Genomic DNA, 114396 nt, shown 5'->3' with positions numbered 1-114396 from the left:
GTCGAAGAACGCATCCGCCAGCACAGTTGCGCCGGCAGGGACATCGGTCTTCGTCGCCGGACGCACAGTCACGCTCACAGCATCGACGCTACCGGGCCAATATTTTACGTTCACGTCACACGCCGACGGGTCGTTACGTTTCTTCGTATGCAACACTGTCTCTCATTAAGAAACACGATTGTGGAGGACCGATGACAAAGAGCACCCGTGTAGTGATCGTCGGTGGCGGACTCGAGGGACTGGCCGCAGCCTGGTCACTTGCCGAACGCGGTGAATCCGACGTCCTCGTTCTCGAGCGACACACGCTGTGTTCCGGCATGACCGGAAAATCGAGCGGGATCGTCCGCTGCCACTACGGTGTGCGATCGCTCGCGGCGATGGCCTGGCACGGGGTTCAGGTCTTCTCGGCTGCCGAGGAGATCTTCGGTACGGACATCGGCTTCCGGCAGACCGGGTACATCGTGGGAGTGGGCGCGAACAACGTCGCACCCATGACCGCCAACACCGAGATGCACCGCGATCTGGGTATACCCGTGGAGTCGCTCGACGCCGACGAGGTCGCGCACATATGGCCCGGTATCGCCCTCGACGATTTCGCGGCGTTCGCCTACGAACCCCTCGGAGGGCACGGCGACGCGTATATGACAGGTATGGCCTACGCCGCGCAGGCACGACGCCTCGGGGTCCGAATCCGGCAGGCGGCCGAGGTCACCGCCCTTCTGCAGCGCGGGAACGGCGAAGTCTACGGTGTCGTTCTCGCCGACGGATCCGAAATTCACGCGGACACAGTGGTGCTCGCGACGGGAGCATGGTCTCCGACGCTCGGCGCCACCGCCGGCATCGACATCCCCGTACGCGTGCAACGCGAGTCGATTCTGCTCGTCGACCAGGGAACCCCCACACCGGATGTGCCCACATTCTCGGATCTGGTGAACCTGCAGTACCTCAGGCGCGAGCCGAACGGCGACCTGCTCGTCGGCAACAGCGACCACTCGACCCCCGAGTGGGCCGATCCGGACACCTACTCCAACCGCGCCGGCGACGACGTCGTCGCCGCCGCGATCGGCAAACTGGATCGCCTGCTCCCCCACATGCCCGACCCGCGACTGGCGTCGTCCTACGCCGGTTGTTACGACGTCACACCCGACTACAACCCGATCATCGGCCCGTCCCCCGCTCCCGGCCTGTTCCTGCTCGTCGGCTTCAGTGGCCACGGTTACAAGATCTCTCCCGCTGTCGGGCGATTGGCCGCCGATCTACTGCTCGACGGCATCTCCGGCACGCCCGAGGTGGACGGCGACGACTTCCGGTTTTCGCGCTTCGAGGAGGGCGAGCCCTTGGCGAGTCTGCGCCCCTACGCGGGCGCCGGTGAAATGCGCTAGAGGTGTGCGAGTGAGGACGCGCGGCCGACTCCTCGCGCGTCTTGATGGTCCGCCTCGGCGCTTGTTACGGTGTCGGCAGTGATACGCATGCTGTCTCTGTGAGCCGAACCCACCGCGACGACTTCTCGTCGCCTCTCCGCGGTGTGGTGATTCCGTGTGTTTCGACCGGGAACCGGACGCTGGTTCCCCGCTCCCCGATTCGCACCCACATCACCTTCTGGAGCACCCATGCCTGTCACCATCCCCCTCTCCTCGGAACTCGAAGCCGACTGTTCGAACTGTTTCGCGCTGTGCTGTAACGCTTTCGGATTCTCGAGATCGGCGGACTTTCCCATCGACAAACCTGCCGGCGTACCGTGCCCGAACCTCGAGCCCGACCATTCGTGTGGAATCCACAGGTCGCTGCACGCCAGGGGGTTCCGCGGTTGTGCGGCCTTCGACTGCTTCGGCGCCGGCCAAGCGGTCTCCCAGCGCCTCTTCCACGGCACCGAACCGGATCGGGACTCGCAGGAGCGCCGCACGATGTTTGCCGCGTTCGCGGTCGTGCGGCAATTACACGAGATGCTCTGGCACCTCGCGGAGGCGCGGGCACGCACCTTCGATCCCGACGCAGCGCGAGCGGCGCTGCATCTCGCCGAACTCGTTGCACGCACGGCGAGCGGGACGCTCGATGCGCTGGTGAGGACAGAGGTGAACGCACTGCATGCCCGCGTCGCCCTGGCACTCCGGCAGGTCAGCGAAGAGGTGCGCGCCGGGTATCGCGCAGACGCACGAGCGACCGTGCCCGACGCATATCCGGGTGCCGACCTGGCGGGCAGAGACCTGCGCGCGCACAGCCTGTGCGGCGCCGACCTCAGAGGCGCGTGTCTGATCGCGGCAGATCTGCGGGGAAGCACCCTGGCCGGTGTCGATCTCCTCGGCGCCGACCTGCGGGATGCCCGGATCGAGGGCGCAGACCTTTCGACCGCACTGTATGTGACGCAGCCACAGATCGCGGCCGCCCGGGGTAGTGCGGACACCACGCTGCCGCACCGCCTCTCACCGCCGGCTCACTGGGGCAGCTAGCGCGTCGATATCGGCCCGGGACGGGGCGGAGTGTCACAGACGTTTCTCCGCTCCGTAACGCCGTCGTCATGCGTGCTATGTTTCATTACATTCGACAGCGATTCACATCATGAAACCCCGCCGCCGAACCACAGGAGTTCCCATGACGCTCGAAGCCACCGACCTCATCTCCCGGCGGTCGCAGTCGACGAACGGTCACCCGCACCCGAGCACTGCGTCCGGCACCATCGCGGACCAGGCCACAGATCTCGCTTCCCTCGCACGCGCCACCGGCACCCGCTTCATCCTGGCCGTGTTCACGACCTTGTCCGGAAAGCCCTGTGCCAAGCTGGTTCCGGTCGAGTCGGCCGACGAACTCCAGAACGACGGTGTCGGATTCGCCGGCTACGCAGCCGGTTCCATCGGCCAGGTGCCGAAAGATCCCGACCTCGTCGCGATCCCCGATCTCTCTTCGTTCACCCCCATCCCCTTCATCCGCGACGGCCTCGCGCTCGTCCACTGCGATCCCCACGTGGAAGGCAAGCCCTGGCCCTTCGCCCCGCGAATCATCCTCCAGAAGGCGCTCGCCGCCGCGGCGGAAAAGGGACTCACGGTCAAGGTCGGCGCCGAGATCGAGTACTTCCTCGTCCAGCGCGACGAGAAGGGGACCCTGCGCACCGCCGATCTCCTCGACACCTCGCGCCAGCCGTGTTACGACGCCCGCGACGTCACCCGCATGTACGAGCACCTCACGTCCATCTCGTCGGCGATGAACACTCTCGGCTGGGGCAACTACGCCAACGACCACGAGGACGGCAACGGCCAGTTCGAACAGAACTTCCGCTACGACGAGGCCCTCGTCACGGCCGACCGTGTGATGACCCTGCGGTACCTGATCTCCGTCCTCGCCGAGCAACGCGGCATGACCGCAACTTTCATGCCCAAGCCCTTCGCCGACCGAACCGGTACCGGCATGCACATGCACATGTCCCTGTGGAACGGCGACCGTGCCGCGTTCCCCGACGCCGGGGACCTCCGGGGGTTGGGCCTGTCCGACCTCGCCTACTCGTTCATCGGCGGAATTCTCGATCACGCGTGCGCCCTGCAGGGCGTGCTGGCACCCACGGTGAACTCGTACAAGCGCACGGGTGCGACCGCGACCACCTCCGGCGCCACCTGGTCGCCGCGTCGTGCGACCTACGGAGGCAACGACCGCACCCACTACATCCGGGTTCCGGACTCCCACCGCGTCGAACTACGAGGCGGTGACGGCTCCACCAATCCGTATCTTGCGATCGCTGCGACGGTGGCCGCCGGACTCGACGGTGTCGAACGCGGACTCGATCCGGGTACGCCGGGTGCGGGCGTCGCCTCCGACGCATTACCGATGACGCTCCTGCACGCCATGGACGCCCTCGCCGCCGATCCCGTCGTCACCGCAGCACTCGATGCTGCCGGACCCGGGGTCGCGGAGTACTTCACCGCCCTCAAACGCGAGGAATTCTTCCAGTGGCACAACACCGTGACGCCGTGGGAGATCGACAACTACCTGACCGCTTTCTGACACCGACCAGGAGAAGACATGTGCGGAATCGTCGGGCTTCACCTCCGTGACGCCTCACTCGAACCACGGCTCGGCCACCTTCTGACAGGCATGCTCGGCCGAATGGTGGACCGTGGACCGGACTCGGCGGGCGTCGCCATCTACGGAGATCCGACATTCTCCCCCGCGGGACACTCCTCGGTCTCGGTCCTCGGAGCGTCGGCGAATCTTGCCGGCGCCCTGAGGAATGCGCTGGGCGTCTCCGTCACCGGCATCGACCTCTCCCCCACTACCGTGGTCCATGCACCGATTCCCGCCGCGGCACTGGCGGACGCCGTTCGCACGGTGGACCCGGGCGCGACCGTGATCGGTTTCGGCGACGAAGTCACCGTCCTCAAGGGAATGGGCAACCCGTTGCTGCTGGCCGAGCGGTTCGGACTTCCCCGGGCGTCGGGTCGTCAGGGCGTCGGCCACACCCGCATGGCCACCGAATCCGCGGTGACGGCAGCGGGCTCCCATCCGTTCGCCGTGGGGCCGGACCAGTGCCTGGTGCACAACGGCTCGTTCTCGAACCATCTTTCCGTGAAACGGGAACTGGAAGACGATGGCGTGGTGTTCGACAGCGAGAACGACACGGAAGTAGGTGCACGCTTCGTGGCCAAGCACCTCGCCGACGGAGCAGACCTCGACAAGGCGCTTCGCCTGCTCGGTGAGCGGTTCGACGGTTTCTACACGCTGCTCGTCTCCACGGCCGATGCGTTCGCCGTGGTGCGCGATCCGATCGCGTGCAAACCTGCCGTCGTCGCGGAAACGGACTCCTACGTGGCGATGGCATCCGAATTCCGCGCTCTCGCACATCTTCCGGGGATATCGGACGCACACATCTTCGAACCCGAACCCGAACGGGTCTACGTATGGCACCGCTGACCGGACCCGTATTGCCGCTGCCACTTCGACGCCGGAGAAACTCATGACCACCGACACGCTGCCCACCGCCGCATACGACCTCGACGTGACCACCACCCGGGAACTCAACACGGCGCTCCAGGCGACCGAGGCACCCGCCACCGTGCACGTCACCGATCCACAGGGGCAGCACGCACTGGCGTGCGGACTGAACCGGCCCATAGAGGTGCACATCTCCGGACACGTCGGCTACTACGCAGCCGGGATGAACCAGCATGCCCGCGTGACGATCGACGGCAACGCAGGCGTCGGCGTCGGGGAGAACATGATGTCGGGCACGGTGCGGGTAACCGGGGACGCGTCCCAATCCGCCGGAGCCACCGCCCACGGCGGCTTACTCGTGATCGAAGGAAACGCCGCCGCTCGCTGCGGGATCTCGATGAAGGGCGTCGACATCGTCGTCGGCGGCAACATCGGCCACATGAGCGCCTTCATGGGGCAGGCCGGACGACTGGTCGTACTGGGCGACGCGGGTGAGGCGCTCGGCGATTCGCTGTACGAGGCGCGCATCTACGTGCGGGGCACTGTCGCCTCCCTCGGCGCAGACTGCATCGCCAAACCGATGCGCCCCGAACATCTCGCGGAACTCCGGGAACTGCTCGACGCGGCCGGCTTCGACGCCGATCCCAGCGACTTCACCCGGTACGGCTCCGCCCGCAGCCTCTACCACTTCCATGTGGACAACGCGTCCGCGTACTGATCCCGACCCGCTCGACAGCGAGGAGACTTCCATGACATTCCGGCCCGGTCTGCGCGAATCGGCGACCTTCGACCGCAACGTCGTTCACGAGATCCAGCGTGCCGCCGACACCGGCATCTACGACATTCGTGGCTGGGGCGCCAAACGCAAGGTCCCACACTTCGACGACTTGCTGTTCCTCGGTTCGTCGATGTCGCGGTACCCCCTGGAGGGATACCGGGAGAAGTGCGAGACCGATGTCGTCCTCGGAGATCGTCATGCGAAGTACCCTCTTCACCTGGATATCCCCGTCACCATCGCCGGAATGAGTTTCGGCGCCCTCTCGGGCGGCGCGAAAGATGCGCTCGGACGCGGCGCGAGTGAGGTCGGCACCTCCACCACCACCGGAGACGGCGGCATGACACCGGAGGAACGCGGCCAATCCAAATACCTGGTCTACCAATACCTTCCGTCTCGGTACGGGATGAATCCCGACGACCTGCGCAAGGCCGACGCCATCGAGATCGTGCTCGGTCAGGGCGCCAAGCCCGGTGGCGGTGGAATGTTGCTCGGCCAGAAGATCACCGAGCGGGTGGCCGGAATGCGGACACTGCCCGTGGGTATCGACCAGCGCAGCGCATGCCGGCACCCCGACTGGACCGGACCCGACGACCTCGCGATCAAAATCATCGAACTGCGGGAGATCACCGGCTGGGAGAAGCCGATCTACGTCAAGGTCGGGGCCACTCGCACGTACTACGACGTCAAGCTCGCCGTGAAGGCCGGCGCGGACGTGATTGTCGTCGACGGCATGCAGGGCGGCACGGCCGCGACCCAGGATGTTTTCATCGAACACGTCGGGATCCCCACGCTCGCTGCCATCCCCCAGGCCGTGCAGGCGTTGCAGGAGATGGGAATGCACCGCACTTCGGGTGGTGTACAGCTCATCGTCTCCGGTGGTATCCGGTCGGGCGCCGACGTCGCGAAGGCGATGGCACTCGGCGCCGACGCCGTGGCGATCGGGACCGCCGCGCTGATCGCACTCGGCGACAACGATCCGAAGTACGAGGCGGAGTACGCGAAACTGGGCTCGGCCGCAGGCTTCTACGACGACTTCCAGGACGGCAAGGACCCCGCAGGCATCACGACGCAGGACCCGGAACTGCAGCGCAATTTCGATCCGATCGAGGGTGGACGGCGGCTCGCGAACTACCTGCGCGTCCTCACGATGGAGGCTCAGACCATCGCGCGCGCGTGCGGCAAGTCGCACCTGCGCAATCTCGAACCGCAGGACCTGGTGGCCCTGACGATCGAATCCGCGGCGATGGCCCGCGTGCCCCTCGCGGGCACCGAGTGGATTCCCGGACGAGCGTTCTGACTCTGCGTCCCCGCGGCACCTCCGAGCCTCCGGCCGGAGGTGCCGCGGGCTGTCTACTGCCGGGAAACAGGTTGTAGTCTGCTGATATGACCACACCGGATCGCGCCGTCCTCCACGACACCTCCGGCCGCGAGGTCCCTCGGGACACCCCCACGGGCGTCGATCTCGAACGGGCCATCGCACACCAAGTGCGGGCACTGCGCCTGGCCAGTGGACTGTCGGTCGGCGACATGGCTGCGAAGGTGGGCATCTCCAAGGCGATGCTCTCGAAGATCGAGAACGCGCAGACCTCGTGCAGCCTGTCCACCCTCGCACGCCTCGCCGCGGGTCTCGACGTGCCCGTCACCTCCCTGTTCCGGGGTGCCGACGCACACCGCGAGGCGGTGTTCACCAAGAGCGGCCACGGCGCCGAGATCGTCGGCCGCGGTACCCGCGCAGGCCATCATTACGAATTGCTCGGTGCGCTCCGCGGTCAGCACCAGCGTCTCGAACCGGTCCTGGTGACCCTCACCGACGCGAGCGACATCTTCCCTCTCTTCCAGCACCCCGGAACCGAATTGCTGTACATGCTCGAAGGCGAAATGGTCTATGGCCACGGCGATTCCGAGTACCGCCTCACGGCCGGCGATTCACTGCTGCTCGACGGCGAGGGCGTCCACGGGCCGAACGAACTCGTCACATTGCCGATCCGGTTCCTCGCGGTGACGGCATACCCCGACAATCACCAGGGATGACGACGCGCCCCCGCCGGGAGAACCGGCGGGGGCGCATCATCCGTGCACGATCTCGTGGGGTGACCGTCAGGTCGTGGGAACGACGATGTCACGATCCTCCGCGAAATCGGAAGGACGCATCTTCGACGGCGCACCGGCCGCGAACGAATCCATGACGTAGGCGGTTTCACCGTGCACCGGCACGTCGATACCGATCTTCTCGGTCTCGGCATCGACCCGGATACCCATGGTCTTGTCGAGGACCTTGGCGATCAGGAAGGTCACCGCGAACGAATACGCGAAGACCGCAGCCATCGCGACGATCTGGCGACCGAGGAAATCGATGCCGCCGCCGAAGAACAAGCCGTCGACACCCGCGGGCGCAGCGGCCGTTGCGATGAACGCGATGAGGGTCGTGCCGACGACACCGCCCATCAGGTGGATCGCGACGACGTCGAGCGAGTCGTCGTAACCCATCTTGAACTTCCATCCCACCGCGAAGCAGCTGACCGCACCGGAGACGACACCGATCGCGAGAGCACCGAGCGGTGAGACGAGGCTGGCGGCGGGCGTGATGCCGACCAGGGCGGCGATCATGCCGGATACGGCTCCGAGGGTGGTGGCGTGCTTCTCCGTGATGCGTTCCACCAGGATCCAGCCGAGAAGGCCCGCTACCGCGGCGGCCATCGTGTTGAGGACGACGACACCGGCGGTGTGGTTGGCGCCGCCCGCCGATCCGCCGTTGAATCCGAACCAGCCGAACATCAGGATGCCGCCGCCGAGTACGACCAGAGGCAGGCTGTGCGGCCGGGCCACGTGCGGGAAGCCGCGCCGGGCACCGAGGGCGATCGCGACCGCGAGTGCGGCGACTCCCGCGTTCATGTGGACGGCGGTGCCGCCGGCGAAGTCGTGGGCGCCGAGCGTGTTGGCGATCCACCCACCCTTGGTGCCGGCCTCCTCGTCGTCGAATGCGAACACCCAGTGCGCGACCGGGAAGTAGACGAGCACGAGCCAGATTCCGGAGAACACGAGCCAGGCGGAGAACTTCATGCGGTCGGCGACCGCGCCCGCGATGATCGCCACCGTGATTCCTGCGAAGAGGAGGTGGAAGGCCGCGGTGAGTGCGGCCGGAATCCCGCCGGCCGGGTCTTCCTCGAGAAGTGAGGCGAGTCCGACGTCCGTGAACGGATTGCCGATGAGGCCGAGTCCGCCGACGCTGTCGCCGAGCACCGCCGCGGGACCGAAGAAGACCCACACCACGCCCGCTACGGCGAACCCGCCGAGCACCATCATGATCATGTTGAGCGCACTCTTGACACCGAGCATGCCGCCGTAGAACAGCGCGAGGCCCGGGACCATCAGTGCGACGGCCGTGAACGCCGCCAGTATCCAGGCGGTATCCGCGGCAGCAAGTGCCTGTTCCATAGGGTCACCTTGTCCAGTCCTGAGGGAAGACCTTTCGGCCCATCGATCGGCGAGAGTCTTTCCTTGTTCATCACCGTTCCCTGAGAGTGGACCGAGCATGTAAACCCGCACGCGCCCACCCCGTGAAGATCTCGTTACAGTGCCGGAGTAGCCCCCCGAGGGCGACCCACCCGGATCTGCCCGACCCCGGGAGCGATCACGCGACGAGTTCCGTATCGTGGGAAGACGACACACCGGAGGTGAACGATGGGACGCGTGACCGCCCGCCGACCTGTCCTGCGCATCACGGCGGACCGGGTGTCGCGGCGACCGGACACCCTCGCCGTCGAGGAACCGCTCGAAATCCGACTCGGCGGCGACGCGCTGACGATCACGATGCGGACGCCCGGCCACGATGTCGATCTGGTGCACGGCTTCCTGTTGAGCGAAGGCATGATCAGCGACCGTGAGGATGTCGCGGCGGTCCGCTACTGCGACGGAGTCGACGAGAACGGGGCCAACACGTACAACGTCCTCGACGTCGCACTGGCCCCCGGCGTCACGATCGGAGAAGGCGTCGGCCGGCGCTCGTTCACCACCACGTCGGCGTGCGGTGTGTGCGGCAAGGAGTCGCTCGATCAGGTGCGCACGCGTACCCGCTTTCCCCTCACCGACGCGGACTCGCCCATGCTCGCGGCCGGAACCCTCACGACGATGCCCGACACCCTGCGCGACAAGCAGCAGGTGTTCGCCTCGACCGGCGGCCTGCACGCGGCGGCACTGTTCACTCCGGACGGTGAACTTCTCGCTGTGCGCGAAGACGTCGGACGGCACAACGCGGTGGACAAGGTGCTCGGCTGGGCGCTCACCGCCGATGGCCGCGTCCCGCTCTCGAACAGCGTGCTCATGGTGAGCGGGCGCGCGTCGTTCGAACTCGTCCAGAAGGCGGTCATGGCCGGGGTGCCGGTGCTCGCCGCGGTCTCGGCGCCGTCGTCCCTTGCGGTGGACCTCGCCGCCGAGTCGGGACTGACCCTCGTGGGATTCCTGCGGGGCGACACGATGAACGTCTACACAGCGACCGAGCGCGTCAAGGTCGGCTGAGTCGGCGCCGCGCGCTCAGTCCACGCTCGGCGCCCACTGCACCCCGTTGATGTGGCTGCCGCCGTCGACGAACAGCGTATTGCCGGTCAGATATCGCGAGTCGTCGCTCGCGAGGAATGCGGCGACGGTGCCGATGTCGTCGAGGGGGTCACCGATCCGCCCCATCGGGTTCGCGGCGGCCTGCGTGGCAGCCATCTCCGGATCGGCCTCCGCCACACGCCGGTAGGCCGCGCTCTGTGCGCCCGGGCAGATCACGTTGCAGCACACCTGCTTCGGCGCCCACTCGCGGGCCGCAGTGCGGGTCATGCTGCGCAACGCCTCCTTCGCGGCGTTGTACGACACCGAGTACATGTGCGCGTTGACGCCGTTGAGGCTGCACATGTTGATCACCCGTCCGGTTCCGTGCCGCGCCAACTCGGGGAACGCGCGCTGCATCGCCCAGAACGCGGCCATCACGGCCATGTCGAAGCCTGCCCGCATCGAGTCCTCCGGTGTCTTCTCCATCCGTGCGAACCCCAGCGACCGCCAGGCGTTGTTGACGAGGATGTCGAGTCGGCCGAACTCCCGGGCGGCAGTGTCCACCATCGCGTGCACCTGCTCCCGATCGGTCACGTCGGTGTGGACGAACTCCGCCCGCACGCCCCACCGGTCGGTGAGCCACCGCGCGGTGTCGGCACCGGCCTCCGCGTCCACCTCGGCGACCAGGATGTCCGCCCCGTCGCGGGCGAGTGCACCGGCGACACCGCGGCCGATGCCCATACCCGCTCCGGTGACGACTGCCACCCGTCCGTCCAGCTTCCCCATGCCGCTTCCTCCCAGCTCTGTGATGTCGGTCTGTCGCTGCCGTCAGCGGGGACGGGGAACCGTCTTGTCGATGAACAGTGCCTCCACGGAGACACAGACGGCGCCGTCCGCGGTCTTGATCTCGCCGACCGTCTCGATCTTGCGGCCCTCCTCCCGAACCAGCCGGCCGGTCACGGTCAGCGGTTCGAACAACGGGGTGGGCCGGTGGTACCTGACGTTGAGTTGCGCGGTCGCCCCGCTGCGTCCTGCCCAGGCATTCGCGACACCGAGGGTGTGGTCGATGAGCAGCGCCGCGACACCGCCGTGCACGTGCCCGGGCGGACCCTGGTACGGGAAGGTCAGCGTCACAACCCCTTCCACCGATCCGTCTTCACGACCGGCGAGCACCAGCGGCGGCGCCAGCGCGTTCTCCGGTCCGGTGACGGGATCGTGCCGGGTGACACCCTCCCCGTGCCACATGTCGACCAGCCGCTCCTGCACTTCCGGGGCGTGCTCCTCGAGATGCTCGGCGATGTTGTCGAGTTCCTCCGCGACCCGCTCGAGATTCGCGTTGGTGCGATCGGTGCGCAGAAGTGCGTCCACCACGCGCCGGGCGGCAGCGGCGGCCCTGTCGACGGCGGTGTCCTGCGGAGCCGACGTCAGGATCGTGCCGTCGGGCGCATTCCCGACGGTGGGGTGGACGTTCGGATCGACTCTCATCGGATCTCCATCGTGGCGTGGGTGAGCACCGGTTGCCCGTCGCGCTCGGGGCAGGTCGCGAGCACGGCGAGGGTGTCGCCGTCGCGCCACACCGCGGTCTCGATCGTTTCTCCCGGGTACAACGATCCGGCGAACCGCACCGAGAACGTCCGGACACGGGTGGGGTCTCCGTCGAGCAGACCGTCGACCACCGCCTTGCAGACGATGCCGTACGAGGCGAGCCCGTGCAGGATCGGCCGGTCGAAACCGGCCATCTTCGCGAATGCCGGGTCCGCGTGCAGCGGGTTCATGTCGGCACTGAGCCGGTACACCAGTGCCTGCTGCGTACTCGTCGGAGACACGAGGACCTTGTCCGGGCTCCGCTCCGGCACCGCGTTCGAGGCATCAGGCCCCGCATCGCCACCGAAGCCGCCCTCCCCTCGGGCCCAGATCTGCATCGCCGTGGTCCACAACGGATTTCCCCCGGAGTCCTGTGCGGACTGCTCGAGCACGATCACCGCCGCCTTGCCCTTGTCCCACACGTCGGCGACACGCGACGAGATCGTCGCGGCGCCCGAGGCCGGGATGGGGGCGTGCACGGTGAGGGACTGCCCGCCGTGAAGGATCTTGCGCAGGTCGATGTCGATTCCCGGCAGGTTCAGCCCTGCGGGTGTGACCGCGCCGGCCGAGACTCCTTGTCCCGCAACCATGGCGAATGTCGGAAGGACCTTCAGGTTCTTCTCGTAGACCCATCCCAGCTCGGCCGGGTCCAGCGAGTCGACACCCGCAACCAAACCGAGGTGGTAGAGGATCACGTCCCGTTCGGTCCATCCGGCCTCGCGGACCGTGGGAGCGGCCGTCAGTGCGGCGTTCACGTCGATAGGCATGGTGCGTTCACTTTCCGGGTTCGGGATCGCGGGGCAGCCCCAGGATCCGCTCGCCGATGATGTTGAGCTGGACGTTCGTCGTACCACCGGCAATGGACATGCACTGCACGTTGAGGAACATGTGCGTTGCGGACGAGCGATCCTGCTCACCGACCAGCGAGGCGGGACCGGCCCAGTCCATCGCGAGTTCCCAGACCTGCTGGATGTGTTCGACACCCATCAGCTTGGAGACCGACGACTCGGCACCCGGTTGGCCACCGCTCAAGGAGCGGATGGCGGCGCGCAGCCCCATCAGGCCACCGGACTGCGCGTCGCTCAGTACCTTGCCGAGGACGGTGAGCTGCTCGTCGTCCGGCCCCCCGGGAGCGTTCTCCGCCAGTGCCAGCAAGGCCTCGCCGCCCGCCCCGAACGTGGAGTCGTGGGACAGGGACACCCGCTCGTTGGAGAGGGTGGTGCGTGCGAGCTTCCACCCGTCGCCGGGCTCACCGACCAGGCATTCGTCGGGCACGAACACATCGTCGAAGAACACTTCGTTGAACAGAGCTTCACCGGTGATCTCCCGCAACGGCCGGATGTCGAGACCTTCGGTGTTCTTGATGTCGATCAGGAAGTAGGACAGACCCTTGTGCTTGGGTGCGTCCACGTCGGTACGGGCGAGGCAGATGCCCCAGTCCGCGACCCGCGCCATCGACGTCCACACCTTCTGCCCGTTGAGCTTCCAGCCGCCGTCGACCTTGACGGCCTTGGTGGACAGGGCCGCGAGGTCGGAGCCGGCACCGGGCTCGGAGAAGAGCTGGCACCACACGAGATCGCCGCGCAACGACTGCGGGACGAACCGTTCGATCTGCTCGGCGTTGCCGTGCGCGATCAGCGTCGGCACCACCCAGTTGCCGATGATCATGTCGTGTGGTGTGAGCTCTGCTGCGCGCAGCTCCTCGGCGATGACGAGTTGGGTGACGGCGTCGGCAGCCTTGCCCCACGGCTCGGGAAGGTGCGGTGTGGTGTAGCCCTTCTCCGCCAGATACGCCTTCTGCTTCACATCGTCGAGCAGGGTGGCCGGCTCGAGTTCGGCGCGGACGTCCGCTCGGATCTGCTCCGCCTCGGGTGGAAGGTCGACCGTGAGCACCCGGCGGGCACCGGCGCGCGTGAGAGCAGTCACTCGGCGACGCCAGGACGCCGTGGAGCCCAACAGGATTCGCAGAGATTGAGCGCGCCGCATGTAGAGGTGGGCGGGGTGATCCCAGGTGTAACCGATACCGCCGAGAACCTGGATGCAGCTCTTGGTGACCTGGAATGCCGCTTCCGGGGCGACGGACGCAGCGACGGCTACGGCGAGCGAGGCCTCATCGGCGGAAATGTCCTCGCCCAGTGCGCGAGTCGCATCCCACGTCGTGACGCGGGCTTGCTCGGTGTGACAGAGCATTCGTGCGACGGTGTGCTTGACGCCTTGGAACTGGCCGATGACACGGCCGAACTGCCGGCGCACCCGCGCATAGTCCGCGGCGGTCGTGGTGGCCCAGTCCGCGAGGCCGGCCGCCTCGGCTGCGAAGAACGTTGCGGCGATGTCGAGTACCCGGCCGGGGTCCACGGTCAGCACGTCATCATCGGAGAGGGCCAGCCCGTCCGCGGTGATCTCGGCGTTGCGCCGCACCACGTCGTAACTCGGCAGGTCCGTGACGCCGATACGGTCACGAGCGACCACCACGAATGCGCGCTCGCCCCCGTCGTCGGCGGCGAGCAGGAACACGTCGGCCACCTGGCCACCGAGCACGACTCCCGATGTGCCGGACAGGCTGACCGAGGCTCCGTCGCGAACGATGCGCAGCCGGCCCGGCTGCAGCGACACCGCACCGTACAGTGCACCGTTCGCCAGTCCCTCGAGTTCCGCTCGACGCCCCGCCTCGTTCAGAACCGCGGACGTGATCACCGTCGGGAGGAACGGTCCGGGCACCATGGCTCGGCCCAGTTCCTCGGCGACAACAGCGGTTTCGAGATAACCGAAGCCGGCGCCGCCGACGTCTTCCGGCAGATGCAGTCCCAGCATGCCGAGGTCGGCGAACGAACCCCAGAACGACGGCCGGGTCTCCGCCTCGGCATCGACAGCCGCGCGGATCACCTCGGGCGTCGCGTGTCGTGCCGCCCAGCCGCGTACGGAATCACGAAGCTCGCGGTCCTCGTCACTCAATCCCAAAGTCATGAACGGGTCCCTTGATAGAAGATCACGGCGTCAGATGCGCTCGATGACGGTGGCTGTGGACAGTGCGCCGCCTGCGCACATCGTGATCAGTGCGGTCGAGCGATTCGACCGCTCGAGCTCGTGCAGAGCACTGGTGATCAGTCGCGCTCCGGTGGAGCCCACCGGATGCCCGAGGGCGATGGCACCGCCGTTGACGTTGACCTTGCTCAGGTCGGCCTTGTGCACCTGTGCCCAGGACAGCACGACCGAGGCGAACGCTTCGTTGATCTCGACGAGATCGATGTCCGACAACGACATTCCGGTGCGGTCGAGCACCGCCCGAGTGGAGTCGATCGGTCCGTCGAGGTGGTAGTACGGGTCCGAGCCCACCAGGGTGGACGCAAGGATCCGGGCGCGTGGCCGCAGCCCCGCCTCCCGTGCTTTGTCCTCGCTCATCAGCAGGACTGCGGCGGCACCGTCGCTGACCTGTGAGGAGTTGCCGGCGGTGTGGATACCACCCTCGATCACGGGCTTCAACCCCGCGAGGGCGTCCGCGGAGGTGTCGCGGAGACCACCGTCGCGCGTCACGGTGGCGATCTCACCGGTGGGTTCTCCGTCCTTGGTCACGACCGGCGCGTCGACGGGCACGATTTCACGGTCGAACCGTCCCTCGGCCCACGCATTCGCGGCGCGACGCTGCGACTCCAGCCCGAAGGCGTCGACATCGGCGCGCGTGATGCCACGGTTGGCGGCAATCCGCTCCGCCGAGGTGAACTGGTCACCCATGTCGATCGACCAGTCCGCCGGGTACGGGTTACCCGTGCCGGGTGCGTTGGCCTGACCGAGGAAAACTCGGCTCATCACTTCGACGCCGCAGCCGATACCGGCGTCGATCTGCCCGGACGCGATCAGTCCCGCGACCATGTGCACCGCCTGCTGCGACGAACCGCACGCGCAGTCGATGGTGGTGGCGGCAGCCGTGTACGGGAGGCCGGCGTGCAGCCACGCCTGCCGGGTGACGTTGTTGGACTGCTCCCCCGCCTGCGTGACCGCGCCACCGACCAGTTGGCCGATCTGCCCGGCGGGGAGTCCGGTGCGGTCCAGCAGTGCTTTCTGGGCGGTGCCCAGAAGCACGGCGGGGTGCACTCCGGCCAGCTGTCCGCGGCGGCGGCCGATCGGCGTACGTGCGGCCTCGACGATGACGACGTTGCTCATGCCACTCCTGAAGTGTCGGCGTTTCTGAAATTTATTCTATTTCTGTCGCCGGCCGGAGTTCCGCACTTGTCCCGGCAAGCGGGACTTGCAGTGCGAGAGGAGGCTTCCTCGGGTGCCGCCGCAGCTCACCCGTTCGATCGAGGCCGGCCCACCGATAGATCGACGAGGAGCAGGTCGCAGGCGACGCGCAGGTCGGACTCGACTTCCGGGATGGAGGTCCGGCCGTTGAGTGCCCCCTGGACGAGACCGAACCACAGGGCGACCACCAGCCGCACCACCGTCGCGTCTCGCACCGTGGGCTCGGAGATTCCCGCCGCCGCGAGGAGCAGTCGATCGAAGTGCTGATCGATTTTCGAGACATCGGGAATGGTGGCGGCATTCGACGACGACGCGGACCGGATCATGGCGTTCGCCAGGAGCGGCGTACGCACCAGCGCCCGCGTCGCCTGCAGTAATGCCTGGTAGACGGCATCGGACGGCGAGGCCGGGGCAGAGGGACGCCGGGACAACTGGATGCCCATGCGGTCGATCTGGTCGACCATCACCGCGACGAACAAGTGGGTCTTGGACGGGAAATAGCGATAGAGCGTGCCGATCGCGACCCCTGCCGCCTTGGCGACGTCCTGCATTTGTACGCGCTCGAGTTCTTTGTCCCCCGCCAGTCGTGCCGCAGCCGTCAGGATCCGGTCGTATCGCGCGTGCTGTTCCGTCGAGCTGGGCTCCGCCGCGTCGCGTGCCGCCCCGATCCTGGGCATCTCGCATCCCCCTTCGTTCACCTCGGACGAAAGCAGAGCGTAGATCCTCACCCCTACCGTCCCGGGCGGTTCGGGTACCGGTCAGTGAGATCTCGCACCTCGTCGCCTCCTGCGAAGCGACCGGAACGGGGATTCGAACACACTGGGCGCAAACACTTTTCGCTCGTTGTCCGCACTCGGGTGGCGACGCGCATCAGCGGAGGTCATCCCCGCCGCGACAATGCACCACCGGCGACGGAGACCCCGGTAGCGGCGGTCGCGGCACTCCCGCCCAGTGAGACCGTGCGACCCCTCCGGACCCACCCGAGGACCAAACTAGAATGAATATCACTTTTCGTGAGGGCTCGGGCTCGGCACGGAAACGAACACGGGAGACGAACGCATGGGTGAAACAGTCGGTTTGGCCGGTCGTACCGCAGTAGTAACAGGCGCCGGAGCCGGCCTCGGGCGCGCCGAGGCTCTCGCACTGGCTGCCGCCGGTGCCGCCGTCGTCGTCAACGACATGGGCGACGCCGCACACCAGGTCGCGGAAGAGATCGTCGCATCGGGCGGGCAGGCAATCGCCGTCACCGGCGACGTCTCCGACTGGTCGCTCGGAGGACGCCTCGTCGAAGAGTCCGTCAAGGCATTCGGTTCGTTCGACATCCTCGTCAACAACGCCGGCATTCTCCGCGACAAAATGATCTTCAACCTCACCGAATCCGATTGGGACGACGTGATTCGCGTGCACCTCAAGGGTCACGCCGCGACGTCTCACGCCGCCGCCGTCCATTGGCGCGCAGCCAGCAAGGAAACCGGTGGTCCCGTGTACGGCCGGGTCATCAACACCTCGTCGGAGGCATTCCTCTTCGGCTCCGCCGGACAGCCCAACTACTCGGCCGCCAAGGCAGGCATCACTGCCCTGACCTTGTCCACCGCACAGGGACTCTCCCGCTACGGCGTCACTGCAAACGCCATCTGCCCGCGCGCCCGGACGGCCATGACCGCCGAGGCATTCGGAGAGGCCGACGCTGCGACCACCGGTCTCGACCCGCTCGCGCCCGAACGCGTCGGCACCCTCGTCACGTACCTTGCCTCCCCCGCCTCGCACGAGATCAACGGTCAGGTGTTCGTGGTGTACGGCAAGATGGTCGCGCTCATGGACTCCCCGAAGGTCGAGAACCGTTTCGACGCGGCGGGTTCCGCGTTCACCGTGGAGGAACTCGACGAACAGCTGTCGTCGTACTTCACCGGACGCGGCAAGTACGAGAACTACGCCGCCTACAGCATCGCCGAACTGGAGAAGACCGCACTCGCGGTCGACTGATCACACCCCGAACACCCCGGCGCGACCTTCACCCGAACAGACCTCGGCCCCGGCAGGAATCCTGCCGGGGCCGAGTCGTTCGAAGAGCCGTTGCCCGAAGGCGGTCAGGCCGACTTCTCGCGACGGTCACGATCGGTCTTGCGCGGGACGATCGTCGGAAGCACGTTGTCGGTGACCGTCTCCGCGGTGACCACAACCTTCTCGACGTCGTCGCGGCTGGGGATGTCGTACATGACGGGCAGGAGGACTTCCTCCATGATGGCGCGGAGACCGCGAGCGCCCGTGCCCCGCAGGATTGCCTGGTCCGCTATCGCCTCGAGACCGTCCTGCGAGAACTCGAGTTCGACGCCGTCCATCTCGAACAGGCGGACGTACTGCTTGACGAGTGCGTTCTTCGGCTCGGACAGGATCTCGACGAGCGATTCCTTGTCGAGATTCGTCACCGATGCCACGATCGGCAGACGGCCGATGAACTCCGGGATCAGACCGAACTTGATGAGGTCTTCGGGCATGACGTCGGCGAAGTGATCGGTGGTGTCGATCTCGGCCTTCGAGCGCACCTCGGCACCGAACCCGATGCCGCGCTTGCCGATCCGGTCGGAGACGATCCGCTCGAGTCCCGCGAACGCGCCCGCGACGATGAACAGCACATTCGTGGTGTCGATCTGGATGAATTCCTGGTGCGGGTGCTTGCGACCGCCCTGTGGCGGCACCGAAGCCTGGGTGCCTTCGAGAATCTTCAGCAGGGCTTGCTGCACGCCCTCACCCGACACGTCGCGCGTGATGGACGGGTTTTCGCTCTTGCGAGCGATCTTGTCGACCTCGTCGATGTAGATGATGCCGGTCTCGGCGCGCTTGACGTCGTAGTCCGCTGCCTGGATCAGCTTGAGGAGGATGTTCTCGACATCCTCGCCGACATATCCCGCCTCGGTGAGAGCGGTGGCGTCGGCGATCGCGAACGGCACGTTGAGCATCTTCGCGAGGGTCTGGGCGAGGTACGTCTTGCCGCAGCCGGTGGGCCCCAGCAGCAGAATGTTGGACTTGGCCAGTTCGACGGTCTCGCCACGAGCGTCGCGGGCCTTGTCGCCGGCCTGGATGCGCTTGTAGTGGTTGTAGACCGCGACGGCGAGCGTCCGCTTGGCGGAGTCCTGGCCGATGACGTAGTTGTCGAGGAAGTCCCGGATCTCGGCAGGCTTGGGTAGCTCGTCGAGCTTGACCTCACTGGTTTCGGCGAGTTCTTCCTCGATGATCTCGTTGCAGAGGTCGATGCACTCGTCGCAGATGTAGACACCGGGACCCGCAATGAGCTTCTTGACCTGCTTCTGACTCTTTCCGCAGAACGAGCACTTGAGCAGATCTCCGCCGTCACCGATACGTGCCATCTGTCAGGTCCCTACTTCCTCGTGTGCGTGCAACTGCTGCCGCGATTCTCGTTGCGCGCCGGCCCTGGGAACGGGCCGTTGGCTCGACCGTACCCGGAGTCCGGCAGTCGGGTCGACCGCTTCTCGGCGTTTCCGGCCATATTTATATGCCCTGCACATGGTGCCGATCACAATTGCACATCGGCCCGACCCGGACCGCGAGACACGCGGTCGGGCCGGGCCGTTCGGCTACTTCTGTGCGGAGAGCTTCCGGTATTCCAGGACGTTGTCGATCAATCCGTATTCGACGGCCTCCGCGGCGGTCAGGATCTTGTCACGATCGGTGTCCTTGCGGATCTGATCCGCGTCCTTGCCGGTGTGCCGCGCGAGCGTCGTCTCCATGAGGCGCCGCATCCGCTCGATCTCCGCGGCCTGGATCTCGAGGTCCGAGACCTGGCCCTGGATTCCGCCGGTCGAGGGCTGGTGGATGAGCACACGCGCGTTGGGCAGCGCGAGGCGCTTACCCGGGGTGCCGGCAGCGAGGAGCACCGCTGCTGCCGACGCGGCCTGCCCGAGGCACACCGTGGTGATGTCGGCGCGGACGTACTGCATCGTGTCGTAGATGGCCATCAGCGAGGTGAACGAGCCACCGGGCGAGTTGATGTACATCGTGATGTCTCGGTCCGGGTCGAGCGACTCGAGCACCAGCAGCTGCGCCATGACGTCATTGGCCGACGCATCGTCGACCTGCACGCCGAGGAAGATGATGCGTTCCTCGAACAGCTTGTTGTACGGGTTGGATTCCTTGACGCCGTAGCTCGAGTGCTCGATGAACGAGGGCAGGATGTAGCGGCTCGCCGGGGAAGCCGGAGCTTGGCCGCCGAGCTGGCGCGGATCGAACATGTTGGTCATCGCTTCTCCAAGAATTCGTGGGGCGTGGAGCGGGTCGGTGGATCCCGGGGATCAGTTGCCGGTGCCGCCGGCCTGCTGGGCCCGTGCGACGACGTGGTCGACGAAGCCGTACTCGAGTGCTTCCTTGGCCGTGAACCACCGGTCGCGGTCGGAGTCCGCGGTGATCTGCTCGACGCTCTGCCCGGTGTGCTCGGCGATCAGCTCTGCCATCTCCCGCTTGGTGTGCGCGAACTGCTCCGCCATGATCGCGATGTCGCTCGCGGTGCCACCGATCCCTGCGGACGGCTGGTGCATCATGATCCGCGCGTGCGGAAGCGCGTAACGCTTGCCCTTGGTACCGGCAGCCAACAGGAACTGGCCCATAGACGCAGCCAGACCCATCGCGAACGTCGCGACGTCGCACTCGACGAACTTCATCGTGTCGTAGATCGCCATACCCGCGGTGACCGAACCACCCGGGGAGTTGATGTACAGCGAGATGTCGCGGTTGGGGTCCTCCGCGGACAGCAGGAGGATCTGCGCGCAGAGCTTGTTGGCGATGTCGTCGTCGACCTGGGTGCCGAGGAAGATGATCCGCTCGCGGAGCAGGCGTTCGTACACCGAGTCGCTGAGATTGAGCCCAGCGGTGGCCGAGGTCATCGTCGGACCGATGGATGTCGCCGGATTCTGATGAGTCACGGGTACCTGCCTTCTCGTCAATCGTGGATTGCTGACACTGACACTAACCAAGAGGGGCGGCACCGGATGCCCGGTGCCGCCCCTCTTCGCTCAAAGCGGAAAAAAACCGACTACTCGGAGGCCGAATCCTCGGTACTCTCGGCAGCCGAATCCTCGGCATCCGCGTCGTCCTTCTTGGTGCCGAACAGCTCGCTCGTGTCGACCGACGCACCGGTGGTGTCGGTGACGGTCACGCGATCGACCACCGAGCCGAGCGCCTTGCCGCGACGCACGTCGGCGAACACCGCGCCGAGCTGGTTGGCCTGGCTGATCTGCTGGATGAACTGCTCGGGCGGGATGCCGTAGCGCTGCGCCTGGAAGAAGATCCGCTCGGTCAGCTCCTGCTGCTCGACGGTGGTGCCCTCTGCCTCGGCGATCGCGTCCAGCAGCAGCTGGGTCTTCACGGAACGCTCGGCCGACTCGCGAGCCTCCTTGTCGAACTCCTCGCGGCTCGAACCCTGAGCCTCGAGCAGCTTGTCGAGCTGGGCTTCGTCGTGGTCGAGCTCGTGGATCGCGTCGTGGACCGCGCTGTCGACCTCGGCCTGGACGACCGCGTCGGGGAGCGGGATCTCGACGGTGTCGAGGAGAACCTCGAGGACCTTGTCGCGGATCTGGCCGGCCTGCTCGACCTTCTTGACGCGCTCGACGCGCTCACGCAGGTCGGCGGTCAGCTCGTCGATGGTGTCGAACTCGCTCGCGAGCTGCGCGAAGTCGTCGTCGGCCTCGGGGAGCTCGCGCTCCTTGACCGAGTTCACCTTGACGGTGACGACCGCTTCCTTGCCGGCGAACTCGCCCGCCAGGAGGGTGGAGTTGAAGTCCTTCGACTCACCGGCGGAGGTGCCGATGATCGCGTCGTCGAGTCCGTCGATGAGCTGTCCGGAACCGACCTCGTGGGACAGACCCTCGGTGGCGGCCTCGGTGACCTCTTCACCGTCGACGGTCGCCGACAGGTCGATGGAGACGAAGTCGCCGTTCTGCACGGGACGTTCGACGCCCTTGAGGGTGCCGAAGCGCTGACGCAGCGACAGCAGCTGCTCCTCGATGTCCTCGTCCGTGATCTCGACGGGGTCGACGGTGACGGCGATCTCGGAGAAGTCCGGCAGGGTGATCTCGGGACGCACGTCGACCTCGGCGTTGAAGACGAGCTCCACGTTGTCCTCGAGCTTGGTCACGTCGATCTCGGGCTGGCCCAGGACCTTGACCTCGTTGCTGGTCACAGCCTCGTTGTAGCGGGACTGGATGGCGTCGTTGACGACCTGCTCGAGCACGGCGCCGCGTCCGACACGGGCCTCGAGGATCTTGCGGGGCGCCTTGCCCGGACGGAAGCCCGGGATGCGCACCTGTCCTGCGAGGGACTGGAAGGCGCGGTCGAAATCAGGCTGGAGTTCCTCGAAGGGCACCTCAACGTTGATACGGACTCGCGTCGGGCTCAGCTGCTCGACGGTGCTCTTCACGGGACATGCTCCTTCTGTCGTGCTGTCTGGTCGGTCGTTCGTGTCACTACTGAGCGCGCTGACGCCGTTCGATCTGGTCGGGATGACAGGATTCGAACCTGCGACCCTCCGCTCCCAAAGCGGATGCGCTACCAAGCTGCGCCACATCCCGTCACCGGCTACCCCTAGAGCATCCCTGGGGACCCGCAGCAGAATCCTACGGCCCCCCGATTATGAAATCCAAAGCGAGGTTCGGTACAGTCTCATCCTGCACGGAGCGGACACCGCGGAAACGGTGAAAGCAACGGCAACGGGGATGTAGCTCAATGGTAGAGCCCCAGTCTTCCAAACTGGCTACGCGGGTTCGATTCCCGTCATCCCCTCCAGGGCAAACGTCCGCCGACCACCAGGTCGGCGGACGTTTTGTCGTTTCCGTCCCGGTCTGCGCGCCGGCGACGGCGGATCACCGTTTCGACTCGAATCCGCGATGCGCCACACAAGATCGGTGTCGCGGGCCGGATCGTGTGAGAGCGTCCCCACTGTGACCGACCGACCCGACCGCGACGGAACCACCGTTCCCGTGCCGCGTTCGGTCGTCGTGGCGGTCGTCGCCCTCGACGCCGTTCCGGACTGGGATCGCGTCACCGGCATGCTGGCACCGGGAAATCACGAGGCGCCGAGCTTCCGGCACCGGGTCGTCGACGTGCCGTTCGGGCTCGAAGCTCCGCGATGGGCCGGCGACCCCGATTCCGATCCGCCGTGGCACCTCGACCGGGTGTCCTTACCCCCGCACGCCACGTTCGCCGACGTACTCGACTTCGCGGGCACCGCTCCCCCGACACCGGCCGTGCGGCACCCTCTGTGGGGGCTGACACTGCTCGACGGACTGACGGGCGGGCGGTCTGCCCTGGTGATCCGATTGCATCACCTCGCGGCCCCCGACGACACGGGCGATCCCGTCCGGTCGTGGGCACGCTCGGCCACACGCGGACTGGCCCGCACTGCGACTTCCGTCGTGAAGACTCTTCTGGGAGAACCCGCAGACACCCCGGATGGGCGCACGGCGTCCGACCACTCCTCTCACCGGCACTTGCCGTACCGGCTTCATGTGGTCGACGTTCCGCTCGCAGACCTCCGGGTCGCAACCGACCGGTCGAACTGCGGACTCGAGAGCGGCTTCGCCGCCGCGATGCTGCTCGCGTGCGCTGCATACCAGCACCGCCAGGGGCGTAAGGCCGACAACCTGCGCGCCGCAATTCCGGTGTCCACGAGCCACCCCGTCACGGTCGAGTTGCTCGACAGTGCTTCGAACCCGGAAGAACTGATGCGCCGGATCGAGACGGATCGCACCAGTTTTCCCGACGGCGCGGACTCACGTCCCGCGGGTGGCCGGGGATTGCGCGGAGAACCGGTGACCACACTGTCGAACAGCGAGGCGCTCTTCGGCGCGCACGACGTACTGACCGCCACCCTCCCCGGGTCGAGCGCGCCGCTCTACATCGGTGGCGCGAAAGTCGAGCGGTATTACGGTTTCGGCCCGACGCACGGCGCCGCGTTCAACGCGACGCTCATGTCGTACCGGGCGGGATGCGGGATCGGGGTCACCGTCGATCCCGTCGCGGTGCCGGATCGGGACGTGTTCGACGAATGCCTACGCATCGGAGTCGACGCTGTCGTCGGCTCGGCCGGCGATCCCGGCGTCGACCCGGCCGCTGGTCAGTCCGGCTGACACGTCGGGCACCAGAAGAGGTTCCGCGCACCCATCACCTTGTGCAGCACCGGGGTCCCGCACACACGACAGGGCTCACCGGTACGGCGGTACACGTACGTGCGGGGACGGTCCTTCGCATAGGAGGGCATCCCGTCGTCGTGTTCGGTGCGGACGACGTGCATTCGCCCGCGCTGCGCCCCCACTTCCATGAGTTCGACGAGATCGCTCCACAGCGCATCGAATTCGTCGCGTGTGAGATCGCGTCCGGGCCGACCGGGATGAATGTTGTGGCGGAACAACACTTCCGCGCGATAGACGTTGCCGACCCCGGCGATCACGGATTGATCCATCAGCAGCGAGCCGATCGGGCTGCGGGAGCGGCTCATTCGTGTCCACACCCGCTCCGCGTCGGCGTCCGGACGCAGCGGATCCGGTCCGAGGCGCGCCTCGATCGCGTCGACCTCACCCTCGGTGAGCACCTCGCACGCCGCGGGACCGCGCAGGTCGCTGCCGTGACGAGCACCGATCATCCGCATGCGGACCTGCCCGACCGGCTCGCCGAGCGGCAACTCCGTGTCGGTGAAGGCTCCATAGATGCCGAGGTGGACGTGCACTGCGAGGCCACCGTCGTAATGATGGAACAGATGCTTGCCCCACGCGTCCGCGTGGACGAGGACCCGCCCGTCGACTGCCCGGGCACCGTCCTCGAAGCGTCCCTGGGGACTGGACACCCGCACCGGCGCACCCGAATACCACTCGGTGTGCAACCGGGCGAGCCGGTGCAGGATATGTCCTTCGGGCACAGGTCAGTTCGATGCGCCCGGCACAGCCGGAGCCACACCGGTCTTCTCGTACTCGGCAAGAATGTCGATGCGGCGCTGATGACGTTCCTCGTTCGACCACTCGGCCGCGAGGAAGGCATCCACAATCGCGAGGGTCTCCTCGAGAGTGTGCATCCGGCCGCCGATGCCGATCAGCTGAGCATTGTTGTGCTCGCGGGCGAGGGTGGCCGTCTCGACGCTCCACGCCAGCGCGCAGCGCGCGCCCGGGACCTTGTTCGCCGCGATCTGCTCGCCGTTGCCGCTGCCACCGAGCACCAGGCCGAGGCTTCCCTCGTCGGCAACGGTGCGACGGGCGGCCTCGATGCAGAACGCGGGGTAGTCGTCCTGAGCGTCGTACTCGAAGGCGCCGCAGTCGATCGCCTCGTGACCGTTCGCGGTCAGGTGTTCGATGATCTGATTCTTACGTTCGAAACCGGCATGGTCGGCTCCCAGGTACACGCGCATGAGCAGAGTCTAACGAGTCCCCGGTGTGCGGAGCGACGCCCTGCCCGGATGGCTGCCCGACGACGACGCGCCCGGTGCTTCGAACGCGTCTCGCGTCCGAAGCACCGGGCAGGCTGGGACCTCAGTCGAAGGTCGGGTCCTCGTTGCGGCTGCGCTTGAGCTCGAAGAAGTGCGGGTACGACGCGAGTGCGACGACGCCGTCCCACACCGTGCCGGCTTCTTCACCGCGCGGAATCTTCGACAACACCGGTCCGAAGAACGCGATGCCGTTGACGTGAATGGTCGGCGTTCCCACGTCCTGGCCCACGGCATCCATTCCCGCGGCGTGACTCGCGCGCAGCGCCGTGTCGTACTCGGTGGTCGTCGCGGCGTCGGCCAGCGACGGATCGAGGTCGAGTTCCGCGAGCGCGCCGGCGACGACGTCGCCGAGATCCTCGTTGCCCTCGTTGTGGATCCGGGTGCCCATCGCGGTGTAGAGCGGCGAGAGGATGTCGTCGCCGTACTTCTGTGCCGCCGCGATCGCGACGCGCACCGGACCCCACGCCTGCTTCATGCGCTCGACGTATTCTTCGGGAAGGTCGCGACCCTCGTTGAGTACTGCCAGGCTCATCACGTGGAAGCGTGCGTCGATGTCGCGCACCTTCGTGACCTCGAGAATCCAGCGTGAGGTGATCCAGCACCACGGGCACAGCGGGTCGAACCAGAAATCGGCGGTGTCCTTGCCGGTGGGGGTGGTCGAGTCGCTCACGAAGGTCTCCTCAGGGTGGTCCGAACTCGGCGGTTGCCGCGATACGCCGTCCAACAGTCTGTCGGGCCGTATTCTTCCCTGTCCTGTCCGCACGGGCGACGTTCCGACGTCCGGACCATGGCGCTACGACGATCATGATGGGATGGATGCCTGCCGACATCCCGTCGTGAAAAGGAGCTCTTCTGTGGCACCACCCAATCTCACCCGCGAGCAGGCCGCTGAACGCGCCGCCGTGTTGTCCGTCGACAACTACAGCATCGAACTCGATCTGACGGACGGAGCCGGAGCACCCGGCACCACGACGTTCCGCTCCCTCACCACCGTGCGCTTCGACGCGACCGAAGGTGCGTCGACGTTCATCGACCTCATCGCGAAATCGGTCACCTCGGCCACCCTCAACGGCGCCCCGGTCGATGTGTCCGGCTACACCGAGGACACCGGGATCGCCCTGACGGGGCTGGCGGCACGGAACGAACTCGTCGTCGACGCCGAGTGCCTGTACACCAACACCGGCGAGGGCCTGCACCGATTCGTCGACCCCACCGACGACGCGGTGTACCTCTACTCCCAGTTCGAGACCGCCGACGCGAAGCGGATGTTCGCGTGCTTCGACCAGCCCGACCTCAAGGCAACGTTCGACGTCTCCGTCACCGCGCCCGAGAGCTGGAAGGTCATCTCCAACGCTGCGGAGGTGCAGACGACGGCGGCGCAACCGGGGCAGCACATCTTCCGGACGACACCGCGCATGAGCACCTACCTCGTCGCGCTGATCGCCGGTCCGTACGCGCAGTGGACGGACGAGTACAGCGACGCGCACGGCACCATCCCGCTGGGCCTCTACTGCCGCGCGTCGCTCGCCGAGCACATGGATGCCGAGCGCCTGTTCACCGAAACCAAGCAGGGTTTCGGCTTCTACCACGACAACTTCGGTGTGCCGTACGCATTCGGCAAGTACGACCAGCTGTTCGTGCCCGAGTTCAACGCCGGCGCAATGGAGAACGCGGGGGCGGTGACGTTCCTCGAGGATTACGTCTTCCGCTCCAAGGTGACCCGGTACTCGTACGAACGCCGCGCCGAGACGGTGCTGCACGAGATGGCGCACATGTGGTTCGGCGACCTCGTCACCATGCGGTGGTGGGACGACCTGTGGCTCAACGAGTCCTTCGCGACCTTCGCATCGGTGCTGTGCCAGGCGTCGGCCACCGAGTACACCAACGCGTGGACGACCTTCGCGAACGTCGAGAAGTCGTGGGCATACCGGCAGGATCAGCTGCCGTCCACGCATCCCATCGCCGCGGACATCCCCGACCTCGCCGCCGTGGAGGTCAACTTCGACGGCATCACCTACGCCAAGGGCGCGTCGGTGCTCAAGCAACTCGTCGCCTACGTGGGGCAGGAACCGTTCCTCGCGGGGCTGCGCGACTACTTCCGCGAGCACGCGTACGGCAACGCCACCTTCGACGACCTGCTCGCTGCTCTCGAGAAGTCCTCCGGACGCGACCTGTCCGGGTGGGGAGCGCAGTGGCTCAAGACCACCGGGCTGAACATCATGCGACCCGATTTCGAGGTCGCCGCCGACGGCACGTTCACCCGCTTCGCGGTGATTCAGGAAGGCGCCCTGCCCGGAGCCGGTGAACTGCGGGTCCATCGCCTGGCGATCGGTGTGTACGACGACGACGGCTCCGGCAAGCTCGTCCGGACCCACCGCATCGAGATCGATGTCGACGCGGCCGAGCGCACCGATGTCCCCGAATTGGTGGGGGTGCCCCGCGGCAAGTTCGTGCTCGTCAACGACGACGACCTGACGTACTGCTCGGTGCGCCTCGACGACGAGTCGCTCTCGACGGTCCTCGAGCGCATCGGCGACATCACCGACTCGTTGCCGCGCACCCTCGTGTGGTCGGCAGCGTGGGAGATGACCCGGCAGGCGGAACTGAAGGCTCGGGACTTCGTGGCACTCGTGCAGCGCGGCATCGCCGCCGAAACCGAAGTGGGCGTCGTGCAGCGCCTGCTGATGCAGGCGGCCACCGCACTGGCAAGCTACGCGGAGCCGTCGTGGGCGAACGAGCGGGGCTGGCCCGACTTCGCGAACCGGCTACTCGAGCTCGCCCGCGAGGCCGAGGCCGGATCGGATCACCAACTCGCGTTCGTCAATGCGCTGAGCAGCGCGCAACTGTCGCCGTGGCACACCGAAGTACTGACGGAACTGCTCGACGCAGACCCGGCGTCGGTGGGGCTGGACGGACTCGTCGTCGACACGGACCTGCGCTGGCGCATCGTTCACGCGCTCGCCGCGGCGGGCGAGATCGACAGCGAGGGTGTCGAGTCGCCGTTCATCGACGCGGAGGCCGAGCGCGACCCCACTGCGGCAGGTGCCCGCCAGGCAGCTGCGGCACGCGCCGCACGGCCGCAGGCGGAAGTGAAGGAACAGGTCTGGGAGACCGTCGTGCACGACGACACCGTCCCCAACATCACCGCCCGAGCCGTCATCGGCGGGTTCGCGCCGCTGGGTCAGAGCGACTTGCTCGCACCGTATGTCGCACGGTACTTCGCCGAGGTTCCGCAGGTGTGGGGGCGGCGCTCGAGCGAGGTCGCGCAAACGGTGGTGGTGGGTCTGTACCCGTCATGGGCCGTCACCGAGGATGCGGTGGCAGCGGCCGACGACTTCCTCACCGGGGAGCACCCGCCGGCGCTGCGCCGGCTCATCGTCGAGGGCCGCGCCGGGATCGTCAGGTCGCTGAAGGCACGCTCGTTCGACGCGTCGTGATCTCACACGGCATGTGAAACGCCTGTGGCCCGGTGCCGCACCCGGTCTTTCGACCGGGCGCGGCACCGGGCCACAGTGGCGGAGCGCAGAGACGGCGGGATCGCCGGCGCTGCGAGACCGCCGAAACTACAGAAGCATCGGACCTACGGTGCGATGATCGCGTTGGCCATCACGCGGACGGCACTGGTGATGCCGTCGAGCAGGTTCCCCTGGCCGAAGGACGCCAGCGCGGCGGTGACGCCGAGTTGCAGGACACGATCCGTCGCGCGGGCGGAAGCCTCGCGTCCGGAACGGATCTCGATGGCCCGCTGGTTGGGGTACACGGCGATCAGCACCGAGTTCTCCGCGTCGGGAGTCGTCGGCAGCAGCGCGTCGGTCTCGGCAGCCGGGTTCACGGCATCACCGATGTACACGGAGAACCGCACGTGGGTTGCCCGGATGGCATCGGTCAGCGTGTCGTCGAGCCGGATCAGGTCGCTGTCCTTGAACGGAGGTCCGGCGAACGGCTCGCCGAGCGGGCGGGCGCTCGAAATCCGGCCGCTCGTCGTGAGTGCCGCGCCGTACGGAAGAGTCTCCTGGGAACGGACGGGGGTATGGATCACGTCACCACTTGCCACTTGCGGTACCTCCGATCAGATCCGCCGGGTTACCGACGACATGTCCGTGATGGGCGTGGTGCCCGGGGCGCGTCACTTCATCCGTGGCGGTCCACAGCACCGGCTCGTACTCCCACTTCTGGCCGAGGGTGTACGCGTTGTCGGACGGAACGGGGCCCGGGTATCGCTGCCCGGTCAGGGACAGACCGGCGAAGACCAAGATGATCAGCAGCGGAATGCCGACGAAGATCAGGGTTGTCTCGAGAATGCTCACACGCAAACGGTAGCCCAGGCGCCCGGGAAAAGCCGCATACGCCCCGGATTCCGTGCCGTACCGTCAGGCGGCGCCCTCTCCCAGGTACGGCAGCCAGGTGGGATGCAACTCCGGGAGGGTGGCGAGCAGGCGCCAGTGCCTGCCCTTCGGCGGGGTGAGAACGGCGCGCAACGTCCAGCCGAGTTCGGCGAGCATTTTGTCCGCCTTCTTGTGGTTGCAGGGCGCGCAGCACGCGACGCAGTTCTCCCAGCTGTGCTCGCCTCCGCGACTGCGAGGCACCACGTGGTCGATCGTCTCGGCTTTCGCGCCGCAATAGGCGCAGCGATTTCCGTCGCGGTGCATGAGCGCCGCGCGGGTCATGGGTACCCGGGCGTGATAGGGCACCCGGACGTAACTGCGCAGGCGGATCACCGAAGGCAACTGCACCGACCATTCCGCCGAGCGGACGAACGGCGCGTGCGGGTCGTCGTGGACGGTGTCGGCCTTACCGCCGGTCATGAGAATGACGGCGCGCCGGGCCGGCAGCGCCGTGAGAGGTTCGTAGGTGGCATTGAGCAGCAGCACCCGGCGTTTGACCCAGTCGGGCACCGCCGTGCTGTCGCGCACTACGCGCAGGGTGTTGGCCCCCGGCGCCCCCATCGGGGCATCCGCGGGCGGGAGTTGTCGATGTGCGCTGCTGCGGTGCTTCATACGACCTCCGGAAGACTGGAAACAGTGCATCACGGATGGTCGAAAATCGCACCCTGAATCGTGCGACTTGCCGAGGTCGGGTATGTGAACTTCTGGGGCCGCCGGAAGCGGATACCGCCGCCGCTACGGGCGGGCCGCTGCAACGGGCACAATGGACATTCGAGAGGGATGGTGAGCAGAAACCGATGAGTGACGAGCAGACCTTCTACGACGCAGTGGGCGGCGCCGAGACGTTTCGTAAGATCACGGCGCGCTTCTACGAAGAGGTGGCCGCGGACGAGATCGTCCGTCCGCTGTATCCCGAGGAAGATCTCGGCCCGGCCGAGCGGCGCATGCGCATGTTTCTCGAGCAGTACTGGGGCGGACCGCACACCTACTCCGACGAGCGCGGCCACCCGCGCCTGCGCATGCGGCACCACCCGTTCCGCATCGGACCGCTCGAGCGCGATGCGTGGCTGCGCTGTATGCACACCGCGATCGCGTCGATCGACGAGGAGACGCTCGACGACGCCCACCGCCGCCAACTGCTCGACTACATGAACATGGCAGCCGACTCGATGATGAATTCGGCCGTGTGACGTCGCCCCAGGAGCGGGTCAGCCCCTCCGCACGAGCGACCTGAGCTTTCCCGCGACGCGGAATCCGAAGATCAGCGGTGCGGGCATCACCCGATGCAGAATCGCATGTTTGCGGACGTACTCGGGAACCTCCCAGAGCGCAGACGTGCCGGCCCGGAACAGGGCTGCGTCCCCGGCACGGAGTATCCGCGGATCGGCGTCGTCGGAACTGACGATCACCGAACCTTCCACGATGTGGACGATCTCGTCGGCGCCGAAATGCCATGTGAAACGGCCCGCCGTGCAGTCCCACACATGGGTGGTGGTGGTCAGGTCGCTCCCTGTCGACCATTGACCGCTGCGGGCCACCGGCGTCCCGTCGTGGATCCAGTCCGGGTCGATCGGATCTTCGTGAAGTTCCACGTCGTCGAGGGAGACAGCGACGATCGGCGTCCAATTCATGAGGATTGTCCTATCACGTGTGCGCGGTCACAGGAATTCGCTGCCACGGTTCGACCTGTCCACGCGGCGCGCATCTGTCACGATGACTCCCGTGGCCCGCCCCAGCGATGCGCCGACCGACGGTCCCGTCCCCGCGCGGGCCTGGTGGCGCGATGCCGTGTTCTACCAGGTGTATCCGCGGTCGTTCGCCGACTCGGACGGAGACGGGGTCGGCGATCTCGCCGGGATCCGCAGCCACCTCTGGTACCTCGAACTCCTCGGAGTCGACGCGCTCTGGCTCAATCCCGTGATGCGGTCGCCGATGGCGGATCACGGGTACGACGTATCCGACCCCCGCGACATCGACCCTCTCTTCGGTGACGTCGCCGCCTTCGACGCGTTGGTCGGCGAGGCGCACGCGCGGGGCATTCGTGTCGTGATGGACCTCGTGCCGAACCATGTCAGCAGCGAACATCCCTGGTTCCACGAGGCACTCGCCTCGCCACCGGGAAGCGCGGAACGCAACCGTTTCCATTTCCGTGACGGTCGCGGGCCGGGCGGCGACGAGCCGCCGAACAACTGGCCCAGCATCTTCGGAGGTCCGGCCTGGACCCGGGTCACCGAGCCCGACGGCACCCCGGGCCAGTGGTACCTGCACGTGTTCGCCTCGCAGCAACCCGATCTGAACTGGGCCGACCCGGATGTCGGCGAGGACCTCGAGAAGACTCTCCGGTTCTGGCTGCACGACCGGCACGTGGACGGGTTCCGCATCGACGTCGCGCACGGCATGGCCAAGCCCGCAGACCTGGCCGACCACGACGGCTGGGAGGAGAACGAACTCCTCGGACATGCCGCGTCCGATCCCCGCTTCGACAATCCCGAAGTCCATGCCATCCACCGGGCTATCCGGGAAGTGCTCGACGAGTATCCGCATGCGGTGACGATCGGTGAGATCTGGGTCAGCGATCACGAGCGGTTCTCCGCCTATCTGCGGCCGGACGAGTTGCACCTCGGTTTCGAGTTCCACCTGACTCTCGCGGGCTGGGATGCGAACGAGATCAAGGAAGCGATCGACAAGGGCTTCGCCGCTGTCGCCGGCACACCGGCGTCCCCGACCTGGACATTGTCGAACCACGACGTGGACCGGGAGGTGAGCCGCTACGGAGGCGGTGCGCGCGGCCTCGCCCGGGCCCGCGCCATGATCCTGGTGGAGTTGGCGCTACCGGGTGCGGCGTTCGTCTACAACGGAGCCGAACTCGGGCTACCGAACGTGGATCTCCCGGACGAGGTGCTGCAGGACCCGGTGTGGGAACGCTCGGGGCGCACCGACCGTGGCCGGGACGGATGCCGCGTCCCTCTGCCGTGGGAGGGCACGGCCCCTCCGTTCGGATTCACCGGCGCGTCGCAGTCGTGGCTGCCCCAGCCCGAGAACTGGGCCGCGCTCACCGTCGAAGCGCAGCTCGCCGACACGGGATCGACACTGTCGCTGTACCGGCGCGCCATCGAGCTGCGGCACGAACGTCCGGAGATCTCCGGCGACGACATCGGCTGGTACGGCAGCCCGCCCGGCTGTCTCGCGTTCCGGCGTACCGGCGGAGTGACGTGTGTGCTCAACGCCGGCACGGAGCCGGTCGTGCTCCCGCCGGGCACGGTGCTGTTGTCCAGCACACCGATCGCGGGCCGGCATCTCCCGCCCGACAGTGCCGCCTGGCTCGTCTGACCGGGCTACACCACACTCAGACCGAGACCACCGGTCCGGCGCAGATGGACGGACCCGTACCGTGCATCGAGGCGCAGCCACGTCGGGGAGGCGCGAACCCGGACCACCTCGGCGGGATCGATGCCCTCGACATCGCCGGAGTCCCGGCCCGAGGTGGGGACGAATCCCATTGCGCCCAGCGCGAAGACCATCCGCATGGGCACCCCCACCGTCGTGTCACCGCCGCTCACTTCCAGTACTTCCTGCGCGAGCAGCGACGCCGGAGGTCCTTGCGCGCCCTGCTCGCGGGTCACGGTCACGCCGCGGTGGGCGAGTTCGACGAGCACGCGGGCAGGGACGTCGTCGACGTGCGTGTAGCCGCCCTCGGGGGGCAGCGCACCGCGCCAGGCCGAATCCATCGCCCATCCCGGGTCCACCTCGGGGTGCGGACCCGACGCCCCGACGAGCGCGGCGCGCAGGCCGTCGGCGGCGACGCACGTGTCGGCAGGATCGACGGTGCCGCGCACGACCCGCGACGCGAGGACCTCGAAGCCGGTCTGCGCCCACACGCCGAGCACACCGTCGCCCCGGCGGCGCAGGCGTACGACAGCCGCGTCGTCCATGCGCAGCACATGGGTGAGGAAGCTGGCGAGGTCGGTGCGCTCGGCGGGCCCGTCGAGACGTATCGCGCGTTCACCGCGGCCCCGGCCGGCTGTGTCAGTCACGCCGCCACCGCAGCAGGAACTCACGTTCGTGGTCGTCGAGCCGCCGCAGCCGCTGGGTGTCGATGTCGAACGCCGCAATCTGGGTGGAGGCGATCACGGCCGGTGCGGAGTCGGCCGGAGCGCCACCGGGACGCACCTCGTAACCGATGGTGAAGTCGACCGCCCGGACCTTCTCGGTCCACATCATGATGTCGAGCGGGCCGTCCGAGTGGCGGAGTTGCCGCCGGTACCGCACGTGGAGATCTGCGATCACGGCACCTTCGCGCAGGCTCTGGGTGGGCCGGCCGTCGGCGAAGAGCCACGGGATGCGCGCCTCTTCGAGCAACGTCACCATCCGCGCGTGGTTGATGTGCTGGAAGACATCCATGTCGGACCACCGCACCATCACCTCGGTGTGGAATCCGAACTGTTCCCCCGCGCTGCCCACTCGTTACCTCCGATCGGATGCGCCGGTGCGCACCATGCTTCTGATCTGACGTGCCGCCACCGACAGGACGGCGAGGTCCAGGTTCCCAGACGCGAAGATCTCCTCGAGCGCCGCCCTCGCACGCACGAGCCTCGACCCGTTGGACAACTCCCAGTCCTCGATCATCTCCGCGGTGGTCTCGCCCGGCTCCGCCCCGGCGAACACGTCGAGCACCAAGGCACTCAACGATCCGTACAGGTCGTCGCGTAATGCCAAGCGGGCGAGGGAGTGCCAGCGGTCTCCTCGTTCGAGGGCAGAGACCGCACTGAGAAGGCGGTCGATTCCGAGATGCGCGTCGAGTGCGTAGTACAGTTCCGCGACCTCCTCGTCGTCCCGCTCGACGATGTCCGCGACGTCGATGACATCGAGCAGCGCGAACTGCACGAGGAGGTAGTACACCGCATCCGTGGGTTCGGCCGGCGCACCCCGATCGAGCACGGGCCGGGTCCTGCGGGCGAAGTCTTCGACGTGATGCCCCCGCACCCATTCGCCGACCCGCGGGGCGAGTCGTGCGAAGCGGTCGCGATACCGGCTGATCTCCGCGCCCACCGCGAGGGGTTGCGGCCGTGTCGAGAGCAGCCGCCGCGACGCGCGGTCCAGGACCCGACGCGATTCGAGGAGCAGGTCGTCCTCGACGTCGGTGGGAAGCCGCTCGCTGCGGACCCGGTCCCAGATCGCGGGCAGCCCGAAGATCGCGGTGACCGCGGCGTATGCGCGGACCGCGTCGGTGCTCGACGCTCCGGTCTCCTCGGTCAGCCGGTACACGAAGGAGATGCCGCCGTTGTCGACGGTTTCGTTCGCGAGGATGGTCGCGACGATCTGCCGGCGGAGCGGGTGCGCCTTGATTGCGGTGGCGAACCGATCCCGGAGCGCGGGCGGGAAATAACCGGGCAGGCGCGACGCGAACGTGTCGCTGTCGGGCACGTCGGTGGCGAGAAGTTCCTCGACGAGGGCGAGCTTGACGTGGGCGAGCAGCTGGGACAACTCGGGCGAGGTGAGGCCCTCCCCCGCTGTGAACCGGCGTGCGATCTCGGCGTCGTCGGGTAACGCGTCGAGGCGACGGTCGAGTCCGTGCTCGGCTTCGAGCGCGCCGAGGAGCCGCTGGTGTACACCGAGCAGCGATGGCGCGGCCGCTCGCTCGAGACCCAGGACATTGTTCTGCCCGATGTTGTCGGCGAGCACGAGTTCCGCGACGTCGTCGGTCATGGAGGCGAGCAGCGGGTTACGGTCTTCGGTCCGGAGTTCGCCGGCGGTGACCACCGAGTCGAGCAGGATCTTGATGTTGACCTCGTGGTCGGAGCAGTCCACGCCCGCCGAGTTATCGATAGCGTCGGTGTTGATCTTTCCGCCGGTGCGGGCGTATTCGATACGCCCGAGTTGCGTCACTCCGAGATTGCCGCCTTCGCCGACCACCCGTGCCCGCACACTGTCGCCGTCGACGCGCACGGAGTCGTTGCTCTTGTCCCCGACGTCGGCGTGGGATTCCGAGCGCGCCTTGATGTAGGTGCCGATGCCGCCGTTCCACAGCAGGTCGACGGGTGCGCGCAGGATCGCCCGGATCAGTTCGGACGGGGTGAGTTCGGTGACGTCGTCGGGCAGGGCGAGCACCCGGCGGGCCTGTTCGCTGACCGGGATCGATTTGCGGGTGCGTTCCCACACTCCCCCGCCCTCGCCGATCAGTGCCGGGTCGTAGTCGGCCCACGACGAGCGGGGAAGCTCGAAGATCCGCCGTCGTTCGGCGAACGAGCGAGCCGCGTCGGGCTCCGGATCGAGGAAGATGTGGCGGTGGTCGAACGCGGCGACGAGCTGGATGTGCTCGCTGAGCAACATCCCGTTGCCGAACACGTCGCCGCTCATGTCACCGATGCCGGCGACGGTGAAGTTCTCCGTCTGCGTATCGAGTCCGCGCTCACGGAAGTGCCGCTTGACGCTCTCCCATGCGCCGCGCGCGGTGATGCCCATCTCCTTGTGGTCGTATCCGGCCGAGCCGCCGGATGCGAACGCGTCACCGAGCCAGAAGCCGTAGTCTGCCGCAACCGAATTGGCCAGGTCGGAGAACGACGCGGTGCCCTTGTCGGCGGCCACCACGAGGTAGGTGTCGTCGGTGTCGTGGCGCACCACCCGTTCCGGTGGGATCACCGTGGTGCGCGACCGATCGAGGTTGTCGGTGACGTCGAGCAGCCCGGAGATGAACCGGCGGTAGCACTGTTCGCCGCGCTCACGGACGGCTCGACGATCGGCAGCGGCGTCGCCGGTGGGCTGCGGCGCGTGCTTGACGACGAATCCGCCTTTCGCCCCGACGGGAACGATGACGGCGTTCTTGACCGCCTGCGCCTTGACGAGCCCGAGAACCTCGGTGCGGTAATCCTCACGGCGGTCGGACCATCGGAGACCACCGCGGGCGACGGCGCCGTACCGCATGTGCACGCCCTCCACATCGGGTGCGTAGACGAAGATCTCGAACTTCGGTCGTGGCTGCGGGAGTTCGGCGATGCCGGCCGGATCGAGCTTCATCGACAGGACGCGGCCGCGGGCGGAGTCGTCGTCCGCGGGGACGAAGTAGTTGGTGCGCAGGGTGGAGCGGATCAGCGAGAACAGCCCCCGCAGGATCCGGTCGGGGACCAGTCCTGTCACGGCCTCGATCTTCGACGTGAGCTCGCCGGAGATGCGTTCTTCACTCTCGGATTCGGCAACCTCCGGATCGAATCGGGCCTCGAACAGCCGGACCAGCAGGACCGTGATCTCGGGGTAGTCGAGCAGTACGCCTTCGATGTTGTGCTGACTGTACGGAAAACCGGTCTGCCGCAGGTATTTCGCGTAGGCACGCAGCATGACCGCCTGACGCCACACCAGCCCGGCGCGCAACACCAGTTCGTTGAACCTGTCGGTCTCGGAATCACCACGCCAGGCGACGACGAACATGTCGGTGAAACGACCCGCGAGCGTCGGGTCGGAGTCCAGAGTGTCCGGCGCGAGATCGCCCGGAAGCCCGAGACCGAAATCGTAGATCCAGCAATCGATTCCGTCGGACCGGGGAACCCGGTACGGGCGCTCGTCGATAACCTGGACGCCGAGGCTCTGCAGCACCGGAAGCACCCGGCCGAGGGTGACCGGCTCGTCGCCGACGTACAGGGTGAAGCGCCACGCCCCGGGTGCTGCGCCGTCGGACCGGCAGAGCCGCGTCTCGATCTCACCGACCCGAAGACCCTCGAGCACCACCAGATCGGAGAGAGCGCGCTCCGACGGAAAATCCTCCTTGTACGCCTCGGGCACCGCGTCGGCGTATCGCTGCACCAGTGCGGCGTCGACGCGGGCATCGCCGGCGGCGGCCTCGGAAAGCCGATCGGTCCAGTTCCTGCTGGTCGCCGCGAGCAGCGCCTGGATCCGGATGCGGTTCTCGTCGGAGGTGTCGATCTCGTGCCGGCCGCGCCCGGGGAACCTGATCGTGACGTGCAGGAGAGCCAGCTCCCCCTCCGAGACCCGCGCGGTGTAGTCGAGGACTCCCCCGCCGTACTCGCTCAAGAGGATGTCCTGCATCGCGATGCGGACCTTCGTCGTGTACCGGTCGCGCGGCAGGTACACCAGGCACGACACGTACCGGCGGTGCGTGTCGACGCGTACGAACAACCGGACCTGCCTGCGGATGTCGACCACCGACGTGACGGTGTCGTAGAGGGTGGCGGTGTCCATCGAGAAGAGTTCGGCACGCGGGATGGTCTGCATGATCTCGAGCATCGCCTGACCGCTGTACGACGAAATGTCCACGTGGGCACGGGCGATCACGGCACGCACCCGGCGGGAGATCAGCGGGATGTCGAGGATGTTGTCGTTGAGCGCGGTCACCGTCAGCACTCCGAGGAAGCGGTGCTCACCGACCACGCGACCTTCCGCATCGAGGACTGCGATCCCCACGAAATACGGATAGACCGAGCGGTGCACGGTCGTCGGCAGCGCCCCCTGGGTGAGGACGAGCAACGGCCGCCGGTCGGGGTGCGCACCGGGCGGCAACTCGAGTGGATCGCTGTCGGGGCCCTCGGTGCGCAGGACCCCCAGTCCGCTGCCCCGGACGGGGCGCGCTCGCACCACGCCTGATCCATCGGTGTCGACGAACTCGTAGCGCCGGTAACCGAGCATGGTGAAATGCCCGCGGGCGAGCCAGCGCAACAGATCGGCGGTTTCGGCGAGAACGGTGGCGGTGTGCTGCGGCGGCGGAACGACCGCGAGCGCGTCGAGTGCACCGGCGAGTTCGCGCTGCAGGGCGAGCATCGGTTCGGTGTCGGAGACGACCTGCCGCACTTCGGCCAGCGCACGGCGGAGTCCGTCGTCGATCTCGTCGACTGTGGGTCCGTCGGCTCCGAGTGCGAACTGCACGTGCATCCACGACTCGGCGATCCGGTGCACCGGATCCTCGTCGTCGACCGACGGGTTTCCGGGCGAGAGGTCGCGCAGCAGTCCCGCGTCGTCGCGCAGTGCCGAGAACTCCGGGTGCACCACCGCATCGACACCCACTCCGAGGCGGGCGAAGAGTGCCAGGACGGCCTCGACGAGGAGGGGCATGTCGTCGGTGACGATCTGGGCGGTCGATCCCAGTGGGTCGTCTCCCGGCGGACGAACCCGGATCGCCGCCGTGCCCGGCGCACGCTCGCGTCCCAGTTCGAGATGGGCGGCGGCCACTGCTTCAGGTGCGCCGATTTCCTCGCCCGACTGCTCGTACATCTGCACGAGAGTCGCCACCAACGACGAATCCAGTTGCGACGCAGTTGAATCCGCCATTACTTCACTCCCTGACCTGCTTGCCGGACAAAACCGAGCGCCGCGGACGGGCCCGAGTTCGAGCCTATCCGCGGCGCCACAGGTTGGGGGCCGGACACGCGGGCTGTCAGCCCGGCGCCGCGACCCGGTACCGGTCGAGGACCTCACGTTCGAGATCGCTCAGCGGCCTCGACCGATCGGTGTGGACGTCGAACCCGACGAGAACAGCGTCCCCGTGGGCACACACCACCCCGTGCCGGTCGAGGATCGTGTGGCGCAGCGTGAACGACGAGGTACCCACGTGCAACACGGCGATCTCGACATCGAGCGGGCCCGACGCATCCTTGATGGGCCGCAGGAACTCGGCGTCCATCTTGCGGACCGCGACGACACCGCGCCCAGAAAGGTGGCTGATCAGGAACTTGATCCGCGCTTCCTGCATGTACTCGACGACTTTGGTGTTGTTGACGTGACCGAGCCGATCGGAGTCGGCCCAGCGCACCTCGAGCGAACAACGGAACGGCTCGCCGACGGTGTTCGTCCCGACACCGTTCGGCTTCGTCTCCAGACGATCAGTCACGAGTGAGCTTCCGGTGGGTGACGCGGTGCGGACGTGCCGCATCCGCGCCGAGACGCTCGACCTTGTTGGCTTCGTACGCCTCGAAGTTGCCCTCGAACCAGAACCACTTGCCTTCCTCGACGTTGCCCTCCCAGGCGAGGATGTGGGTACAGGTGCGGTCGAGGAACCAGCGATCGTGGGAAATCACGACGGCGCAGCCCGGGAACTGCTGCAGCGCGTTCTCGAGCGAACTCAAGGTCTCGACGTCGAGGTCGTTGGTCGGTTCGTCGAGCAGGATCAGGTTGCCGCCCTCTTTGAGGGTCAGCGCGAGGTTCAGCCGATTGCGCTCACCGCCGGAGAGCACGCCGGCCTTCTTCTGCTGATCCGGTCCCTTGAAACCGAACGCGCTGACGTACGCGCGCGACGGCATCTCGTTCTGCCCGACCTCGATGTAGTCCATGCCGCCCGACACGACTTCCCACACGTTCTTGGTGGGGTCGATGTTGGAGCGGTTCTGGTCGACGTAACTCAGCTTGACGGTGTCGCCCACCTTGACGGTGCCCGAATCCGGCTCCTCGAGACCCACGATGGTCTTGAACAGCGTGGTCTTACCCACGCCGTTGGGACCGATCACGCCGACGATGCCGTTACGCGGCAGGGTGAACGACAGGTCCTTGATGAGCACGCGGCCGTCGAAGCCCTTGTCGAGGTGTTCGACCTCCACGACGACGTTGCCCAGGCGCGGAGGCGTCGGGATCTGGATCTCTTCGAAGTCGAGCTTGCGGTGCTTCTCGGCTTCCGCTGCCATCTCCTCGTAGCGTCCGAGGCGCGCCTTGCTCTTCGTCTGCCGGGCCTTGGACCCGGACCGGACCCACTCGAGCTCCTCCTTGAGGCGCTTCTGCAGCTTCTGGTCCTTCTTGCCCTGCACCTCGAGGCGCTCGGCCTTCTTTTCCAGGTACGTCGAGTAGTTGCCCTCGTACGGATGCAGCTTGCCGCGGTCGACCTCACAGATCCACTGCGCGACATGGTCGAGGAAGTACCGGTCGTGAGTGACGGCCAGGACGGCGCCGGGGTACGACGCGAGGAACTGCTCGAGCCAGAGCACGGACTCGGCGTCGAGGTGGTTGGTGGGCTCGTCGAGAAGCAGCAGGTCCGGCTTGCTCAGCAGAAGCTTGCACAGCGCGACACGGCGGCGCTCACCACCGGAGAGGTGCGTGACCGGCTCGTCCGGCGGCGGGCAGCGCAGCGCGTCCATCGCCTGTTCGAGCTGCGAGTCGAGATCCCACGCGTTGGCGTGATCGAGCTCCTCCTGGAGGACGCCCATCTCTTCCATCAGTTCGTCCGAGTAGTCCGTCGCCATCAGTTCGGCGATCTCGTTGAACCGGTCGAGCTTGACCTTGATGTCGCCGAGGCCCTCCTCGACGTTCTGCTTGACCGTCTTCTCCTCGTTGAGCGGGGGCTCCTGCAGGAGGATGCCGACCGTCGCGTCCGGATCGAGGAAAGCCTCACCGTTGCTGGGCTGATCCAAGCCCGCCATGATCTTGAGGATCGACGACTTTCCCGCGCCGTTGGGTCCCACGACGCCGATCTTCGCGCCCGGGTAGAAGCTCATGGTGACGTCATCGAGGATGACCTTGTCACCGTGCGCCTTGCGCACCTTCTTCATCGTGTAAATGAACTCCGCCATGACGACCAGCGTATCCGCCCCGGCGGGATAACCCACATCCTGCGCGTCGTCCCGCCCGAGCGGGACCTCCGATCAGCCCGCGAACAACTCCGCGACGAACGGTGTGGTGTCCGGAAGCGACGCGGCCATGGTCTCCGAATGCCCCGTGGGATAGGTGGCGAACCGGGGTTGCGCTCCCCCGGCCCACAGGTCCGCGACCAGCTTGACACTCAACGGCGCCGGCACGACCCGGTCGTCGAGGCCTTGGGCGAGAAACAGCGGCCGGTCGTAACCGTTCACCGGAACTCCCAGGTAATCGGACAGGGCCGCCGGGAACCGGTCGTCGCCGAGCGGTCGGGCGAGCAGGTCCCCGATCCCGACGCCGGTGTAGCGCGCGAGCATCTCGTCGTAACACAGCGACTCCGCCGCATCGACGACTTCCCGCCCGAGACCGGTGAGATAGCCGTCGAGATCGAGTCCCGGATCCGCCTCGCGCAGCCCAGCGAAGATGAACGCTCCGAAGGCGGTCAGTCCGTCGAGCGGAAGATCCGGAAACTCCGGGAAGCCGATCGGGAAGACCAGTTCGAGATTCGACGGCGCCCCCGTCGTGAGTGTTCCGCGGAAGTCGAGTTCGGGCGCGCGATCGGTGGCGGTATTCGCCGTGTGCAGCGCCGCGTGCCCTCCTTGCGACTGCCCGACGACCACCCAGCGCTCCGACAGCGACGGCTCCACCGCGCGCGCCGCACGCACGAGATCGACGATGCTGTTCGCGGCGCTCTGCCCGTCGAGGTATCGATGCAGGCCGTCGGATCCGAGACCCGGGTAGTCGGCCGCGACGACGGCATATCCCTGATCGAGCCAATGCTCGAGGTAGGCGGTGTCGCGTTCACTCCGCGGATTACGGGAGGGGGCGCAGTCGTCGGCGAGACCGGTGGTGCCGTGTGCCCAGGCGACGACGGGCCGGCCGCCCGCGGGAGGTTCGCCGCCGGGTACGAACACCACCCCGGTGGCAGTCGCCGTCTCACCCGAGCGCCACTGCGTCGTGTACGAGAGCGCACGAGCCGAGGCGGCTCCCGGCAACGACAATCGGCTGTCGAGCGGGGCCTCCGACACCACCGCTCCGGGTGCCGGCTGTGCGTGCGCTGTACCGGAGACGGCAACGGGCGCTCCGACGGCAAGAAGACACGCGAGAAAACCCGCGATCACACTCCCGACACGTCCGTGCGATGTCGTCTCGTCCGTCCCCCTGCGCGCAGTCACAGCGAGCACCATACGTGCACACCGGGCGGGCGGTATCGAAGATCGGATGCGGAGAGATTCCGGTTGGATGAGCGCCGCGCCGGGCAACCTGTGTGTATGACATCACATTCCTCGACCTCGTCGCCTCCCGCCGTGGAGTCCAGGACCGGGCGGGACGTCGCACGCGTCGTCACGGTGGCGGTGAGCGCGGTAATCGCCGTCGCGGGCTCGTTTCTCGGCTCCGGCGCGGTCGCCGGGACGCCCGTCGCCGAAGCGGCGGGCGGAGCCCTCGCGTCGGATGCGACGGCCGTTGCCCCCGGCGGCGCCGCGTTTTCGATCTGGACGCTGATCTATATCGGGCTGATCGCGCTGGCTGTGTGGCAACTGCTGCCCGCCCACCACACCGACCCGCGGCAACGCACTCTCGGCTGGTGGATCGCCGCGTCGATGCTTCTCAACGCATTATGGATCGGGACGATCCAGATCGATCAGGTCGGCCTCAGCGTGGTGGTGATCGTCGCACTGCTCGCAATCCTGGTTCGCGTTTTCCTCGGGCTCACGGCATCTGCTCCGTCGAGCCGCCTCGAGGCTGTCGTCGTCGACGGCACGATGTTCGTCTACCTGGGGTGGGTCGCGGTCGCCACGGTCGCCAACACCGCGGCGGCCCTGAATTCCGCGGACATCGATCCGTTCGGGTGGGGCGCCGACGTGTGGGCCGTGGTGATCCTCGCCGTGGTCGCGGCCGTGTCGGTGGTGGTCGCGTTCGCCGGGCACGGACGTCTCGCGGTTGCCGCCGCCATGGCCTGGGGTCTGGGCTGGATCGCGGTCGGCCGCACCGCCGACGACGGCTGGAACTCGACACCGGCGGCGGTTGCGGCGGTGGTCGCCGCGGTCGTGGCGGTGGTGGCCGCAGTTGCCGTGCGGATCGCCACCGAACGGGCCCGCACGCGAAAACCCGTGTGAGACCCGGACCGCAGGCGCTCCCGCGGGCCGCTAGCGCGCTTCCTGGTCCCGGCGGGCCAACTCCGCGAACATCGCGTTGTGCGCGGCGAGGTCGGCGTCCTCGTCACGATCCGCGGCCCGATCCACCCGGCGCGCAGTCCGTGTATCGCTGCGCGACCACTGCACGAGCAATGCGAGCATGACGAGCACGAGCGGGATCTCACCCGCCGACCACGCGATACTGCCGCCGACCTTCTGGTCGTCGAACAGGTCGTAGTTCCACGGCAGCGCGAGACCGCGGTAGTACGACTCGGCCATCACCGTTCCCATGCTCATGAGGGTGACGCCGAAGAATGCGTGGAACGGCAGCGAACCGAAGACCATGCCGAGTTTCGTGACCGGCGGCAGGTCGCGTGGCGACGGATCGACGCCGATCACCACCCAGTAGAAGAGATAGCCGCTCATCAGGAAGTGCAGGTTCATCAGCACGTGCGCGGTGTGGCTGTCGGCGAAGGTCTCGAAGATGCCACCGAGATACAAGGCGTAGAAGCCGCCGACGAACATCACCGACGCGACGATCGGGTGAGTGAAGAACCGCGACGGCGGGCTGTGCAGGAATTCGAGGATCCACTCGCGGGGTCCCGGAGGAGCACCGCGGCCGGCCGGCTTGAACGCGCGCAGCGCCAGGGTCATCGCACCGCCGAGTGCCAGGAGCACCGGCGCGAGCATCGACATGGCCATGTGCGCGCCCATGTGCACGCTGAACATCGCGGCGGAGTACATGCCGACACCCGACGACGTGGCGACCAGCAGCACGAAGCAACCGGAGAACCACGCGATGCTCCGGCCCACCGGCCAGGCGTCACCGCGCTTGCGCAGCGTCCACAGGCCGATGGCGTATGCGACGGCCAGAACGATCGCGAGGGTGCCGAAGATGAGGTCGAATCGCCACTGCCCGAAGAACAGGTTGGCGAACGACGGGGGCACCTCGAGGTTGTATCCGAGGGCCACTTCCTGAACCGTGGGCACGGCATCCGGGGCCGGCGGCGGGGTGCGGCCCAACCCGACGGCCAGGCCCACCGTCGCGGCGAGGACGAACGACTCGACGGCGGCGAACCGGACGAGGGCACCCCGGCTGGTCGGATCGGCTTCGAGCGCCGGAAGTGCCCGTCGCCGCTGCAGCCAGCCGAACAGCCCGAGCACTACCAGCGCCACGATCTTGGCGATCAGGAGCCTGCCGTACGTGGTTGTCGTGAGGTCGTCGAGCGAGACCCGCACTCCCGCGTTGATCACGCCGGTCACAGCCATGACCACGAACGCGAGACCGGCGACGAAGGAGAACCGTCGCGCCGCGACGTCGGTGTACGCGCCGCCGCGCCACGAATGCGCGAGAAGTGCGAACAGGCCACCGGCCCAGACCGACGCGGCCACGAGATGCAGCACCAGGCTGTTGGTGGCGAGGTCGTGCGATCCGCCCGAGGACGAGTGGCCCGTCAGTGCGACCGGCATCAATGTCACCAGCGACAGCAGGAGCAGATAGGGCACCCACGACCAGCGCACCGCCATCCGGATCAGCAGCGCGGTGATCAGAGCGAGCACCGTCGTCCATGCCCAGGCCGACGCGGTCTCCACCTGTCCGAGCGCACTGAACAGGTTCTCCGGCCGGAGCGCTTCGGTGAACGGCGCGCCGGAGGTGTCGGACAGGGTCAGCGGCACGAGCAGCGCGGCCGTCGCGGCCCACACCACCGCCGCGACACCTGCGGTCCGGACCGCGCGGTACCCGCCGACATCGAGGACGCCGTTCTTCTGCGGCGGCACGAGGAACGCCGCGAAGAACAGCGAACCGATCGTGATCACGGTCGCGATTTCGGACACCGCGCGAACCGCAGGCAGACCGTAGGTGGTCAGGGCCCCCGGGTCCGGGATGCCGAGCAGGACCAGCGCCTGCGCGGCGGACGCGCCGACGATCAGTGCCGCGACGATGGCGGCGAGGATGCCGAAGAGGACGAACAAAACAGACGGGTTCCCGCGTCCGGACGCGGGCACTGAATGCTGCGCGTCGGACGCGAGCTCGGGTGCTGCCATGCCTACCAGGGTAGGACCTCCCGAACCGTAACTACGACGCCCCGTCGGACATCACTGCGACGGCCCGCCGGGGATCACTGCGACGGCCCGCCGGGGATCACTGCGACGGCCCGCCGGGGATCACTCCGACGGGCACGTATCGAACAGTCGGATCAGAGTGTCGAAACCCAGGCGAGCCGATCGGTCGACAGCGAGAACGTGTCCTCGAACAGGACGACGTACGTGCCGGGAGCGGCACCGGCCCTTGCGTCGAAGCACACGTTTCCGGTTGCGGTGCCGCCCGGTGCGAGGCGGCCCGAGTTGAGCATCGGGCGGTCGGCACCGAACGTGGAATTGCGGATCGCGCCGCCGGCGTCCTGCACATGCCAGTCCATGTATCCGTTGAAGTCGTTCTGGTCTGTGCCCACATTGACGATCGTCACCTCGCTGCAGAGGTAGCTGCCCAGTACGGAGTCGATGAGCTGGAGCGGTCCGACGGTGTAGGCGAGATCGTCGCGGGTGATGGTAGCGCCGGCGACCGCGGCGGTGTCGTGGTCGAGCTTCCCGGAGAATTCCGGTCCCCGATCGGCCACTACCTCGTCGCCGACGGGACCGGATGTGACGGTGGCCTCCTTCTCGCCGCCGACGCTGGAGACCACGGCGATGGAACATGCGCCGAACAGGAGGACGGGCACACCGACGACGATCCAGGGCCAGATCCGGCGCTTGGCGCGCGGCGGCTGTCCGGACGGGTTCTGGTTCGGGTCGGGGTACGAGATGGGGTGTGTCATGACGCTTCTCCTCATTGGTCTGGGCTGGAGATGCGGAGCAGGCGGTGCCGCTCCTCCGGTGTGAACAGCTCACCCGAGTTGCCCGGTCCGGCACCTCGTCCGATCGGACGGACCCCCTCCTCCTTTCGGACCGATCACTGCGGACCGTTCGGACCATGTGGGTGTGTCACGCGATTGCGTAGCGTGCACCCAGTGATGGTTACTTCCGCTCAGGGTCTCCGGCGTCCGGTGTGGCGCCGGCGTGCCTGGACCACCGCTGCCGTGACACTGAGCCTGTTCTGCACGTTGCTGACCCTGGGACTGTCGTCGGACTCGAAGACGGTTCCCGAATGGAACTTCGCACTCGGGTTCGTGCTCGGCCTGGTCGCAGCGTTTGCTCTGGTGTGGCGCCACTCGAGCCCCTGGACGGTGCTCGTCGTCACGCTCCTCGGACCTCTGCTGTTCTCCACCGACGCCACCGCCGCGCTCATCGCGCTCTACGCCGTCGTCAAATCGGAACGCAGCGGACGACTCGCCGGAGCCGCCGGTGCCGTCTTCTTCGCGTGCGGTATCTCACTCACGTACGACGCGCACCGCACCCGAGACAACTCGGTACTCACGATGGGCACGATGCGCCCGGACGACACCGCACCCAAACCGATGTGGGAGGTCGCCTGGTGGATCCCCTGGCTGGTCGCGGCGGCGCTCGTCACGGTCGTGGTGGTGCTCGCGCTGCTCGAGCAGACCCGCTCGCAACTGACCGTCGCCGAACACGTGCGCGACCGCGCGACGGCGAAGACGGAATCGATCCACGACGAGATGATCCGTACCGAGGAACGAACCCGGATCGCCCGCGACATGCACGACACGCTCGCCGCAGGGCTGAGCCGAATCTCCCTGTTCGCGGGAGCACTGCAGGTCGGTGGGGCCGATGATCCGCAGAAGACAGCCAATACGGCCGCCATGATCCGCAGCACCGCGCACGAATCTCTCGACGAGCTCAAGAGCATCGTCGGTGTGCTTCGCGGGACGGCCGGGGCGCCGCGGGCCAGCGGACATCAGGGGATCGATGCCGTGGCCGATCTCGTCCAGTCCGCGCGCGCGGCCGGACTGCACACCGTCTTGTTCACCGACCTCCAGCCCGGTGACGTCGGCACCGTGTCCGGCCACGTGACGTACCGGGTGGTGCAGGAAGCCCTCACCAACGTCCAGAAGTACGCGTCGGACCAGACAGTGCGCATCACCATCACCGGCGCTGCCTACCAGGGCATCCGGATCGACGTGCGCAATGAACTCAGTTCGTTGCCTCCGACCGTGCCCATCGGTTCGCGGGCGGGCCTGACCGGTCTCGCCGAGCAGGCACATCAGATCGGGGGCACGCTCCGGGCCGGGGTGGTGGGCTCCGAGTTCGTCGTCGACTGCTGGGTGCCCTGGTCGGCCTGACAGGCGATCCTGCGAGGGCGGAACACGCCTCGTGTCGGGGGCCGGTCCTAGGCTCTCCACCTGTGCCCGCTGCTGCCGAGATGATCACCGTGCTCGTCGTCGACGACGACCCCTTCGTTCGCCGTGGCGTCACCGACATCTTCGCCGCGACCGACGACATCGTGGTCGTGGCCGATGTCGACGACGGCGACAGGGTCCCCCACGCCGTCCACCGGTTCTCGCCGCACGTGGTGCTGATGGATCTCAAGATGCGCCGAGTCGGGGGCCTCGAGGCGACCCGGCAACTCATGTCGATGCCCCACCCGCCCCGCGTGATCGCCATGACAGCGATGGACGTCGACGATCTCGTGGTGCAGGCCGTCGCTGCCGGTGCGCACAGTTTCCTGAGCAAGGACGAGCCGCCGCAGACCTTCCATCAGTCGGTGCGGGCGGTCGCTGCCGGCAACACGCTCTTCAGCGAGGATTCCCTCCGCCGCATCGTGGCGAGTCGTCGCGAGACCACCGCGTCGCCGGCCGTGACGGAGCTCACCAAGCTGTCCGAGCGTGAACGCGACGTGCTGAAGGTGCTCGCAACCGGTGCGTCCAACGCCGACATCGCGGGCCGCTTGTTCCTGAGCGAAACCACTGTCAAGACTCACATTTCGGCGGTCTTCACCAAACTCGGAACCCGCAATCGAGTGGAGGCGGCTCTGGCCGCGTTCCGGGCCGGGCTGGTCGCCTGAGGCCGTCGGGGTGTCGTGGTCGTTCCCACTTCCGTCCCGACCGCATACCGTGGGGTGAGCACGTGCGCGATACCGACGGGAGCACACCACCAGCCCATGGATGTGATCAACGAGTTCATCACCGGTCAGGCGGCTGCGCTGTGGGTCTACCCGCTGCTCTTCGTGGTGTGCACCGTCGACGGGTTCTTCCCGCCGGTCCCGAGCGAGACGGTGCTCGTCACTCTGGCGTCGCTGTCGGGTTCGACCGGTCGGCCGTACCTCGCCGCGATCATCGTCATCGCAGCGGTCGGGGCGATCCTCGGAGACAACATCGCGTACACGATCGGACGACGGGTCGGCACGGAGCGATTCCGCTGGATGCGCACCCCCAAGGGCAAAGCCGCGTTCGCGTGGGCCCGCCGCGGGCTGGACAAGCGCGGCGCGGCGGTCATTCTCACCGCCCGGTACATCCCGATCGGCCGTATCGCCGTGAACATGACGGCCGGCGCCACTCGATACCCCCGCAAGAAGTTCGTGCCGCTGACCATCCTCGGCGGCATCACCTGGGCTCTGTACTCGTCGCTGATGGGCAGGCTCGTCGGTGGCTGGTTCGAATCCCAGCCGTTGCTCGGCGCAGTGATCTCCGTCTGTGTCGCGGTGGTCCTGGGGATCGGGATCGACCATGTGCTGCAGAGGGTCAAGGGCGGCGAGGTGGACATTCCGCGCGTCTCCCCGCCGGGGAACGGCACCGCACCGGAGGCCCAGGAGGACAACCCCGGCTCCGCGCGCAACGCGTAGAGGGGTACCCGCACACGGCTGGCCGCCGAGCCGTTAAGATTCTGGCCGCGCCTCCGTAGCTCAGTTGGATAGAGCAAGAGCCTTCTAATCTCTAGGTCGCAGGTTCGATTCCTGCCGGGGGCACCACAATGCCGTTTCGCGACCGTGCCGGCTCGAGACCGTGCCGACCCGAGACCGCGTCCATCCAAACCTTCCATGAGCGTGCACCCACTCGGATACCGTGAGCACTGCGCATCGGACACCGACGGGCGTGCGGCAACGCGTTCCCTCTCTTCCGTCGACCGAGGCATCCACATGGTGCCCACCTCGCTCCCTCACGGCATCGGGGTGGACCGCGAGTTCGGAGGTAGTCGCATGTGCACAGCCGCCAACTACACCGCTGAGGATCATTACTTCGGCCGCAACCTGGACCTCGAATACTCCTACCACGAAGCGGTCACCGTGACGCCTCGGAACTTTCCCTTCGAGTTCCGAAGGGTGCCGCGGCAGGCTACGCATTACGCGATGATCGGCATGGCCACCGTCGCCGACGGTTATCCGCTGTACTACGACGGGACGAACGAGAAGGGTTTGAGCCATGGCGGGACTGAATTTTCCCGGCAACGCCGACTACAAACCCGTTTCGGAGGAGGGCACGAATGTCGCTTCCTTCGAGTTCATTCCGTGGGTCCTGGCACAGTTCGACACCGTCGCCCAGGTGAAGAGTGCACTGACGGACGTACGCATCGTCGACACCGCCTTCAGCGCGGACTTTCCGCCCTCTCCCCTGCACTGGATCATCTCCGACCGCAACGAGTCCGTTGTGGTCGAGTCCGTGGCCGAGGGCCTGAAAGTTCACGACAATCCGCTGCAGGTGCTCACCAACAATCCGACATTCGATATCCAGTTGTTCAATATCAACAACTACATGAGTCTGTCGATCGACCCGCCCGAGCCGCATTTCTCGAAGGAAATACCGTTCGACGTGTACAGCCGAGGGCTCGGTGCTGTCGGGTTGCCGGGAGATCTGTCCTCGATGTCGCGATTCGTGAAGGCCGCATTCACGAAGGTGAATTCGGTGTCGGGCCGGTCCGAATCCGAGGCGATCAGTCAGTTCTTCCACATTCTCGGTTCCGTGGAACAGCAGCGGGGATGCGTTCGTCTCGGCGACAAATACGAGATCACCATCTACTCGTCGTGCTGCAACACCGACAAAGGTATCTACTACTACCGGCATTACGAGAACAGTCAGATCACCGGCGTGGACATGCACAAGGAAGATCTGGACGGAACCGAACTGGCGTCGTACCCGCTGGTCACCGAGCAGCAGATTCTCATGAAAAACTGACCGTGTCCGTGTGACCAACCCGTCGAGCCGATCTTGTGTTTGGGCTGCTGCGCTCGCAGCGTTCGAGGCCGCGTCCCGGACCCCGGTGGTGAACCGTCTCCGGGAGCCGGAATCGGGATGGTTCCAGGGCAGGGCTCCGATCTCGGGGACGGGAGCGCGCACCGTGCCGTCAGGTCTGCTCGGACATCCTCGGACCCCACGGACATACATCATTTCCTGGGCTTTTGTGGCCGGACACCCTTCAGCGCCGTGTGTTTCCGATCGCACCGGCAGACCGGGCTAACAGTGGATCGGCGCCACGTCCTATAGTTCAGATGTAAAGGCCGTGTTACAGAATCCTCACATAGTCAGGTAGGTAGCGTGTCGACTTCGGACCGCATCGCAGAGATTTACGAGCAGGTCAAGGCCCGGAACGCGGGCGAGCCTGAATTCCACCAGGCAGCTGCCGAAGTGTTCGAGTCCCTGCATGTCGTGCTCGAGCGCCACCCCGGCTACTTCGAATACGGCCTCATCGAGCGCCTGTGCGAGCCCGAACGCCAGATCATCTTCCGCGTGCCGTGGATCGACGACCACGGTCAGGTGCACGTCAACCGCGGGTTCCGCGTGCAGTACAGCAGCGTGCTCGGCCCCTACAAGGGCGGACTGCGTTTCCATCCCAGCGTGAACCTCGGCATCGTGAAGTTCCTGGGGTTCGAGCAGATCTTCAAGAATGCGCTCACCGGCCTGCCCATCGGCGGCGGCAAGGGCGGTTCGGACTTCGACCCCAAGGGCCGGTCCGAGCAGGAGATCATGCGCTTCTGCCAGTCCTTCATGACCGAACTGCATCGCCACATCGGTGAGTACACCGACGTCCCGGCCGGTGACATCGGAGTCGGCGGCCGCGAGATCGGCTACCTGTTCGGCCAGTACAAGCGCCTCACGAACTCGTACGAGTCGGGCGTGCTGACAGGCAAGGGCATCACCTGGGGCGGATCGCAGGTGCGCCGCGAGGCCACCGGCTACGGCGCGGCGTACTTCGTCGCCGAGATGGCCAAGCACGCCGGCAGCTCCGTCGAAGGCCGCACCGCAGTCGTCTCCGGCTCCGGAAACGTCGCGATCTATGCCATCGAGAAGATCCACCAGCTCGGCGGCACCGTGGTCGCGTGCTCCGACTCCTCGGGCTACATCCACGATCCCAAGGGCATCGACGTCGAGCTGCTCAAGGAGATCAAGGAAGTCCGGCGCGGACGCATCTCCGAGTACCTCGACGAGCGCGGCGACGCCGACTTCTACCCCGGCGGCAACATCTGGAACGTCCCCTGCGACATCGCGCTCCCCTGCGCCACACAGAACGAGTTGGACGAGGAATCCGCGAAGACCCTCGTCAACAACGGCGTCAAGGTCGTCGCCGAGGGCGCCAACATGCCCACCACTCCCGGCGGCATCGCCGTGTTCCGCGACGCCGGTGTCGGCTTCGCCCCGGGCAAGGCCGCCAACGCCGGTGGCGTCGCCACCTCCGCGCTGGAGATGCAGCAGAACGCCTCGCGCGACTCGTGGCACTTCGACTACACCGACGAGCGCCTCGCCCGCATCATGCGCGACATCCACGGCCGCTGCATCGAGACCGCTGCCGAGTACGGCAAGCCCGGCGACTACATCCACGGCGCCAATATCGCGGGCTTCGTGAAGGTCGCGGACGCCATGTTCGCACTCGGCGTCATCTGACGTTTCTCCGCACCGACGACGAACGGCGGGCCCCGGATTTTTCCGGGGCCCGCCGTTTGTGGCCGACTACTGTGCTGCGTGATTTCCGGCAGCGTGCGCGGCGCGCTACTCCGTCGTGGAGACCGTCGGGCCGCCCTCGGCAGCTCCGCGCTCCTCGTCGCTACGCGCCTTGCGGGCAGCTTCACGCATCTCGATGCCATCGGTGATCCACCCGCCGACCTCGCGGGTGACGTCTCGGACGGCTCCGGTGATGATCCCGGCGATAGCGCCGACTCGCGTCGCTGCCGATTCGGTCATCTCCTGGATGGTGTCCTTGTTGCGTTCGAACTTCCCGACCATGGCACTCCCCCTCAGACGTTCTCCCGTGCGAGGGTACCCGCAGCGTCGTCGGCCTGCTCGCGGGGCGAACGCTCGAGAAGCACCGAGATGTCCGGGGTCTGCGACACCCAGTTCGGCGGCAGTGCGAACGTGAAGATCTTCTTCCACACGGATGCCACCTGGGCGGTGAGGCCGCGGCTGTTGTACGGCAATCCGTACTGTTCACACAGCTCCCGGACACGCGGCGCGAGTTCCGGGTATCGGTGCGCCGGCAGGTCGGGGAACAAGTGGTGCTCGATCTGGTGCGACAGGTTGCCCGACATGATGTGGAACAGTGGCGATCCGGAGATGTTCGCGCTGCCGAGCAGCTGGCGCACATACCACTCGCCGCGCGTCTCCTCGGCCGTCTCGTCCTCGCTGAACGACTGCACGCCCGACGGGAAGTGGCCGCAGAAGATAATCGAATACGCCCACACGTTGCGCACCACGTTCGCGGTCGCGTTGCCGACCAGGGTCGGCACGAACAGCGGGCCGGTGAGCAGCGGGAACGCCACGTAGTCCTTGACGACCTGACGACGCGCCTTGCGCCACCAGCCCTGCGCGAGCGGAAGGACGTCTCGCCACGACCGGGTACCGGCGACGATGTTCTCCGCCTCGGCGTCGTGCATCATCACTCCCCACTCGAACAGCAGCATCAGTGCGGCCGCATAGACGGGGTTGCCGAGGTAGTACGGGTGCCATTTCTGGTTGGGGTCCATCCGCAGGATCCCGTACCCGATGTCACGGTCCTTGCCGACGATGTTGGTGAACGTGTGGTGCATGTAGTTGTGCGAGTGCCGCCACTGGTCCGAGGGGCACACGGTGTCCCACTCGAACGTGCGCGAGTTCAGCGACGGCTCCCTCATCCAGTCGTACTGGCCGTGCATCACGTTGTGCCCGATCTCCATGTTGTCGAGGATCTTCGACACGCTCAGTGCCGCGACCCCCGCAACCCACGCGGGCGGGAAGAAGCCGAGGTACATCAGGCCGCGGCCGGTGACCTCGAATCCACGCTGCGCCTTGATGATGCGATAGATATATTCACGGTCCTCGTCGCCGAGCGACGCCACGGTCTCCTCGCGCAACGCGTCGAGTTCGCGGCCCAGTTCGTCGATGTGTTCCCGGGTGAGCACCAGCGGTTCGGGATCCGCGGGCGCGGAGGATCCCGAGAGGAACGGCAGGAAGGGAATAGAGGGCAGGGACAATCCGAACATGGTGTCCTCCAGTGGTATCGGTCTGGATGCTGTGGAGTCGAGCGTCAGAGATCGACGGCGACGTCGCCGACCGGGGCGTTGATGCAGATCTGGATTCGCGTTCCGGGCTCCGAATCGAGTTCACCGGTCCGCACGTCGCGGGTGCAGCCGGAGAGCCGGACAGCCGTGCACGAGTGGCAGATTCCCATCCGGCAACCGTGCTCGGGTGTCAGACCCGCGTTCTCGGCGTGCTCGAGAACCGTCACGCCGGTGTTGTCGGCGACGACACCCGACGAGGCGAACGACACCGTGCCGGTGGCGTCGTCCGGATCGACCGTGTAGGTCGGCGGTGTGAATTCCTCGACGTGGACGAGGTTCTCGGCGCCGTCTCGGGCGTAGACGTCCCGAACACGGGACACCAGGCCCGCAGGCCCGCACACGTAGACCGGAGTATCGGCGAACCACGGTGCGACAGCCTGGAGGTGGGCGGCGTCGAAACGCCCCTGGAGAGCGCCGTCACCCGACCGGGTGTACACGAGAACGACCTCGACGTTGGGGAGCGCCGCGAGGGCATCGAGTGCCTCGCGCCGCGGGACATGCGCCGGAGTCCGGGCGTAGTACAGAAACGTGACCGCACCGGTGTGCCCTTCGGCGGCGAGTCCCTCGAGCATCGACAGCACCGGGGTGATCCCCGATCCACCGCCGATGAGGATCAGTCGCTCGGATCGCGGTGTCGGGAGCACGAAATCGCCCGCCGGTTCACCGAGTTCGACGACGAGTCCGGGTTGCGCGTGTTCGTAGAGGTGGCGGGAGACGATCCCGTCCGGGTGCAACCCCACCGTGAACACGATCGGCCCGCTGCCGTCACGTACTGCACCGGGGGCGTACGCAGGTGAGTAGGTCCGGGTGTGCCGCACGCCGTCGACCGTGATCGACAGCGGAACGTGGCTTCCCGGTTCGAACCGCACGGGACGTGCCGGGCTCACGGTGAACGTCACCGATCCTGAGGCATTTCGGTCCACGTGTGTAATCCGAGCACGGGTGACGGAAGTGGCGAGCAGAGGATCGACAAGCTCGAGGTACCGATCGGGATGATGCGGACTCGAGAGGGTCCCCAGGGCGCTGACGAGCACTTTTCGAGCGAAGGTCCGCGCATGGTCTACAGGGGGGAGGTGGCGCGCAATCATTGGTGCCTGCCTTCCGAACGACATCGGATTCTGAGTGCACATCCGTGCACTCAAGTAAGTGTGACAGGCGGTAGCTCCCCCGTGTCAACCTGTTTGTGACCCCGATTACACCCGCTGCCCGTGCCGACCACCGATCTGCCTACACTCGAACCGTGTCCGCAGCACCCGCCCCGTCCTCCACGACCCGAGCACAGCGCAAGGAACGCACCCGTCAGGCACTTCTCGACGCGGCGCTCGAGCTGTCCTCGGACCGGGGCCTTGCCGGCGTCAGCCTGCGCGAGGTCGCACGGCACGCCGGAATCGTGCCGACCGCGTTCTACCGCCACTTCGCCTCCATGGAAGAGCTCGGCGTCACCCTCGCCGCCGATACGATGCGCGTGTTGCGACGCCTGCTGCGCGACGCGCGACGTTCCCCCGGTCCCGCCACCGCCCGCGAGTCACTCCGCATTCTGGTGCGTGAAGTGCGGGTACACGAGCCCGCCTTCCGCTTCCTCGCGCGTGAACGTCACGGAGGCCAACCGGAAGTCGCACGCGCCATCACGACCGAACTGCGTTTGCTCGCCGGCGAACTGGCCGCAGACCTCGCCCGCACACCCGGGCTCGAACAGTGGCCGTTCGACGACCTCGAGATGGTGGCCGACCTGCTGGTCACCGCGATGCTCGACGTCGTGCTGGAACTGCTGTCGGTGCCACGGCCCGGCAGCCCCGAGGAAGCAGAAGTGATCACCCGTGCGGAAAAACAGATGCGGCTGATCCTGCTCGGCATGGCCGCCTGGAAGCCGACACACAACTGACCCGATCTCCGTACCGTGGAGGTCATGAGCGGAAACGCCGAAACGACACTGGGTGATCTGACCTTCGATGTCCGGGTTGCGGGACCGCCCGGCGGCCCTCCGGTGGTGCTGCTGCACGGTTTTCCCGAGACTGCACGGAGTTGGACGGCCGTCGCCCGCCTGCTCGTACGCGACGGATACCGGGTGATCGCACCCGATCAGCGCGGTTACTCTCCCGGTGCACGACCCGAGGGCGTAGGCCATTACGAGATCTCCGCCCTCGCCGGAGACGTGATAGGACTGCTCGACGATTTCGAGATCGACCAGGCTCACCTCGTGGGACACGACTGGGGCGCCGCGGTCGCATGGCACACCGCCGCGCACCACCGCGACCGCGTCTCCACGCTCACCGGGTTCTCGGTGCCGCATCTCGCTGCGTACGGCTGGGCACTGCGGGAGGACGACGACCAGCGCGCCCGCTCGTCGTACATCCAGCTGCTGCGCATGGAGGACAAGGCCGAATCCGTGTTGCTCGAGGACGACGCCCGTAGGCTGCGGGCGATGTTCGATCCGAGCGTCGACCGCGACTCGGTGGACCACTACGTCCGGACGCTGTCCCGTCCGGGCGCGCTCACCGCGGCACTGAACTGGTATCGCGCCATGTCGCGCGAGTGGGAATCGACCCCGCCGGTACAGGTGCCGACAACCTACGTCTGGAGCACCGGGGACTCGGCGATCGGTTCCGCCGCGGCGGAACGGTGCCACGAATTCGTCGATGCCGATTACGAATTCGTCGTACTTCCGGACGTCTCGCACTGGATTCCGGAAGAAGCACCCGCCGCCGCCGCCGACGCCATCCGGCGCCGGGCCGGAACCGCGGCAGGCGGCTGACCGCTCACCGGCGAGATTCTGTCAGCGGTAGTTCGGATTGTTGAACTCCGGTATCTCGATGCTGATAGGCCGCAACTCGGACATGTAGAGCAGCACGAACTGACGGAGCAACTCGTCGAACGTCCAATACGCCTCGGGAGCGAGCGGAAGCGGGAGCAGTCCCTCGCGGACGGCGACGAACGGTCCCCACGCGACGTCGAGGAGGGTGCCCCACACCGGCTCGCGGGGAATGTTCAACCAGTCGGCGATCTCGTTTCCGAGCATGAAACGAGTCAGGGCACCCAGGATCGGCCGGGTCAGCAGCGTGAAGTCGAGTCCCGCACCGAGATCGAGCAGGATGTCGGCGAGCTTGATGCCCTCCGGCGTGGGAGCGAGGATCGGATCCAGCACCTCCACGGCCTGGGATTCGGCCTGGTCCCACGTGGCGGGTATGTACTGGTCCTCGATGCCGAGCATGTGGGCACTGATCTGCCACGAGTGCAGGAAACCGTCGGCTTCGGCAGCCGCAATGGGCACCTTCCATGCCTTCAAGGTGCGCATGACCGTGGTGGGCAGGCTGTGCCAGGTCACCATCATGTCGTGCTGGCTGATCGGGATGTTCTCCGGAGCGGCGTGCTCCCAGTGCGGAGACTGCGGCAGGAGATGACGAACCGCAGCATGAACCAGCCTGGTCTTCACGGCGGTCACTGCCATTTCGCCGTCGGGCAGGTAGGCGTTGCGAGTTCCGATGTCGTAGCCCAGCTTTGCCGTTTTCGAGATGCGGCGCTTCATGTTCGCGCCGCCCTGGGAGTAGTAGACAGCGAGCGCTTCCTTGGGTATGACCGTGCTCATCATGCCGCTGGCGAAGCCGTAGAGGACGCCGAGATACAACCCGCGCTTCTGGTTGAAACGCACGGCTGTCTCGAGCTTGCCCGGATCCGCCCAGGCAGGCAACTGCCGCGCCTGCTCCATGAACTCTCTCAGGTCCCCCGGCAGGCCGTCGGGGAGCGGCTGAGCGTTCTTGGTCCAGGTCCGGAGGAGTTCGTTGACTCTCGGCACATCCCCGCGGTCCAGCAGCGAGGCCACCAGCGGATCGGCCTCCGTGTCCCATACCGTCCTCGGATCGGCACCGCTCCCCGCGCCGGGAATCGACCCGGCGGGAGACCATCTCCACGGCTGCGCGTGGGCGGGAGCGGCAAGCGAGAACGCTCCCAGTGCGCCGAGTGCGCCGCTCAGTTCGAGCATTCTGCGTCTACTCAGATTCTCCATCGGTACCTTCCCCGGCCGGCAGATGATGCAATGAGACATATTTTGTGTCTCTGTAACATCAGAACACAATCGCCCTTCCCGGGCGGGGGTTTTCCGACAGGCACCGCAGTAGACTCAGGATCCCAGGAGGACACCGTGGAACAAGCCCCGCTCGTCCGCAGCACGAACGTGGAGTCGCTGCTCGATCGCGCATATCACGACGCCGTCGAACAGCCCGGCGACGAGGACCGCACCCGCACGCGACTCCTCGACGCCGCATACGAGCAGTTCTGCCGCCTCGGTATCCAGCGCTCCTCGATGGAAGACATCGCGCGGCGCGCGCAATTGTCGCGGATCACGGTGTACCGGAAGTTCGAGTCGAAGGACGCCCTGGTCGATCAAGTGGTCCTTCGCGAAATCCGCCGCTATTTCACGCGGTTCCTCGACGACATCGCACGTGCCGACACCGCAGCCGATCGCGTCGTCGCCGGCTTCGTCAGTTCACTCCACGCCGTCCGCACCAACCCGCTCATCGGCGGTCTCCTCGAGGCGGAACCCACGTTGCTCGCCGGTTCCGTGGTGGGCAACGGGGAAGAAATGCTGGCAACCGTACGGGCTTTCGTCGCGGGCCAGCTTCGCCGTGAACAACAGGCCGGCAACATTTCGCACGCGCTGGATACGGATCTGGTCGCCGAGATGATGGTGCGGATCTCCGCATCCTTCCTCACCTATCCCAGCCGCCTGGTCGATCTCGACGACGATGCCCAACTGGCGCGAATCGCTCGCCGATTTCTCGTGCCGATGCTGGATCCGGCCGACTCGTCCGGCCCTACGGTGTAGATCCGCCGAACGACGGACACGAGCTCACGGACGGGCGTGCGCGTCGGGCGCGCGGACCGCGAGAAGCGCCGCGAGACCGATCGCGAGCACGAGCAGCAGACCGACGATGCCTGCGCGGTCGGTGGCGAACCACCATGCGAAGAATCCGAAGAGCGTCGGCGCGAGGAACGACACCGCACGACCGGTCGTCGCGTAGAGGCCGAACATCTGCCCCTCCCGCCCGTGCGGCGTGAGCCTGACGAGGAAGGTGCGGGCCGACGACTGGGCGGGGCCGACGAACAGGCACAGCACCAGTCCGAAGATCCAGAACATCGTCGGACCGGAGACCACCAGCAGCACCGTTCCCGCGGCGATCATCGCGATCAGCGAACCGACGATGACGGTTTTGGGGCCCAACCGGTCGTCGACGCGCCCGGCGGCGAGGGCACCGAGGGCCGAGACGACATTGGCCGCGACGCCGAAGAGCAACACGTCCGCCGCGCTGATCCCGTACACGTTGACGGCCAGCACCGCACCGAAGGTGAACACACCCGCCAAACCGTCCCGGAACAGCGCAGATGCGCCGAGATACCAGATGGTGCGGCGGTCGACCAGCCACAGCTCGCGCAGATCGCGCCAGAGCACGCGATAGGACTCGACGATGCCGACCCGACGTGTCTCGTCGCCGCGCTCGACCGGTTTTTCCGGTATCGACCACAGCACAGGCAACGCGAAGACTGCGAACCACACCGCTGCCAGCAGCGCCACGAGGCGGATGTTGGCACCGCCGTCGGTGGAGACCCCGAACAGACCGCGCACGTCTCCGTCGCCCGAGATGAAACCGGCATAGCACACCAGCAACAGCACGATCCCGCCGAAATAGCCCATGGCCCAACCGAATCCGGAGACCCGTCCGAGATTGTCCTCGGTGGAGACCTGCCGCAGCATCGCGTTGTACGGAACCTGCGCAAGCTCGGCGGCCACGGATGCGGCACCGAGCAGGACAAGACCGAGCCAGAGATAGCGGTAGTCGTCGCGCACGAAGTACATGCCCGCCATCGCCGCGACCGTGAGCGCAGTCAATATCGCGAGCGAACGTTTCCGGCGTCCCGCCGCGTCGAACCTCTGTCCGAAGATCGGTGCGGTGACCGCGATGATCGCACCCGAGATACCCAGTGCCCACCCGAGCCACGAGGTCGCCGAGACGGTGCCGGGCAGGTCGTCGCCCACCGCATCGGTGAGATAGACCGAGAAGACGAAGGTGAGGATCACCGCGTGGAACGCGGAAGATCCCCAGTCCCACAGACCCCACGCGAAGACCTGTCTGCCCGTCGCGGCACCCCCGGCCCCGGCCGGAGCGTGCGTGTGTGCGCTCATGGTGCGCAGCCTAAGCCGCTCGGGACCGATCGTCCCCGCACCGGCGTCGCGAGTCGCACCCGGCCGACACCGCGGACCCGTCCCGGCCCGATCCCGCTAGGCTGACCCACCGTGACTCTGCCGAATCCCCATCCCGATGCCCGCGCCGTCGTCACCGGAGCTTCTTCCGGTATCGGCGAAGCCCTCGCCACCGAACTCGCCGCACGTGGGCACTCCCTGATTCTCGTCGCACGACGAGGCGAGGTCATGGAATCCCTCGCCGCCACGCTGCGCACCGAACACGGCGTCGCCGTGGAGGTACGTGCCTGCGACCTGTCCGACCGCGACGCGCGCGCAGTCCTCGTCGACGAACTCGCCGGACGCCGCATCAGCATCCTCTGCAACAACGCGGGAATCGCCACCTTCGGTGCGGTCGCCGAACTCGACCCGGCATACGAACGCGCCCAGGTCGAACTCAACGCCGTCGCGGTGCACGATCTCACCCTCGCGGTGCTGCCGCAGATGGTCGAGCGCAAGTCCGGTGCGATCCTCATGGTCGGGTCTGCCGCCGGCAACATGCCCATCCCCCACAACGCGACCTACGCCGCGACCAAGGCCTTCGTCAACACGTTCTCCGAGTCGCTGCGCGGCGAGCTCAAAGGCACCGGCGTCCACATCACGCTTCTCGCTCCCGGACCGGTGCGCACCGAGGAACCCGACCCTGCCGAGGCGTCGATCGTCGACAAACTCGTGCCCGACTTCCTGTGGATCTCGAGCGCCCACACCGCCAAGGTGTCGCTCGACGCCCTCGCTGCCAACCGGATGCGCATCGTGCCCGGTGTGATCAGCAAGGCGATGTCGGCGGCGGGACAGTTCGCCCCCCGGTCGGTCTCCGCACCGATCGCCGGTGCCTTCTACCGCAAACTCGGGTCGGACTAACGCCTGCGGCGGCGTCCGGTTCCGAAAATGCTGCGGCCGATCTCCCGGCCCGCCGCGGACGCCGCCGACCGCAGGAAGCTCTTGACCGCCGGACTCCCGAGCGCCTGTTCGATCGTCGACGGCTCGTCGTCGCGTGCAGACTCCGGCAGGACCTCGTCGGCACCCGCGGGCAGCGGCGAGGCCTCGAACTCCGGATCGACATCCGGGGCGCCGGCCACCGACGCGGACAGTTTCTCGTACGCCGATTCACGGTCGACGGTGCGGCCGTACTTCCCGTAGAGCGGGCTGGACTGGGCGGCCGCAAGGATCGCGTTCTCCCCCACCGACCCCATCCGGGAGCGAGGCGGCCGGATCAGCGTCCATGCCACAGGTGTGGGCGCGCCGGTCTCCGACAGCACCGTCACAACCGCTTCCCCGGTTCCGAGCGCGGTCAGTGCCTCGCCGAGGTCGTACGCGTCCGTCGCCGGATAGGTGCGAACGATCTTGTCCAGCGCATCGCGATCCTCCGGGGTGAACGCACGCACTGCGTGCTGAATACGAGCCCCGAGCTGAGACAACACCGGCCGGGGCACATCCGAGGGCAACTGGGTGCAGAAGACGATCCCCACGCCCTTCGAGCGGATCAGCTTGACGGTCTGCTCGACCTGACGCAGGAACGCCTTGGACGCGTCGGTGAACAGCAGATGCGCCTCGTCGAACACGAACACCAACTTCGGCTTCTCGAGGTCCCCGACCTCCGGCAGAGCCTGGAACAGGTCCGCGAGCAGCCACATCAGAAATGTGGAGAACAACGCCGGCTGTGTCGCTCGATCGCCGAGTTCGAACAGGCTGATGACGCCCTGGCCGTCGACGAACCGGAGCAGATCCTCGGTCTCGAATTCCGGCTCACCGAAGAAGGTGTCGCCCCCGGCGTGCTCGAGATTGACGAGCGCGCGCAGGATCACCCCGGCCGTAGCTCCGGACACCCCGCCGATGCTCTGGAGATCGGCCTTTCCCTCGTCGCTCGTCAAGTGCCTGATGACCTCGCTCAAGTCCTTCAGGTCCAGCAACGCCAGCCCCCGCTGGTCGGCCCAGTGGAAGATCAGGCCGAGTGTGGACTCCTGGGTCGCGTTGAGTTCGAGCACCTTGCTCAGCAGGATCGGTCCGAACGACGTGACGGTCGCACGGACCGGGATGCCCGCCCCCTCGGTGCCGAGCGAATAGAACTGCACCGGATATCCACGCGGCTCCCACGACTCGTCGCCGGTGTCGATCGCGCGCGCGACGATCTTCTCCTCGATCACGCCTTCTCCGGTGAGACCGGACAGATCGCCTTTGACATCGGCCATCACCACGGGCACCCCGGCGGACGACAGCTGCTCGGCGATCAACTGCAGTGTTGCGGTCTTGCCCGTTCCGGTGGCGCCCGCCACTAGCCCGTGCCGGTTCATCGTGGCCAGAGGGATGCGCACCTTCGCCGACGGGTCGGCCACACCGTCGAGTACGACGGCGCCGAGTTCGAGCGCGGGACCTGTCGCCGCGTACCCGGCGGCGATCCGTGCGGCCGCGCCCGCCGGCGTGGACTCGTCGTCGTGGTGGTCGGGGAGCTCGGTGTCGTCCGGCATACGGATGCTCCTTACGGCGCGCGTGTGACCACTGCAATGCCACTGCCGACCTTAACTTGTCCGACGCCTGACTACGCTGTATCTCGTGCAGGACAAACTCGTATGGATCGATTGTGAGATGACCGGACTGCGGCTCGACAGCGACAAGCTGATCGAGATCGCGGCACTGGTGACCGATAGCGAACTCAACGTGCTCGGCGAAGGCGTGGACATCGTCATCCATGCCGACGACGAAGCACTCGCGGCGATGCCGGAGGTCGTGCAGCAGATGCACGCCCGCTCGGGGCTCACCGAGGAAGTGCGCCGCTCGACGGTCGGGCTCGCGGAAGCCGAGAAGCTGGTGCTCGACTACATCCGAGAACACGTCGGGGAAGCGGGCACGGCGCCGCTCGCCGGTAACTCGATCGGCACCGACCGGGGGTTCATCACCCGCGACATGCCCGAACTCGACAGCTACCTCCATTACCGGATGGTCGACGTGAGTTCGATCAAGGAGCTGTGCCGCCGCTGGTACCCGCGTATCTACTTCGGGCAGCCGGAAAAGGGGTTGTCGCACCGGGCACTGGCCGACATCAAGGAGTCGATCCGCGAACTCCGCTACTACCGGCGTACCGCCTTCGTTGCCGCACCCGGACCGTCCCCCGAGGACATCGCCGCGGTCGTGGAGGACCTCGGACCGGCCTGACCTGCCGATTCGTTATTTCCGGCAAAGTCACGCTAGTATCTCTACCGCAGGCGCAAGCGGCCCCGGCCACATGCGAATGCGATGGTGAGTGTAGTTCAGTTGGTAGAGCACCAGGTTGTGATCCTGGCTGTCGCGGGTTCGAGTCCCGTCACTCACCCGATAGAAGGCCCCCGACCGGCGATCCCGGTCGGGGGCCTTTTCCGTTGCCGTGATGCCCCGGCCGCGGGACGCAATTCTTCGTTTTCCGGTCGTTATCGATCTGCGAGTACGCGCGCGACGAACGGCGTGGAGTCGAGTGCCGAGAGCTCGATGACCGTGAGGTGATCGGCGTCGTATACGCGGTAGTCGACGTCGGCACCCCCGGCGGACATGTCGGCGGCGAGCTTTGCAGACAACGGCAACGGCACCACCCTGTCGTCCACACCGTGACCGAAGAACAGGGGACGGTCGTAGCCGGTGGTGGGGACGGCGAGGTACTCGGCCAGAGCGGCGGGGAGGTCGCCCTGCGACAGCGGACGCGCGGGCAAGTCGCCGATTCCGGTATCCCGCACGGACGCGTTGAGCTCGCCGATGCAGAGAACCTCCGCTCGGTCCAGCACCTCGCGGCCGGCCGGGGTGAGGTAGCCGTCCACGTCGACCTGCGGATAGGCGTCGCGGAGGCCGGCGAACAGATAGCCGCTGAATGCCGTCAGTCCCGAGAGGCCGGGATCCGGGAAGCCCGGCACGCCCAGGATGAACAGGTTCTCGAGGTTGGCGGGCACTCCCGTCGCGACCGTGCCCCGGAAGTCCAGTTCGGGGGCGCGCCGCGTCGCGATGTGCGCGGTGTGGACTGCGGCGTGGCCACCCTGCGAATGACCGACCACTACCCACCGCTCGGAGAGCGGGGCGCCGGTGGCCCGTGCGGCGCGGACGCTGTCCACGATGCTGTTCGCGGCACTCGGGCCGTCGAGGTAGCGGTGCAGGCCTTCCGAGCCCAGCCCCGGATAGTCGGCGGCCACCACGGCGTATCCCTGGTCGAGCCAGTGCCGGAGGTACGACTTCTCGAGTGCCGGCCGAGGCGTATCGGTGGTGAATGCACAGTCGTCGGCTATACCGACGGTGCCGTGCGCCCAGGCGACCACAGGGAATCCGCCCTCCGGCGCTGTTCTCTCGGGCAGGAACAGCGCGCCGGTGGCGACCGTGTCCTCACCGGAGCGCCACTCGGTGCGGTATTCGAGCTTTTCCGCGATCGGTGCACCCGGGAGGGACAGCTCGGGCGGGAGGGGCTGCACCGACACGATCTCTCCCGGCGGCGGAGAACCCACCGGCTCGGCATCCGCCGGCGGCGCCGTCACGGAGGCCACCAGCACCGTCGCGATCACCGAGGTGATCCACCACGACTCCCGATCCCGGACTTGCATCATGGACGCCTCCTCGAGATCGGGACGACGGGTCAGGTATCGGCGTTGCCGGCCTTCCACGTCGACCACGGGATGTTCCAGTCGCCGAGGCCCTCGGTGCCCTCGAGGGTTCCGCCGACGGTGTTCCGGACTATGACGATGTCGCCGCGCTTGGTGTTGTCGAAGATCCACTTGGCATTCGCAGGACTCAGATTGAGACAGCCGTGGCTCACGTTGCGCACGCCCTGGTCACCGAGCGACCACGGCGCCGAGTGGAAGAAGATGCCGCTGTACGACATGCGGGTCGCCCAGTCCACGGGCGTGCGGTACCCCTCGGGCGCATCCGTCGGAACCCCGTAGGTCGAGGAATCCATGATCAGGTGCTCGAAGCGGTCGCCGATGACGTACACCCCGTTCGGGGTGGGGGCGGCGTCCTTGCCGAAAGACGTGGGCATCGTCATCACGTCGGCGCCGTTGCGGTTGACGGTGACCTGCTTGGTGTTGTCGTCGGCGGTGATGACCACCGCATCACCGATCGTGAACGAGGAGTGGACGTCGTCCTGGCCGAACAAGCCGTCGCCGAGATCCTTGCCGTAGACGTCCACGTCCACCGTGACGGTCGTCCCGGGTGTCCAGTACTGCTCGGGACGCCAGCGCACCTCCCGGTTGCTGAGCCAGTAGAAGGCGCCCTCGACCGGCGGGTCGGTCACCACGGTGATCGCTTCCTCGGCCGCGCGCCGGTCCGGAATGTTCTCGTCGAACTGGACTGCCACTGGCTGTCCGATACCGACTACCGCCCCGTCGCCGGGCATCACATACGGCTGGGTCAGATTGCCCGGTGCCGAGGTGGTGAAGGACGCGACGGTCGTTGCCGACCCGCCCAGACCGTAGGCGACGGTTTCGAGGGTGTACTCCCGGTTGTACCCGAGCGGTTCGGTGTTGACCCACGTCAGGCCGTCCGGGGCGAGTTCACCCGCGACGGGTTCCCCCGCGGGATTGAGCAGCGTCACGGAGTCGAGTTTTCCGTTGATCACCGACACCGTTACGGGATCGATCGGGGAGAACCCGATGTCCCCGTCGGTGACGCTGGACGAGACAGTGGGCTTGATCAGTGCCGCAAGAGGATTGGAATCGATCGGCACCTCTTCCGCGCCGGAACCCGACCCGCCCGAGCATGCGGTGACGAACGCCATGAGCCCGACGAGCAACATCCCGAGCACCGCCCCGGCGCTTCGCCGCCGAGGATGCGTCACACTTCCAGCCTTCACTGCCATTCTCCGATTCCGCCCCTCCCCACAAGGCACCGAAATTGCACGTCATACGTCCTGTTCGATGATGCCAGTCGGTCGTCCGTCTCGACGACCGACTCCCCCGCTGTCGATAACGTTCCGATGACAATCGGTCGCCGCTGCGCGTTCGTTACATGACTCCGCCGTGAAAATCGCCGTGACCAGCCGATTTGGTGCGGTAGTCGAAGGTGTGTAATCTTCTTTTCGTCGCCGGGACAACAGCCCGGAGACACCAGCCAAGCGCCATTAGCTCAATTGGCAGAGCAGCTGACTCTTAATCAGCGGGTTCGGGGTTCGAGTCCCTGATGGCGCACCACAAAGATCCCCTTCCGGCAACGCCGGGAGGGGATCTTTCGTTTGCGCGACCGGAACTGTGATGTTCCCCAAACGCACTGTGCCCGCGCCATCGGCGCGGGCACAGTGTTCGGGATCGGGGGTGTCAGCGCAGGATTTTGCGCAGCACCAGCAGACCCACCACGGTGCCCGCCGCCACCAACGCGTACTTCTTCACCGCCGGCTGGTTGATCTTCGCGACGAGCGTCTGCTTCGTGCTCGCCACCAGATTCTTCGGGTTGGCGCGAACGCTCAGTTCGTCCAGCGTGCCCGCGAGCTGGTTCCGGGCCTTTTCGATCTCCCGCTCGATGTCCTCGGTGTCCCTACCCACGTGATCCTCCAGAAGGTCGCTGCAGTGTGCTGCGACCACGGTAGTGGACGATCGGTCTACTACTGTCGCGGACATGACCGAAAACAACAGACTCTCCCCCGGCGACCCCGCTCCCGACTTCACACTTCCGGACGCCGACGGCAACGAAGTCTCGTTGTCCGACTATCGCGGACGCAAGGTGATCGTCTACTTCTACCCGGCCGCGAGCACGCCGGGCTGCACGAAGCAGGCGTGTGACTTCCGGGACAACCTCGCCGAACTCGGTGACGCGGGACTCGACGTGATCGGCATCTCCCCCGACAAGCCGGCCAAGCTCGCCAAGTTCCGCGACAACGAGGGACTCACTTTCCCGTTGCTGTCCGATCCGGACAGGGCCACGCTCACCGCGTGGGGAGCGTTCGGTGAGAAGAAGATGTACGGCAAGACCGTCACCGGGGTGATCCGGTCGACGTTCGTGGTCGATGCGGACGGCAAGATCGAGGTCGCCCAGTACAACGTGCGTGCGACCGGGCACGTCGCGAAGCTGCGACGCGACCTCTCGGTCTAACCGAACCCGAGCGAGCGCATCACCAGAGCTTCGGCGACGGCAAGATTCTCGATCTCCGACGGATCGACACTCTCGTTGGGAGCGTGGATCACGCAGCGCGGTTCCTCCACACCGAGCAGGGCGATCTCGGCACCCGGCACCGCACGCTGCAGCGCGGTGCACAGCGGGATCGATCCGCCCTGCCCGGCCGAGCCGACGTCGCGGCCGTACGCGGTCTCGAGGGCGGCGCGCAGCGCGGTATAGCCCGGGCCGTCGGTAGCCGCGCGGAACGGTTCGCCGACGACTTCCCGTTCGATGCGCACGTGTGCGCCCCACGGCACATGTGCCTCGAGGTGTGCGACGAGCGCGTCCTGCGCTGTCAGCGCATCGACCCCCGGTGGCACGCGGAGATTCAGGCGCGCCGACGCGCGCGGCACGATCGCCGCCGCGGACCCCACGACCGGCGGGGCGTCGATTCCCAGAACGGTGAGCGCGGGTCGCGCCCACACCGCGTCGGCCACGGTGGCGGAGGTCGGGAGCGACACTCCCGCGAGCACTCCGGCATCCGACCGGAAGCGCTCTTCGGGGTACGGCACACCGTCCCAGGTCGCGGTGGCGTCGAGGCCGTCCACGACGGTGTTTCCGTCGTCGTCACGCAGTGTGCCGAGCAGTCGCACCAGCGCGGCGAGCGCATCCGGGGCGCCTCCGCCGTACATACCGGAGTGGACGGGCCCGGCGAGGGTTTCGAGGTGAACGACGACGTTCGCCGTGCCGCGCAGGGTGGTGGTCAGAGTGGGCTGACCCACTTCGGCGTTGCCGCAGTCCCCGACGACGATGAGATCCGCGGTGAACAGGTCGGGTCGCGCGGCCACGAGGTGCTCGAGGCCCTCTCCGCCCATCTCCTCCGAACCTTCGACGACCACTCGCACGCCGACGGGTAACGCGCCGTCCGCGAGCAACGCGCGCAGGGCGAGCAGGTGCATCACGATGTTGCCCTTGCAGTCCGCCGCGCCCCGGCCGTACCAGCGTCCGTCGCGTTCGGTGAGCACGAAAGGCGGGCTTTCCCATTTGGCTTCGTCGCCGGGAGGCTGGATGTCGTAATGGCTGTAGAGCAGGACGGTCGGTGCTCCGGGCGGAGCCGGGGTGTGACCGATCACGGCATGTGATCCGTCCACCGTCTCGACGAGATCGACCTGTTCGATGCCGGCTTCTGCGAACGCGTCGCGCACCCACCGGGCCGCCTCGACGCATTCTTCGACCGGGTATTGGCGCGGGTCGGCCACGGATCGGAACGCGACCAGCGTTTCGAGTTCGCTTCGGGCGGTGCCCATGGAATTCCGCACCCGGTCACGAATCCGCTGCACGGTCTCTGCGTCGGTCATCGAATCTCCTCCTGCGGCCGGGACGACAACCTCCGCTTCGACCCGAGGTGGTCTCCTCACATCCTAGGACCGGGGCCGGCACCGCCACGTGTGCACGCCGCGAGCACGTCACCCGTTCCGGTGTTCCGCGCCCGGAGCCCAGCACAACCCGGGTTATTGCCACTCGCGTACACAGCAAGTGCTCGGTATTCGCGAACGGTACGGCTAGCCTGGGCGGGTGGAGTCAGCATCGAACAGCCGCCGCACCCCGCGCCGGATCGACCCGGCGCTCGAGGTCCAGACGGAGCCACAAGAGCTTGTGCCCCGTCGGCGGCCCACCCAGGAACGGAGCCGGCGCAAGTTCGACGCGCTGCTCGCCGCGTCCAGGGAACTGCTCACCGAGGTGGGGTTCGAGTCGTTCACCTGCGAAGAAGTCGCAGCCCGCGCCGACGTACCCATCGGCACGCTGTACCAGTTCTTCGCCAACAAGTACGTGATCGTGTGTGAACTCAACCGCCAGGATCTCGTCGGCGTCCAGGAAGAACTCGCCAAGTTCAACGGCGAGATCCCCTCCGTCGACTGGTTGCGGTTTCTCAACAGCTTCGTCGATCACATGGCCGGGTTGTGGGCGACCGATCCCTCCCGGCGCGAGGTCTGGCTCGCGATGCAGTCCACTCCCTCGACGCGGGCCACCGGCGCGATCCACGAGAGGGAATTCGCCGAGCAGGTCGCGCGGATGCTCGCGCCCCTGACTCCCGACACGCCTCGCCCGCGCCGCAAGCTCATGGCCGAGGTGCTCGTCCACGTCGTCTACTCGATGCTGAACTTCTCCGTGCAGGACGACCAGACCCATGCCGAGGCGGTGGCCGAACTCAAGCGCATCATGGTGGCGTATCTCCAAGTGGCCGAGCGTGATTCACGGACACAGGCGAAGAAGCGCAAACGGCGCGAGGAGTCCGAACGGTCCCGGGAGACCGAACCCGCGGGTGCGCACCGCGCCGAGCCCACGCCCTCCTCCCGGAGCTGACCGGGCCGCTCCTACCCGTGGCCGTCAGCGGCATCGAGCACCACGAACGCACCGGCCATGTCGCCGTCGTGAGTCAACGACACGTGGATGCACATCCCCGTCAACTGCTCCGCAACCTTCCCGTGCAGCCGGATGCTCGGGCGCCCCCACGCATCGGAGACCACCTCGATCTGCTGGTGGATGGCCTCCGGCAGCACCGGCGGGCGGCCGAACAGTGCGGCCGACCACGCCTTGATCACCGCTTCCTTCGCCGCCCACCGGGCCGCGAAATGCCGCGCCGGATCGGAGCTGCGGGTATTCGCGTCACGGCGCTCCCCCGGTGTGAAGTTCCCCAGCATCGTCGTGCCCGAACGGCTCAACTGCTCGGCGAACTCCGGAACCGACACGAGGTCGAACCCGATACCCGCAACTCCCATCCCGCTGTCCCTGTCCCGTCGTTACTTGCAGCCGGGCAGGCCCGAGCGGTACACGTCGTCGTCGCCGAGTCGTGCATCCGCGTCGAGCAGCACAGCCGCTTCGAGATGACGGGCGGCGTCGGCGGGTACCGCATCTCCACCGAATCGACGGTCCGCGGGCCGCTGGTACAGCGCCGCACCCCCGGCCATCGCCGACGCCAGGCGCCGCTTGCCGACGACCGTGCGTGCCGCTGCTGCCGCGCGGTACTCCTCACGACGTTCTGCGGGGACCGCCTCGACGAACGCCTGCGGGTGCACCACCGCGATCAGTCCGGATACGTGCCCGAACCCGAGGCTCGTCAGCAGGCCGGCCTTGAGCGCGTACTGCTCACCGAACCGCAACGGGGTGCGCGCCCACACGAGGTGCTCGAACTCGGCCATCTTCTCGTCGACGCAGTCGAGACTGCGGTTCGGCGGGACGATGCCCCGGGTCAGCACCTGGCACAGTCCCACGAGCTGGAACGCTGCCGCGCCGCCCTTCGCGTGCCCGGTCAGCGACTTCTGCGACACCACGAACATGGGGTTGCCGTCGCTGCGCCCGAGGGCTCCCGCGAGCCGTTCGTGCAACTCCGCCTCGTTCGGGTCGTTCGCCGCCGTCGACGTGTCGTGCTTGGAGATCACCGCGATGTCGTCTGCGGTCACGCCGAGCTTGCGCAGTTCCTTGGCCAGCCCCGATTCGAGCCCACCACGACCTGCCCCGAGCGCACCGATGCCGGGCGCCGGGATCGAGGTGTGCACACCGTCGGCGAAGGATCCGGCCCAGGCGACCACACCGAGAACGGGCAGGCCCATCTCGAGTGCGACATCACCCGCGGCGAGCAGGACCGTGCCGCCGCCCGCCGACTCGACGAACCCGCCGCGCCGGCGATCGTTGGCCCGCGAGAAACGACGGTCGTCGATGCCCTTGGCCCGCATGTCGTCCGACTTCGCGGTCGCCGACATGTCGCCGAAGCCGATGATGCCTTCGATACCGAGATCGTCGAAGCCGCCCGCGACGACCAGTTTCGCCTTGCCGAGCTTGATCTTGTCGACGCCTTCTTCCACGGACACCGCAGCCGTGGCGCAGGCCGCCACCGGATGCACCATCGCGCCGTAACCACCGACATACGACTGCACGACGTGCGCCGCGATGACGTTCGGCAAGGCTTCCTGCAGGATGTCGTTCGCACGGGACTCACCGAGCAGCGTGTCGATGTAGAGCGATCGCATGGAGGTCATGCCGCCCATGCCGGTGCCCTGCGTGTTGGCGACCAGCGACGGGTGCACCCAGCGCAGCAGTTCCGACGGGGTGAACCCTCCGGTGAGGAACGCGTCGACCGTCGTGACGATGTTCCACAGCCCCACCCGGTCCACCGAGTCCGCCATGTCGGCGGGGATGCCCCACCGCGTGACGTCGAAGCCGGTGGGGATCTGGCCGCCGACGGTGCGGGTCAGCTTCGCCTTGCGCGGCACCCGGATCTCGGTGCCGGCCTTGCGGGTGACCGTCCAGTCGCCGGACTCGGCATCGACCGACGCGACCGTGTTCTCCGGGTCGGAGTCGACGAAGGCGCGGGCCTCGATCTCGGAACCCACCACGAACGACAGGTCCTTGTCGAGGAAGACCGAAGTCAACAGCGGTGCCGTGTTGTCGGTCATCGCACCGTCGTCGGCGTAGCGGCGGATCCCGCAGCGCTCGACCACCGCGTCGTGGTAACGATCGGCGATCTCCGCTTCCGGCACCAGTACGCCGGTTTCCGCGTCGTAGAAGCCGGGTTCGGGCTCGTTCTCCCACTCGATCAGGCCGGTGACCCACGCCAACTCGAGCACACCGGCTGCCGACAGTTCCTCGTCGACCTCCATCTCGAAACGGGTGCGGGCCGACCCGTACGGGCCGAGTTCACCGGCGCCGACGATGACCACCATGTCGGCAGGATCGATATCGAGTGCAGACCACTCCGGCGTCGGCAGCTCGTCCACACGCGGGGCCGCGGGCAGAGCCGCGATCGTCGCATCCGGGTCGGTGTCCCGATCGGGTGCGTCCGCAACCTCGGCCGCGTCCCGGGCCTGCTTCGCGAGCGCCGGCAGATCGAGGGCTGCCTCGGCGAGTCCCCCGGTGAGGTCCGCGACCAGCGGCGCCTGCTTCGCGAGTCGCTTGGCCTCCGGTCCGACGAGCTTCAGCAGTTCGGTGGCCATCTCGGACGTGGACCACGTGCGCACGCCGGCCGCCTCGACGGCCTCGACGAGCGGATCGTTGCCGCCCATCAGTCCCGTGCCCCGGACCCAGCCGATGAGCGCGTGCGCCAAGGTGACGCGCTCGGCCCAGGTGCGCTCGGCGCTCCAGCGGGTGACGATCGCGTCGAGTGCCGCCTTGGACTCGCCGTACGCGCCGTCACCACCGAACATCCCACGGTTCGGGGAGCCCGGCAGCACGACGTGCAGATGCGTGTCGACGTCGGTGTCCGCGCCGATGCCGGACAGACCGGCGATCAGCCGTTCCACCGACCACAGCAGAACCCGCATCTCCATCTCGGCGCGAGCACCGGCATCGGCCAGCGACCCGGCGACACGGGGCGCCGCGAACGGGAACAGCAGGGCGGGCGTGAGCGCATTCTTGATCAGCTTCTTGGTGCCGCCCGCGTTCTCGACGGTATCGGTGCCGATCCACTCGATCAGCGCATCGACGTCGGCATACGACGCCATGTTCGCGGGCACCACCCAGAGGGCAGCACCGGCGCGAGCGTTCCGCGCATAGAGATCCTTGTAGAAACCGAGGCGCGTCGAGTCGAGGCGCGACGTGGTGACCACCACCGTTGCGCCGCCGCCGAGTAGCTCGGCTGCGACCGCGGCGCCGATGCCGCCCTTGCTGGCTCCGGTGACGACTGCGACCTCTCCGGTGTACGCGGCGTCGCCCGTGTCCTGGGCGGCGGCCGCGATACGACCGTAGGTCTCGGCCGACACCACGCGGCCCGCGTCGATGGCCTTGGCCCGCCAGAACGCGGCGTGCGCAGCGACCGTCGCCCCCGCACCGTCGAAGCGCTCCACGCCGATCGGGTCCCCGAGCCAGATCCGGGCGAGATCCTCGCGTGCGGTCGCCCAGCGGTCGTCGATCAACACGGCCTTGCGAGCGTCGAAGGCGGGCGCAACCTGCCGGGACCAGTCCGCGCCGAGCTCGGCCGAGACCAACTCGGCGAGTTCGTCGTCGGCCTTGTCCGCCAGGCCGGAAACCTGCTGGTCGAGGCCGAGTTGCTCGAGCACCAGGCGTGCAGCACTCGCCAGGACGCCGTCCCGGCCGGTGATCTGCTCGGTGAACTCCCCGAGTGCCGCGGCGTCGACGGTCGCGCCGGTCCCGCCACCGGCGGACGGCATCGACACGGAGATCCCGCGGCGCGACCCGACGGACTGCACAGCGGCGTCGATCAGCGCGTCCACGGACGCGGTGTCCGCGAGCGCACCCTGCGACAACCCGCCGAGGTCACCGCCGCGAACGGACGTGCCCTCGCGGCTGCCGAGCACAACCTCCGCGGTGACGTGCCGGGCCCAGCCCTCGCCGAGTCCCCACACCTTCGCGACTCGGTCGGTGATGTAGCCGGGACGCTTGCCCGACGGGCCGAACACCTTGCGCAGGTGGTCGTTGATCGAATCGGTCAGCACCGGCCCGAACGGGGTGTAGGTACGGGCCAGACGATCGACCGTGCCGGCCAGCGCGCCCATGTCCGCATCCGCAGCACCGTCGATGGCACCGAGCGACAACTCGGAACCGAGGTCGACGAGCAACTGGTTGCGACGTGAGGACACGCCGTCGCACAGCGCCTCGATCGTGTCCGCGGGGCCGATCTGATCGGGACGCAGTTTCGTCCACAGGGCGATGAGCACCTTCGTGGCGTCGGCGGCCTTGAACGTGATGTCGTCGGGGGTCGGGCCACCGGCCGGCGCGGCCGGGGCAGCAGCAGGGACCGCGGTCGCAGCGGGCGCGGCCTCGGCGGACGGTGCTTCGGGCTCGTCGTCTTCCAACGGTGCGGGATCCACGTCCGTCGAGTACACGACCGATGCTTCACGCTCGATGTTGAGGACCTCGACGGGCTGACCGAATCGGCCCGGAAGCTTCAACGTCTGCGACGCCAGGTTCGCCACCGTCGGGACGGCACCGAGGCCGATTTCGACGAACCGCTCGACGCCGAGACCACCTTCGGATTCCGGCGCGAACAGCAGGTCCTGCGTTTCGATCCAGCGCACCGGCGATGCGAACTGCCATGCGAGCAACTCGGCCAGCACGACGCGGCACAGCCCGGACCGGTCCGCCGACCACGCGTCGAAGTCGGAGAGGACCTCGGCGAGCGGCTCGGACGGCACCAGATCCGCGATTTCCTGGACGAATTCACGGCTCAGGTCGAACGGCTTGGGCACCAGGTTGGGGATATAGCGTCCCACGAGGATGTCCGGATCGATCTGCTCGGGAAGCAGGTGCAGCAGGCGCTCCCGGAAGTCGTCCACACCGCCGCGCAGCACAGTCGAATGGAACGGCACGTCGATGCCCGGCACGAGAATGAAGGCGCGCTTGCCGCCGAACTCGGCGACCTTGCGTTCGATCACCTTCTCGAGAGCGTCGAGACCCGCCACCGTGCCCGCGATCGCGTACTGCGATCCCCTCAGGTTCAGATTGACGATCTCGAGGAACTCTCCGGACCGGTCCGCGACCGCGGCGACGAACGCCTCGAGGTCCTCGTCGGCCACGCCGAACTGCGACGGCCGGATCGCCGCCATGCGGTAGTCCGAGCGGCCCTGCGCGTCGCGCGGCACGAGAGCGTGCATCGCCGAGCCACGCTGGAAGACCACCTCGAGCACGGCCTCGAGCGGCAGCACACCGGCGACCGCCGCGAGGGCGTTGTATTCGCCGACCGAGTGCCCAGCAAGGAGCGCATCTTCGAGGAACGCGCCGGCCTCACGCAACTCCGCGATCTGCGCGACGCCGAGTGTCGCCATCGCGACCTGCGTGAACTGCGTCAGATGCAGAACACCGTCGGGGTGCTTGTGGGTCACGCCCCGGGCCTTGAGGACCGTCGGGTTGTCGCGCACCACGGCGAGGATCGAGAATCCCAGAGCCTCGCGGGTGTGCTTGTCGGCGCGGTCCCAGACCTCCCGGGCGGCCTTGCTGCGGGCGCGGGCGTCGAGACCCATGCCCGGACGCTGGATGCCCTGTCCCGGGAACGCGTATACGGTCTTCGGGGCGGCGATGCGCCCGGTGGCGACCATGACCAGATCCCCGTCGACCCGGCAGCCCACCTCGACGACCTCGGCACCGCGATCGGTGGCGATCCGATCGACGCGCACGTCGATCTTCGCGCCGGGCCGAACCATGCCCAGGAAGCGTGTCGTCCACGCGGTCAGTTTCCGTACCGGAAGCTTCGCGTCCGCCTCGGCGGCCGTGACGACCTGCTGAGCGGCCGCCGAAAGCCACATACCGTGGACGATCGGGCTGCCCAGCCCCGCCAGGAGCGCGGCGTTGCCGGATGTGTGGATCGGGTTGTGATCCCCCGACACCCTCGCGAACGCGGTCATGTCGGTGGGGGCGACGATCACCGCATCGCGGCGGCGCCGACGAGGCGTGTCGGTGACGTCCTCGCTCAGGGCGCCACCGGCGCGGACCGGATCGGCCAGTTCGGCGCTGCCGGTACGACCGCGAATCGCGAAGCGCTCGACGAGAGTTGCGACGACGTTGTGGCCGGAACCGTCACCGTTGTCGGCGGTGATCACGACGTTCACCTGCACGACACGACCGAGATCGGCGTCGGAGACTCCGGCGACCTCTGCCTTGACACCCAGGAACGCGGGCTCGGTGGGCAGACCGTTCTTGACGTCGATGGCGTGATCGAGGTGAACGAGATCGAGCATGCCTTCGATGACGGACCGGTCGGCGGTGGTGCGTGCGGCCCCGAGTGCGGCGAACACCGCGGGCCAGCACGCACCGACGAGCACGTCGGGCACGCCGTTGCCGGCGGGAGTCAGGTTCTCGGGCAGGCCCGAACCGGTCACTCCGGCGTGGTCCGCGATCTTTTCCGGCAGCCAGCCCAGGGTGACCCGGGCTGCGCCCTTCTTGACGGCCGGCAGTTCCTGGCCCGCTGCGACGCCGAGCAGCGCAGACATCGCCGCGTCCGCGTCGGTGTCGCTCACGACAGGTGCTCCGCCGGTGCCCACGGACGACGGCACGGTGATGCGGATGTCGACGGCCTTGTCCCGGGCGAGGGGGACGCGCAACCCGACGTGCCGGTCGTCGAGGACGGTCAGGGTCGCGCCGGTCGGCGCATGCGACGCCGCCGAATCGGATTCCGCGTTCCAGTCGTTCAGGTCGCCGAGACGGTGCACCGGATTGCGGGTCAGGCGACCGGCCCAGTACACGTCCGGGGAGGAGAGCACCGCGTCGAGCACGCCGGGCGCGAGATCGAGATGTCGCCGCGCGACGATCGGCGCCGGCTCGATACCGGCAGCCAGCAACTCGTCGACGGTGGCCTTCTCGAACCGATCGAGCAGTTCACCGACGGGCTCGTCCACTCGCGTGATTCCCGCGACGGCGACGGTGCCGGGGATGACACAGACCTGATCGGCGCCGTAACGAGGGTCGTGTGCCTGCCACAGCGAGTCGGAACGCCACCAGCGGCGAACGTCCCGGTCGATCACGGGCACGAAGTTCACGGGCTTGCCGGGGGTCTTGCACAGCGACACGAAGAACGGCACGTCGGCGGGGTGGAGGACGACCTCGTCCGCGTCGCGGTACTGAGCGGTGAGCGCGTGGAGCGCCGCGTACGGCCGTTCCAGCGTGGCGTCGTCGGCGAACAGTGTCGGAATCGGGCCGCGATCGACGGGGTGCAGGCGTGCCTCGGCGCGCTGCAGCATCGCGCGGAAGCGCTCGCGCCACGACACGTCGGTCCAGAGGCTGACATGTGCTTCGGCTACGGCGTCGGCCAGGTCTGCGCCGCAATCGAATTCGGGTGCATGATCCGCTCCGACGGCGAGTTCGAGGTAGCGGCGCAGCCACTGCAGGTACGTCATGGAGCCGACGTCGCCGAAGTACGGCTTGGCTGTGATGTCGAGGGCGGCGACGATCTCGTCGCGGCGCGCCGCCACGGCGTCGGCGTCACCGGCGACCTCGTCCAGGAGACGGCCCGTGCGTGAGGCCGCGTTGTCGATCTCGTGGATGTCGGCACCGAGCTGACTGCGGCCCGACGCCATACCGCCGGATGCGGTACCCGCACCGACCCAGTCGGGCGTGCCGGGAGTGTCGACGAGCAATTGCTTGACGGCCGGCGCGGTCGTGGCCTCGAGCGTCGCCATCGCCGCGGTGCCGACGAGGATGCCGTCGAGCGGCATCGCCGGGAAACCGTGACGCGTCGCCCAGCGACCGGTCAGGTAGTCGGCCGCCTTCTCGGGGGTACCGATACCGCCGCCGACGCACAGCACGAGGTTGGGGCGGGTGCGCAGTTCGGCGTAGGTGTCGAGGAGCAGGTCGTCGAGGTCTTCCCACGAATGGTGACCGCCGGCGCGACCGCCCTCGATGTGGACGATCACCGGGAAGTTCGGAACTTCGTTCGCGATCCGGATGACCGAACGGATCTGTGCGACGGTGCCCGGCTTGAACGCGATGTGCTCGATGCCTGCGTCGCGCAGATCGGAGATGATCTGCACCGCGTCCTCGAGGTCCGGGATACCCGCCGTCACGACGACACCGTCGATCGGTGCGCCTGCCGCGCGGGCCTTCGGCACCAGGCGCTTACCGCCCACATGCAGTTTCCACAGGTACGGGTCGAGGAACATCGAGTTGAACTGCGCCGCGCGGCCGGGCTCGAGCAGGTTCTGCAGGCCCGCGACGTTGTCGGCGAAGATCTGCTCGGTGACCTGCCCGCCGCCCGCGAGTTCGGCCCAGTGGCCGGCGTTCGCAGCGGCCGCGACGATCCGAGGGTCGACGGTCGTCGGCGTCATACCGGCGAGCAGGATCGGTGACCGGCCCGTGAGACGGGTGAACGCCGTCTCCACACCGACGCGACCGTCGGGCAGCGTGATCGGGGTCGGTGCGAACTCGGTCCATGCGCGCGGGATCTCGGGCTCCGCGCCGGGCGTGAGCAGATTGCGCTGGCCGCCACGGGTGGACGCGGCGAGGATTCCGACTCCACGGCCGCGCAGTCCGGAACTGGTCATGCGCGTGAGCAGCTCGCCTGGGCCCAGGTCGAGAATCCACGACGCACCCGACTCGAGTGCCGTGTCCACCTGCTCCACCCAGTCGATCGGGGCCACGAGGATCGATTCGGCGAGCGAGCGGGCCAGGTGGGCATCGAGACCGCAGCGGGCTGCCCAATCGGCGACCTGGTCGACGGCGTCCGCCAATGCGGGGTGGTGGAATGCCACCTCGGCCGAGACGGGTTCGAAGGTCGGTGAGAACACCGCGCCGCCGCGCTGCTTGGACTCACGTTCGCGGGTCTCGGCAGCGGTGATCTGCTCGCATCGCTGTTGCACGCGCTCGAGCGCGGCCGGCGGACCGGACAGCACGACGCGGCGGCGGGCATTACGGATCGCGACCACCGCACTCCGAGAAGGATCCTGGTCTCGGAAGGTCTCGGCGACGATCGAGCGGAGGCGCTCGGGATCGACGCCGGCGACGGCAAGCATCGGAAACCTGCCCGCGCCCGCGAGAAGACCGCGGCGGCGTCCGACGAGCGCTGCAGCCGCTCCGATGAGCTGAGAGATCGCCAGGATCTCCATGTCCCTGCGGCCGCCGGCGGAGACGGCTTCGACCGCGAGGACACCGGCGGAGTGGCCGATCACGGCGGACGGCGGAACCTCGTTGACGTCGAGCCCCTGGTTCGCCAGCGCACGCAGCGCGGCGAGCTGGGTGAGGAGCACGCCGGGAAGAGACACGGCGGCGGACGTCAGAGTTGCAGCGGTGGGCCCGGCGAGAGGGGCGTCCTCGTCCGCGAGTTCGTGCTCGAGGATCCATGCGACGGGATCGAAGCCCGCGGGGCGCACCACGACGAGATCTGCGGCGACAGGCGCGAGGTATGCCGCTGCTGCGTTGACGAGGTCCGTCAGTGCGGGCTCGAGGCCGTTGTCACGGGTGAGTTCTCCGAGCGAGTCCAGCCACGGCGCACCCTGGCCACCGAACGCGAGGGCATAGGGCTCGCCGGCAAGGAACTTGTCCACCAGAGCACCCCGGGATGCGCCGACGGCTCCCCGTTCACCGGTGCGTCGTGATGCCTTCGAGTTCCGTCCGTTGTCGCCTGGTGTGGTCTCGTCGATCGTCACGCGTGTATTTCCTCTCCTGGACACCCCTGGTCGAGGCATTCCTGTGGTGCTGCACTGCCGGCGAGGTGTGTCGCACGGACTTCGGTGTGCTCTGACGGGCACGCCCAGATTCGCACAGAATCATGAGGGGTTCCTCATGTTTTGCGGAGCACCGAGGCCGCGGTAGGGCGTGGACCAGTGAGTTACCTCACATCGAGCGCCAAGACGAACCGGCGAGTAACCAGAATCACGCCTGGCTGCATGGGTGCGTGGATATCCGATAACCCGAGGAAGCCTCACGTTTTATCGTTATCAAATCGTTACCCCTTGACGACAAGCCCCGGCCGTGCGTCGAAGCCGGAAAGCCTGTCGGACCCATCCCTTACGTTCTCATTACTCGAACACACATTCGATAGGGGCGGATATGGGACGCGGGGTCAAGTACACGAAGGAAATCCTCGAGGACGCCGTACGGTCGTCCACAAGCATCGCGGGGGTGCTGCGAATGCTGAAGCTGAAACCGGCCGGCGGTACACACACCCACATAAGTCGGCGCATCAAGAAGCTCGGACTGGACACCACGCATTTCACCGGCCAGGCACACCACACGGGACGCCCGCCGAGAAACCGGCTGGAGTGGGCGGAGATCCTCACCCTGAAGCCCGTCGGATCCAACCGACAAGCTCCCAAGCGTTTGCGACGGGCACTGATCGAATCCGGACGCCCTCACCGATGCAGCGAATGCACCATGGAACCGATCTGGTGCGGCCGGCCGCTGGTATTCCATGTCGACCACATCGACGGGAACCCGCACGACTCCCGGCCCACCAACGTGCGCTTCCTTTGCCCCAACTGCCACAGTCAGACGCCCACGTGGGCAGGGCGCCGCCGCTTCGGTGACGAATCGGACGACCGCGGCGCGTGAAGTATTGTGTGCGTGACGCGCGAGTGGCGTAATCAGGCAGCCGCGCCAGGTTTAGGTCCTGGTGTCCTTACGGACGTGGGGGTTCGAGTCCCCCCTCGCGCACCACGTGAGATGACCCACGGTGCATCGACCGTCTTGGCAGGTCGGTGCACCGCTCGGGTACCGTCGAGAGCGTGTCCGAGTATCGACCGCCCCGCCGGTTCGCCCTGGTTGTCCTGGTCCTGGTAGCTGCAGGCGGATGCCTCGGGCTCGGTTACTGGCAGTGGATGCGCTTCGAGGAAGTCGGCGGCACCTACCAGAATCTCGGCTACGCGTTCCAGTGGCCGGCCTTCGCATTCTTCTGCGTCTATGCGTACCGCCGCTTCGTCAAACTCGAGGCGGAAGAGGCCGAAGCCGAGGCCACCGGCGCCCCGCGTCCGTCGGAGCCGAAGGAACCCACCGAGATTCCCGCCGATCTCCTCCCCTCCCGCCCCCGCACGGTGGCGGAAGCGCTGGCCGAAGAGGCCGACGATCCTGAGGCACGCCAAACCCAGGAGTACAACGAGTACCTCGCGCAGCTGGCGCGCAGGTCCGATAGGAGCGCTCAGTGAGCACCACCCCCGAGCAGGCGTCCGCCGGCACGACGCGCGTCGTCAGCGACGCGGACCGCAAGAAGATCGGTTCCGCCCTGCTGCGTTACCGCGTCCTCGCGTACGCCACCGGCATCTGGCTCCTCATCCTCACGGGTGAGATGGTCGCCAAGTACATCATCGGCATCGAGAATGTGCCCGCGTGGATCGCGATCGTGCACGGGTGGGTCTACGCCGTCTACCTCGTGCTCACGTTCGATCTGTCGATCAAGGTGCGCTGGCCGCTCGGCCGGACCGTCGGCACGCTACTCGCCGGCACGATCCCGTTCCTGTCGTTCTACGTCGAGCACAAGCGCACCCAGCAGGTGAAGGCCGACTTCGGGGTCTGACGACTCCCCAGCGTGACGATCGGGTGGATGCGGCCGGAGAGATCCGACCACATCCACCCGATTCGTCTCACGCGAGTGTTGTACGCGCGGGTCAGCGCCTCGGCAGGCGTACCACCTGGACGAAGAACTCGTCGATCTGCCGGACCGCCCGGATGAACTGGTCGAGATCGACCGGTTTTGTCACGTAGGCGTTCGCATGCAGTTTGTAGCTTCGGAGGATGTCCTCCTCGGCAGCCGACGTGGTGAGGACCACGACCGGGATATCGGTGAGGTCCGGGTCGGACTTGATCTTCTCGAGCACCTGGCGCCCGTCGTACTTGGGCAGGTTCAGGTCGAGCAGAACCAGGTCCGGCCGAGGCGCACCCTCATGGGCTCCACGCCGGTACAGGAAGTCGAGCGCTTCCTCTCCGTCGCGTACGACGTGCAACGTGTTGCCGATCTTGTTGTCCTCGAACGCCTCGCGTGTCATCAGCTCGTCGCCGGGGTCGTCTTCGACCAGCAGAACGTCTATCGGCTCGCCGGGAATCGTCATGCAGATGCTCCTTCCAGAGCCTCGTCTTGTGCAGGCTCCTTGTCACCCACAGCGGGAATGGTAAAGCAGAACCTGGCACCACCCTTGTACTCGGGGTCGAGCCAGATCCCCCCACCGTGGTATTCGACGATCTTGCGGCAGATGGCAAGACCGATACCCGTACCGGTGTAGACGTCACGTCCGTGCAGGCGCTGGAAGATGACGAAGACCTTGTCCGAGAATTCAGGGGCGATGCCGATGCCGGTGTCCTCGACCGAGAACTGCCACATCGCCTGCTCGCCCTGGCCGAGTCGCTCGCACCCGATACGGATCGTGATCGGACGGTCCGGGTGGCGGAACTTGATGGCATTACCGAGCAGGTTCTGCCACAGCATCACCAGCAGCGTGGGGTCGCCGACGATCTCGGGGAGCTTTTCGGGCCGCTCGATGATCACTTCCGACTCTTCGACGGCTTGGGCGAGGTTGCCCAGTGCCGAATCCAGCGTGGGATCGAGCGCCACGCGGACGTGATCGTCGCTTACCCGCCCGACCCGAGAGAACGTCAGCAGGTCGTTGATCAGGATCTGCATGCGCTTGGCGCCGTCGACCGCGAACGCGATGTATTGGGTTCCGCGCTCGTCGAGCTTGTCGCCGTAGCGCTTCTCGAGCAGCTGGCAGAACGACGCGACCTTCCGCAGCGGCTCCTGCAGGTCGTGGGACGCGACGTAGGCGAACTGTTCGAGTTCCGCGTTGGACCGCTGGAGGTCGATCGCCTGACTTTCCAGCTGGGAATGACGTTCGCGGGACACTTCCAGCTCTCGGACGATCCGTTCGCGCATGTTCTCCACGTCTTGGCCGAGCGCGCGGATGTCTGCCGGCCCCTCGGGCGTGATGTGGTGGCCGAATTCCTCGCGCGCGACGACCTTGCGGGTCGCTTCGCGAAGCCTTGCCAGGGGCCGTACCACGATCATCTGTACGAGGAACGCCATCCCTACTCCGGTGACCAGGAAGACCGCGACCATCGACGCGAAGATGGTGTCGCGGTTGGTCCGGACGGCTTCGAGTTCTCGGATGCCGTCCTCGCGAGCCTGAAGGAGGCCTTCGTTCTGGACGTCGAACAGGACTCTCAGCCGGTCGAAGGCGACACGGCCTGCTTCCACCGCAACCGGATCGACCGGGCGGGGATCACCCGGGACAACGGTCGACACGAGCGGTACGGCGTAGACGCGGCGCCAGTCCTCAGCGGCCGCTTCGACGGCATCGAGATCGGCGATGAGATCTTCTTCACCGCGCACCAGCCCCCGCAACGTCTCGACTGCCTGTTGCTCGTCCAGGCGACCGTCCTCGTAGGGCTGGAGGAAGGCAGGATCGGCGGCGAGGATATAGCCGCGCGCTCCCGTTTCCTGGTTCACCAGGGCTGCTTGCAGCCGGTACGCCTCGACTCGGGCGGGCTGGATGCGATCCCTCACGTAGTCGGACATGGCGGTCGTCTCGCGCAGATAGTGGCTGCCCACGATGGTGCCCAGCACGACCAGCACCCCCATGATGCTCAGCACGATCAGGAACCAGCCCTGCACGGTGGGACCCCCTCCGCGGTGGGTCACCGTGGAGGATCCTGTCCTGTTCTCTGCCGTGCCGTCGGGCACCGGAGTGTCGGTTGTCGTCATGCGGGTGCGTCCACTTCCTTCTTCCATTGCACGTACACCACTGCCACGTCGTCGGACAGTCCGCCATTGCTCTCGGCGAGTTCTTCCGCACGTGCGATGAGGGAGTCGGTGAAATCGTTGGGGCCCAGGTCGGCGCAGGCCCGTGCCAGAGCAAGCAGACCCTCCTCCCCGAGTCGTTCGCGGCCTTCGCCGCGATGACCTTCGAACAAGCCGTCGGTGAACAGCACGATCGCCGCCCCGGAGGGCAAGGTGATCTCGTGTACCGGCCAGGTCGACAGAGTCGGCAGCAGACCCAGTGCCGGTCCGCCCGGCGCCTCCAGCCAATCCACGCTACTACCGTTCCGGAGCAGCAGTCCCGGGTGGCCCGCGCGCATGACTTCGACGGTCCGCCGATCAGGGGACATCGAGAGGTTGGTCACAGATGCGAAGATCCGGTTCTCCGACCGTTCGGCTACCAGGATCTCCTCGAGTTTGTGCAGTCGGCGCGGTCCTGTGACTCCGGTGAGCACAAGAGTGCGCCACGCGATACGCAATCCGACGCCGAGAGCCGCTTCGTCCGGTCCGTGACCGGAGACGTCGCCGATGAGGACGTGCACGGTGCCGTCCTCGGTCTGGACGACATCGTAGAAGTCACCGCCGAGCAATGCCGAGGTGCGGCCGGGCCGGTATCGCGCGACCACATCGAAGTCTCCGGTGGCCTGCAACAGCGGCGACGGCAGCAAACCCCGCTCCAGGCGTGCGTTCTCCTGCGCGCGCAGCTGACCGGCCTGCAGAGCGGCCGCGGCCTGTTCTGCTTGCTTTCGCTGGATCGCATACCGGACGGCACGACCGAACAGATCCGGCTCGACGCGGCCTTTGACCAGGTAGTCCTGGGCGCCGACCGACACCGCTGCGAGGCCGGTCTGCTCCTCCGCCAGACCGGTGAGCACGACAATCGGCACCGATTCGGCGATCTGCTTGACCTTGGCGACAGCCTCGAGACCGCTGGCATCGGGGAGGTGGAGGTCGAGGAGCACGCAGTCCGGCATCCGGACGCGGAACTCCTCCCGGGCCGCAGCCAGTGACTGGACCCACACGACCTTCATCTCGGGCGCGCTGTCCGCAACCAACTCCTCGACGAGCAAGGCGTCGCCGGGGTCGTCCTCGATGAGGAGTAGCGACGGATGGTACGTCGAGTCATCCGGTCGGTACACGTCCACGTTGGTCGTCCTTCCCTGCTGCATTCGAACAATACAGACATCCGTTTGGGTCGGTCCCGACGGCTGGGACGGCGCAATCTTCAACCTGTTTCTCGCTTCTGTCGGCGCGATCTTGCATGATAGGGCGGTGAACGATCCACTTACCGCACATCCTCATATGACGTACTCGACCTCCAGGGAGGGATCTGTCGCCGTTCTCTCCATCAGCGGAGAGGTCGATATGACGAGCGCCCCCATGCTGGAAGAGCAGGCGCTCGCCCTCCTCGATACCGACGCCACCGGACTCGTCGTGGACCTCACCGCAGTCGACTTCCTCGCGTCCATGGGGATCGCCCTGCTGGTCGAACTGTCCAAGCGCGCCGGTGACGACCGCGGTTTCGCGGTGGTGGCACACGGCAGCGCGACCGCCCGGCCCCTGGAACTGCTCGGTCTCGGCGAGGTGCTCTCGGTTCATCCTCGCCTCGGCGACGCACTCGGCGCGCTGGGCGGTGGGGCGGAGGACTCCTCACCGCAGGCGTAACCGCATCGACGAACCGAGGAACCCATGTCGTCCGCCTATGACGAGCCCGCATCGTTCACCCCCGATGGCATCAGCCATCGGGGTGTGCGGGCCGATCCGTCCGAGATCGCGCTCCTCCGTGGCAGCATGCGTCGCTGGCTGGCGCAACTGCCCCTGAACGACGATTGTCGCCAGGACATCCTTCTGGCCAGTTACGAAGCACTGGCCAATGCTGTCGAGCATGCCTACGCCCCGGGCGACCCGGCAGCGACACTCGATTTCGAAGCGATCTACAGTCCAGCAGACGGGCAACTCCACGTGCTCGTCACCGACCACGGGGTGTGGCACGACGCGTCGGACGACGAGTCTCGACGTTCCCGCGGCCACGGCCTGACACTGATTCGGAACCTGACCTCCGAGATGACGGTCGACCGCTCGCCCGGGGGCACCGTCGTCGACATGCGCTGGTCACTGAACGAGAACGACACCTCGGACGTTCATTGACGTCCGAGGTGTCGTTCTTCGTCGACGGTCGGTCATATCCGGGATTCCGGGGCCGAGCGCGGGCGTGATGCCGTCCCGCTCGCCGGGCGCCGCCGCACCCGGCCATGTCGCTATCGAGATGCGGCGAGGGCGGCCAGGGCCGGAACGAGTTGTGCGAGCGCACGACCCCGGTGCGACGACGCGTCCTTCTCCTCCGCGGTGAGTTCCGCCGCGGTGCGCTCCTCACCTTCGGGCACGAAAATCGGGTCGTAGCCGAACCCGTTCTGCCCGCGCGGTTCCCGCACGATGCGGCCGCGCCATTCACCTCGCACGACCGCTACGTCGATGTCCCCGTCTTCCGGGGGGAAGGCGAGCGCGCAGGCGGAAACGAAGGCTGCGCCGCGACGCTCGTCGGGGGTGTCCTGAAGCTGGCCGAGAAGCAGCGCCGTGTTGGCGTCGTCGTCGCCGTGCCGTCCGCTCCACCGCGCCGACAGGACCCCGGGCATCCCGCGCAACGCGTCGACTTCGAGCCCGGAGTCGTCCGCGACACACGGCATACCGGTGGCGACCGCGCCGTCGCGTGCCTTCGCGACCGCGTTCTGCTCGAAGGTCGCACCGGTTTCCGGTGCCTCCGGGAACGGCGGGACCTGGTCGAGTCCCACCAGTTCGATCCCGGCGATGCCCGCACTGTCGAGCACCCGCTGCAGTTCACGGAGCTTCTTGGCGTTGCGGCTGGCGACGAGAACTCGCACGGTCATGTCAGACCCCGAACTTCTTCTTCCCGTGGTCGGCGACCGCGGGCTCGGGGAGGACACCCGGATACGGCTGTGCGAGCACCTCTCGCTGGATCCGGCAGAGTTCTTCGATGCCGGAGAGGGCCGAATCGAGCAGCTTGTCGAGCGTCGAGCGCGGGAAGGTCGCGCCTTCACCGGTGCCCTGGACCTCGACGAGCGTGCCCGTGTCGGTGGCGACGACGTTCATGTCGACCTCCGCGCGGACGTCCTCTTCGTACGGCAGGTCGAGACGGACCCGGCCGTCGACGACGCCCACGCTCACCGCGGCGACCTGGCACGAGATCGGCTGGGGGTCGGCGAGGCGGCCGGCGGCGCGCAGCCACGTCACCGCGTCGCTCAGCGCGACATATGCGCCCGTGACGGCAGCGGTGCGGGTTCCCCCGTCGGCCTGCAGCACGTCGCAGTCGATCGCGATGGTGTTCTCGCCGATCGCGGCGAGGTCGATGCAGGCGCGGAGCGAGCGGCCCACCAGCCGGCTGATCTCCTGGGTGCGGCCGCCGAGTTTGCCCTTGACGGATTCGCGGCCGTTACGCGTGTGCGTGGAGGCCGGAAGCATCGCGTACTCGGCGGTGACCCACCCGAGTCCCGAGCCCTTACGCCAGCGCGGCACGCCCTCCTCGACGCTCGCCGTGCACATCACCCGGGTCTGCCCGAATTCGACGAGTACCGATCCGGCCGGATGGTTGGTGAACCCTCGGGTGATGCGGATGTCGCGGAGTTGATCGTCCGCCCTGCCGTCTTCTCGTGTCGTCACGCACCCGAGCCTAGGCGATGACGGGAGGCGGTTCAGATGCGGTAGACGTCGCCTGCGGACACCGCGTGGACCGGGCCGGAGTATTCGGCCTTCGCCTCGGCGATGACGTCTTCGCGCGATGTCCAGGGCGGAATATGCGTCAGGAGCAGTTCTCCGACACCCGCTCGGGTGGCGATCTGTCCGGCTTCGGTGCCGGACAGATGGATTCCCGGCGGCCGCTCCCCCGGCTCATGGGTCCACGATGCTTCGGAGAGCAGAACATCGGCACCGCGTGCGAGATCGACCACGGCATCACACATGCCGGTGTCTCCCGTATAGACCAGAGTGCGCCCGGAATCGCTGGTGATCCGGAATCCGTAGGACTCCGGCGGATGCTGCATCCGGGCGGGCGTGATCTCGAGCGCTCCGAAACGGATCGGTTCTCCCTCGACGACGGTTCGCACGTCGAGGGTGTCGCTCACGTCGTCGGTGTCACCGGCAACCTCGGCCGAGGCGACACCGATCCGGCACGCGGTACCGCTGGGGCCGTACAGGAGAGTCCGGCCGGTCGGAGGATTCGGGGAGTAGCGACGCCACACCAGCAGGCCCGGCAGATCCAGGCAATGGTCGGCATGCAGGTGCGACAACAGAACCGAGACTTCACCGGGATCCGCGTGACGCTGTAGTGCGCCGAGGACGCCGGGACCGAAATCGATGACCAGAGGAGGGGTGTCCGGTGCGGTCAGCAGGTATCCGGATGCGGCGGAATCCGGCCCGGCCACACTGCCGGAGCACCCCAGAACGGTCATGCGCATACCCGTCATGCTGCCATGCCGGACGCCCTGTGATGAAGCCAATGCGTCATTTCAGGCGCAGACTCACAGTTGCGACAAAGCTGTGACGCGCAGGCCTCCGAGTGAACACCCCTGCGAGGGGCGGCCCGGGTCAGCGCAGCGGAGGCACGGTCGTGGTCCGGCGTGTCGTCCGGGCCGCGGAGGACAGAATCCAGGCAGCGAGGATACCGCCGAGCGCCCCGAACAGATGCCCCTGCCACGAGATCCACGGCTCGCTCGGGAGTACGCCCCAGAGCATCCCGCCATAGAGGAACAGCACGACGACGCCCAGGAGGATCTGGCCCGCCTTGCGCGTGAAGATACCGCGCACGATCAGGTACGTGAGCCACCCGAAGATCAGTGTGGAGGCTCCGATGTGGTTCTCGCCGGACCCCGCGAACAGCCACGTGCCGATTCCGCCGACGAGCCAGATGATCGCCGTCGCCGCGATGCCCCGGCCGATTCCCGAGAGCATCACGAGAAATCCGAGCACGAGCGCGGGCACGGTGTTCGCGGTCAGGTGCGCCCAGTCGGCGTGCAGGATCGGCGCGAACAGGATCCCCCACAGTCCGTCACCGGTGCGGGGTTCCACTCCGGCCGCGTCGAGGTCGGCGGGCAGGACCACGTCGGCGAATTCGATCCCGTAGAGGAGACCAACGAAACCGCCGGTCCACAGCGCGGCGCGCTGCCAGATCGGCCTGTGCGTGGAGTCGGTGCCGGTACCGGTCGGGGTGGTCATGACTCCATTGTGGCCCTCCCCGCAGGATCAGGACATCGACGAGCGAAACGCGGAGGGAAAGACGTCGCGGTACGACGGGATTCCGGCGACCCCCGTCGCCGCGAGCACGGCATCGACGATGGCCCGTTCGACCACCTCGGCAGCGGCAGCGCCCACGGCGGTGAGCACGGGGAGTTCGGAGGCGAACGCGTCCGCGACGCCGGGGCTGTCCGGCAGATGCGCCGTACCGGTCGCGAGAGCGAAGATCGTGTCGCCGTCCAGTGGTGAGTGGGCGGGGCGTATCGCGCGGCCGAGTCCGTCGTGCCCGGCGACGGCGACCCGGCGGCACGCTGCCTTGGACAGCGGTGCGTCGGTCGCCACCACCCCGATCGTGGTGTTCAGGACGGTGCGCTTCTCGCCCAGGGCACGCGCCGCCGCGATCTCGGACTCCGTCGGCGCGGTCATTCCCAGTTCCGCGGCCCGGGTGGGTCCCACTCCCCAGAGCACGCCGGTGTCGGGATCGAACACGGAACCGACGGGGTTCGCGACCATGAGCGCGGCCACCGTCACCCCGGCGGCCGGTCCGTCGGTGATGCACACGCTCGCAGAACCGACCCCGCCTTTGAGCACACCGGCCCGGGCGCCGGTCCCCGCACCGACACTTCCCCGCAGCAGCGACGACTCCCCCGCAGCGGCAGCGGCCGCATAGCCGCCGGCAGCATCCGGGCGGACGTCCCACTCTCCGACCAGGAGATCGAAGATCACGGCGGCCGGGACGATGGGAACTACCGCACCGGGCGAACCCATGGGGATGCCGCGGCCGTGCTCTTCCAGGAAACGCATGACGCCGTCCGCGGCGGCAAGTCCGTACGCGCTGCCTCCGGTGAGCAGTACCGCATCGACCCGCTGAACCGAATGGCTGGGATCGAGCAGGTCCGTTTCCCGGGTACCCGGTCCCCCGCCACGCACGTCCACGGACGCAACCGCAGACGACTCGGCGAGCACGACCGTGCATCCGGTGGCGGATCCGCTGCCCGGGGTGTCCCCGTCCGCGAGGCGGACGTCGGTGTCGAGAGCCTGCCAGTGCCCCACGCGCAGACCGCTCACGTCGAGAATCGAGTCGGTGGGCCCGGCGACGGTCATGGCTGAAGGGCCTGCACGAGCGAATCCTGCACCCAGGTGAGCCAGTGGTAGACGTCGAGGTGCGGCGCACGCGGGTCGTCGTCGTCGAGCACCTCGGGGGTGTCGTCGTCGATGTCGAGTGTTGCGCCGAGCGCCAGGCGCACGTCGTTGAGTGCGTACAGCCAGGATTCGGCCTGTTCGGGAGTCAGGACCACGCGACCGCCGGTCTCCGGCACCGTGCGCAGGATCATTGCTCCCGCTGCGAGTTTCGCGTCGATGATGTCCGGTTCGTGGAGGCTGCGCATCGCTCCGTTGAGGTCGGCAGACTCGTCGTCGGCGTGCTGTGCCGAGTCCTGGTCGGGCCGATGGAAGTCGGGAAGCAGCCGTCGCACTGCCGGGTTGTCCGGTGGCGTGGCGTTACCGGTGCGCAAGCCGGTCAGCTGAGCGAGGTCGTCCTGCGGCGCCTGGCCGGCCCGATCCTCGAGCATCCCGAGGACCGAGGCGACGAGCGATCTGAGGACCGATGCCTCGTGGGCATCCATCTCCGAGCGAAGCTTCGGTCCGCTGAGCGAGTTCTTCCTGATCCACGGCCGCACGTCGGTCGGGTCCTCCTGAGGCTGGGGTCATTCGTCCCGTTGCATGGTCGCCCACAAGCCGGCGGCATGGAGACGCTGCACGTCGTGCTCCATCTTGTCACGCGAGCCACTCGAGACGACCGCCTTACCCTCGTTGTGCACCTCGAGCATCAATTCCGTGGCCTTGGCCTTGCTGTACCCGAACAGCTTCTGGAATATGAACGTCACGTAGTGCATGAGGTTGACCGGATCGTCCCAGACGACGGTGACCCACGGCCGGTCGACGGATTCGGTCTCCTGGACCTGCTCGGCCTCGGCCGGGACGGCCTGCCCCGCCATTGCGCGGACGTCGAAACGAACTGTCGTGGAACCCGGCACCATGCGGTCCAGGGTACGGCGTTCGCGCGCGCCGAAAAACCCGCCGCCGAGTCCTCGATCTACAGTGTTCGGGTGTCCGAAGCCACCGCCGCTGCGATTCACGGCAGCACCGCACTGTTCACCGACAAGTACGAATTGACGATGCTCGAGGCCTCGCTGGCCGACGGGTCCGGCGATCGTCCGTGCGTGTTCGAGGTGTTCGCCCGGCGCTTGCCCAACGGTCGCCGATACGGCGTCGTCGCCGGCACGGGCCGTCTGCTCGACGCGCTCGCCACGTTCTCGTTCGGGGACGACGAACTGGCGTCCGTGTCGGAGTTTCTTGCGCCCGACACCGTCGAGTGGCTGCGCAATTTCCGCTTCTCCGGCGACATCGACGGATACCGCGAAGGCGATTTCTACTTCCCCGGCTCCCCGATCCTGTCGGTGAGCGGGACGTTCGCCGAGTGTGTGCTGCTCGAAACACTCGCGTTGTCGATCTTCAATCACGACAGCGCCGTGGCGTCCGCAGCAGCCCGGATGGTCAGCGTGGCCGACGGGCGCACCCTGATCGAGATGGGGTCTCGACGCACCCACGAGGAGGCCGCGGTAGCCGCGACGCGCGCCGCCTACCTGGCCGGCTTCGATTCGACGTCCAACCTCGAGGCCGCCCGCCGGTTCGGGATCCCCGCCGCGGGCACCGCGGCGCACGCGTTCACCTTGCTGCACACCACCTCCGCCGGCCGCGACGAGGCGTCGGCTTTCCGCAGCCAGGTCGAGACCCTCGGCGTGGACACCACGCTGCTGGTCGACACGTACGACATCACCGCCGGTGTGAAGACTGCCATCGAGGTCGCGGGGACCGGCCTCGGTGCGGTGCGTATCGACTCCGGTGACCTCGGCGTGCTGGCCCGCCAGGTCCGCGCTCAGCTCGACGGCCTGGGCGCGACCGGTACCCAGATCGTGATGTCGGGAGATCTGGACGAGTACGGGATCGCGGGCCTGCGCGCCGAGCCCGTGGATGCGTACGGGGTCGGAACCTCCGTGGTGACCGGCTCGGGAGCGCCGACGGCCGGGATGGTCTACAAGCTCGTGGAGGTGGCGGGGATCCCCGTCGAGAAGCGCAGCGCGGCGAAGGAGTCGCGCGGCGGCGCGAAGAAGGCGGTCCGGTACGCGCGGCGCAGCGGGACCCTCGTCGAGGAGGTCGTCTACCCGGCGCACCTGGACCGGGTACCAGACGGCGACGGATCCGTGGTCCAGGACCTGACGATTCCGCTGGTGCGCGGGGGCCGGCCGGTCGGTGATCTGCCGACACTCGAGGAGAGCCGCCGGTTCCTCGCCCAGGGCATGGTGAGCCTGCCGTGGGAGGGCATGACGCTGTCGGCGGGAGATCCGGCGATCCCGACTCGCTTCGTCCGGGCGGGGTGACGCGGCCGCGAAGCCGCGCCGGGTAGGCACCGGAACGTGACGGTGCCTCCCGCTACCCTTGACGGGTGCCCGATCTTCCCGAAGTGCCCGAGCTGTTACGAACCGCGGTACACGCGCTGGGCGGCAAGGAACGACGGAATCAGCTGACCATGGCGTCGGCGGTGGCGCACAGCATCGACACCGGTGAGCACCTCGCCGTGCAGGCCGGCACCGGCACCGGCAAGTCCCTCGCATATCTCGTTCCGAGCATCCGATACGCGGTCCGCACGGGCCGCACGGTCGTCGTCTCCACCGCCACCATCGCATTGCAGCGGCAGCTCGTCGAACGCGACCTGCCGCGACTGGCGAAGGCCCTCACCGAGTCGCTCGGCCGCCGTCCTCGCTTCGCGATCCTCAAGGGCCGCGGCAACTATCTGTGCCTCAACAAGATCAATACCGGTCTGGCGGAAGAACCCCCGGACACCGGTCTGTTCGACGCCTTCACGCTGTCGCGGATCGGACGCGAGGTGCGCCGGGTCACCGAGTGGTCCTCGGATACGGAGACCGGCGACCGCGACGACCTGACCCCCGGCGTGTCCGATCAGGCCTGGCGTCAGGTCAGCGTCACGGCGCGCGAGTGCCTCGGCAAGTCGCGGTGCCCGGTGGGCGACGATTGCTTCGCGGAGATCGCCCGAGCCGAAGCGGCGCAGGTCGACGTCGTCGTCACCAACCACGCGCTCCTCGCGATCGACGCGATCACCGGAATCCAGATCCTCCCCGAACACGACGTGGTGGTTGTCGACGAGGCCCACGAACTCGTGGACCGGGTCACCGGGGTCGCCACCGCCGAACTGTCGGGCAGCACGGTGTCCGCCGCTGCGCGGCGCTGCCTCAAACTGGCCGGCGACGAGGAGGTCGACCGCCTCGAGGGCGCCGCAGAGAACTGGGACTCGTTGCTCGACGAGCTTCCTCCCGGCCGGTGGGACGCCGTGCCCGACGGCGCCGGTGCCGCATTGGCGGCAGTCCGCGACGCCGCATGGGCGGTGCATACCTCGATCGGCTCGCCCAAACCGGGCATGGATCCCGAAGCCGCCGCCGCCCGCAACCAGGCACTCGCCGAGATCGACGACGTCCACGATTGCGCGGTGCGCATCCTCACGGCATTCGACGAGCCCGATCCGTCGCAGCGCAAGGACGTGGTGTGGCTCGCGGCCGACGAGTTCCGCGGTGTTGCCCGCCGCACGGTCCGGATGGCGCCGCTGTCGGTGGGCGGCTTGCTGCGCTCCAAGCTCTTCGGCGAGTCCACCGTCGTCCTCACGTCCGCGACCTTGACCGTCGGTGGGTCGTTCGACGGCCTCGCCGTCGATTGGGGTCTTCCGCCGCAGGCTGCCGTCCGCAGCGACACCACGTCGGCGTCCGGGGCGGAACCGCCGTCCGACACCGGCGCCCTGAAGTGGAACGGGATCGATGTCGGCTCCCCGTTCGACCACGAAAAGTCCGGCATCCTCTACGTCGCGAAGAAACTACCGCCGCCGGGCCGCGAGGGCATGCCTCCGAGCCACCTCGACGAGATCACCGAACTCGTCACCGCGGCCGGGGGGCGCACCCTCGGCCTGTTTTCGTCGATGCGAGCGGCGAAGGCGGCCGCCGAGGCACTGCGTGAACGCGTCGACACCCCGATCCTGTGCCAGGGCGACGACGCGACCGGCGCACTCGTCGAGAAGTTCGCCGCCGACGAGCCGACCAGCCTGTTCGGCACCCTGTCCCTGTGGCAGGGCGTCGACGTTCCCGGGCCGTCGCTGTCGCTCGTGATCATCGACCGGATTCCGTTTCCCCGTCCGGACGATCCGTTGCTCGTCGCGCGGCAGCGGGCGGTCGAAGCCCGCGGCGGTAACGGCTTCATGGCGGTCGCCGCCACCCACGCGGCGTTGCTCCTCGCGCAGGGGGTGGGCCGCCTTCTGCGCAGTACCGACGACCGCGGCGTCATCGCCGTACTCGATTCGCGGCTCGCCACCGCGCGCTACGGCGGTTACCTGCGCGCGTCACTTCCGCCGTTCTGGGAGACGACGGATCCTGAGGTCGTGCGCAAGGCATTGACCCGGCTGCGCAGCTGACAGCCCGGGTGGACCCACCTCCACGACGGAGTGCGGATCCACCCGGTCCGGTCTCAGGGCAGCACGACCATCCCGAACTCGGCCGGCGAGGCGAGCAGATCGTGGTGCGGCAACACTCGCACGGTGTAACCGACGGGCCCGGCCAACGGCAGCCGGACGTCGGCCTCGAACACGTCGCCGAGCGATCCGCTGCCGGTGTGGGACATCGGGACGGACACGATATCGCTGAGCGTGTCGTCCGACCCGACCCGGCCGATCACGGCCTGAACTTCGACGTCCCCGGACGTGAGCTCACCGAGATCGACGTGAGCGGTCACCGCGAGCCGTGAACCGATCTCGGGAACCTCGGGCAGTCCCTCCGTGTCGACGTGTGCGACCCGCACTCCGGGCCACGCTGCTTCGAGGCGCTCCCGGTACTCGGCGACAGCCTTCGCACCGGCGAAGTTGTCGGCCGCGACGGTCCGCGCCGACTCCGCTGCCGGAATGTAGTAGTCGACGGCGTAGTCGCGCACCATGCGGGACGCGAGCACCTTGGGTCCCAGGTTTTCGAGGGTGTGCCGCACCATCTCGATCCACCGGCCGGGCACCCCGTCGATGTCGCGATCGTAGAAGCGCGGCAGGACCGAACGCTCGAGCAGTTCGTACAGCGCACCCGCCTCGAGGTCGTCGCGGCGCTCATCGTCGACCCCGTCCGCGGTCGGAATCGCCCAGCCGTTCTCACCGTCGTACATCTCGTCCCACCATCCGTCGCGGATGGACAGGTTGAGGCCGCCGTTGAGTGCCGACTTCATCCCCGAGGTGCCACAGGCCTCGAGCGGTCGCAGCGGGTTGTTGAGCCAGACGTCGCAGCCCCAGTAGAGGTAGCGCGCCATCGATATGTCGTAATCGGGCAGGAACACCACGCGGTGACGGACACCGTACTCGTCGGCGAATCGCACGACCTGCTGAATGAGCGCCTTGCCGCCGTCGTCGGCGGGGTGACTCTTGCCGGCGACGACCAGTTGCAGTGGCCGCTCGGGGTCGAGCAGCAGCGCGCGCAACCGTTCCGGGTCGCGCAGCATCAAGGTCAGGCGCTTGTAGGTGGGCACGCGTCGCGCGAAACCGATGGTGAGCACGTCGGGGTCGAAGACGGAATCGACCCAGCCCAGTTCGGCGTCGGTCGCGCCGCGTTCGATCCACGAGTTCCGCAGGCGACGCCGCACTTCGCGGACGAGCATCCCGCGCAAGTCGTTGCGCATGTCCCATAGTTCCTTGGCGTCGACCGTCTGGAGCAGTTCCCAGCCGCGCGATTCCTCGACGAGATCCGGTCCTGCCAGCCGGTCGGCCAGTGCCAGCCATTCGCGTGCCGCCCAGGTGGGCGCGTGGACGCCGTTGGTGACCGACCCGATCGGGACCTCGGTGGCGTCGAAACCGGGCCACAACTCTTCGAACATGTGCCGGCTGACTTCACCGTGCAGTTTCGATACGCCGTTGCAGCGCTGGCCGAGCCGCAGCCCGAGGTGAGCCATGTTGAAGACGTCGGGGTTCGACTCGCGGCCGAGAGCGAGAATGCGGTCGACGGTCAGGCCCGGAAGGAGTGCCGACTCGTTTTCGCCGTTACGCCCCGAGAAGTAATGGCGCACAAGCTCGATCGGGAATCTGTCGATGCCGGCGGGCACGGGGGTGTGGGTGGTGAAGACCGTTCCGGCGCGGACCGCGGCAAGCGCTTCGTCGAAATCGAGGCCGCTGCCGGTGACGAGTTCCCGGATGCGCTCGGCACCGAGGAATCCCGCGTGCCCCTCGTTCATGTGGAACACGTCGGGGTCGGGCAGGCCGTGGATGCGGGTGTACGCGCGGACGGCGCGGACCCCACCGATCCCGGCCAGGATTTCCTGTTTGATGCGGTGGTCCTGGTCGCCTCCGTAGAGCCGGTCGGTGACGCCGCGGAGTTGTTCGTCGTTGCTCGCGATGTCCGAGTCGAGCAGCAGCAGCGGCACCCGGCCGATCTGGGCGATCCACACCCGCGCGTCGAGCGTGCGGCCGCCCGGGATCTCCACCTGGACGAGCGCCGTGGTGCCGTCGGCTTCGGTGAGCAGCTTGATCGGCAGTCCCTGCGGGTCGTAGGCAGGGTAATGCTCGACCTGCCAGCCGTCGGCGCTGAGCGACTGCCGGAAATAGCCGGAGCGGTAGAGCAATCCGACGCCGATCAGCGGCAAACCGAGGTCGGAGGCCGCTTTGAGGTGGTCACCGGCGAGGATGCCGAGTCCGCCGGAGTAGTTCGGCAGAACTTCGGAGACACCGAACTCCATCGAGAAGTAGGCGATTCCCTCGGGCACGGCGGTCCCGCGCTCCTGCTGTTGCTGATACCACCGGGGCCGGGCCAGATAGTGGTCGAGGTCTGCCGCGGCGGCGTCGAGCCGGGAGAGGAACTCCTCGTTCTCGGCGAGCGCGTCGAGGCGCTCCGGCGGGACCTCGCCGAGCAGTCGGACGGGGTCGCTTCCGCATCGCTCCCACAGTTCGGGATCGACGGCGGCGAAGAGATCCTGGGTCTCCGGGTGCCACGACCACCGCAGGTTGGAGGTCAGAGTCCCCAGCGCGGCGAGGCGCTCGGGAAGGTGGGCTCGTACGGTGAACCGACGCAAGGCTTTCACTCTGGGAAGCCTACTCATGTCCGCCGGTGTGCGGTGCCTCCGGTGCCGGAACCGACAAGCCGCAGAGCACATTCCCGTCCACAACCGAACAGGCCCGACAATTCCGGCCGTTCCCGCCGCCTGTGCCCATGGTGTACGCCCTTTCGGTGTTGCTCCGCAGACCGGTCGAACCTCACCCCGGAGACGTTAGGGAAGAGCGTGTTGCCCAGGAGTCACGCGCGGTGAACCGTGGTAACCGATACGGTTCGTCACATCGGTTACCGGGTATCCCCGAGGTCACCACCACATGATCGGCCCCGTGCCGCCGCCTCCATTACGGTTGACACGAACTACGGCCGCAGTACGCCCCGGCCCGGGTACGTCCCGGTCCCGTACGGAACGGAGCAAGCGTGACAGGTCGCCTCGGCATCGACGACGTCCAGCCATCGATCGACGGTGGTCGGTATCCCACCAAGGCAGTCGTCGGCGAGGTGGTACCGGTCGCTGCGGTCGTCTGGCGCGAAGGCCACGACGCCATCGCCGCGACGCTCGCCGTGCGCGGGCCCGCCACGGCACCCGGGACACCGGCCAAGCTCACCCGCATTCCGATGGTGCCCGGCTCCGAACCCGACACCTTCCACGCGGTGTTCGCGCCCACAACCCCCGGCATCTGGACCTACCGCATCGAGGCCTGGAGCGACCCGGTGTCCACATGGCGTCACGCTGTCGACGCGAAGATAACCGCGGGACAGGGCCCGGAGGACCTCGCCAACGATCTCGAGAGCGGCGCACGGATTTTCGAGAAGGCTGCGCGCGGCGTACTGCGCGGAAACCGGCCCGCCCTGCTCGCCGTCGCCGCGGCTCTGCGCTCCGAGCGGCCGCTGGCGGAGCGGGTCGCACCGGCCTTCTCCGCCGACGTCACCGAGATCGTCCGCGCTCAGCCCCTCCGCGAACTCATCACGCGGGGAAAAGCTTTCACCATCGTGGTCGACCGGAAGCGGGCCCTGTTCGGATCATGGTACGAGTTCTTCCCCCGGTCGACGGGAGGCTGGAACGAGGACGGCACGCCCCGGCACGGCACCTTCGAGACCGCGGCCGAGGATCTGCCGCGCATCGCGGCGATGGAGTTCGATGTCGTCTACCTGCCACCGATCCACCCGATCGGCAGGGTCAATCGGAAGGGACCCAACAACACTCTCGTCGCGGGCCCCGACGATGTGGGTTCCCCGTGGGCGATCGGGGCGGAGGAAGGTGGCCACGACGCGATCCATCCGGAACTCGGGGACGAGGACAGTTTCCGGAAGTTCGTGCTGCGGGCCGAGGAACTCGGACTCGAGGTCGCGCTCGATCTCGCTTTGCAGTGCGCGCCCGATCATCCCTGGGCCCGTGACCATCCGGAGTGGTTCACCGTGCTGCCGGACGGGACCATCGCGTACGCCGAGAACCCGCCCAAGAAGTACCAGGACATCTATCCGGTGAACTTCGACAACGATCGCGACGGGATCTACGCCGAAGTGCTCCGGGTGGTCCGGCACTGGATCTCTCTGGGGGTCAAGATCTTCCGGGTCGACAACCCGCACACCAAGCCCCCGGACTTCTGGGAATGGCTCATCGCCGAGGTCAAGAAAACCGATCAGGACGTGCTGTTCCTGGCGGAAGCGTTCACTCGGCCTGCGCGGATGTACGGCCTGGCACGACGCGGATTCACGCAGTCGTACACGTATTTCACCTGGCGCGTGGCCAAGTGGGAACTCACCGAATTCGGACGTGAGATCGCTGCCAAGGCCGACGAGGCCCGGCCCAACCTGTTCGTCAACACGCCCGACATCCTGCACGAGACGCTGCAGCACGGTGGGCCCGGAATGTTCGCGTTGCGAGCCGCGCTCGCCGCGACCCTGTCCCCCACCTGGGGCGTCTACTCCGGATACGAGCTCTACGAACACCTCGCCGTTCGTCCCGGCAGCGAGGAGTACCTCGACTCGGAGAAGTACCAGTTGCGTCCACGCCGTTTCGACGAGGCACGACGCCGCGGCGAATCGCTCGAGCCGTGGCTGACCACCCTGAACCGCATCCGGCGCGCACACCCCGCCTTACAGCAGTTGCGCAACATCACCTTCCACCACATCGACAACGACGCTCTGATCGCCTACTCGAAGCACGATCCGGTGACCGGCGATGCGGTGCTCGTCGTGGTCAATCTCAACCCGTACGGCGCCGAGGAAGGCACCGTCTGGCTGGACATGCCGTCCATCGGCCACGAGTGGCAGGACCAGCTCCCCGTTTACGACGAGGTGAGCGGGGAACAGTACATCTGGGGACAAGCCAACTATGTGCGGCTCGAACCGTGGAAATCGGTCGCGCACATCATGGTGCTGCCCCCGATCGGGATTCCGGCCCGATCGACTCTCGCCTACAGGAGACTCACGTGACAGTGCCCCCACCGACTTCCTCCGAGGAACCACCGCGGCGGCGGCACAGTCCGCGCCCGGAAGACCTCGCGCGACTGGCCGCCGGTGAGCACCACGACCCCCACTCCGTCCTCGGCGCACACCCGCATCCGGAGGGCACGGTCGTGCGCACGTTGCGTCCGGGCGCGGAGAAGGTTGCCGCGCGGATCGGCGGTATCGATTACCCGCTCGAGCCGGTGGGCCACGACGTCTTCAGCGCACTGGTCCCGCAATTCGACTTGGCCGACTACCGCCTCGTCGTGACGTACCCGTTCGACCACACCGTCGTCGTCGCCGACGGATACCGGTTCCTGCCGACGCTCGGCGAACTCGACCGTCACCTGTTCAACGAGGGACGGCACGAGCGGCTGTGGGAGATCCTCGGCGCGCACCCGCAGCACTACGACACCCCGGACGGCCCCGTCGCAGGGACGTCCTTCGCCGTGTGGGCTCCGAACGCACGCGGCGTGACCGTCGTCGGCGACTTCGACGGCTGGGGCGGACGAACCGCACCGATGCGGGTGCTCGGTTCCAGCGGAGTGTGGGAGGTCTTCATCCCCGGAGTCGGACCGGGCGACCTGTACAAGTACCGGGTCCACGGTCACGACGGTTCGGTGCTCGACAAGGCCGATCCGATGGCGTTCGCTGCCGAGGTGCCGCCGGCGACCGCCTCCCGTGTCACCGAGAGCAGCCACACCTGGCGCGACGACGACTGGATCGCCGCCCGCGCGACCTCCGAACCCGTGCGCGAGGCGATGGCCGTGTACGAGGTACATCTCGGGTCCTGGCGCCCCGGCCTGACCTACCTCGAAATGGCGGACCAGCTTGCCGAGTACGTCCTCGAGACGGGTTTCACGCACGTGGAACTGCTTCCCGTCGCCGAGCACCCGTTCGGCGGGTCCTGGGGCTATCAGGTCACGTCCTACTACGCCCCGACCTCGCGTTTCGGCACACCCGACGATTTCCGCGAGTTCGTCGACCGGCTTCACGCCGCAGGTATCGGCGTCATCATGGACTGGGTTCCGGCCCACTTCCCCAAGGATCAATGGGCACTCGCGCGATTCGACGGAACGGCGCTGTACGAGCACGCCGATCCGCAGCGCGGTGAGCAACTGGACTGGGGTACCTACGTCTTCGACTACGGACGAGCCGAAGTCCGGAACTTCCTGGTCGCGAACGCGCTGTACTGGATCGAGGAGTTCCACATCGACGGGCTGCGTGTCGATGCGGTCGCCTCCATGCTCTATCTCGACTACTCGCGGCCCGCGGGCGGCTGGACCCCCAACATCTACGGCGGTCGCGAGAACCTCGAGGCGGTCGGATTCCTCCAGGAACTGAACGCGACGATCCACAAGCAGCATGCCGGGGTCGTGACGGTGGCCGAGGAGTCCACGTCGTGGCCCGGTGTCACCCGCCCGACGAACGTCGGCGGACTCGGGTTCACCATGAAATGGAACATGGGCTGGATGCACGACACGCTCGGTTACCTGTCGCGCGACCCCGTGCACCGCACCTTCCACCACCACGAAATCACGTTCTCGCTGATGTACGCGTGGAGCGAGAATTTCGTGCTGCCCATCAGCCACGACGAGGTCGTGCACGGCAAGGGCACACTGTGGACCCGGATGCCGGGCGACGACGACACCCGCGCCGCGGGTCTCCGGTCACTGCTCGCCTACATGTGGGCACACCCGGGCAAGCAATTGCTGTTCATGGGTCAGGAGTTCGGTCAGGTCGCCGAGTGGTCGGAGGAACGCGGACTGGACTGGTGGCAGCTCGACCAGCCACTCCACAGCGGCATCCAGCGGCTCGTCGGCGACCTCAACCGGACCTATCGTGCGCACCCCGCGCTGTACACGCTCGACAGCTCACCCGAGGGTTACTCGTGGATCGACGCGAACGACGCGCACAACAACGTGCTGAGCTTTCTGCGGTTCGGCAGTGACGGCTCTGTCGTCGCGTGCCTGCACAACTTCTCCGGCAGCACTCACGCGGACTATCGTGTCGGTTTACCCGAACCCGGCACGTGGGAAGAAATTCTCAACACGGACGCGACCGCTTATCAGGGTCACGGCACCGGAAACCTCGGTGCGGTGGAGGCCACGGAGCATTCGTGGCACGGACGTCCCGCGTCGGCTCGGGTCACGTTGCCCGCGCACGGTGCCATCTGGTTGTCGCTGCGGGGGTAAACCCGCATTCGACGACAGGAGCACCACAACGTGAGACGGACACGCCGGTTCGAGCGGGTGGCGGTGCCGGTGATCGCGATGGTTCTGCTGGCAGGGTGTGCGCAACAGATCGACGGCACGCCCGTGTCGGTCTACGACAACCCCTTCACGGTCGCCGGCCTGCCCGTCACGAGCGGGTACAGCGGGCCCCGTGACGGGGTTCCCGACGCCGGGGTCCTCATCGAGAACACCGACGGTGGTCCCATCGACATTCTCGCGGGCAACGCGATCGGCGATATCGAGGACTACTGGCGTGGAGAGTTCGGAACGATCGCGAAGGGTTCGTTCGAGCCGGTGTCCACCATCATGTCGTGGGATCCCTCCGAACGGCGCGGCCCCCGGTTCTGCGGGGAACCGACGTTCGACTTCGTCAATGCGGCGTATTGCAGTCTCGGCGACGTCATCGGATGGGACCGCTCCTATCTGATGCCCCAGTTGATCGAGGACTTCGGCCCGATGGCGGCCGTCATGGTCCTCGCGCACGAGTACGGTCACGCGATCCAGTACACGGCGGGGCTGATCGCCGACGACGACCCCGGCATCGTGTTCGAACAGCAGGCCGATTGTTTTGCCGGTGCGTTCATGCGACACGTCGCCGAGGGGCGTGCGGCGCATTTCGAACTCGACACCTCGGACGGACTCAACAAGGTGCTCGCGTCGATGGTGCTGTTCCGCGACACCGATCCCAACGATCCGGATTCCATCCACGGCTCGGCGTTCGAGCGGGTCACCGCCGTCCAGATCGGCTTCACCGACGGCGCCGCGGCGTGCGCGGAGATCGACGCCGCGGAAGTGGAGACCCGCCGCGCGGACCTGCCGCAATACTTCGACGGCAGCGACGACGGCGAGCTTCCGGTCACCGCGGACTCCGTCGACCTCATCTTCCGGTCGTTCGAGCGCGTATTCGAGCTGGCAGACCCGCCGGCACTGGATCTTTCGGGAGCCGAACTCGCGTGTGCGGACGCCGCGTTCACCTCCCCGGTGTCGTACTGCCCTGCCAGGAACACGATCGGAGTGGACCTCGCCGCGCTCACCGAGCGCAGCACACCGGAGGACTCCTCCGGCAACGAATTCAGCGCCGATGTCCGCGGCGACTACAACGCGTACGTGCTGATCGCGTCGCGGTATGCGCTGGCTGTCCAGCACGCGAACGGTCAATCGCTGACCGAGCCTCGCACGGCGCTCCGCGCGGCATGTCTGTCGGGCGTGATCAGCGCCGCGCTGAGCCCGATGAGCCCGCTCGCGGCCGAGGTGGGGCCCGACGCGAACATGGTGTGGCTCTCCCCCGGTGACCTCGACGAGGCGGTGTCCGGTCTGCTCACCGACGGCCTGGCCGCGAGCGACGTCAACGGCAACACGGTCCCCAGTGGCTTCTCACGGGTCGACGCGTTCCGCACCGGCGTGCTCGGCGGTGAAGCAGCGTGTAACGGCCGCTACCGGTAGGCAGCGGCCGTTACACACGTGTGGTCGGTCGTGAAGTTCTAGTAGAGCGCCATGGCGAGCTTGCGCCGCGCCGAGACCACGAAGTCCTCTGCCGGGTCGAACAACTCGAACAGTTCGAGCAGCCGGGTACGCGCCGCGGTGCGTTCGTCACCCGCGCTGCGACGGACGAATTCGATCAGGCGTGCAAACGCCGCTTCGGGGTCCTGAGCGAACAATTCGGCGTCTGCCGCCGCCAGTTGAGCGTCGAGATCGGCCGGGGCCGCGTCTGCGCGCTCGACGGCGTCGGCGGGGAGTTGCTGCGCACGGCCGAGGAACCGGACCTGCCGCAGTGCGGCCTGCGCGTCCGTGTTGTTCGGCTCCGAGTTGAGGATCAGCCGGTAGGCGGCCTCGGCGCCCTCGAAATCGCCCTGCTCGAGAGCCTGCTCCGCAGCCTCGAAACGCGGGTCGACGGGCTGTTCGGCCGGTTCACCGTCGGCGCTCGGGGGCCCCGACAATTTGCCGGCGACGGCCTCGCGGATCGCGTCGAGCCACTGCCGTAACGCGGCTTCGGGCTGGACACCCTGGAAGTCGGCAAGAGGCTGCCCGGCTGCTATCGCGACGACGGTGGGCACCGACTGCACACCGAACGCCTGGGCGATCCGCGGGTTGGCGTCCACATCGACCTTCGCGAGCACCCATTCGCCGCCGGCTTCTGCGGCAAGCTTCTCGAGGGAGGGGGTCAGCTGCTTGCAGGGCTCGCACCACGTCGCCCAGAGGTCGACGATCACGGGCACCTGCATCGAGCGCTCGAGAACCTCGGCCTCGAACGTCGCTTCGGTGACGTCGATGATCGACGGGATTGCGCCGGAGGCACCGGCACTCGGCGGAGGTGGCGGTGGGGCGGTGGCCCTCGCCTTGAGCGGCGCGAGATCCACCGCGCCGGACATTGCTGCGGCTGCGGCAGCGGAACGTGCTGGACGGGAACCGGGTCGAGTCACGCTCTCCAGTTTGTCATGCCCGGGCGGTGGTGTGCCGGGCGGTCAGGCAGCCGTGTCGACTTTTTCGGCGCTTTCGGGCGCGGAGAGTTCGGCGAGACGGCCGGTGCGCACGGCCCAGCGCTCGAAGACGATGGTGCCGAACGGCGGGACACTCGAGACGAGCGCCAGGAAGGTGGTCTTCAGGTCCCACTTCAGCGCCCACGCGGTGAGAAGCGCGATGAGAACGAACGGAATGAAACCGGCCACGCCGTGCACCATGCCCGGGATGGCGATCGCTTCTTCGTACCCGAGCACCCACTTGAAGAACATGGCGATCAAGAGCGCGAGCCACGTCACAGCTTCCCAGATCGCCACGAGGCGGAACCGCTTCGCGGGGGTGGACAGGTCGAAGATGTTCGTCATGGCGCCCATTGTGCCGGAGGACTACGACGACCCGTAGTGGGGGTGAGAGACATCACGGCCCCGGCGGAGTGCGCCGGGGCCGTAATCGTGCTCAGTGCGCGTCAGGCTTCGGCACGCGAACGATGAGCGCATCGCCCTGGCCGCCGCCGCCGCACAGCGCAGCCGCGCCGATGCCACCGCCGCGACGCTTCAACTCCAGCGCGAGGTGCAGGGCGATGCGGGCACCGGACATGCCGAGGGGGTGCCCGAGCGCGATGGCGCCACCGTTGACGTTGACCTTGTCGGCGTCGATGCCGAGTTCACGGGCCGAGACGATGCCCACCGCCGCGAAAGCCTCGTTGATCTCGATCAGATCGAGGTCCTGAGGATCGACACCCTCGCGCTCGCACGCCTTGGCGATCGCACGGGCCGGCTGCGACTGCAACGTCGAGTCCGGTCCGGCGACCACACCGTGGGCGCCGATCTCCGCGATCCAGCTCAGGCCGAGTGCCTCGGCCTTGTCCTTGCTCATCACCACGACCGCAGCGGCACCGTCGGAGATCTGCGAGGCCGAACCGGCCGTCACGGTGCCGTCCTTGGAGAACGCCGGACGCAACCTGCCGAGGGACTCGGTGGTGGTGTCGGCGCGAATTCCCTCATCGGCGGCGAACATGATGGGGTCGCCCTTGCGCTGCGGAATGGCGACGGGCACGACCTCCTCGTCGAACAGGCCGTCCTTCCAGGCGCGCGCCGCGTTCTGGTGCGACGCCGCGGCGAAGGCATCCTGCTCCTCGCGCGAGACGAAACGTTCTCCGCTGTTGGCGGACTCGGTGAGGTTGCCCATCGCCTGGTCGGTGAAGATGTCGTGCAGCCCGTCGTACGCCATGTGGTCGCGCAGCGTCACATCGCCGTACTTGAATCCGGCACGGCTCTTCTCGAGCATGTGCGGCGCCTGGCTCATCGACTCCTGCCCACCGGCGACGACGACGTCGAACTCGCCGGCACGGATCATCTGATCGGCCATGGCGATCGCGTTGATGCCCGACAGGCACACCTTGTTGATGGTCAGCGCGGGCACGTCCATGGGAATGCCGGCGGCCACTGCGGCCTGCCGCGCGGGGATCTGACCGGCACCCGCGGTGAGAACCTGCCCCATGATCACGTACTCGACCTGTTCGGGCGCAACGCCGGCCTTCTCGAGGGCGCCTTTGATCGCGACGCCGCCGAGGTCGGAGCCGGAGAGGTCCTTGAGTGAACCCTGCAGGCGCCCCATGGGCGTACGGGCTCCGGCGACGATGACAGAACTGCTCACGGAAACGACCTCCGACGATCGGGGAAATGTGGGGCGCCCAACCGGGCCTGAAACATCACTCCCGATATGAACGCATTCAACGTTAACGCTACCGTCTAGAACATGACCGAGATCTCTCCCACCTCCACGCCGGCCGCTGCGCTTCTCGCGACCGGGCTCGTCACCGCGATCGATCACGTCGGCATCGCGGTGCCCGACCTCGATGCCGCTCTCACGTGGTACGCCGAGAACCTCGGCCTCGTGTCCACACACGAAGAGGTCAACGAGGAACAGGGTGTCCGGGAAGCGATGCTGTCCGTGCCGGGCAGTCCGGAGGGCGCGACCCAGATCCAGCTGCTCGCTCCGCTGAACGAGAATTCGACGATCGCCAAGTTCCTGGACCGCAGCGGTCCGGGATTGCAGCAGCTCGCATACCGCGTGTCCGATCTCGACGCGGTCGCCGCCGCATTGCGAGCCAACGGCGTCCGGCTGCTGTACGACGCCCCGCGTCGCGGCACCGCCGACTCCCGCATCAACTTCCTCCACCCGAAGGATGCGGGCGGCGTTCTCGTCGAATTGGTCGAGCCGGCCGCTCACGCCGCGCACTGAGCCACGCGGACGGATCACGAGTCTGCGTTCCCGCCCGCGTTTCGGCGGGAGCGCAGCGTGTCCTCCGGCCTCAGCAGGTAGATTGTCGCCATGGTCTTCGATCGTGATCGCACCCCCAGCCACCTGCCGTTCTCGATCGTGCGAAAAGGCTTCGACCGCGACGAGGTAACCAACTACTTCGCGCGGTTCGAGGCCGAGTTACGCGTGACCGCGACCGACCGCGACGCCGCGTCCGCGCAGGCCCGCGATCTCGCGCGCCAGCTCGAGAATGCGCGCAACGAGATCGACGAGCTCCGCCGCGATGTGGACCGGCTGTCGGTGCCCCCCACCACCGCCGAGGGTATGAGTGACCGCATCTCCCGGATGCTGCGCCTCGCCTCGGACGAAGCATCCGAGTTGCGGGCGCGCGCCGAGGCCGACTCCGCGGAAATGATTTCGCTCGCCGAGCAGGAGGGCATCAGACTCCGCGGCGACTACGAACAGAAGCTCGCAGAGCTCGAAGAACGGCGCCGCGCATTCGAGGACGAGCACAAGCGGACGATGGCTGCCGCGCGCAAGGAAGCCGACCGCATCGTCGCGGCTGCGCGCGCCGAGGCCGACCGCCACGCCGCCGAGGCCGAAAGCAAGCGCGAGCAGGTTCAGCAGGACTTCGAGATCACGATGGCCGAACGTCGCAGCAAGCTTCTCGGCGAACTCGACAACCTCGAGCGCACGAGCAAGGCCGAAGCCGAACGACGTATCGATGTGGCGACGCAGGAAGCCGCCCGTCGACTCGCGACTGCCACCGAACAATCCGAGCGCAAGGTCGCCAACGCCCGCGACCTCACGGAGGAAATGCGGATGCTGCGCGGACGCATCCTCGGCCAGCTCGATGCGGTGCGCGAACAGCTCGACGACGTGCCGACCATGCTCGCCGCGATCAACCGCGAAGGCGAGTTGCTCGACCGGGAGATCTCGCTCGATACCCCCCGTCCGGGCGGTGGCAGCACTTCGGCCGGTGGGAACACGGCCGGTGGCGGCGCTCCCCGCGATCGCAACACGGAGGGCGGCACTCCCGCGGCGAAGCCGAAGGCGACCGCGGATACCGAGGGACGGGTCGCCCCGCCTGCGCGAGCGGACCGGGACGACGCGGCAGCCGGTGAGACCGGACGCACCACGGACAGCGGCAAGAACGCCGGCACCGGGAAATCCGACACCGCCGAGAAGACCGACACCGAGAAGACCGACACCGAGAAGACCGAGACCCCGAAATCCGCCGACGGCGTCCGCGGTTCCGGAACGCAGCCTCGGAACACCACGGGCTCCGGACCGAATATCCAGGGACGTTCCCCCGCGGTCGCCAGCAAGGTCAGAAACTGACGCGTCGCGCGACTACCCTGCTCCCTGGCGGCGGCCGACCATCTCGCTGATCCAGACCGGGGCGTACGGCGACGTGCAGCCCGGTGACGTCGGGTAGTCCGCGAGAACTCTCAACCGCTCCCCGATCTCGAGCGCGCGTTGCCTGTGGTGAGCGTGCTCGATCCCGATCTGGGCGAGGCAGGTGTTCATCGACCATTGCAGTGTGTCGGGAGCATCTTTCATCTCTGTCTCGACGATGTCGAGGAGTCCGTCCAGGTCCAGCCGGGCCGGATCCGTGGCCACCAGTCCGGCGGTCAGATCCCAGCCGGCACTCGCGACCGCCGGGTCCGGGTCACGGAACCAGCGCGCGCGCAGTTCCTCTGCGTGCGGGCTCTTCTTCACGACGAAGCTCACCAGCCAGACCCGCACCTTGGGAGCACGCGCGTCACGCATCATCGCGTCCAGTTCGTCACGCTCGAACGACCTGGGCCGGCAGATCAGGAGCGCGAGCAGCCTCGCCGCTGTGTCCCGGGTGTCCCAGAGCCCCCGCGCGAGCTCGTGCTGGGTCTTCAAGCGCTTCGCGAGCGCCCGTAGCCTGCTGAGATTCACGCCGTGGTCGTCGCCGTGTTTCTCGTTGACCGCACGTGCCTTCGGGTCCTCGAGTGCAGCAAGTTCGGCCATCACATCCGCCACTGTCGTCTCGGTCATCCGTGCCTCCAGTGCTCACGTCCCGCCATCGGCAGCGCCACGACGACAGACTACGACGGGGAGGGTGGACACCACCCGATCTTGCCGGCAGGGAGCACTGTCGCTAGGACCACCGACGCGTGGGCCGCCGCGTTCCGCGTCCCTTCCAGCACCCGTTGTGCCAGTGCCGTCTGTCGTCGGCGCCGCCCGGAGTGTCGACGGGCCATGCCACCACGTGTGGTGTGCCGGGCGCGATCTCGTGGTCGCATCCCGGGCACCGGTACGGCTTGGTGGCGCGGCTTCCCGGCACTGTCCGCACCGTGTACCTCTCGTCGTCAGCTCCTGCCGGACCGTTCTCGGTGCGGCTGGTGGCGTAACCGAAGGAGGCGCTCTCCGATTCGGCGTGTCCGCGCCTGCGCGACGACGTAGGGGGACGATTGCGGCGGGGCACCGTCAGAACAATCTGAACTCGGTGCTCTCGGTGCCACGCAACGCCTCGTAATCGAGGACGAGGCAGCGGATCCCGCGATCCGTCGCCAGGGTCTTCGCCTGCGGCTTGATCTGCTGGGCAGCGAACACTCCGGTGACCGGGGCGAGGAGCGGGTCGCGGTTGAGAAGTTCGAGATAGCGCGTGAGCTGTTCGACGCCGTCGATCTCACCGCGACGCTTGATCTCCACGGCCACCGTGGCGCCGTCGGCGTCCCGGCACAGCAGATCGACGGGACCGATCGCTGTCGGGTACTCGCGCCGGACGAGCGTGAATCCCTGGCCGAGCGTCTCCACGTGTTCCGCGAGAAGTTCCTGCAGGTGCGCTTCCACGCCGTCCTTGATGAGACCGGGGTCCACCCCGAGTTCGTGACTCGAGTCGTGCTCGATCTCCTCGAGCGTGATCCGCAGTTCCTCGCCGGCTTTGTTGGTCACCACCCAGAGCGCCTGCGCCTCGTCGGCCGGTTCCTCGACGAGCCAGCACGGCGGGCTCATCCAGTTGAGAGGTTTGTAGGCGCGGTCGTCGGCGTGGATACTCACCGACCCGTCGGCCTTGACGAGCAGGAGTCGGCGCGCCGTGGGCAGGTGCGCCGTCAGGCGTCCGATGTAGTCCACACGGCAACGGGCAATCACTAGACGCACGGACCTACCCTAGTGGATCTGCTCGACTACTCTCGAACGACCATGCCAGCACGCAGCAACCGCACCGCACCGCTCGGGTCCGCGATCCTCGGTGAACCCGCCGAACCCGTCCGGCGGCAGCGCATCCGCATCCAGTTGTTGCTCACCCTGTCGCTGATCGGGACGCACCTTGTGGGGGCGGCGATCGTGGCCGCGCTCATCAACGTGGTGATCCCCGGCCCATCGGTCCTCACCTCCGAATTCCTCGTGATCACCGCGATCCTTGCGCCGGTGTACGTGGGGGTCGCGATCGTCCTGGGGTCGGTCCTGTTCACCCGCGGGGCCCTCCGCCGGTTGCGGTGGGCGCTGGAGAACCGGCCACCCACCGCCGACGAGCAGCGCATCGCTCTCACGATGCCGTGGCGGATCACCCTTCAGCAGGGTGCACTGTGGTTCGTCGGGTTCGTCTTCTTCACCACGTGCTTCGGCATCGTCGACGCCGAGACGATTCCCAAGGTGGCCCTGACCATCACGCTCGCCGGGGTTACCGTGTGCGGTTTCGCATACATGTTCACGGAGTTCGCACTCCGCCCTATTTCCGCGAGGGCCCTCGAAGCGGGCACACCACCACGCCGGAAGTTCGCCGGCACCACCGGCCGGGTGATGCTCGCGTGGGCACTCGGCAGCGCCGTGCCCGTCGTCGGGCTGATCTTCGTGGCGGTGTTCACCTTCGTCCGCCCGGTCACCACGACCCGCCTCGCGATCACGATCCTCGTCCTGGGAACGGTTGCGCTGTTCACGGGCTCACTCCTGATGTACCTGACCGTACGATCCACGATCGCTCCCATCGAGTCCGTGCGTTTCGGGATGCGCCGAATCGAAGAGGGGCGATTCGACGAAGCGGTCGTCGTCTACGACGGCACCGAACTCGGCCAGTTGCAGGCCGGCTTCAATCGGATGGCCGAGGGCCTGCGCGAACGGGAACGTATGCGGGAGGTGTTCGGTAAACATGTCGGACGTGACGTCGCAGCGGCAGCGCTGAACCGGGCAGAGACCCTCGGTGGTGAGGAACGGGACGTCGCGGTGCTGTTCATCGACATCATCGGGTCCACCGGGATCGCGGCGAGCCGACCCCCCTCCGAGGTCGTGGAACTGCTGAACCGATTCTTCGCCGTCGTCGTCGACGAGGTCCATTCCGCCGGAGGCTTCGTCAACAAGTTCGAGGGTGACGCCGCGCTCGCGATCTTCGGTGCCCCGGTTGCGGTCGACGACGCTCCCGGGCGGGCACTGGCTGCCGCCCGGAAGATGGCGCAGCGTCTCGAGGCCGAGGTACCCGAATGCCGTGCGGGCATCGGCATCACCGCCGGGATTGCGGTGGCCGGCAACATCGGTGCCGAGGAGCGGTTCGAGTACACGGTGATCGGAGACCCGGTCAACGAGGCGGCACGCCTCTCCGAACTCGCGAAAACCGTGCCCGGACACGTCGTCGCGTCACGCCGTGCGCTCGACGCCACGTCCGGCGCGGAACGCTCCCGGTGGACGCTGGGCGAAGAAGTGGTGCTCCGAGGACGGGCCGAAGCTACCCACCTGGCCGTTCCGTCCTACTGACGATCCCGGGCGCTCATTCTCCCGCGATGATCGCGTCGAGAAATCTCCGTGTTCGCTCGTGTGCGGGATCGGTGAAGATGCGCTCGGGCGAGCCTTCCTCGACGATGCGACCCTGATCGAACATCAGCACGCGATTGGATACGTCTCGCGCGAAGTGCATCTCGTGCGTGACGATGAGCATCGTGATGTCGGTCGTGTCGGCGATGGTGCGCAGCACGTCGAGCACATCCGCAACGAGTTCGGGGTCGAGCGCCGAGGTCACCTCGTCGAGAAGCAGGATGTCGGGGTCCATTGCGAGCGCCCGGGCGATCGCCACACGCTGCTGCTGCCCACCGGACAGCTGCGTCGGATGCGCACTCTCCTTGTCCGACAGTCCGACCGTCGCGAGCAATTCACGCGCGCGCTCCTGCGCTTCGGACTTCTTGCGCCCGAGCACGTGGATGGGCGCCTCCGTGAGGTTCTCCATCACGTTCATGTTCGGGAACAGGTTGAACTGCTGGAACACCATGCCGATGCTGCGGCGCATCGATCGGAGGTGCCGCTCCGACGCGGGAACCAGACGGTCCCCTTTTCGTTCGTGGCTGAGCGGTTCACCTTTGACCCGGATGACCCCGCCGTCCACCTTCTCCAACGTCATGAGCAGACGCAGGATGGTGGTTTTGCCGGAGCCGCTGGGGCCGATCAGCGTCACCCTGTCCCCTGCTGCCACCGTGAAGTCGAGATGATCGAGAACGACGTTGTCGCCGAATTTCTTGACGACCGAGTCGAATTCGATCATCGGCACAGTGGACCTGTCGCCCGTGAGGGAGTGTTCCTCGAGGGCCGGATCAGTAGGCAAGTCGACGCTCCAATCTGCGGATGAGCACCGACGTGGGATAGCTCGCGGCGAGGAAGATCAGCCCCGCCATCGTCAGTGGCTCGAGATATTGAAAGTTTCTTGCCCCGAATTGCTGCGCGGCCGTGACCATCTCCACCACGGAAATGGTGAAGAGGTACGGGGTGTCCTTGAACATCGAGACCGCATAGTTGCCGAGAGCCGGAACGACCCGGCGAATCGCCTGTGGCAGGATCACCGCCCGCCACGTTCGGGCGGGTGGCAAAGACAACGCGCGTGCCGCTTCCCACTGCCCCACCGGGACAGCTTCGATCCCCGCCCGGTAGACCTCGGCCATATACGTCGCGTAGTGGATACCGAGTACCGCGATACCGATTTGCAGTGCCGAGAATTGCGGGAGCAGGTAGTAGACGAACAGCAACTGCACGACGAGCGGTGTCAGCCGGATGAACTCGACTATCGCCGAGAGCAGTTTTGCGAGCACCTTGGGGAGCGAGCGCCGCATGATCGCCACGGCCAGACCCAGCACAGCAGCGAGAGCGAAACCCAGCACCGTCGCCAGCAGCGTGATGCGGAAGCCCTCGAGCAACACGGGCAGCGCCTCTCCGGCGCGTTGCCAACTCCATTCGACGGTCACGACTTCACCACCCCCGCGGGTTCGTCCAGAGCCGGCGCGACCCCGAAGATCTCACGCATACTCGGACCGGTGCCGAGGCGACTCTTCGCGCGTACCTCGAGCGCGTTCATCACCAGCGTGAGGATGTACCCGACCACGAAGTAGAGGACGAGGCCGATTCCGAACGCGAACAACGTGTCGCCGGTGTTCTGCCGCAACTGTTCGATCTCGAACGTGAGATCCTGCAGCAGAATGTAACTCGCAAGCGCAGTGCCCTTGAGCAACTGGATGAGGAGATTGGTCAGAGGAGGAATCATCTCCGCCCAGGCCTGAGGAAAGATCACTCGGCGCAGCCGTTGCCAGTACCCGAAGTTCAAGGCGGTCGCCGCCTCCCATTGGGGTCGTGGAACCGACGCGATGGCGCCGCGGACGACCTCCGCACCGTAGGCGCCGTAGTTCAGCGACAAAGCCAGGATGCCGCACACGATCGGTTCGAGGCGGTACCCGAACAGAGGCAGCACATAGAAGAACCAGAACAACTGGACCAGCAGTGAGGTGCCTCTGAAGAATTCGATGAACACACGCGCACTGCCGCGCAGCGCGAGATTCTTCGCGCCGCCGGCAAGGCCCAGCGCAAGCGCCAGAAGGAACGCGAAGAACGCGCTACCGATGGTCAGTTCGAGCGTGACGATGATCCCGTCGAACAGGCGCGGGATTGCATCTCGAAACTGCTCGAAGTTGGACTCCGAAGCCATTGTCCGCAGCCCGCGCTCAGGCGGTGCCCTCGCACAGTGTCTCCGTGGTCAGGTTCGGATCCGGCATCTCCTCCGCGGTGAAGCCGTAATCCCCGACGATCGAGAGGTAGGTGGCCTCGTCCGACGTGATCTTGGCCAGTTCGGCGTTGTAGGCATCGCGGAGTTCCGTGTCTTCCGTGCGGAACACGGTGCCACCCGCTCCCACCTGGGGAACGCCGTCGATTTCGGCGACGAACGACTCGGTGACCTCGACGGGAGCATTCTCGTTGTTCTGCTTCATCCAGTTCAGGGAGATACCGGTCAATGCGAAGACATCGGCACGTCCGTTGATGACCGCGTCCATGCCGTCCTGCGGTGAGGACACCTGCATCGCGTCGATACCGAGCGACGACGCGTAGTCCGACTCGATCGCACCGGTCAGCACAGCCATCCGGACATCCTTGTCCGCGATGGTCTGCATGTCACTGAGCTGCTGAGGGTTGCCCTGAGGAACCATCAGAGCGGTCGTGTAGTTGAACTCCGGCTCACTGAACAAAGCCTGTTCGCACCGCTGGGGAAGGATCGACATGCCGGCGCTGACGACGTCGAAGCGTCCAGCCTGCAGACCCGGAATGAGGGCACCGAAGTCGGTAGCCACGCCCTCCACGTTGTCGATGCCGAGGTTCGAGAAGATCTCCCTGTGCAGCGCGACCGTTGCGCCGGTCAGTTCGCCGTCCTGCATGAAGCTGTAGGGCGCCTCGCCGGCGAAGCCGACCGTGACGGTGCCGGAGTCCTGGAGTCGCTGGAGAGTCGACCCCTCGCCCGAGTTGTCGACGCTTGTGCATCCCGTCATGGACGCGCCGACAAGTCCGAATCCCGCAAGAGTGGCAGCGGCCTTCACAATTCCGGCCGAGCCGAACCTGTTCTTCATGGTCTGATCCCTCTCGTCGCCCTAGAACGACCCGGGAGGATGCGCACCGCCGTGCAGCACGATCCAAGCGGATCTTGCACCAGCGGACGTTACCCACATCACGTGGCAAAGCGGGACCCAGAACCACGTCGTTACCATCTCGTAACCTGACGGTTCCGCGCGAACGAAAAAAGGGAACCACACCCGCGGGTCCCCTCCTCCACACAAAACACTGAAGGCCCCCAACAAAAGTTGGGGGCCTCCAGCAAACGGGTGTTCGGCGGTGTCCTACTCTCCCACACCCTGTCGAGTGCAGTACCATCGGCG

98 protein-coding genes, 6 tRNA genes and 2 pseudogenes (1 of these 106 only partly in view) are annotated in these 114396 nt (G+C 67.2%); 45 read left to right on the top strand and 61 right to left on the bottom strand.

Translation table 11 applies throughout. The features are described 5' to 3' along the window. Positions 1-78, bottom strand: a pseudogene (locus ACLQ3J_RS00530) (GNAT family N-acetyltransferase) (it extends 528 nt beyond the left edge of the window). Positions 79-191: 113 nt separating this feature from the next. On the opposite strand from ACLQ3J_RS00530, the gene ACLQ3J_RS00525 reads away from it, so the two are divergent. From ACLQ3J_RS00525 to ACLQ3J_RS00495, 7 genes are all read left to right on the top strand, one after another. After that, positions 192-1382: an NAD(P)/FAD-dependent oxidoreductase gene (locus ACLQ3J_RS00525; protein WP_425901892.1), complete on the top strand. Its 1191-nt coding sequence runs from the start codon at positions 192-194 to the stop codon at positions 1380-1382. A gap of 228 nt (positions 1383-1610) precedes the next feature. Then, the gene (locus tag ACLQ3J_RS00520) at positions 1611-2447 is read left to right on the top strand and encodes a pentapeptide repeat-containing protein (RefSeq protein ID WP_425901891.1); all 837 of its coding nucleotides are present in this window, start codon (positions 1611-1613) and stop codon (positions 2445-2447) included. A gap of 142 nt (positions 2448-2589) precedes the next feature. Then, positions 2590-3990: a type III glutamate--ammonia ligase gene (gene glnT, locus ACLQ3J_RS00515; RefSeq protein ID WP_296550934.1), complete on the top strand. Its 1401-nt coding sequence runs from the start codon at positions 2590-2592 to the stop codon at positions 3988-3990. 18 nt (positions 3991-4008) lie between these two features. Continuing rightward, complete coding sequence (locus tag ACLQ3J_RS00510) at positions 4009-4896, top strand: glutamine amidotransferase (RefSeq protein WP_425901890.1); 888 nt, start codon at positions 4009-4011, stop codon at positions 4894-4896. A 43-nt stretch (positions 4897-4939) separates the two neighbouring features. Beyond that, positions 4940-5635, top strand: coding sequence for a protein glxC (locus ACLQ3J_RS00505; protein WP_296550932.1), 696 nt, complete (start codon positions 4940-4942; stop codon positions 5633-5635). A 31-nt stretch (positions 5636-5666) separates the two neighbouring features. Further along, on the top strand, positions 5667-6992 hold the full coding sequence (locus ACLQ3J_RS00500; RefSeq protein ID WP_169653223.1) for an FMN-binding glutamate synthase family protein: 1326 nt from the start codon (positions 5667-5669) through the stop codon (positions 6990-6992). A gap of 86 nt (positions 6993-7078) precedes the next feature. Beyond that, entirely contained in the window at positions 7079-7726 is a 648-nt protein-coding gene (locus ACLQ3J_RS00495; protein ID WP_169620487.1) for a helix-turn-helix domain-containing protein, read from the top strand. A 66-nt stretch (positions 7727-7792) separates the two neighbouring features. On the opposite strand, the gene ACLQ3J_RS00490 is transcribed toward ACLQ3J_RS00495, so the two are convergent. Beyond that, positions 7793-9130: an ammonium transporter gene (locus tag ACLQ3J_RS00490; protein ID WP_169620486.1), complete on the bottom strand. Its 1338-nt coding sequence runs from the start codon at positions 9128-9130 to the stop codon at positions 7793-7795. Positions 9131-9376: 246 nt separating this feature from the next. On the opposite strand from ACLQ3J_RS00490, the gene fdhD reads away from it, so the two are divergent. Continuing rightward, on the top strand, positions 9377-10210 hold the full coding sequence (fdhD, locus tag ACLQ3J_RS00485; RefSeq protein ID WP_425901888.1) for a formate dehydrogenase accessory sulfurtransferase FdhD: 834 nt from the start codon (positions 9377-9379) through the stop codon (positions 10208-10210). A 15-nt stretch (positions 10211-10225) separates the two neighbouring features. Here the strand turns inward: fdhD and ACLQ3J_RS00480 are convergent, their stop codons facing one another. From ACLQ3J_RS00480 to ACLQ3J_RS00455, 6 genes are all read right to left on the bottom strand, one after another. Beyond that, entirely contained in the window at positions 10226-11014 is a 789-nt protein-coding gene (locus tag ACLQ3J_RS00480; RefSeq protein ID WP_296550929.1) for an SDR family NAD(P)-dependent oxidoreductase, read from the bottom strand. Between the two features lie 42 nt (positions 11015-11056). Beyond that, entirely contained in the window at positions 11057-11713 is a 657-nt protein-coding gene (locus ACLQ3J_RS00475; RefSeq protein WP_425901885.1) for a PaaI family thioesterase, read from the bottom strand. Continuing rightward, positions 11710-12579, bottom strand: a complete 870-nt coding sequence (locus tag ACLQ3J_RS00470; protein WP_425901884.1) for a MaoC/PaaZ C-terminal domain-containing protein — start codon at positions 12577-12579, stop codon at positions 11710-11712. Before ACLQ3J_RS00470 ends, ACLQ3J_RS00475 begins: the two co-directional genes overlap by 4 nt. Positions 12580-12586: 7 nt before the next feature. Then, on the bottom strand, positions 12587-14776 hold the full coding sequence (locus ACLQ3J_RS00465) for an acyl-CoA dehydrogenase (protein ID WP_425901882.1): 2190 nt from the start codon (positions 14774-14776) through the stop codon (positions 12587-12589). A 30-nt stretch (positions 14777-14806) separates the two neighbouring features. Next, the gene (locus tag ACLQ3J_RS00460) at positions 14807-15970 is read right to left on the bottom strand and encodes a steroid 3-ketoacyl-CoA thiolase (RefSeq protein ID WP_169620480.1); all 1164 of its coding nucleotides are present in this window, start codon (positions 15968-15970) and stop codon (positions 14807-14809) included. Between the two features lie 125 nt (positions 15971-16095). Continuing rightward, positions 16096-16725, bottom strand: a complete 630-nt coding sequence (locus tag ACLQ3J_RS00455) for a TetR family transcriptional regulator (protein WP_169620479.1) — start codon at positions 16723-16725, stop codon at positions 16096-16098. 382 nt (positions 16726-17107) lie between these two features. Between ACLQ3J_RS00455 and ACLQ3J_RS00450 the strand changes: the two genes are divergently transcribed. Continuing rightward, positions 17108-18031 (top strand): 3-oxoacyl-ACP reductase, encoded by a 924-nt coding sequence (locus tag ACLQ3J_RS00450; RefSeq protein ID WP_425901881.1) that lies wholly within the window; start codon positions 17108-17110, stop codon positions 18029-18031. 104 nt (positions 18032-18135) lie between these two features. On the opposite strand, the gene clpX is transcribed toward ACLQ3J_RS00450, so the two are convergent. The 5 genes from clpX to ACLQ3J_RS00425 form a co-directional block, all read right to left on the bottom strand. Beyond that, positions 18136-19413 carry an ATP-dependent Clp protease ATP-binding subunit ClpX gene (gene clpX, locus ACLQ3J_RS00445; protein WP_169620477.1) on the bottom strand — a complete coding sequence of 426 codons (1278 nt, stop codon included), beginning with the start codon at positions 19411-19413 and terminating at the stop codon, positions 18136-18138. Positions 19414-19641: 228 nt separating this feature from the next. Then, entirely contained in the window at positions 19642-20304 is a 663-nt protein-coding gene (locus tag ACLQ3J_RS00440; protein ID WP_169620476.1) for an ATP-dependent Clp protease proteolytic subunit, read from the bottom strand. 51 nt (positions 20305-20355) lie between these two features. Further along, positions 20356-20982, bottom strand: coding sequence for an ATP-dependent Clp protease proteolytic subunit (locus ACLQ3J_RS00435; RefSeq protein ID WP_169620475.1), 627 nt, complete (start codon positions 20980-20982; stop codon positions 20356-20358). A 110-nt stretch (positions 20983-21092) separates the two neighbouring features. Continuing rightward, the gene (tig, locus tag ACLQ3J_RS00430; RefSeq protein ID WP_169620474.1) at positions 21093-22475 is read right to left on the bottom strand and encodes a trigger factor; all 1383 of its coding nucleotides are present in this window, start codon (positions 22473-22475) and stop codon (positions 21093-21095) included. A gap of 74 nt (positions 22476-22549) precedes the next feature. Beyond that, positions 22550-22626 (bottom strand) — tRNA-Pro (locus ACLQ3J_RS00425). A gap of 140 nt (positions 22627-22766) precedes the next feature. On the opposite strand from ACLQ3J_RS00425, the gene ACLQ3J_RS00420 reads away from it, so the two are divergent. Both ACLQ3J_RS00420 and ACLQ3J_RS00415 read left to right on the top strand, forming a co-directional pair. Further along, a tRNA-Gly gene (locus tag ACLQ3J_RS00420) sits at positions 22767-22840 on the top strand. A 155-nt stretch (positions 22841-22995) separates the two neighbouring features. Continuing rightward, the gene (locus ACLQ3J_RS00415; protein WP_346765418.1) at positions 22996-24183 is read left to right on the top strand and encodes a wax ester/triacylglycerol synthase domain-containing protein; all 1188 of its coding nucleotides are present in this window, start codon (positions 22996-22998) and stop codon (positions 24181-24183) included. On the opposite strand, the gene ACLQ3J_RS00410 is transcribed toward ACLQ3J_RS00415, so the two are convergent. The 3 genes from ACLQ3J_RS00410 to ACLQ3J_RS00400 form a co-directional block, all read right to left on the bottom strand. Continuing rightward, entirely contained in the window at positions 24171-24968 is a 798-nt protein-coding gene (locus tag ACLQ3J_RS00410; RefSeq protein ID WP_169620472.1) for an Fpg/Nei family DNA glycosylase, read from the bottom strand. The two genes, ACLQ3J_RS00415 and ACLQ3J_RS00410, sit on opposite strands and share 13 nt — an antisense overlap. Positions 24969-24971: 3 nt before the next feature. Next, complete coding sequence (locus ACLQ3J_RS00405; RefSeq protein WP_296550923.1) at positions 24972-25451, bottom strand: ribose-5-phosphate isomerase; 480 nt, start codon at positions 25449-25451, stop codon at positions 24972-24974. A 121-nt stretch (positions 25452-25572) separates the two neighbouring features. Beyond that, positions 25573-26199 carry a disulfide bond formation protein DsbA gene (locus ACLQ3J_RS00400; RefSeq protein ID WP_425901878.1) on the bottom strand — a complete coding sequence of 209 codons (627 nt, stop codon included), beginning with the start codon at positions 26197-26199 and terminating at the stop codon, positions 25573-25575. A gap of 184 nt (positions 26200-26383) precedes the next feature. Here ACLQ3J_RS00400 and pepN point away from each other — a divergent pair, with 184 nt between their 5' ends. Next, positions 26384-28966, top strand: a complete 2583-nt coding sequence (pepN, locus tag ACLQ3J_RS00395) for an aminopeptidase N (protein ID WP_425901877.1) — start codon at positions 26384-26386, stop codon at positions 28964-28966. Between the two features lie 143 nt (positions 28967-29109). On the opposite strand, the gene ACLQ3J_RS00390 is transcribed toward pepN, so the two are convergent. The 3 genes from ACLQ3J_RS00390 to ACLQ3J_RS00380 form a co-directional block, all read right to left on the bottom strand. Then, on the bottom strand, positions 29110-29583 hold the full coding sequence (locus tag ACLQ3J_RS00390; RefSeq protein WP_425901875.1) for a DUF5130 family protein: 474 nt from the start codon (positions 29581-29583) through the stop codon (positions 29110-29112). Then, on the bottom strand, positions 29570-29836 hold the full coding sequence (locus ACLQ3J_RS00385) for a hypothetical protein (RefSeq protein ID WP_425901873.1): 267 nt from the start codon (positions 29834-29836) through the stop codon (positions 29570-29572). Before ACLQ3J_RS00385 ends, ACLQ3J_RS00390 begins: the two co-directional genes overlap by 14 nt. 63 nt (positions 29837-29899) lie before the next feature. Continuing rightward, on the bottom strand, positions 29900-30526 hold the full coding sequence (locus ACLQ3J_RS00380; RefSeq protein WP_296550922.1) for an HNH endonuclease: 627 nt from the start codon (positions 30524-30526) through the stop codon (positions 29900-29902). 185 nt (positions 30527-30711) lie between these two features. Between ACLQ3J_RS00380 and ACLQ3J_RS00375 the strand changes: the two genes are divergently transcribed. Next, positions 30712-31104 carry a globin gene (locus ACLQ3J_RS00375; protein ID WP_169620465.1) on the top strand — a complete coding sequence of 131 codons (393 nt, stop codon included), beginning with the start codon at positions 30712-30714 and terminating at the stop codon, positions 31102-31104. Between the two features lie 18 nt (positions 31105-31122). Here the strand turns inward: ACLQ3J_RS00375 and ACLQ3J_RS00370 are convergent, their stop codons facing one another. Beyond that, on the bottom strand, positions 31123-31545 hold the full coding sequence (locus ACLQ3J_RS00370) for a cupin domain-containing protein (RefSeq protein WP_169620464.1): 423 nt from the start codon (positions 31543-31545) through the stop codon (positions 31123-31125). Between the two features lie 82 nt (positions 31546-31627). Here ACLQ3J_RS00370 and ACLQ3J_RS00365 point away from each other — a divergent pair, with 82 nt between their 5' ends. Beyond that, a complete protein-coding gene (locus ACLQ3J_RS00365; RefSeq protein ID WP_425901872.1) occupies positions 31628-33244 on the top strand; it encodes a glycoside hydrolase family 13 protein in 1617 nt (538 codons plus the stop codon). Positions 33245-33249: 5 nt separating this feature from the next. Here the strand turns inward: ACLQ3J_RS00365 and ACLQ3J_RS00360 are convergent, their stop codons facing one another. The 6 genes from ACLQ3J_RS00360 to ACLQ3J_RS00335 form a co-directional block, all read right to left on the bottom strand. Then, on the bottom strand, positions 33250-33948 hold the full coding sequence (locus ACLQ3J_RS00360) for a hypothetical protein (RefSeq protein ID WP_169620462.1): 699 nt from the start codon (positions 33946-33948) through the stop codon (positions 33250-33252). Then, the gene (locus ACLQ3J_RS00355; protein WP_169620461.1) at positions 33941-34375 is read right to left on the bottom strand and encodes an acyl-CoA thioesterase; all 435 of its coding nucleotides are present in this window, start codon (positions 34373-34375) and stop codon (positions 33941-33943) included. Before ACLQ3J_RS00355 ends, ACLQ3J_RS00360 begins: the two co-directional genes overlap by 8 nt. A 3-nt stretch (positions 34376-34378) precedes the next feature. Beyond that, positions 34379-39130 (bottom strand): NAD-glutamate dehydrogenase, encoded by a 4752-nt coding sequence (locus ACLQ3J_RS00350; RefSeq protein WP_425902265.1) that lies wholly within the window; start codon positions 39128-39130, stop codon positions 34379-34381. A gap of 163 nt (positions 39131-39293) precedes the next feature. Beyond that, entirely contained in the window at positions 39294-39746 is a 453-nt protein-coding gene (locus tag ACLQ3J_RS00345) for an acyl-CoA thioesterase (RefSeq protein WP_425901869.1), read from the bottom strand. Then, on the bottom strand, positions 39739-41412 hold the full coding sequence (ettA, locus tag ACLQ3J_RS00340; RefSeq protein WP_169620458.1) for an energy-dependent translational throttle protein EttA: 1674 nt from the start codon (positions 41410-41412) through the stop codon (positions 39739-39741). Before ettA ends, ACLQ3J_RS00345 begins: the two co-directional genes overlap by 8 nt. A gap of 72 nt (positions 41413-41484) precedes the next feature. Next, positions 41485-42597, bottom strand: coding sequence for an alpha/beta hydrolase family protein (locus tag ACLQ3J_RS00335; RefSeq protein WP_425902264.1), 1113 nt, complete (start codon positions 42595-42597; stop codon positions 41485-41487). Between the two features lie 150 nt (positions 42598-42747). On the opposite strand from ACLQ3J_RS00335, the gene ACLQ3J_RS00330 reads away from it, so the two are divergent. Then, on the top strand, positions 42748-43593 hold the full coding sequence (locus tag ACLQ3J_RS00330) for a tryptophan-rich sensory protein (RefSeq protein WP_425901868.1): 846 nt from the start codon (positions 42748-42750) through the stop codon (positions 43591-43593). A 30-nt stretch (positions 43594-43623) separates the two neighbouring features. Here the strand turns inward: ACLQ3J_RS00330 and ACLQ3J_RS00325 are convergent, their stop codons facing one another. Together ACLQ3J_RS00325 and ACLQ3J_RS00320 are read right to left on the bottom strand one after the other, a co-directional pair. Continuing rightward, positions 43624-45657 (bottom strand): cytochrome c oxidase assembly protein, encoded by a 2034-nt coding sequence (locus ACLQ3J_RS00325; protein ID WP_425901867.1) that lies wholly within the window; start codon positions 45655-45657, stop codon positions 43624-43626. Positions 45658-45809: 152 nt separating this feature from the next. Continuing rightward, positions 45810-46427 carry a DUF4352 domain-containing protein gene (locus ACLQ3J_RS00320; RefSeq protein WP_425901866.1) on the bottom strand — a complete coding sequence of 206 codons (618 nt, stop codon included), beginning with the start codon at positions 46425-46427 and terminating at the stop codon, positions 45810-45812. A 195-nt stretch (positions 46428-46622) separates the two neighbouring features. Here ACLQ3J_RS00320 and ACLQ3J_RS00315 point away from each other — a divergent pair, with 195 nt between their 5' ends. The 7 genes and pseudogenes from ACLQ3J_RS00315 (at position 46623) to gdhA (ending at position 52379) form a co-directional block, all read left to right on the top strand. Further along, positions 46623-47849 carry a sensor histidine kinase gene (locus tag ACLQ3J_RS00315; RefSeq protein WP_425902262.1) on the top strand — a complete coding sequence of 409 codons (1227 nt, stop codon included), beginning with the start codon at positions 46623-46625 and terminating at the stop codon, positions 47847-47849. Between the two features lie 80 nt (positions 47850-47929). After that, positions 47930-48571 (top strand): response regulator, encoded by a 642-nt coding sequence (locus ACLQ3J_RS00310; protein ID WP_425902261.1) that lies wholly within the window; start codon positions 47930-47932, stop codon positions 48569-48571. Between the two features lie 96 nt (positions 48572-48667). Beyond that, positions 48668-49348, top strand: a complete 681-nt coding sequence (locus tag ACLQ3J_RS00305; protein ID WP_425901864.1) for a DedA family protein — start codon at positions 48668-48670, stop codon at positions 49346-49348. Between the two features lie 49 nt (positions 49349-49397). Further along, a tRNA-Arg gene (locus ACLQ3J_RS00300) sits at positions 49398-49474 on the top strand. Positions 49475-49543: 69 nt separating this feature from the next. Then, positions 49544-49885: pseudogene (locus tag ACLQ3J_RS00295) on the top strand (linear amide C-N hydrolase); the annotation flags it as partial. A gap of 40 nt (positions 49886-49925) precedes the next feature. Further along, on the top strand, positions 49926-50675 hold the full coding sequence (locus ACLQ3J_RS00290; RefSeq protein ID WP_425901862.1) for a linear amide C-N hydrolase: 750 nt from the start codon (positions 49926-49928) through the stop codon (positions 50673-50675). Positions 50676-51035: 360 nt separating this feature from the next. Then, on the top strand, positions 51036-52379 hold the full coding sequence (gdhA, locus tag ACLQ3J_RS00285) for an NADP-specific glutamate dehydrogenase (RefSeq protein ID WP_169620451.1): 1344 nt from the start codon (positions 51036-51038) through the stop codon (positions 52377-52379). Between the two features lie 105 nt (positions 52380-52484). Here gdhA and ACLQ3J_RS00280 read toward each other — a convergent pair whose 3' ends face one another. Genes ACLQ3J_RS00280 through ACLQ3J_RS00270 form a run of 3 tightly spaced genes read right to left on the bottom strand, consistent with a single transcriptional unit; the run spans position 52485 to position 55116 of the window. Beyond that, positions 52485-52718: a hypothetical protein gene (locus tag ACLQ3J_RS00280; protein ID WP_169620450.1), complete on the bottom strand. Its 234-nt coding sequence runs from the start codon at positions 52716-52718 to the stop codon at positions 52485-52487. An 11-nt stretch (positions 52719-52729) separates the two neighbouring features. After that, positions 52730-53950 carry a fatty acid desaturase family protein gene (locus ACLQ3J_RS00275; protein ID WP_169620449.1) on the bottom strand — a complete coding sequence of 407 codons (1221 nt, stop codon included), beginning with the start codon at positions 53948-53950 and terminating at the stop codon, positions 52730-52732. 44 nt (positions 53951-53994) lie between these two features. Then, on the bottom strand, positions 53995-55116 hold the full coding sequence (locus ACLQ3J_RS00270; protein ID WP_169653207.1) for a ferredoxin reductase: 1122 nt from the start codon (positions 55114-55116) through the stop codon (positions 53995-53997). Between the two features lie 152 nt (positions 55117-55268). Between ACLQ3J_RS00270 and ACLQ3J_RS00265 the strand changes: the two genes are divergently transcribed. Both ACLQ3J_RS00265 and ACLQ3J_RS00260 read left to right on the top strand, forming a co-directional pair. Further along, a complete protein-coding gene (locus ACLQ3J_RS00265; protein WP_169620447.1) occupies positions 55269-55910 on the top strand; it encodes a TetR family transcriptional regulator in 642 nt (213 codons plus the stop codon). Positions 55911-55934: 24 nt separating this feature from the next. Continuing rightward, positions 55935-56780: an alpha/beta fold hydrolase gene (locus ACLQ3J_RS00260; RefSeq protein WP_425901861.1), complete on the top strand. Its 846-nt coding sequence runs from the start codon at positions 55935-55937 to the stop codon at positions 56778-56780. Positions 56781-56801: 21 nt separating this feature from the next. Here the strand turns inward: ACLQ3J_RS00260 and ACLQ3J_RS00255 are convergent, their stop codons facing one another. Continuing rightward, positions 56802-58028 carry an oxygenase MpaB family protein gene (locus tag ACLQ3J_RS00255; protein ID WP_425901860.1) on the bottom strand — a complete coding sequence of 409 codons (1227 nt, stop codon included), beginning with the start codon at positions 58026-58028 and terminating at the stop codon, positions 56802-56804. Positions 58029-58163: 135 nt separating this feature from the next. Here ACLQ3J_RS00255 and ACLQ3J_RS00250 point away from each other — a divergent pair, with 135 nt between their 5' ends. Continuing rightward, positions 58164-58847 (top strand): TetR/AcrR family transcriptional regulator, encoded by a 684-nt coding sequence (locus ACLQ3J_RS00250; RefSeq protein WP_296551111.1) that lies wholly within the window; start codon positions 58164-58166, stop codon positions 58845-58847. 24 nt (positions 58848-58871) lie between these two features. Here ACLQ3J_RS00250 and ACLQ3J_RS00245 read toward each other — a convergent pair whose 3' ends face one another. Further along, a complete protein-coding gene (locus ACLQ3J_RS00245) occupies positions 58872-60203 on the bottom strand; it encodes an MFS transporter (protein ID WP_425901859.1) in 1332 nt (443 codons plus the stop codon). 111 nt (positions 60204-60314) lie between these two features. Here ACLQ3J_RS00245 and cmrA point away from each other — a divergent pair, with 111 nt between their 5' ends. Next, entirely contained in the window at positions 60315-61121 is an 807-nt protein-coding gene (cmrA, locus tag ACLQ3J_RS00240) for a mycolate reductase (protein ID WP_169620442.1), read from the top strand. Here the strand turns inward: cmrA and ACLQ3J_RS00235 are convergent. Then, complete coding sequence (locus ACLQ3J_RS00235) at positions 61118-62725, bottom strand: helicase HerA-like domain-containing protein (protein ID WP_425901857.1); 1608 nt, start codon at positions 62723-62725, stop codon at positions 61118-61120. The genes cmrA and ACLQ3J_RS00235 overlap by 4 nt on opposite strands. An 85-nt stretch (positions 62726-62810) precedes the next feature. Here ACLQ3J_RS00235 and orn point away from each other — a divergent pair, with 85 nt between their 5' ends. Then, on the top strand, positions 62811-63410 hold the full coding sequence (gene orn, locus ACLQ3J_RS00230) for an oligoribonuclease (RefSeq protein ID WP_169653200.1): 600 nt from the start codon (positions 62811-62813) through the stop codon (positions 63408-63410). 84 nt (positions 63411-63494) lie between these two features. After that, positions 63495-63567 (top strand) — tRNA-His (locus ACLQ3J_RS00225). Between the two features lie 94 nt (positions 63568-63661). Here ACLQ3J_RS00225 and ACLQ3J_RS00220 read toward each other — a convergent pair. Further along, positions 63662-64810 (bottom strand): lipase family protein, encoded by a 1149-nt coding sequence (locus ACLQ3J_RS00220; protein ID WP_425902259.1) that lies wholly within the window; start codon positions 64808-64810, stop codon positions 63662-63664. Positions 64811-64842: 32 nt separating this feature from the next. Continuing rightward, positions 64843-65982, bottom strand: coding sequence for a L,D-transpeptidase (locus tag ACLQ3J_RS00215; protein WP_425902258.1), 1140 nt, complete (start codon positions 65980-65982; stop codon positions 64843-64845). A gap of 336 nt (positions 65983-66318) precedes the next feature. Here ACLQ3J_RS00215 and ACLQ3J_RS00210 point away from each other — a divergent pair. Next, positions 66319-66394 (top strand) — tRNA-Lys (locus ACLQ3J_RS00210). 123 nt (positions 66395-66517) lie between these two features. On the opposite strand, the gene ACLQ3J_RS00205 is transcribed toward ACLQ3J_RS00210, so the two are convergent. Beyond that, entirely contained in the window at positions 66518-66742 is a 225-nt protein-coding gene (locus tag ACLQ3J_RS00205; RefSeq protein WP_169653199.1) for a DUF3618 domain-containing protein, read from the bottom strand. 73 nt (positions 66743-66815) lie between these two features. On the opposite strand from ACLQ3J_RS00205, the gene bcp reads away from it, so the two are divergent. Further along, positions 66816-67289, top strand: a complete 474-nt coding sequence (bcp, locus tag ACLQ3J_RS00200) for a thioredoxin-dependent thiol peroxidase (protein WP_425901855.1) — start codon at positions 66816-66818, stop codon at positions 67287-67289. Here bcp and ACLQ3J_RS00195 read toward each other — a convergent pair. After that, a complete protein-coding gene (locus tag ACLQ3J_RS00195; protein WP_425901853.1) occupies positions 67286-68650 on the bottom strand; it encodes a dipeptidase in 1365 nt (454 codons plus the stop codon). The two genes, bcp and ACLQ3J_RS00195, sit on opposite strands and share 4 nt — an antisense overlap. A gap of 217 nt (positions 68651-68867) precedes the next feature. Here ACLQ3J_RS00195 and ACLQ3J_RS00190 point away from each other — a divergent pair, with 217 nt between their 5' ends. Next, positions 68868-69656, top strand: a complete 789-nt coding sequence (locus ACLQ3J_RS00190; protein WP_425901852.1) for a TetR/AcrR family transcriptional regulator — start codon at positions 68868-68870, stop codon at positions 69654-69656. An 11-nt stretch (positions 69657-69667) separates the two neighbouring features. Here the strand turns inward: ACLQ3J_RS00190 and ACLQ3J_RS00185 are convergent, their stop codons facing one another. Beyond that, on the bottom strand, positions 69668-70072 hold the full coding sequence (locus ACLQ3J_RS00185) for a holo-ACP synthase (RefSeq protein ID WP_425901850.1): 405 nt from the start codon (positions 70070-70072) through the stop codon (positions 69668-69670). Positions 70073-70093: 21 nt separating this feature from the next. Beyond that, the gene (locus ACLQ3J_RS00180; RefSeq protein ID WP_425901849.1) at positions 70094-79378 is read right to left on the bottom strand and encodes a fatty acid synthase subunit beta domain-containing protein; all 9285 of its coding nucleotides are present in this window, start codon (positions 79376-79378) and stop codon (positions 70094-70096) included. A 403-nt stretch (positions 79379-79781) separates the two neighbouring features. Between ACLQ3J_RS00180 and ACLQ3J_RS00175 the strand changes: the two genes are divergently transcribed. The 4 genes from ACLQ3J_RS00175 (at position 79782) to ACLQ3J_RS00160 (ending at position 81240) form a co-directional block, all read left to right on the top strand. After that, positions 79782-80282 (top strand): HNH endonuclease, encoded by a 501-nt coding sequence (locus tag ACLQ3J_RS00175; protein WP_422423503.1) that lies wholly within the window; start codon positions 79782-79784, stop codon positions 80280-80282. Positions 80283-80299: 17 nt separating this feature from the next. Continuing rightward, a tRNA-Leu gene (locus ACLQ3J_RS00170) sits at positions 80300-80387 on the top strand. A 68-nt stretch (positions 80388-80455) separates the two neighbouring features. Continuing rightward, a complete protein-coding gene (locus tag ACLQ3J_RS00165; RefSeq protein ID WP_169620432.1) occupies positions 80456-80872 on the top strand; it encodes a transcriptional regulator in 417 nt (138 codons plus the stop codon). Beyond that, positions 80869-81240: a DUF3817 domain-containing protein gene (locus ACLQ3J_RS00160; protein ID WP_169620431.1), complete on the top strand. Its 372-nt coding sequence runs from the start codon at positions 80869-80871 to the stop codon at positions 81238-81240. The genes ACLQ3J_RS00165 and ACLQ3J_RS00160 overlap by 4 nt, the downstream gene beginning before the upstream one ends. 91 nt (positions 81241-81331) lie before the next feature. On the opposite strand, the gene ACLQ3J_RS00155 is transcribed toward ACLQ3J_RS00160, so the two are convergent. The 3 genes from ACLQ3J_RS00155 to ACLQ3J_RS00145 all read right to left on the bottom strand — a co-directional run bounded on the left by ACLQ3J_RS00155 (position 81332) and on the right by ACLQ3J_RS00145 (position 84641). Then, positions 81332-81772, bottom strand: coding sequence for a response regulator (locus tag ACLQ3J_RS00155; RefSeq protein ID WP_169620430.1), 441 nt, complete (start codon positions 81770-81772; stop codon positions 81332-81334). Then, positions 81769-83295, bottom strand: a complete 1527-nt coding sequence (locus ACLQ3J_RS00150) for a sensor histidine kinase (protein ID WP_425902257.1) — start codon at positions 83293-83295, stop codon at positions 81769-81771. The genes ACLQ3J_RS00155 and ACLQ3J_RS00150 overlap by 4 nt, the downstream gene beginning before the upstream one ends. 119 nt (positions 83296-83414) lie before the next feature. After that, positions 83415-84641: a PP2C family protein-serine/threonine phosphatase gene (locus ACLQ3J_RS00145; protein ID WP_425901846.1), complete on the bottom strand. Its 1227-nt coding sequence runs from the start codon at positions 84639-84641 to the stop codon at positions 83415-83417. Between ACLQ3J_RS00145 and ACLQ3J_RS00140 the strand changes: the two genes are divergently transcribed. Together ACLQ3J_RS00140 and ACLQ3J_RS00135 are read left to right on the top strand one after the other, a co-directional pair. Next, entirely contained in the window at positions 84565-85137 is a 573-nt protein-coding gene (locus ACLQ3J_RS00140; RefSeq protein ID WP_425901844.1) for an STAS domain-containing protein, read from the top strand. The genes ACLQ3J_RS00145 and ACLQ3J_RS00140 overlap by 77 nt on opposite strands. A gap of 24 nt (positions 85138-85161) precedes the next feature. Further along, complete coding sequence (locus ACLQ3J_RS00135) at positions 85162-85620, top strand: ATP-binding protein (protein WP_425901842.1); 459 nt, start codon at positions 85162-85164, stop codon at positions 85618-85620. Positions 85621-85730: 110 nt separating this feature from the next. Here the strand turns inward: ACLQ3J_RS00135 and rdgB are convergent, their stop codons facing one another. The 7 genes from rdgB to clpS all read right to left on the bottom strand — a co-directional run bounded on the left by rdgB (position 85731) and on the right by clpS (position 90755). Continuing rightward, a complete protein-coding gene (gene rdgB / locus ACLQ3J_RS00130) occupies positions 85731-86357 on the bottom strand; it encodes an RdgB/HAM1 family non-canonical purine NTP pyrophosphatase (protein ID WP_425901840.1) in 627 nt (208 codons plus the stop codon). Position 86358: 1 nt separating this feature from the next. After that, the gene (gene rph, locus ACLQ3J_RS00125) at positions 86359-87147 is read right to left on the bottom strand and encodes a ribonuclease PH (RefSeq protein ID WP_169620425.1); all 789 of its coding nucleotides are present in this window, start codon (positions 87145-87147) and stop codon (positions 86359-86361) included. A gap of 32 nt (positions 87148-87179) precedes the next feature. Further along, on the bottom strand, positions 87180-87941 hold the full coding sequence (locus tag ACLQ3J_RS00120; RefSeq protein ID WP_296549310.1) for a cyclic nucleotide-degrading phosphodiesterase: 762 nt from the start codon (positions 87939-87941) through the stop codon (positions 87180-87182). A 130-nt stretch (positions 87942-88071) separates the two neighbouring features. Then, positions 88072-88698 (bottom strand): rhomboid family intramembrane serine protease, encoded by a 627-nt coding sequence (locus tag ACLQ3J_RS00115; RefSeq protein WP_296549311.1) that lies wholly within the window; start codon positions 88696-88698, stop codon positions 88072-88074. 27 nt (positions 88699-88725) lie between these two features. Then, positions 88726-89820: a P1 family peptidase gene (locus ACLQ3J_RS00110; RefSeq protein WP_296549312.1), complete on the bottom strand. Its 1095-nt coding sequence runs from the start codon at positions 89818-89820 to the stop codon at positions 88726-88728. Then, the gene (locus tag ACLQ3J_RS00105) at positions 89817-90341 is read right to left on the bottom strand and encodes a DUF2017 domain-containing protein (protein WP_422423507.1); all 525 of its coding nucleotides are present in this window, start codon (positions 90339-90341) and stop codon (positions 89817-89819) included. The genes ACLQ3J_RS00110 and ACLQ3J_RS00105 overlap by 4 nt, the downstream gene beginning before the upstream one ends. 81 nt (positions 90342-90422) lie before the next feature. Then, on the bottom strand, positions 90423-90755 hold the full coding sequence (gene clpS / locus ACLQ3J_RS00100) for an ATP-dependent Clp protease adapter ClpS (protein WP_169620420.1): 333 nt from the start codon (positions 90753-90755) through the stop codon (positions 90423-90425). A 69-nt stretch (positions 90756-90824) separates the two neighbouring features. Here clpS and ACLQ3J_RS00095 point away from each other — a divergent pair, with 69 nt between their 5' ends. Beyond that, entirely contained in the window at positions 90825-92156 is a 1332-nt protein-coding gene (locus ACLQ3J_RS00095; RefSeq protein WP_425901837.1) for a nicotinate phosphoribosyltransferase, read from the top strand. Between the two features lie 65 nt (positions 92157-92221). Further along, the gene (locus ACLQ3J_RS00090; protein ID WP_296549314.1) at positions 92222-94249 is read left to right on the top strand and encodes an ATP-dependent DNA helicase; all 2028 of its coding nucleotides are present in this window, start codon (positions 92222-92224) and stop codon (positions 94247-94249) included. Between the two features lie 53 nt (positions 94250-94302). On the opposite strand, the gene glgP is transcribed toward ACLQ3J_RS00090, so the two are convergent. Continuing rightward, positions 94303-96879: an alpha-glucan family phosphorylase gene (gene glgP, locus ACLQ3J_RS00085; protein ID WP_296549315.1), complete on the bottom strand. Its 2577-nt coding sequence runs from the start codon at positions 96877-96879 to the stop codon at positions 94303-94305. A 389-nt stretch (positions 96880-97268) separates the two neighbouring features. Between glgP and ACLQ3J_RS00080 the strand changes: the two genes are divergently transcribed. Genes ACLQ3J_RS00080 through ACLQ3J_RS00070 form a run of 3 tightly spaced genes read left to right on the top strand, consistent with a single transcriptional unit; the run spans position 97269 to position 102976 of the window. Beyond that, positions 97269-99287, top strand: a complete 2019-nt coding sequence (locus ACLQ3J_RS00080) for a maltotransferase domain-containing protein (protein ID WP_425901836.1) — start codon at positions 97269-97271, stop codon at positions 99285-99287. Next, positions 99284-101494 carry a 1,4-alpha-glucan branching protein GlgB gene (gene glgB, locus ACLQ3J_RS00075; protein ID WP_169620415.1) on the top strand — a complete coding sequence of 737 codons (2211 nt, stop codon included), beginning with the start codon at positions 99284-99286 and terminating at the stop codon, positions 101492-101494. The genes ACLQ3J_RS00080 and glgB overlap by 4 nt, the downstream gene beginning before the upstream one ends. A gap of 30 nt (positions 101495-101524) precedes the next feature. Further along, positions 101525-102976 carry a metallopeptidase gene (locus ACLQ3J_RS00070; protein WP_425901835.1) on the top strand — a complete coding sequence of 484 codons (1452 nt, stop codon included), beginning with the start codon at positions 101525-101527 and terminating at the stop codon, positions 102974-102976. Positions 102977-103014: 38 nt separating this feature from the next. Here ACLQ3J_RS00070 and ACLQ3J_RS00065 read toward each other — a convergent pair whose 3' ends face one another. The 3 genes from ACLQ3J_RS00065 to ACLQ3J_RS00055 form a co-directional block, all read right to left on the bottom strand. Then, on the bottom strand, positions 103015-103902 hold the full coding sequence (locus ACLQ3J_RS00065) for a tetratricopeptide repeat protein (RefSeq protein ID WP_169620705.1): 888 nt from the start codon (positions 103900-103902) through the stop codon (positions 103015-103017). Between the two features lie 93 nt (positions 103903-103995). Further along, entirely contained in the window at positions 103996-104355 is a 360-nt protein-coding gene (locus ACLQ3J_RS00060) for a DUF3817 domain-containing protein (RefSeq protein WP_169620413.1), read from the bottom strand. 91 nt (positions 104356-104446) lie between these two features. Beyond that, a complete protein-coding gene (locus ACLQ3J_RS00055) occupies positions 104447-105646 on the bottom strand; it encodes an acetyl-CoA C-acetyltransferase (RefSeq protein WP_425901833.1) in 1200 nt (399 codons plus the stop codon). A 102-nt stretch (positions 105647-105748) separates the two neighbouring features. On the opposite strand from ACLQ3J_RS00055, the gene mce reads away from it, so the two are divergent. Together mce and ACLQ3J_RS00045 are read left to right on the top strand one after the other, a co-directional pair. Continuing rightward, positions 105749-106234 carry a methylmalonyl-CoA epimerase gene (gene mce / locus ACLQ3J_RS00050; RefSeq protein ID WP_378528490.1) on the top strand — a complete coding sequence of 162 codons (486 nt, stop codon included), beginning with the start codon at positions 105749-105751 and terminating at the stop codon, positions 106232-106234. Positions 106235-106324: 90 nt separating this feature from the next. Further along, the gene (locus ACLQ3J_RS00045) at positions 106325-107593 is read left to right on the top strand and encodes a hypothetical protein (RefSeq protein ID WP_425901831.1); all 1269 of its coding nucleotides are present in this window, start codon (positions 106325-106327) and stop codon (positions 107591-107593) included. 12 nt (positions 107594-107605) lie between these two features. Here ACLQ3J_RS00045 and ACLQ3J_RS00040 read toward each other — a convergent pair whose 3' ends face one another. From ACLQ3J_RS00040 to nucS, 3 genes are all read right to left on the bottom strand, one after another. Continuing rightward, on the bottom strand, positions 107606-108280 hold the full coding sequence (locus ACLQ3J_RS00040; protein ID WP_425901829.1) for a DNA alkylation repair protein: 675 nt from the start codon (positions 108278-108280) through the stop codon (positions 107606-107608). A gap of 103 nt (positions 108281-108383) precedes the next feature. Beyond that, positions 108384-108710, bottom strand: coding sequence for an ATP/GTP-binding protein (locus tag ACLQ3J_RS00035; RefSeq protein WP_169620409.1), 327 nt, complete (start codon positions 108708-108710; stop codon positions 108384-108386). A gap of 2 nt (positions 108711-108712) precedes the next feature. Beyond that, entirely contained in the window at positions 108713-109387 is a 675-nt protein-coding gene (gene nucS / locus ACLQ3J_RS00030; protein WP_296549320.1) for an endonuclease NucS, read from the bottom strand. A 42-nt stretch (positions 109388-109429) separates the two neighbouring features. On the opposite strand from nucS, the gene ACLQ3J_RS00025 reads away from it, so the two are divergent. Beyond that, positions 109430-110974, top strand: a complete 1545-nt coding sequence (locus tag ACLQ3J_RS00025) for an adenylate/guanylate cyclase domain-containing protein (RefSeq protein WP_169620407.1) — start codon at positions 109430-109432, stop codon at positions 110972-110974. Between the two features lie 13 nt (positions 110975-110987). Here ACLQ3J_RS00025 and ehuA read toward each other — a convergent pair whose 3' ends face one another. From ehuA to ehuB, 4 genes are read right to left on the bottom strand one after another with little or no spacing between them, the layout of a single operon-like run. Further along, complete coding sequence (ehuA, locus tag ACLQ3J_RS00020; protein ID WP_169653184.1) at positions 110988-111752, bottom strand: ectoine/hydroxyectoine ABC transporter ATP-binding protein EhuA; 765 nt, start codon at positions 111750-111752, stop codon at positions 110988-110990. A gap of 49 nt (positions 111753-111801) precedes the next feature. After that, a complete protein-coding gene (ehuD, locus tag ACLQ3J_RS00015; RefSeq protein ID WP_169620405.1) occupies positions 111802-112446 on the bottom strand; it encodes an ectoine/hydroxyectoine ABC transporter permease subunit EhuD in 645 nt (214 codons plus the stop codon). Next, a complete protein-coding gene (gene ehuC, locus ACLQ3J_RS00010) occupies positions 112443-113180 on the bottom strand; it encodes an ectoine/hydroxyectoine ABC transporter permease subunit EhuC (RefSeq protein ID WP_169620404.1) in 738 nt (245 codons plus the stop codon). Before ehuC ends, ehuD begins: the two co-directional genes overlap by 4 nt. Before the next feature lie 16 nt (positions 113181-113196). After that, positions 113197-114090 (bottom strand): ectoine/hydroxyectoine ABC transporter substrate-binding protein EhuB, encoded by an 894-nt coding sequence (gene ehuB / locus ACLQ3J_RS00005; RefSeq protein ID WP_169620403.1) that lies wholly within the window; start codon positions 114088-114090, stop codon positions 113197-113199. Between the last annotated feature and the right edge of the window lie 306 nt (positions 114091-114396).

Origin of the sequence: Rhodococcus sp. DT1 (genome assembly GCF_049844875.1) — a bacterium.
GTDB lineage: Bacteria > Actinomycetota > Actinomycetes > Mycobacteriales > Mycobacteriaceae > Rhodococcus.
This window is presented reverse-complemented; position numbering and strand designations above follow the sequence as displayed.

What these genes read in the sequence shown, in the direction of transcription:
- ACLQ3J_RS00305 (WP_425901864.1), top strand. Translation starts at nt 48,668, where the DNA reads ATGGATGTGATCAACGAGTTCATCACCGGTCAGGCGGCTGCGCTGTGG.
- ACLQ3J_RS00220 (WP_425902259.1), bottom strand. Translation starts at nt 64,810, where the DNA reads ATGCAAGTCCGGGATCGGGAGTCGTGGTGGATCACCTCGGTGATCGCG.
- ehuB (WP_169620403.1), bottom strand. Translation starts at nt 114,090, where the DNA reads ATGAAGAACAGGTTCGGCTCGGCCGGAATTGTGAAGGCCGCTGCCACT.
- ACLQ3J_RS00105 (WP_422423507.1), bottom strand. Translation starts at nt 90,341, where the DNA reads ATGGATGCCCACGAGGCATCGGTCCTCAGATCGCTCGTCGCCTCGGTC.
- ACLQ3J_RS00060 (WP_169620413.1), bottom strand. Translation starts at nt 104,355, where the DNA reads ATGACGAACATCTTCGACCTGTCCACCCCCGCGAAGCGGTTCCGCCTC.
- ACLQ3J_RS00150 (WP_425902257.1), bottom strand. Translation starts at nt 83,295, where the DNA reads ATGGGGGTGCTGGTCGTGCTGGGCACCATCGTGGGCAGCCACTATCTG.
- ACLQ3J_RS00280 (WP_169620450.1), bottom strand. Translation starts at nt 52,718, where the DNA reads ATGGTCGGGAAGTTCGAACGCAACAAGGACACCATCCAGGAGATGACC.
- ACLQ3J_RS00115 (WP_296549311.1), bottom strand. Translation starts at nt 88,698, where the DNA reads ATGACCACCCCGACCGGTACCGGCACCGACTCCACGCACAGGCCGATC.
- ACLQ3J_RS00120 (WP_296549310.1), bottom strand. Translation starts at nt 87,941, where the DNA reads ATGCGCATGACCGTTCTGGGGTGCTCCGGCAGTGTGGCCGGGCCGGAT.
- ACLQ3J_RS00315 (WP_425902262.1), top strand. Translation starts at nt 46,623, where the DNA reads ATGGTTACTTCCGCTCAGGGTCTCCGGCGTCCGGTGTGGCGCCGGCGT.
- fdhD (WP_425901888.1), top strand. Translation starts at nt 9,377, where the DNA reads ATGGGACGCGTGACCGCCCGCCGACCTGTCCTGCGCATCACGGCGGAC.
- ACLQ3J_RS00215 (WP_425902258.1), bottom strand. Translation starts at nt 65,982, where the DNA reads ATGGCGTTCGTCACCGCATGCTCGGGCGGGTCGGGTTCCGGCGCGGAA.
- ACLQ3J_RS00275 (WP_169620449.1), bottom strand. Translation starts at nt 53,950, where the DNA reads ATGTTCGGATTGTCCCTGCCCTCTATTCCCTTCCTGCCGTTCCTCTCG.
- ACLQ3J_RS00065 (WP_169620705.1), bottom strand. Translation starts at nt 103,902, where the DNA reads ATGTCCGGCGCGGTGGATCTCGCGCCGCTCAAGGCGAGGGCCACCGCC.
- ACLQ3J_RS00350 (WP_425902265.1), bottom strand. Translation starts at nt 39,130, where the DNA reads ATGTACGAGCAGTCGGGCGAGGAAATCGGCGCACCTGAAGCAGTGGCC.
- ACLQ3J_RS00525 (WP_425901892.1), top strand. Translation starts at nt 192, where the DNA reads ATGACAAAGAGCACCCGTGTAGTGATCGTCGGTGGCGGACTCGAGGGA.
- ACLQ3J_RS00470 (WP_425901884.1), bottom strand. Translation starts at nt 12,579, where the DNA reads ATGCCTATCGACGTGAACGCCGCACTGACGGCCGCTCCCACGGTCCGC.
- ACLQ3J_RS00330 (WP_425901868.1), top strand. Translation starts at nt 42,748, where the DNA reads ATGACATCACATTCCTCGACCTCGTCGCCTCCCGCCGTGGAGTCCAGG.
- ACLQ3J_RS00135 (WP_425901842.1), top strand. Translation starts at nt 85,162, where the DNA reads ATGTCGTCCGCCTATGACGAGCCCGCATCGTTCACCCCCGATGGCATC.
- ACLQ3J_RS00270 (WP_169653207.1), bottom strand. Translation starts at nt 55,116, where the DNA reads ATGATTGCGCGCCACCTCCCCCCTGTAGACCATGCGCGGACCTTCGCT.
- ACLQ3J_RS00255 (WP_425901860.1), bottom strand. Translation starts at nt 58,028, where the DNA reads ATGGAGAATCTGAGTAGACGCAGAATGCTCGAACTGAGCGGCGCACTC.
- ACLQ3J_RS00450 (WP_425901881.1), top strand. Translation starts at nt 17,108, where the DNA reads ATGGGTGAAACAGTCGGTTTGGCCGGTCGTACCGCAGTAGTAACAGGC.
- ACLQ3J_RS00325 (WP_425901867.1), bottom strand. Translation starts at nt 45,657, where the DNA reads ATGGCAGCACCCGAGCTCGCGTCCGACGCGCAGCATTCAGTGCCCGCG.
- ACLQ3J_RS00245 (WP_425901859.1), bottom strand. Translation starts at nt 60,203, where the DNA reads ATGAGCGCACACACGCACGCTCCGGCCGGGGCCGGGGGTGCCGCGACG.
- ACLQ3J_RS00520 (WP_425901891.1), top strand. Translation starts at nt 1,611, where the DNA reads ATGCCTGTCACCATCCCCCTCTCCTCGGAACTCGAAGCCGACTGTTCG.
- ACLQ3J_RS00375 (WP_169620465.1), top strand. Translation starts at nt 30,712, where the DNA reads ATGAGTGACGAGCAGACCTTCTACGACGCAGTGGGCGGCGCCGAGACG.
- ACLQ3J_RS00490 (WP_169620486.1), bottom strand. Translation starts at nt 9,130, where the DNA reads ATGGAACAGGCACTTGCTGCCGCGGATACCGCCTGGATACTGGCGGCG.
- ACLQ3J_RS00260 (WP_425901861.1), top strand. Translation starts at nt 55,935, where the DNA reads ATGAGCGGAAACGCCGAAACGACACTGGGTGATCTGACCTTCGATGTC.
- ACLQ3J_RS00465 (WP_425901882.1), bottom strand. Translation starts at nt 14,776, where the DNA reads ATGACTTTGGGATTGAGTGACGAGGACCGCGAGCTTCGTGATTCCGTA.
- ACLQ3J_RS00365 (WP_425901872.1), top strand. Translation starts at nt 31,628, where the DNA reads ATGACTCCCGTGGCCCGCCCCAGCGATGCGCCGACCGACGGTCCCGTC.
- ACLQ3J_RS00175 (WP_422423503.1), top strand. Translation starts at nt 79,782, where the DNA reads ATGGGACGCGGGGTCAAGTACACGAAGGAAATCCTCGAGGACGCCGTA.
- ACLQ3J_RS00310 (WP_425902261.1), top strand. Translation starts at nt 47,930, where the DNA reads ATGATCACCGTGCTCGTCGTCGACGACGACCCCTTCGTTCGCCGTGGC.
- ACLQ3J_RS00145 (WP_425901846.1), bottom strand. Translation starts at nt 84,641, where the DNA reads ATGCAGCAGGGAAGGACGACCAACGTGGACGTGTACCGACCGGATGAC.
- ACLQ3J_RS00380 (WP_296550922.1), bottom strand. Translation starts at nt 30,526, where the DNA reads ATGAAGCACCGCAGCAGCGCACATCGACAACTCCCGCCCGCGGATGCC.
- ACLQ3J_RS00110 (WP_296549312.1), bottom strand. Translation starts at nt 89,820, where the DNA reads ATGACCGTCGCCGGGCCCACCGACTCGATTCTCGACGTGAGCGGTCTG.
- clpS (WP_169620420.1), bottom strand. Translation starts at nt 90,755, where the DNA reads ATGGTGCCGGGTTCCACGACAGTTCGTTTCGACGTCCGCGCAATGGCG.
- ACLQ3J_RS00440 (WP_169620476.1), bottom strand. Translation starts at nt 20,304, where the DNA reads ATGACCAACATGTTCGATCCGCGCCAGCTCGGCGGCCAAGCTCCGGCT.
- ACLQ3J_RS00495 (WP_169620487.1), top strand. Translation starts at nt 7,079, where the DNA reads ATGACCACACCGGATCGCGCCGTCCTCCACGACACCTCCGGCCGCGAG.
- ehuA (WP_169653184.1), bottom strand. Translation starts at nt 111,752, where the DNA reads ATGATCGAATTCGACTCGGTCGTCAAGAAATTCGGCGACAACGTCGTT.
- ACLQ3J_RS00500 (WP_169653223.1), top strand. Translation starts at nt 5,667, where the DNA reads ATGACATTCCGGCCCGGTCTGCGCGAATCGGCGACCTTCGACCGCAAC.
- glnT (WP_296550934.1), top strand. Translation starts at nt 2,590, where the DNA reads ATGACGCTCGAAGCCACCGACCTCATCTCCCGGCGGTCGCAGTCGACG.
- ettA (WP_169620458.1), bottom strand. Translation starts at nt 41,412, where the DNA reads ATGGCGGAGTTCATTTACACGATGAAGAAGGTGCGCAAGGCGCACGGT.
- ACLQ3J_RS00185 (WP_425901850.1), bottom strand. Translation starts at nt 70,072, where the DNA reads ATGGGAGTTGCGGGTATCGGGTTCGACCTCGTGTCGGTTCCGGAGTTC.
- ACLQ3J_RS00460 (WP_169620480.1), bottom strand. Translation starts at nt 15,970, where the DNA reads ATGAGCAACGTCGTCATCGTCGAGGCCGCACGTACGCCGATCGGCCGC.
- bcp (WP_425901855.1), top strand. Translation starts at nt 66,816, where the DNA reads ATGACCGAAAACAACAGACTCTCCCCCGGCGACCCCGCTCCCGACTTC.
- ehuC (WP_169620404.1), bottom strand. Translation starts at nt 113,180, where the DNA reads ATGGCTTCGGAGTCCAACTTCGAGCAGTTTCGAGATGCAATCCCGCGC.
- rdgB (WP_425901840.1), bottom strand. Translation starts at nt 86,357, where the DNA reads ATGACCGTGCGAGTTCTCGTCGCCAGCCGCAACGCCAAGAAGCTCCGT.
- ACLQ3J_RS00455 (WP_169620479.1), bottom strand. Translation starts at nt 16,725, where the DNA reads ATGCCCAGGATCGGGGCGGCACGCGACGCGGCGGAGCCCAGCTCGACG.
- ACLQ3J_RS00155 (WP_169620430.1), bottom strand. Translation starts at nt 81,772, where the DNA reads ATGACGATTCCCGGCGAGCCGATAGACGTTCTGCTGGTCGAAGACGAC.
- clpX (WP_169620477.1), bottom strand. Translation starts at nt 19,413, where the DNA reads ATGGCACGTATCGGTGACGGCGGAGATCTGCTCAAGTGCTCGTTCTGC.
- ACLQ3J_RS00140 (WP_425901844.1), top strand. Translation starts at nt 84,565, where the DNA reads ATGAGGAGTAGCGACGGATGGTACGTCGAGTCATCCGGTCGGTACACG.
- ACLQ3J_RS00040 (WP_425901829.1), bottom strand. Translation starts at nt 108,280, where the DNA reads ATGACCGAGACGACAGTGGCGGATGTGATGGCCGAACTTGCTGCACTC.
- mce (WP_378528490.1), top strand. Translation starts at nt 105,749, where the DNA reads ATGACCGAGATCTCTCCCACCTCCACGCCGGCCGCTGCGCTTCTCGCG.
- ACLQ3J_RS00480 (WP_296550929.1), bottom strand. Translation starts at nt 11,014, where the DNA reads ATGGGGAAGCTGGACGGACGGGTGGCAGTCGTCACCGGAGCGGGTATG.
- ACLQ3J_RS00510 (WP_425901890.1), top strand. Translation starts at nt 4,009, where the DNA reads ATGTGCGGAATCGTCGGGCTTCACCTCCGTGACGCCTCACTCGAACCA.
- ACLQ3J_RS00475 (WP_425901885.1), bottom strand. Translation starts at nt 11,713, where the DNA reads ATGAGAGTCGATCCGAACGTCCACCCCACCGTCGGGAATGCGCCCGAC.
- ACLQ3J_RS00320 (WP_425901866.1), bottom strand. Translation starts at nt 46,427, where the DNA reads ATGACACACCCCATCTCGTACCCCGACCCGAACCAGAACCCGTCCGGA.
- ACLQ3J_RS00045 (WP_425901831.1), top strand. Translation starts at nt 106,325, where the DNA reads ATGGTCTTCGATCGTGATCGCACCCCCAGCCACCTGCCGTTCTCGATC.
- ACLQ3J_RS00290 (WP_425901862.1), top strand. Translation starts at nt 49,926, where the DNA reads ATGGCGGGACTGAATTTTCCCGGCAACGCCGACTACAAACCCGTTTCG.
- ACLQ3J_RS00025 (WP_169620407.1), top strand. Translation starts at nt 109,430, where the DNA reads ATGCCAGCACGCAGCAACCGCACCGCACCGCTCGGGTCCGCGATCCTC.
- ACLQ3J_RS00195 (WP_425901853.1), bottom strand. Translation starts at nt 68,650, where the DNA reads ATGACCGACGCAGAGACCGTGCAGCGGATTCGTGACCGGGTGCGGAAT.
- ACLQ3J_RS00370 (WP_169620464.1), bottom strand. Translation starts at nt 31,545, where the DNA reads ATGAATTGGACGCCGATCGTCGCTGTCTCCCTCGACGACGTGGAACTT.
- ACLQ3J_RS00405 (WP_296550923.1), bottom strand. Translation starts at nt 25,451, where the DNA reads ATGCGCGTGTACCTGGGAGCCGACCATGCCGGTTTCGAACGTAAGAAT.
- ACLQ3J_RS00505 (WP_296550932.1), top strand. Translation starts at nt 4,940, where the DNA reads ATGACCACCGACACGCTGCCCACCGCCGCATACGACCTCGACGTGACC.
- ACLQ3J_RS00235 (WP_425901857.1), bottom strand. Translation starts at nt 62,725, where the DNA reads ATGCCGGACGACACCGAGCTCCCCGACCACCACGACGACGAGTCCACG.